Annotated in this window: 116 protein-coding genes, 2 tRNA genes and 2 pseudogenes (2 of these 120 cut by a window edge); 65 read left to right on the top strand and 55 right to left on the bottom strand. The window is 49.9% G+C overall.

All coding sequences use genetic code 11. The annotated features are described in order from the left end of the window. The 5 genes from uxaB to sad form a co-directional block, all read right to left on the bottom strand. Positions 1–1,445: the 5' portion of a tagaturonate reductase gene (gene uxaB, locus AACS80_RS11315; RefSeq protein ID WP_135410706.1), read on the bottom strand. Its footprint begins 7 nt before the window's first position; the window shows 1,445 of its 1,452 coding nt (coding positions 1–1,445); it begins with the start codon at positions 1,443–1,445; the stop codon falls past the left edge of the window. A 245-nt stretch (positions 1,446–1,690) separates the two neighbouring features. Continuing rightward, the gene (locus AACS80_RS11310; RefSeq protein ID WP_131161903.1) at positions 1,691–3,109 is read right to left on the bottom strand and encodes a sensor domain-containing diguanylate cyclase; all 1,419 of its coding nucleotides are present in this window, start codon (positions 3,107–3,109) and stop codon (positions 1,691–1,693) included. A 138-nt stretch (positions 3,110–3,247) separates the two neighbouring features. Next, the gene (locus tag AACS80_RS11305; protein ID WP_135410705.1) at positions 3,248–3,607 is read right to left on the bottom strand and encodes a DUF4186 domain-containing protein; all 360 of its coding nucleotides are present in this window, start codon (positions 3,605–3,607) and stop codon (positions 3,248–3,250) included. Further along, positions 3,607–4,533, bottom strand: a complete 927-nt coding sequence (glsB, locus tag AACS80_RS11300; protein WP_130260621.1) for a glutaminase B — start codon at positions 4,531–4,533, stop codon at positions 3,607–3,609. The genes AACS80_RS11305 and glsB overlap by 1 nt, the downstream gene beginning before the upstream one ends. A 63-nt stretch (positions 4,534–4,596) precedes the next feature. Beyond that, positions 4,597–5,985 carry a succinate-semialdehyde dehydrogenase gene (gene sad / locus AACS80_RS11295; protein WP_138183791.1) on the bottom strand — a complete coding sequence of 463 codons (1,389 nt, stop codon included), beginning with the start codon at positions 5,983–5,985 and terminating at the stop codon, positions 4,597–4,599. 100 nt (positions 5,986–6,085) lie between these two features. Here sad and ptrR point away from each other — a divergent pair, with 100 nt between their 5' ends. Together ptrR and ydeA are read left to right on the top strand one after the other, a co-directional pair. Continuing rightward, complete coding sequence (gene ptrR / locus AACS80_RS11290) at positions 6,086–6,967, top strand: putrescine utilization regulator PtrR (RefSeq protein WP_135410704.1); 882 nt, start codon at positions 6,086–6,088, stop codon at positions 6,965–6,967. Between the two features lie 88 nt (positions 6,968–7,055). Next, positions 7,056–8,246: an L-arabinose MFS transporter gene (gene ydeA / locus AACS80_RS11285; RefSeq protein WP_135410703.1), complete on the top strand. Its 1,191-nt coding sequence runs from the start codon at positions 7,056–7,058 to the stop codon at positions 8,244–8,246. Between the two features lie 24 nt (positions 8,247–8,270). Here the strand turns inward: ydeA and marC are convergent, their stop codons facing one another. Further along, on the bottom strand, positions 8,271–8,936 hold the full coding sequence (marC, locus tag AACS80_RS11280) for an NAAT family transporter MarC (protein ID WP_130209251.1): 666 nt from the start codon (positions 8,934–8,936) through the stop codon (positions 8,271–8,273). A gap of 210 nt (positions 8,937–9,146) precedes the next feature. Here marC and marR point away from each other — a divergent pair, with 210 nt between their 5' ends. The 3 genes from marR to marB are packed head-to-tail and all read left to right on the top strand — an operon-like array spanning position 9,147 to position 10,234. Continuing rightward, positions 9,147–9,581, top strand: a complete 435-nt coding sequence (marR, locus tag AACS80_RS11275; RefSeq protein WP_130209253.1) for a multiple antibiotic resistance transcriptional regulator MarR — start codon at positions 9,147–9,149, stop codon at positions 9,579–9,581. Between the two features lie 20 nt (positions 9,582–9,601). Beyond that, complete coding sequence (marA, locus tag AACS80_RS11270) at positions 9,602–9,985, top strand: MDR efflux pump AcrAB transcriptional activator MarA (protein ID WP_130209255.1); 384 nt, start codon at positions 9,602–9,604, stop codon at positions 9,983–9,985. Between the two features lie 30 nt (positions 9,986–10,015). After that, positions 10,016–10,234, top strand: coding sequence for a multiple antibiotic resistance protein MarB (gene marB / locus AACS80_RS11265; protein ID WP_130209257.1), 219 nt, complete (start codon positions 10,016–10,018; stop codon positions 10,232–10,234). A 30-nt stretch (positions 10,235–10,264) separates the two neighbouring features. Here the strand turns inward: marB and eamA are convergent, their stop codons facing one another. Then, entirely contained in the window at positions 10,265–11,164 is a 900-nt protein-coding gene (gene eamA, locus AACS80_RS11260) for an O-acetylserine/cysteine exporter (RefSeq protein WP_130260617.1), read from the bottom strand. A 194-nt stretch (positions 11,165–11,358) separates the two neighbouring features. Between eamA and ydeE the strand changes: the two genes are divergently transcribed. Next, on the top strand, positions 11,359–12,546 hold the full coding sequence (ydeE, locus tag AACS80_RS11255) for an efflux MFS transporter YdeE (RefSeq protein ID WP_138183790.1): 1,188 nt from the start codon (positions 11,359–11,361) through the stop codon (positions 12,544–12,546). Positions 12,547–12,586: 40 nt separating this feature from the next. On the opposite strand, the gene AACS80_RS11250 is transcribed toward ydeE, so the two are convergent. Next, on the bottom strand, positions 12,587–12,982 hold the full coding sequence (locus AACS80_RS11250) for a rhodanese-like domain-containing protein (protein ID WP_135410702.1): 396 nt from the start codon (positions 12,980–12,982) through the stop codon (positions 12,587–12,589). A 94-nt stretch (positions 12,983–13,076) separates the two neighbouring features. Here AACS80_RS11250 and ftrA point away from each other — a divergent pair, with 94 nt between their 5' ends. The 3 genes and pseudogenes from ftrA to AACS80_RS11235 all read left to right on the top strand — a co-directional run bounded on the left by ftrA (position 13,077) and on the right by AACS80_RS11235 (position 14,354). Beyond that, positions 13,077–14,048 (top strand): transcriptional regulator FtrA, encoded by a 972-nt coding sequence (gene ftrA, locus AACS80_RS11245; RefSeq protein ID WP_131161935.1) that lies wholly within the window; start codon positions 13,077–13,079, stop codon positions 14,046–14,048. A gap of 107 nt (positions 14,049–14,155) precedes the next feature. Further along, positions 14,156–14,251, top strand: coding sequence for a protein MgtS (gene mgtS, locus AACS80_RS11240; RefSeq protein WP_064529968.1), 96 nt, complete (start codon positions 14,156–14,158; stop codon positions 14,249–14,251). After that, positions 14,251–14,354 (top strand): annotated as a pseudogene (locus AACS80_RS11235) (hypothetical protein). The gene mgtS and the pseudogene AACS80_RS11235 overlap by 1 nt, the downstream one beginning before the upstream one ends. Before the next feature lie 114 nt (positions 14,355–14,468). Here the strand turns inward: AACS80_RS11235 and AACS80_RS11230 are convergent. Further along, positions 14,469–15,359, bottom strand: coding sequence for a diguanylate cyclase (locus AACS80_RS11230; protein WP_130260615.1), 891 nt, complete (start codon positions 15,357–15,359; stop codon positions 14,469–14,471). Between the two features lie 363 nt (positions 15,360–15,722). Further along, the gene (gene dcp, locus AACS80_RS11225) at positions 15,723–17,768 is read right to left on the bottom strand and encodes a peptidyl-dipeptidase Dcp (protein WP_135410701.1); all 2,046 of its coding nucleotides are present in this window, start codon (positions 17,766–17,768) and stop codon (positions 15,723–15,725) included. 136 nt (positions 17,769–17,904) lie between these two features. Here dcp and ydfG point away from each other — a divergent pair, with 136 nt between their 5' ends. From ydfG to ydfZ, 3 genes are all read left to right on the top strand, one after another. After that, complete coding sequence (gene ydfG / locus AACS80_RS11220) at positions 17,905–18,651, top strand: bifunctional NADP-dependent 3-hydroxy acid dehydrogenase/3-hydroxypropionate dehydrogenase YdfG (RefSeq protein ID WP_135410700.1); 747 nt, start codon at positions 17,905–17,907, stop codon at positions 18,649–18,651. An 88-nt stretch (positions 18,652–18,739) separates the two neighbouring features. Continuing rightward, positions 18,740–19,426 (top strand): DNA-binding transcriptional regulator rspR, encoded by a 687-nt coding sequence (rspR, locus tag AACS80_RS11215; protein WP_135410699.1) that lies wholly within the window; start codon positions 18,740–18,742, stop codon positions 19,424–19,426. 175 nt (positions 19,427–19,601) lie between these two features. Then, positions 19,602–19,805 (top strand): putative selenium delivery protein YdfZ, encoded by a 204-nt coding sequence (gene ydfZ, locus AACS80_RS11210; RefSeq protein WP_000214710.1) that lies wholly within the window; start codon positions 19,602–19,604, stop codon positions 19,803–19,805. A 39-nt stretch (positions 19,806–19,844) separates the two neighbouring features. Here ydfZ and AACS80_RS11205 read toward each other — a convergent pair whose 3' ends face one another. The 7 genes from AACS80_RS11205 to AACS80_RS11175 form a co-directional block, all read right to left on the bottom strand. Next, positions 19,845–21,305: a mannitol dehydrogenase family protein gene (locus tag AACS80_RS11205; protein ID WP_135410698.1), complete on the bottom strand. Its 1,461-nt coding sequence runs from the start codon at positions 21,303–21,305 to the stop codon at positions 19,845–19,847. Between the two features lie 135 nt (positions 21,306–21,440). Then, a complete protein-coding gene (locus AACS80_RS11200) occupies positions 21,441–22,724 on the bottom strand; it encodes a TRAP transporter large permease (RefSeq protein WP_130260610.1) in 1,284 nt (427 codons plus the stop codon). A gap of 24 nt (positions 22,725–22,748) precedes the next feature. Next, positions 22,749–23,225, bottom strand: a complete 477-nt coding sequence (locus AACS80_RS11195) for a TRAP transporter small permease (protein WP_135410697.1) — start codon at positions 23,223–23,225, stop codon at positions 22,749–22,751. 50 nt (positions 23,226–23,275) lie between these two features. After that, positions 23,276–24,250 carry a TRAP transporter substrate-binding protein gene (locus AACS80_RS11190; protein WP_130209277.1) on the bottom strand — a complete coding sequence of 325 codons (975 nt, stop codon included), beginning with the start codon at positions 24,248–24,250 and terminating at the stop codon, positions 23,276–23,278. 44 nt (positions 24,251–24,294) lie between these two features. Further along, a complete protein-coding gene (locus AACS80_RS11185; RefSeq protein ID WP_135410696.1) occupies positions 24,295–25,314 on the bottom strand; it encodes a Zn-dependent oxidoreductase in 1,020 nt (339 codons plus the stop codon). A gap of 11 nt (positions 25,315–25,325) precedes the next feature. After that, the gene (gene rspA, locus AACS80_RS11180; RefSeq protein WP_131161913.1) at positions 25,326–26,540 is read right to left on the bottom strand and encodes a starvation-sensing protein RspA; all 1,215 of its coding nucleotides are present in this window, start codon (positions 26,538–26,540) and stop codon (positions 25,326–25,328) included. Between the two features lie 219 nt (positions 26,541–26,759). Beyond that, positions 26,760–27,086, bottom strand: a complete 327-nt coding sequence (locus AACS80_RS11175; RefSeq protein ID WP_135410695.1) for a YnfA family protein — start codon at positions 27,084–27,086, stop codon at positions 26,760–26,762. 134 nt (positions 27,087–27,220) lie between these two features. Between AACS80_RS11175 and AACS80_RS11170 the strand changes: the two genes are divergently transcribed. Together AACS80_RS11170 and speG are read left to right on the top strand one after the other, a co-directional pair. Beyond that, complete coding sequence (locus AACS80_RS11170) at positions 27,221–27,562, top strand: DUF1283 family protein (protein WP_138183789.1); 342 nt, start codon at positions 27,221–27,223, stop codon at positions 27,560–27,562. Positions 27,563–27,596: 34 nt separating this feature from the next. Continuing rightward, positions 27,597–28,157: a spermidine N1-acetyltransferase gene (gene speG / locus AACS80_RS11165; RefSeq protein ID WP_064529978.1), complete on the top strand. Its 561-nt coding sequence runs from the start codon at positions 27,597–27,599 to the stop codon at positions 28,155–28,157. A gap of 2 nt (positions 28,158–28,159) precedes the next feature. Here the strand turns inward: speG and AACS80_RS11160 are convergent, their stop codons facing one another. Further along, complete coding sequence (locus tag AACS80_RS11160) at positions 28,160–28,870, bottom strand: YnfC family lipoprotein (protein ID WP_138183788.1); 711 nt, start codon at positions 28,868–28,870, stop codon at positions 28,160–28,162. A gap of 106 nt (positions 28,871–28,976) precedes the next feature. On the opposite strand from AACS80_RS11160, the gene AACS80_RS11155 reads away from it, so the two are divergent. The 4 genes and pseudogenes from AACS80_RS11155 to clcB all read left to right on the top strand — a co-directional run bounded on the left by AACS80_RS11155 (position 28,977) and on the right by clcB (position 31,530). Next, entirely contained in the window at positions 28,977–29,282 is a 306-nt protein-coding gene (locus AACS80_RS11155) for a DUF1161 domain-containing protein (protein ID WP_130219129.1), read from the top strand. 52 nt (positions 29,283–29,334) lie between these two features. Continuing rightward, positions 29,335–29,421, top strand: a pseudogene (locus AACS80_RS11150) (hypothetical protein); the annotation flags it as partial. 42 nt (positions 29,422–29,463) lie between these two features. Then, positions 29,464–30,078: a Tat proofreading chaperone DmsD gene (dmsD, locus tag AACS80_RS11145; protein ID WP_130260606.1), complete on the top strand. Its 615-nt coding sequence runs from the start codon at positions 29,464–29,466 to the stop codon at positions 30,076–30,078. 159 nt (positions 30,079–30,237) lie between these two features. Further along, the gene (clcB, locus tag AACS80_RS11140) at positions 30,238–31,530 is read left to right on the top strand and encodes a voltage-gated ClC-type chloride channel ClcB (RefSeq protein ID WP_135410694.1); all 1,293 of its coding nucleotides are present in this window, start codon (positions 30,238–30,240) and stop codon (positions 31,528–31,530) included. Here clcB and bioD read toward each other — a convergent pair. The 3 genes from bioD to AACS80_RS11125 all read right to left on the bottom strand — a co-directional run bounded on the left by bioD (position 31,483) and on the right by AACS80_RS11125 (position 34,552). Next, positions 31,483–32,178 (bottom strand): dethiobiotin synthase, encoded by a 696-nt coding sequence (gene bioD, locus AACS80_RS11135; protein ID WP_130209293.1) that lies wholly within the window; start codon positions 32,176–32,178, stop codon positions 31,483–31,485. The two genes, clcB and bioD, sit on opposite strands and share 48 nt — an antisense overlap. Positions 32,179–32,303: 125 nt before the next feature. Then, positions 32,304–33,524, bottom strand: a complete 1,221-nt coding sequence (gene mlc / locus AACS80_RS11130) for a sugar metabolism global transcriptional regulator Mlc (protein WP_130209295.1) — start codon at positions 33,522–33,524, stop codon at positions 32,304–32,306. 134 nt (positions 33,525–33,658) lie between these two features. Then, positions 33,659–34,552, bottom strand: a complete 894-nt coding sequence (locus AACS80_RS11125; RefSeq protein ID WP_130209297.1) for a LysR family transcriptional regulator — start codon at positions 34,550–34,552, stop codon at positions 33,659–33,661. Positions 34,553–34,658: 106 nt separating this feature from the next. Between AACS80_RS11125 and AACS80_RS11120 the strand changes: the two genes are divergently transcribed. After that, entirely contained in the window at positions 34,659–35,912 is a 1,254-nt protein-coding gene (locus tag AACS80_RS11120; protein ID WP_135410693.1) for an MFS transporter, read from the top strand. Between the two features lie 49 nt (positions 35,913–35,961). Here AACS80_RS11120 and AACS80_RS23965 read toward each other — a convergent pair whose 3' ends face one another. Next, positions 35,962–36,066 carry a KPN_01571 family protein gene (locus AACS80_RS23965; protein WP_214251103.1) on the bottom strand — a complete coding sequence of 35 codons (105 nt, stop codon included), beginning with the start codon at positions 36,064–36,066 and terminating at the stop codon, positions 35,962–35,964. A gap of 259 nt (positions 36,067–36,325) precedes the next feature. Between AACS80_RS23965 and asr the strand changes: the two genes are divergently transcribed. The 3 genes from asr to AACS80_RS11105 all read left to right on the top strand — a co-directional run bounded on the left by asr (position 36,326) and on the right by AACS80_RS11105 (position 37,731). Further along, the gene (gene asr, locus AACS80_RS11115) at positions 36,326–36,634 is read left to right on the top strand and encodes an acid resistance repetitive basic protein Asr (protein WP_214251102.1); all 309 of its coding nucleotides are present in this window, start codon (positions 36,326–36,328) and stop codon (positions 36,632–36,634) included. A 92-nt stretch (positions 36,635–36,726) separates the two neighbouring features. Then, the gene (locus tag AACS80_RS11110; RefSeq protein WP_000233091.1) at positions 36,727–36,810 is read left to right on the top strand and encodes a hypothetical protein; all 84 of its coding nucleotides are present in this window, start codon (positions 36,727–36,729) and stop codon (positions 36,808–36,810) included. A gap of 99 nt (positions 36,811–36,909) precedes the next feature. Continuing rightward, entirely contained in the window at positions 36,910–37,731 is an 822-nt protein-coding gene (locus tag AACS80_RS11105; protein ID WP_130209303.1) for a trypsin-like serine peptidase, read from the top strand. 38 nt (positions 37,732–37,769) lie between these two features. Here AACS80_RS11105 and mdtI read toward each other — a convergent pair whose 3' ends face one another. The 3 genes from mdtI to AACS80_RS23960 all read right to left on the bottom strand — a co-directional run bounded on the left by mdtI (position 37,770) and on the right by AACS80_RS23960 (position 38,723). Further along, positions 37,770–38,099, bottom strand: a complete 330-nt coding sequence (gene mdtI / locus AACS80_RS11100) for a multidrug/spermidine efflux SMR transporter subunit MdtI (RefSeq protein WP_130219061.1) — start codon at positions 38,097–38,099, stop codon at positions 37,770–37,772. Beyond that, positions 38,086–38,451: a multidrug/spermidine efflux SMR transporter subunit MdtJ gene (mdtJ, locus tag AACS80_RS11095; protein ID WP_130209307.1), complete on the bottom strand. Its 366-nt coding sequence runs from the start codon at positions 38,449–38,451 to the stop codon at positions 38,086–38,088. The genes mdtI and mdtJ overlap by 14 nt, the downstream gene beginning before the upstream one ends. A 101-nt stretch (positions 38,452–38,552) precedes the next feature. After that, positions 38,553–38,723: a protein YdgV gene (locus AACS80_RS23960; protein ID WP_130209309.1), complete on the bottom strand. Its 171-nt coding sequence runs from the start codon at positions 38,721–38,723 to the stop codon at positions 38,553–38,555. 134 nt (positions 38,724–38,857) lie between these two features. Here AACS80_RS23960 and tqsA point away from each other — a divergent pair, with 134 nt between their 5' ends. Continuing rightward, positions 38,858–39,892 (top strand): AI-2 transporter TqsA, encoded by a 1,035-nt coding sequence (tqsA, locus tag AACS80_RS11090; protein ID WP_135410692.1) that lies wholly within the window; start codon positions 38,858–38,860, stop codon positions 39,890–39,892. A 24-nt stretch (positions 39,893–39,916) separates the two neighbouring features. On the opposite strand, the gene pntB is transcribed toward tqsA, so the two are convergent. Together pntB and pntA are read right to left on the bottom strand one after the other, a co-directional pair. Then, on the bottom strand, positions 39,917–41,305 hold the full coding sequence (pntB, locus tag AACS80_RS11085) for a Re/Si-specific NAD(P)(+) transhydrogenase subunit beta (protein ID WP_130209313.1): 1,389 nt from the start codon (positions 41,303–41,305) through the stop codon (positions 39,917–39,919). Positions 41,306–41,315: 10 nt separating this feature from the next. Further along, on the bottom strand, positions 41,316–42,848 hold the full coding sequence (gene pntA, locus AACS80_RS11080; protein WP_130219055.1) for a Re/Si-specific NAD(P)(+) transhydrogenase subunit alpha: 1,533 nt from the start codon (positions 42,846–42,848) through the stop codon (positions 41,316–41,318). A 521-nt stretch (positions 42,849–43,369) separates the two neighbouring features. On the opposite strand from pntA, the gene ydgH reads away from it, so the two are divergent. The 3 genes from ydgH (at position 43,370) to folM (ending at position 46,645) form a co-directional block, all read left to right on the top strand. Then, on the top strand, positions 43,370–44,314 hold the full coding sequence (gene ydgH, locus AACS80_RS11075) for a DUF1471 family protein YdgH (RefSeq protein ID WP_130209317.1): 945 nt from the start codon (positions 43,370–43,372) through the stop codon (positions 44,312–44,314). Between the two features lie 188 nt (positions 44,315–44,502). After that, complete coding sequence (locus tag AACS80_RS11070; protein WP_130209319.1) at positions 44,503–45,885, top strand: amino acid permease; 1,383 nt, start codon at positions 44,503–44,505, stop codon at positions 45,883–45,885. Positions 45,886–45,922: 37 nt separating this feature from the next. Continuing rightward, positions 45,923–46,645, top strand: coding sequence for a dihydromonapterin reductase (folM, locus tag AACS80_RS11065; protein ID WP_130209321.1), 723 nt, complete (start codon positions 45,923–45,925; stop codon positions 46,643–46,645). Here the strand turns inward: folM and AACS80_RS11060 are convergent. Continuing rightward, positions 46,642–46,977, bottom strand: coding sequence for a GlpM family protein (locus AACS80_RS11060; protein ID WP_135410691.1), 336 nt, complete (start codon positions 46,975–46,977; stop codon positions 46,642–46,644). The two genes, folM and AACS80_RS11060, sit on opposite strands and share 4 nt — an antisense overlap. Before the next feature lie 128 nt (positions 46,978–47,105). Between AACS80_RS11060 and rstA the strand changes: the two genes are divergently transcribed. From rstA to tus, 3 genes are all read left to right on the top strand, one after another. Next, positions 47,106–47,825, top strand: a complete 720-nt coding sequence (rstA, locus tag AACS80_RS11055; RefSeq protein ID WP_130209325.1) for a two-component system response regulator RstA — start codon at positions 47,106–47,108, stop codon at positions 47,823–47,825. Between the two features lie 3 nt (positions 47,826–47,828). Beyond that, on the top strand, positions 47,829–49,130 hold the full coding sequence (gene rstB / locus AACS80_RS11050; protein WP_135410690.1) for a two-component system sensor histidine kinase RstB: 1,302 nt from the start codon (positions 47,829–47,831) through the stop codon (positions 49,128–49,130). Positions 49,131–49,204: 74 nt separating this feature from the next. After that, the gene (tus, locus tag AACS80_RS11045) at positions 49,205–50,134 is read left to right on the top strand and encodes a DNA replication terminus site-binding protein (protein WP_130219049.1); all 930 of its coding nucleotides are present in this window, start codon (positions 49,205–49,207) and stop codon (positions 50,132–50,134) included. Here tus and fumC read toward each other — a convergent pair. Both fumC and fumB read right to left on the bottom strand, forming a co-directional pair. Next, positions 50,131–51,534, bottom strand: coding sequence for a class II fumarate hydratase (gene fumC, locus AACS80_RS11040; protein WP_130258959.1), 1,404 nt, complete (start codon positions 51,532–51,534; stop codon positions 50,131–50,133). The two genes, tus and fumC, sit on opposite strands and share 4 nt — an antisense overlap. A 137-nt stretch (positions 51,535–51,671) precedes the next feature. Beyond that, complete coding sequence (gene fumB, locus AACS80_RS11035; RefSeq protein WP_130209333.1) at positions 51,672–53,318, bottom strand: class I fumarate hydratase; 1,647 nt, start codon at positions 53,316–53,318, stop codon at positions 51,672–51,674. 198 nt (positions 53,319–53,516) lie between these two features. Between fumB and manA the strand changes: the two genes are divergently transcribed. Next, a complete protein-coding gene (gene manA, locus AACS80_RS11030; protein ID WP_135410689.1) occupies positions 53,517–54,692 on the top strand; it encodes a mannose-6-phosphate isomerase in 1,176 nt (391 codons plus the stop codon). Positions 54,693–54,792: 100 nt separating this feature from the next. Continuing rightward, a complete protein-coding gene (locus AACS80_RS11025) occupies positions 54,793–56,301 on the top strand; it encodes a YdgA family protein (protein ID WP_135410688.1) in 1,509 nt (502 codons plus the stop codon). A 44-nt stretch (positions 56,302–56,345) separates the two neighbouring features. Here AACS80_RS11025 and uidC read toward each other — a convergent pair whose 3' ends face one another. The 6 genes from uidC to malI all read right to left on the bottom strand — a co-directional run bounded on the left by uidC (position 56,346) and on the right by malI (position 63,944). Then, a complete protein-coding gene (gene uidC / locus AACS80_RS11020; RefSeq protein WP_138183787.1) occupies positions 56,346–57,611 on the bottom strand; it encodes a glucuronide uptake porin UidC in 1,266 nt (421 codons plus the stop codon). A 38-nt stretch (positions 57,612–57,649) separates the two neighbouring features. Continuing rightward, a complete protein-coding gene (uidB, locus tag AACS80_RS11015; RefSeq protein WP_130209341.1) occupies positions 57,650–59,023 on the bottom strand; it encodes a glucuronide transporter in 1,374 nt (457 codons plus the stop codon). Continuing rightward, entirely contained in the window at positions 59,020–60,831 is a 1,812-nt protein-coding gene (gene uidA, locus AACS80_RS11010) for a beta-glucuronidase (RefSeq protein WP_130209343.1), read from the bottom strand. The genes uidB and uidA overlap by 4 nt, the downstream gene beginning before the upstream one ends. A gap of 384 nt (positions 60,832–61,215) precedes the next feature. Continuing rightward, the gene (gene uidR, locus AACS80_RS11005) at positions 61,216–61,803 is read right to left on the bottom strand and encodes a DNA-binding transcriptional regulator UidR (protein ID WP_130209345.1); all 588 of its coding nucleotides are present in this window, start codon (positions 61,801–61,803) and stop codon (positions 61,216–61,218) included. A 233-nt stretch (positions 61,804–62,036) separates the two neighbouring features. Then, positions 62,037–62,804, bottom strand: a complete 768-nt coding sequence (hdhA, locus tag AACS80_RS11000) for a 7-alpha-hydroxysteroid dehydrogenase (RefSeq protein ID WP_130209347.1) — start codon at positions 62,802–62,804, stop codon at positions 62,037–62,039. 111 nt (positions 62,805–62,915) lie between these two features. Beyond that, the gene (gene malI, locus AACS80_RS10995) at positions 62,916–63,944 is read right to left on the bottom strand and encodes a mal regulon transcriptional regulator MalI (protein ID WP_130219033.1); all 1,029 of its coding nucleotides are present in this window, start codon (positions 63,942–63,944) and stop codon (positions 62,916–62,918) included. A gap of 174 nt (positions 63,945–64,118) precedes the next feature. Here malI and malX point away from each other — a divergent pair, with 174 nt between their 5' ends. The 3 genes from malX (at position 64,119) to add (ending at position 67,998) form a co-directional block, all read left to right on the top strand. After that, a complete protein-coding gene (malX, locus tag AACS80_RS10990) occupies positions 64,119–65,711 on the top strand; it encodes a PTS maltose transporter subunit IICB (protein WP_130258952.1) in 1,593 nt (530 codons plus the stop codon). A gap of 9 nt (positions 65,712–65,720) precedes the next feature. Then, positions 65,721–66,893, top strand: coding sequence for a bifunctional maltose regulon transcriptional repressor/cystathionine beta-lyase MalY (malY, locus tag AACS80_RS10985; protein ID WP_135410687.1), 1,173 nt, complete (start codon positions 65,721–65,723; stop codon positions 66,891–66,893). Positions 66,894–66,996: 103 nt separating this feature from the next. Continuing rightward, positions 66,997–67,998, top strand: coding sequence for an adenosine deaminase (gene add / locus AACS80_RS10980; protein ID WP_135410686.1), 1,002 nt, complete (start codon positions 66,997–66,999; stop codon positions 67,996–67,998). 35 nt (positions 67,999–68,033) lie between these two features. Here add and AACS80_RS10975 read toward each other — a convergent pair whose 3' ends face one another. Further along, complete coding sequence (locus AACS80_RS10975; protein ID WP_064530016.1) at positions 68,034–69,074, bottom strand: oxidoreductase; 1,041 nt, start codon at positions 69,072–69,074, stop codon at positions 68,034–68,036. A gap of 242 nt (positions 69,075–69,316) precedes the next feature. On the opposite strand from AACS80_RS10975, the gene blr reads away from it, so the two are divergent. The 12 genes from blr to gstA all read left to right on the top strand — a co-directional run bounded on the left by blr (position 69,317) and on the right by gstA (position 79,851). Continuing rightward, positions 69,317–69,442, top strand: coding sequence for a division septum protein Blr (gene blr / locus AACS80_RS10970; RefSeq protein ID WP_032147885.1), 126 nt, complete (start codon positions 69,317–69,319; stop codon positions 69,440–69,442). A gap of 272 nt (positions 69,443–69,714) precedes the next feature. After that, positions 69,715–69,930 carry a transcription modulator YdgT gene (gene ydgT / locus AACS80_RS10965; RefSeq protein WP_064530017.1) on the top strand — a complete coding sequence of 72 codons (216 nt, stop codon included), beginning with the start codon at positions 69,715–69,717 and terminating at the stop codon, positions 69,928–69,930. A gap of 93 nt (positions 69,931–70,023) precedes the next feature. After that, positions 70,024–70,464 carry a DUF2569 domain-containing protein gene (locus AACS80_RS10960; RefSeq protein WP_130209359.1) on the top strand — a complete coding sequence of 147 codons (441 nt, stop codon included), beginning with the start codon at positions 70,024–70,026 and terminating at the stop codon, positions 70,462–70,464. A gap of 76 nt (positions 70,465–70,540) precedes the next feature. Continuing rightward, the gene (rsxA, locus tag AACS80_RS10955) at positions 70,541–71,122 is read left to right on the top strand and encodes an electron transport complex subunit RsxA (protein ID WP_000133193.1); all 582 of its coding nucleotides are present in this window, start codon (positions 70,541–70,543) and stop codon (positions 71,120–71,122) included. Continuing rightward, complete coding sequence (gene rsxB, locus AACS80_RS10950) at positions 71,122–71,700, top strand: electron transport complex subunit RsxB (protein WP_130209361.1); 579 nt, start codon at positions 71,122–71,124, stop codon at positions 71,698–71,700. The genes rsxA and rsxB overlap by 1 nt, the downstream gene beginning before the upstream one ends. Further along, positions 71,693–74,011: an electron transport complex subunit RsxC gene (rsxC, locus tag AACS80_RS10945; protein ID WP_138183786.1), complete on the top strand. Its 2,319-nt coding sequence runs from the start codon at positions 71,693–71,695 to the stop codon at positions 74,009–74,011. The genes rsxB and rsxC overlap by 8 nt, the downstream gene beginning before the upstream one ends. Further along, positions 74,012–75,070, top strand: coding sequence for an electron transport complex subunit RsxD (gene rsxD, locus AACS80_RS10940; RefSeq protein WP_135409976.1), 1,059 nt, complete (start codon positions 74,012–74,014; stop codon positions 75,068–75,070). A 3-nt stretch (positions 75,071–75,073) separates the two neighbouring features. Further along, complete coding sequence (gene rsxG / locus AACS80_RS10935) at positions 75,074–75,694, top strand: electron transport complex subunit RsxG (protein WP_131161930.1); 621 nt, start codon at positions 75,074–75,076, stop codon at positions 75,692–75,694. Positions 75,695–75,697: 3 nt separating this feature from the next. After that, entirely contained in the window at positions 75,698–76,393 is a 696-nt protein-coding gene (gene rsxE, locus AACS80_RS10930; protein ID WP_064530022.1) for an electron transport complex subunit RsxE, read from the top strand. Further along, positions 76,393–77,028, top strand: a complete 636-nt coding sequence (gene nth / locus AACS80_RS10925) for an endonuclease III (RefSeq protein WP_001030332.1) — start codon at positions 76,393–76,395, stop codon at positions 77,026–77,028. The genes rsxE and nth overlap by 1 nt, the downstream gene beginning before the upstream one ends. A 609-nt stretch (positions 77,029–77,637) precedes the next feature. Then, positions 77,638–79,140 (top strand): dipeptide/tripeptide permease DtpA, encoded by a 1,503-nt coding sequence (gene dtpA / locus AACS80_RS10920; RefSeq protein WP_064530078.1) that lies wholly within the window; start codon positions 77,638–77,640, stop codon positions 79,138–79,140. Between the two features lie 105 nt (positions 79,141–79,245). After that, positions 79,246–79,851, top strand: coding sequence for a glutathione transferase GstA (gene gstA / locus AACS80_RS10915; protein ID WP_130208170.1), 606 nt, complete (start codon positions 79,246–79,248; stop codon positions 79,849–79,851). A 44-nt stretch (positions 79,852–79,895) separates the two neighbouring features. Here the strand turns inward: gstA and pdxY are convergent, their stop codons facing one another. From pdxY to anmK, 5 genes are all read right to left on the bottom strand, one after another. Next, the gene (pdxY, locus tag AACS80_RS10910; protein ID WP_135409977.1) at positions 79,896–80,756 is read right to left on the bottom strand and encodes a pyridoxal kinase PdxY; all 861 of its coding nucleotides are present in this window, start codon (positions 80,754–80,756) and stop codon (positions 79,896–79,898) included. A gap of 61 nt (positions 80,757–80,817) precedes the next feature. Then, positions 80,818–82,092, bottom strand: coding sequence for a tyrosine--tRNA ligase (gene tyrS / locus AACS80_RS10905; RefSeq protein WP_053264059.1), 1,275 nt, complete (start codon positions 82,090–82,092; stop codon positions 80,818–80,820). 128 nt (positions 82,093–82,220) lie between these two features. Beyond that, positions 82,221–82,877, bottom strand: a complete 657-nt coding sequence (gene pdxH, locus AACS80_RS10900; protein ID WP_064530026.1) for a pyridoxamine 5'-phosphate oxidase — start codon at positions 82,875–82,877, stop codon at positions 82,221–82,223. Between the two features lie 58 nt (positions 82,878–82,935). Further along, a complete protein-coding gene (mliC, locus tag AACS80_RS10895) occupies positions 82,936–83,265 on the bottom strand; it encodes a C-type lysozyme inhibitor (RefSeq protein ID WP_135409978.1) in 330 nt (109 codons plus the stop codon). 85 nt (positions 83,266–83,350) lie between these two features. Next, positions 83,351–84,472 (bottom strand): anhydro-N-acetylmuramic acid kinase, encoded by a 1,122-nt coding sequence (anmK, locus tag AACS80_RS10890; RefSeq protein ID WP_135409979.1) that lies wholly within the window; start codon positions 84,470–84,472, stop codon positions 83,351–83,353. Between the two features lie 274 nt (positions 84,473–84,746). Between anmK and slyB the strand changes: the two genes are divergently transcribed. Continuing rightward, a complete protein-coding gene (gene slyB, locus AACS80_RS10885; protein WP_064530029.1) occupies positions 84,747–85,214 on the top strand; it encodes an outer membrane lipoprotein SlyB in 468 nt (155 codons plus the stop codon). Between the two features lie 46 nt (positions 85,215–85,260). On the opposite strand, the gene slyA is transcribed toward slyB, so the two are convergent. Beyond that, positions 85,261–85,695, bottom strand: coding sequence for a transcriptional regulator SlyA (gene slyA, locus AACS80_RS10880; RefSeq protein WP_064530079.1), 435 nt, complete (start codon positions 85,693–85,695; stop codon positions 85,261–85,263). Positions 85,696–85,895: 200 nt separating this feature from the next. On the opposite strand from slyA, the gene AACS80_RS10875 reads away from it, so the two are divergent. Genes AACS80_RS10875 through AACS80_RS10865 form a run of 3 tightly spaced genes read left to right on the top strand, consistent with a single transcriptional unit; the run spans position 85,896 to position 89,004 of the window. Beyond that, on the top strand, positions 85,896–86,132 hold the full coding sequence (locus AACS80_RS10875; RefSeq protein ID WP_130208178.1) for a DUF1656 domain-containing protein: 237 nt from the start codon (positions 85,896–85,898) through the stop codon (positions 86,130–86,132). A gap of 2 nt (positions 86,133–86,134) precedes the next feature. Continuing rightward, the gene (locus AACS80_RS10870) at positions 86,135–86,992 is read left to right on the top strand and encodes an efflux RND transporter periplasmic adaptor subunit (protein ID WP_135409980.1); all 858 of its coding nucleotides are present in this window, start codon (positions 86,135–86,137) and stop codon (positions 86,990–86,992) included. Next, positions 86,992–89,004, top strand: coding sequence for an FUSC family protein (locus tag AACS80_RS10865; RefSeq protein WP_135409981.1), 2,013 nt, complete (start codon positions 86,992–86,994; stop codon positions 89,002–89,004). The genes AACS80_RS10870 and AACS80_RS10865 overlap by 1 nt, the downstream gene beginning before the upstream one ends. On the opposite strand, the gene sodC is transcribed toward AACS80_RS10865, so the two are convergent. The 3 genes from sodC to AACS80_RS10850 all read right to left on the bottom strand — a co-directional run bounded on the left by sodC (position 89,005) and on the right by AACS80_RS10850 (position 90,790). Next, positions 89,005–89,526 (bottom strand): superoxide dismutase [Cu-Zn] SodC, encoded by a 522-nt coding sequence (gene sodC, locus AACS80_RS10860; protein ID WP_130260584.1) that lies wholly within the window; start codon positions 89,524–89,526, stop codon positions 89,005–89,007. It abuts the gene before it with no gap. 79 nt (positions 89,527–89,605) lie between these two features. Further along, on the bottom strand, positions 89,606–90,502 hold the full coding sequence (locus AACS80_RS10855) for an aldo/keto reductase (RefSeq protein ID WP_130208186.1): 897 nt from the start codon (positions 90,500–90,502) through the stop codon (positions 89,606–89,608). Between the two features lie 48 nt (positions 90,503–90,550). After that, a complete protein-coding gene (locus AACS80_RS10850) occupies positions 90,551–90,790 on the bottom strand; it encodes a DUF1289 domain-containing protein (protein WP_135409982.1) in 240 nt (79 codons plus the stop codon). Between the two features lie 102 nt (positions 90,791–90,892). Between AACS80_RS10850 and nemR the strand changes: the two genes are divergently transcribed. The 5 genes from nemR (at position 90,893) to AACS80_RS10825 (ending at position 98,560) form a co-directional block, all read left to right on the top strand. After that, entirely contained in the window at positions 90,893–91,492 is a 600-nt protein-coding gene (gene nemR / locus AACS80_RS10845; protein WP_135409983.1) for a DNA-binding transcriptional regulator NemR, read from the top strand. A gap of 35 nt (positions 91,493–91,527) precedes the next feature. Beyond that, positions 91,528–92,625 carry an N-ethylmaleimide reductase gene (gene nemA, locus AACS80_RS10840; protein WP_135409984.1) on the top strand — a complete coding sequence of 366 codons (1,098 nt, stop codon included), beginning with the start codon at positions 91,528–91,530 and terminating at the stop codon, positions 92,623–92,625. Between the two features lie 80 nt (positions 92,626–92,705). Further along, positions 92,706–93,113, top strand: coding sequence for a lactoylglutathione lyase (gloA, locus tag AACS80_RS10835; protein WP_001237796.1), 408 nt, complete (start codon positions 92,706–92,708; stop codon positions 93,111–93,113). 102 nt (positions 93,114–93,215) lie between these two features. Next, on the top strand, positions 93,216–93,863 hold the full coding sequence (rnt, locus tag AACS80_RS10830; RefSeq protein ID WP_001282275.1) for a ribonuclease T: 648 nt from the start codon (positions 93,216–93,218) through the stop codon (positions 93,861–93,863). Positions 93,864–93,955: 92 nt separating this feature from the next. Next, positions 93,956–98,560, top strand: coding sequence for an ATP-dependent helicase (locus AACS80_RS10825; RefSeq protein WP_135409985.1), 4,605 nt, complete (start codon positions 93,956–93,958; stop codon positions 98,558–98,560). Between the two features lie 48 nt (positions 98,561–98,608). On the opposite strand, the gene grxD is transcribed toward AACS80_RS10825, so the two are convergent. Further along, entirely contained in the window at positions 98,609–98,956 is a 348-nt protein-coding gene (grxD, locus tag AACS80_RS10820) for a monothiol glutaredoxin 4 (protein WP_000108172.1), read from the bottom strand. 334 nt (positions 98,957–99,290) lie between these two features. Between grxD and mepH the strand changes: the two genes are divergently transcribed. Together mepH and sodB are read left to right on the top strand one after the other, a co-directional pair. Further along, the gene (gene mepH / locus AACS80_RS10815) at positions 99,291–100,121 is read left to right on the top strand and encodes a peptidoglycan DD-endopeptidase MepH (protein ID WP_130208194.1); all 831 of its coding nucleotides are present in this window, start codon (positions 99,291–99,293) and stop codon (positions 100,119–100,121) included. Positions 100,122–100,248: 127 nt separating this feature from the next. Continuing rightward, positions 100,249–100,830 carry a superoxide dismutase [Fe] gene (gene sodB, locus AACS80_RS10810; RefSeq protein WP_130208196.1) on the top strand — a complete coding sequence of 194 codons (582 nt, stop codon included), beginning with the start codon at positions 100,249–100,251 and terminating at the stop codon, positions 100,828–100,830. A gap of 145 nt (positions 100,831–100,975) precedes the next feature. Here sodB and AACS80_RS10805 read toward each other — a convergent pair whose 3' ends face one another. Together AACS80_RS10805 and cydH are read right to left on the bottom strand one after the other, a co-directional pair. Further along, positions 100,976–102,145 (bottom strand): MFS transporter, encoded by a 1,170-nt coding sequence (locus tag AACS80_RS10805; RefSeq protein WP_135409986.1) that lies wholly within the window; start codon positions 102,143–102,145, stop codon positions 100,976–100,978. Between the two features lie 165 nt (positions 102,146–102,310). Beyond that, complete coding sequence (cydH, locus tag AACS80_RS10800; RefSeq protein WP_000102278.1) at positions 102,311–102,400, bottom strand: cytochrome bd-I accessory subunit CydH; 90 nt, start codon at positions 102,398–102,400, stop codon at positions 102,311–102,313. Between the two features lie 298 nt (positions 102,401–102,698). On the opposite strand from cydH, the gene purR reads away from it, so the two are divergent. After that, on the top strand, positions 102,699–103,724 hold the full coding sequence (purR, locus tag AACS80_RS10795) for an HTH-type transcriptional repressor PurR (protein WP_000190978.1): 1,026 nt from the start codon (positions 102,699–102,701) through the stop codon (positions 103,722–103,724). On the opposite strand, the gene punR is transcribed toward purR, so the two are convergent. Then, positions 103,721–104,653: a DNA-binding transcriptional activator PunR gene (gene punR, locus AACS80_RS10790; RefSeq protein WP_130208200.1), complete on the bottom strand. Its 933-nt coding sequence runs from the start codon at positions 104,651–104,653 to the stop codon at positions 103,721–103,723. The genes purR and punR overlap by 4 nt on opposite strands. 112 nt (positions 104,654–104,765) lie before the next feature. Between punR and punC the strand changes: the two genes are divergently transcribed. Next, complete coding sequence (punC, locus tag AACS80_RS10785; RefSeq protein WP_130208202.1) at positions 104,766–105,977, top strand: purine nucleoside transporter PunC; 1,212 nt, start codon at positions 104,766–104,768, stop codon at positions 105,975–105,977. 288 nt (positions 105,978–106,265) lie between these two features. Continuing rightward, complete coding sequence (gene cfa / locus AACS80_RS10780) at positions 106,266–107,414, top strand: cyclopropane fatty acyl phospholipid synthase (RefSeq protein ID WP_138183785.1); 1,149 nt, start codon at positions 106,266–106,268, stop codon at positions 107,412–107,414. 51 nt (positions 107,415–107,465) lie between these two features. On the opposite strand, the gene AACS80_RS10775 is transcribed toward cfa, so the two are convergent. Then, positions 107,466–108,083 (bottom strand): riboflavin synthase, encoded by a 618-nt coding sequence (locus tag AACS80_RS10775; RefSeq protein WP_064530047.1) that lies wholly within the window; start codon positions 108,081–108,083, stop codon positions 107,466–107,468. Positions 108,084–108,298: 215 nt separating this feature from the next. On the opposite strand from AACS80_RS10775, the gene mdtK reads away from it, so the two are divergent. Then, positions 108,299–109,672, top strand: a complete 1,374-nt coding sequence (mdtK, locus tag AACS80_RS10770; RefSeq protein ID WP_130208206.1) for a multidrug efflux MATE transporter MdtK — start codon at positions 108,299–108,301, stop codon at positions 109,670–109,672. 38 nt (positions 109,673–109,710) lie between these two features. On the opposite strand, the gene AACS80_RS10765 is transcribed toward mdtK, so the two are convergent. Further along, on the bottom strand, positions 109,711–110,967 hold the full coding sequence (locus AACS80_RS10765; RefSeq protein WP_138183784.1) for an AIDA repeat-containing protein: 1,257 nt from the start codon (positions 110,965–110,967) through the stop codon (positions 109,711–109,713). A 308-nt stretch (positions 110,968–111,275) separates the two neighbouring features. Here AACS80_RS10765 and AACS80_RS10760 point away from each other — a divergent pair. The 4 genes from AACS80_RS10760 (at position 111,276) to AACS80_RS10745 (ending at position 113,582) form a co-directional block, all read left to right on the top strand. Then, a tRNA-Val gene (locus AACS80_RS10760) sits at positions 111,276–111,352 on the top strand. A 4-nt stretch (positions 111,353–111,356) separates the two neighbouring features. Then, positions 111,357–111,433, top strand: a tRNA-Val gene (locus AACS80_RS10755). A 113-nt stretch (positions 111,434–111,546) separates the two neighbouring features. Then, a complete protein-coding gene (locus AACS80_RS10750; protein ID WP_130208210.1) occupies positions 111,547–111,852 on the top strand; it encodes a monooxygenase in 306 nt (101 codons plus the stop codon). Between the two features lie 125 nt (positions 111,853–111,977). Next, positions 111,978–113,582, top strand: coding sequence for an FAD-NAD(P)-binding protein (locus AACS80_RS10745; RefSeq protein WP_138183783.1), 1,605 nt, complete (start codon positions 111,978–111,980; stop codon positions 113,580–113,582). Between the two features lie 10 nt (positions 113,583–113,592). Here AACS80_RS10745 and ydhT read toward each other — a convergent pair whose 3' ends face one another. The 3 genes in view from ydhT to AACS80_RS10730 are tightly spaced (at most 3 nt apart) and all read right to left on the bottom strand, a layout consistent with a single transcriptional unit that may run on beyond the window. Continuing rightward, entirely contained in the window at positions 113,593–114,405 is an 813-nt protein-coding gene (gene ydhT / locus AACS80_RS10740) for a protein YdhT (protein WP_135409987.1), read from the bottom strand. A 3-nt stretch (positions 114,406–114,408) separates the two neighbouring features. Next, positions 114,409–115,194 (bottom strand): thiosulfate reductase cytochrome B subunit, encoded by a 786-nt coding sequence (gene phsC / locus AACS80_RS10735; protein WP_131161192.1) that lies wholly within the window; start codon positions 115,192–115,194, stop codon positions 114,409–114,411. After that, positions 115,191–115,343: the 3' end of a 4Fe-4S dicluster domain-containing protein gene (locus AACS80_RS10730; RefSeq protein ID WP_135409988.1), read on the bottom strand. 516 nt of this gene lie beyond the right edge of the window; only the last 153 of its 669 coding nucleotides appear in the window; the start codon falls outside the window, past its right edge; the stop codon is at positions 115,191–115,193. Before AACS80_RS10730 ends, phsC begins: the two co-directional genes overlap by 4 nt.

The following is a 115,343-nucleotide window of genomic DNA, read 5'->3' as shown; positions in this document are numbered from 1 at the left end:
AACGGACGTACAGCTTCGCGCATCCCTTTTTCCAGAATGGAATCCAGGTCATTAGCAACCAGTTCGACCAGGCCAGGCACTTGCGTCAGGTCCTGTTCCCAGTGGTCTTTTTCTGCCAGCACAGTAGCGACCAGCTCCTGGGTGTCGATGATACGGTCACGATGCTGGCTCCAGAGTTGCTGATAACGTTCCAGCCAGTGGGCATCATCCTGTACCGGATACGCTTCCCCGTTACGTTCTCCACGATAGAATGCAATCAATGCGGCTAACGCGAAGGTCAGTCGGGCCGGAAGTTTACCGTTCACCTTCTGCCCTGCCAGCAACTGAGGCAGAATTCGAGTACGGAACTTGGTCATACCGTTGAGCGCGATGGAAAGCAGCTGATGCTTAATATATGGGTTACGGAAACGCCCGGTTACCGCACTGGCGAAAGATTCCAGTTCATCACGAGGCAAATCCAGTACCGGAATAATTTCTTCGTAGATGGCTTTCTCAACGAATGCGCAAATTTCAGCATCGTTCATCGCTTCGCCTACAGTATCCAGCCCTGCCTGGAACGCAACTGGCACCAACGCCGTATGCGCACCGTTCAGGATTGCAACCTTACGCTCTTTGTATGGCTTAATATCATCTACAATCAATACGTTGAGCGGATATTTGTCCAGACGTAGTTCTGAAGCTAAAGATTTCGGCCCCTGAATTACAAACAGGTAAAAGTGTTCAGCGGTATCGAGGAAACCATCGTGATACCCCAGTTCTTCTTCCAGTTTCGCCACTTCATCACGCGGATAACCGGTAACGATACGGTCCACCAGCGTTGAACAGAAGCTATTAGCCTGATCCAGCCATTGAATAAATGCTTCTGGTAGCGCCCACTCCTGCGCGTAGCGCAGAACCAGTTCACGCAGCGCATCGCCGTTATAGTCGATCAGTTCACACGGGATGATAATCCAACCTTTATCCAGCGCACCGTTGAAATGGCTAAAACGTTCGAACAACAGGCGAGTCAGTTTTGCCGGATAGCTTACCGCTGGCGCGTCATCAAATTTGTCGCCTGCATGGTAGCTGATACCTGCTTCGGTGGTGTTAGAGAAAACAAAGCGCATTTCCGGGTTGTGCGCCAGTTTCAGGAATTCATTGTATTCACTGTAGACGCTGATTTCACGATTAACAGAACGAATCAGACGCGCATCGCTGACCGCCTCGCCCTTCTCATTCAAACCACGAATGATGGTGGTGTACAGACCATCCTGAGTGCTCAGTGACGGCGGGAATGAAGTTTCAATCGGACGAACTACGACCACACCAGACTTCAGATCGGTGTGCTCATTCAGGAGATCAATTTGCCAGTCGACAAAGGCACGCAGGAAGTTACCTTCACCAAACTGAATGATACGTTCTGGATACTGTGCACCGGGAAAATCGCGACGATTTAGTGTTTTCACAATGGGTTCCCTTTTGATTAGTCATACAACCTGTTTGAATTGGTACGACAGGTTAGCAAACTTTGATACGCTGAACCCCTGTTTTGATCAACTCGCGGCGAACAATTCACGTTTTTTGGCGAAAAATGTGCTGTTGGTCAAGGTTCCGGAAAGTGAAAGCTTGTAGTCATGATTCCCGGTAAAAATGGGAAATGACAAAATTGGTAGAACAAATTAGATGTTCACCACCAAAAAATCACAACCTGTCAGACAACTTCCTCGCCATAATGCATAGTGCTGGTACGATTTCGCCCGTCTTTTTTCGAGCGATAAAGGCAAGTATCAGCTTCTACCATCAGCTTATTGAAATCATCGATTAACGTACGAAATGTTGCACTCCCACTTCCGACACCAATGCTAACCGTCAAATAAAGCGTTTTTTGTTGCCAGATAAACGGTTGCATTTCTACGCCTTTACGGATTTTTTCCGCCATCAGCAGACCATCCACAGGATTCACCGAAGGCACTGCAACAGCAAATTCTTCGCCGCCCATCCGCGCCACCAGCCCTTTATCACCAACTATCTTCTGTATATGCCGGGCAAACACGCTTAAAACTTTATCGCCACATTCATGACCATAGTTGTCGTTTATGCTTTTGAAATAGTCGATATCAAGCAGCATCACCGTCAGATGTTGTGTCTGTTGTAGTGACGGATTTTTTAATGCCTCAAAAAGACCTGAGCGCGAGTAAACCTGGGTGAGAAAATCAAAATCGGCACGCAGAGAAACTTGCTTAACCAGCGAGTTAATTGCCGCCACGCTAAAGGAAACCATGATTGGGCAAATTGCCATGGTAGCAATCCCCAGACGAGCGGAGAACATTTGTGGGATAGAGAACGGCGAACCGACGGCGATATCTATCACCGAATTTGCCACCAGCACAATCTCCACCGCGCCCGTCAAAAAAGTCAGCAAACACGTTACCTGCGGGGTATAGCGTACCGCACACCAGATCAATGCAGGCAATGGGAACGCCAGACTCCCCGCACCGCCAATAACTACCGAGGCAATGACCGATACAATGAGCGCAATAAACGGCATCATCTGTTCTGCTTTAAAGCGTGGCAACGCCCTGGGGATCGCCAGCGTCAACATACACGGAACAATTAACACGCCCGTCGAAAACTGTTCGCTAAACCAGTCAGCAAGTAAGGGCCAGAAATCCAGACTATCAATACTTACTGAACCAACCGCCCCTACAATTGCGCATAATAATGCGGCTATAAGGCAATAATTAAACAAGCGTAAGGCACTTACTGGCTCATACTTATTTTTCCCCAGTCGCTTATCCCTCAGCACTAACCGAGCCACGGTCACAATAAACATCATATTGGACAAGTTGATGACCAGTGAAACTAAACCCCATTCGGTAGTCATCGCATCATAAGCCATCATCGCCACGTAACTGATTGCATAGTAATGCAGCCGATTGAGCCAGACATACCGGGCAAAAACCCCTGCCATCACACCATTCAGCGGCCAGAAGAGAGAGAGTTCATGAACCAGACGTAACTCTGCACCAACAAAATAGAACAGCGTGGTTAGCGCAAAAATCGCGATGCTATTACGTAGCAAATGGCCTTCCAGGAACAAATGGAAAGTTGAGATGGGGTGTACACGCATTAATTATCTGTCCATACAATTGCAGACTGCAATTATTTTAACGCAATAAGTAAATTCTCATAAAGGATAGCATGTTCACTGGCAGCGGTGACAAATAAAGATATTAATCCGATACGGCTTTGTCGAAATCTGACATTCTTATGGCTGATTCATCTGAATAACCAGCCAGTGGTAGATAACCGTCACAATATAACGTTGTTGTTCCTCACTTAACGAAACACCCTGCGGAATGTTGTGCCACTTAGCCAGACAGCCGCGACAACATGTTGCTGTAGCATGCTGGGCAATAAACACCGGATGCCCGCGCATCGGAGTTTGCTTGCCATCGTTCGCCGGTAAGGCCGGGGCAAGACGTTTAGCGACAAAATCCGCCGCATGTTGTTCGATAACCGGCGCGCCCTTCTCCAGACAATACTGACGCTCCTTCACGCCTAAACGAAAGCGGGAGCGAAATTTTGAACGGGATAAACGCGCGAAGAGTGGATCAAGAGACAGCATTAGTAAACCGAGCGTCCTAATTGTTTCGTCAATTGTTCAAGTACTGCAATACCGGCAAGAGAGTTACCTGCGTCATCCAGTTCCGGACTCCAGACCGCAATGGCCATTTCATGTGGGACGATCGCCACAATACCGCCACCAACGCCAGATTTCGCCGGAAGTCCCACCCGCCAGGCAAACTCGCCCGCGTTCTGGTACATACCACTGGTTGCCATCAGCGCGTTAATTTGTCGCGCCTGCATTGGCGTTACCACCGGCTCATCGATATGAATAGCCTTCCCCTGATTTGCCAGAAAGACAAACGTTCGGGCCAGCTCAACGCAGCTCATTTTTAGTGCACAGTAGTGAAAGTAGTTTTGCAGTACTGTTGTCACATCATGATGGAAATTGCCAAACGACTTCATCAGCCAGGCTATCGCCGCATTTCTCGCAGAATGCTCGAACTCTGAACGCGCTACCACCGTATCGTATGCAATATCAGACACGCCGCTTAGTCCACGCACCACTTCCAGCATACGTTGCCGTGGGGCGCTTAATCGCCCTTGCAACATGTCGCAGACCACCAACGCACCGGCATTAATAAAAGGATTTCGTGGAATACCCTGCTCCATTTCCAGTTGCACCAGAGAATTGAATGGCGATCCCGACGGATCCTTGCCTACACGTTGCCAAATCTCTTCTTCGGAGTAATGACGCATTGCAACAACGAGACTGAGCACTTTGGAAATAGACTGAATTGAAAAACGCTCTTGCGCGTCTCCGGCCTGAAAAAGCTGCCCGTCAACGGTACAGATAGCAATGCCCAGTCGGGAACCCTCTACCGTTGCCAGTGCCGGAATATAATCCGCGACTTTCCCCCGACCAATTAGCGGTCGTACTTGCCGCAAGATGTTTTCTAAAATTGCATTATCCATGGCGACTGCCACTCTCTGCTCCTTGCTCGCAGGTCTGAAAAGACCTGCGAGTATAACAGAGCTAAATATGTGACGTCAGATCCGGTCTTTCCATACCGTCTGGATATTACAGAACTCATGTAACCCAAAATGGGAAAGCTCACGACCAAAGCCGCTCTTCTTCACACCGCCAAACGCTACCCGTGCATCACTGGCGCTGAAACCATTGATAAACACCCCTCCACATTCCAGACGTGCTGCCATTTGTTTCGCCAGTGCTTCATCAGAGGTAATAATGGTTGCAGAAAGTCCAAACTCGCTGTCATTAGCCAGTTTAAGCGCATGTTCAGCATCTTTCGCAATGGTGATTGCCGCGACGGGTCCAAACAACTCTTCACGAAACGCGGTCATTTCTGGCGTGACGTCTGCGAGAACCGTTGCCGGATAGTAGTTTCCTGCGCCAGCTACCTTTTCCCCTCCGAGTAACAGACGGGCGCCCTGTGTCAGTGATTTTTCAACCTGATGATGTAGCTCATCACGCAAATCGAAACGCGCCATCGGCCCGAGGTCGTTATCCTCATGACTCGGATCGCCCATTTTCAACGCCGATACCGCCGCCACAAAACGTTCGGTAAATGCAGAGGCAATCCCCTCTTCGATGATAAAGCGTTTTGCTGCTGCACAAACCTGCCCGGTATTCTGATAACGTCCGGCAACCGCGGCTTTCACGGCCAGGTCCAGATCGGCATCGTTAAGCACAATAAATGGGTCGGAACCGCCCAATTCAAGCACACATTTTTTCAGCGCCGCCCCAGCCTGCGCGCCAATGGCTGCTCCCGCACGGACACTTCCGGTGACTGTAACCGCAGCAATGCGCGGGTCTTTAATCATCTGGCTTACACCGTCATTGTCGGCATTCAACCAGCCATATACGCCTTGTGGGATACCTGCATCGTTAAAGACCTGAGCAATTAACTGTGCACAGCCCATCACATTTGGCGCATGCTTAAGCAAATAACCGTTACCTGCCAGGATAATGGGAACAGCCCCTCGCATCACCTGCCATAACGGAAAGTTCCACGGCATAATCGCCAGGATCGTCCCCATAGGACGATATTCAATAACCGCTTGCTGATTTTCTACCTGCGTAGGTTCGCTCTTCAGCATTGCCGGACCATGCTCTGCATACCAGTCGCACAAGTTTGCTGATTTCGCCACTTCGGCACGCGCCTGTTTGATCGGTTTCCCCATTTCTCGAGTGATCATTTGCGCCATCTCTTCGCTACGGGCGCGCAAAGCCTTACCGAGATCACGCAGTTTTTCTGCGCGATAATCTACGTTTGTTACGCGCCAGTCGCGAAAGCCTGCCGCTGCAAGCCGAAGTGCGTGTTCAATATCGTCAGCGCCAGCCCACGGCAGTGCAGAAAGTTGTTCGCCATTGGCTGGATTTATTGAAATAGCATGGGTAAGCGGAGTAATGGTCATTCGGGTATCTCCTTCGTGAGTTATGGTGTGAAGATACGCAGATTTACTCTTTCGTTAAAATGAATAATATTAAGTCACTTGTTCACGAATCGAGAATGCTATGGATCTGACCCAGCTGGAGATGTTTAACGCCGTTGCCGAGGCTGGCAGCATTACCCAGGCGGCAGCAAAAGTGCATCGTGTGCCATCTAACCTGACTACCCGTATCCGCCAGCTGGAAACAGAACTCGGCGTGGAACTGTTTATTCGCGAGAATCAGCGTTTACGTCTTTCTCCTGCCGGGCATAATTTTTTGCGCTATAGCCAACAAATTCTCGCGTTGGTCGACGAAGCGCGAAATGTTGTTGCTGGCGATGAGCCACAAGGCTTGTTTTCTCTCGGTTCGCTGGAAAGCACCGCAGCGGTACGCATCCCAGCTACACTGGCAGAATTTAACCGTCGTTATCCTAAAATTAAGTTTTCCCTTTCCACTGGCCCTTCCGGAACTATGCTGGACGGTGTACTTGAGGGAAAACTGAATGCGGCATTTATTGATGGTCCGATTAACCATACAGCCATTGACGGGATGCCGGTGTACCGCGAGGAGTTGATGATCGTTACGCCGCAAGGACATACTCCCGTTACCCGCGCCAGTCAGGTTAATGGTTGTAATATCTATGCCTTCCGCGCTAACTGCTCGTATCGCCGCCACTTTGAGAGCTGGTTTCATGCCGACGGCGCAGCGCCGGGGACAATTCATGAGATGGAGTCATATCACGGTATGCTGGCCTGTGTAATCGCCGGAGCGGGAATTGCGCTTATTCCTCGTTCCATGCTGGAAAGTATGCCGGGGCATCATCAGGTTGAAGCCTGGCCATTAGGTGAGCAATGGCGTTGGTTAACGACATGGCTGGTCTGGCGTCGTGGCGCGAAGACTCGTCAGCTTGAGGCGTTTATTGAACTGCTTGACACATCGCTGGAACAGCATGAAGCGGCAAAATGAGATGTGGATCACAAAGTCATTGTATTCACATCATTAACCGTTTTAAGATCATTTCATCACCTTTTCGCAACTCACCCGATAATCTGTTATGACAACAAACACTGTTTCCCGCAAAGTGGCGTGGCTACGGGTAGTTACGCTGGCAGTAGCCGCCTTCATCTTCAATACTACCGAATTTGTCCCTGTTGGCCTGCTTTCTGACATTGCGCAAAGTTTTCACATGCAAACTGCTCAGGTCGGCATCATGTTGACCATTTATGCATGGGTAGTAGCGCTAATGTCATTGCCTTTTATGCTAATGACCAGTCAGGTTGAACGCCGCAAATTGCTGATCTGCCTGTTTGTGGTGTTTATTGCCAGCCATGTGCTGTCATTTTTATCGTGGAGCTTTACCGTTCTGGTGATCAGCCGAATCGGCGTTGCTTTCGCACATGCTATTTTCTGGTCGATAACGGCGTCTCTGGCGATTCGCATGGCGCCAGCAGGTAAACGAGCGCAGGCGTTGAGTTTAATCGCTACCGGTACAGCACTGGCAATGGTATTAGGTTTACCCATTGGTCGAATTGTGGGGCAATATTTCGGCTGGCGAACGACGTTTTTTGCCATTGGTATTGGAGCGCTTATCACCCTGCTATGCCTGATTAAGTTACTTCCATTACTCCCCAGCGAGCATTCCGGGTCGTTGAAAAGTCTTCCGCAGCTGTTCCGCCGCCCGGCATTGATGAGCATATATTTGTTGACGGTAGTGGTGGTTACCGCGCATTACACGGCATACAGCTATATTGAGCCTTTTGTGCAAAACGTAGCTGGGTTCAGTGCCAATTTTGCTACAGCATTGCTGTTAATGCTCGGAGGCGCAGGCATTATTGGTAGCGTGATTTTCGGCAAACTCGGCAATCAGTATGCGTCTACGCTGGTGAGTGCGGCAATTGCGTTATTGCTGGTGTGCCTGACGCTACTGTTACCTGCGGCGAACAGTGAGATGCACCTCGGCGTACTGAGCGTTTTCTGGGGGATTGCGATGATGATCATCGGCCTTGGGATGCAGGTAAAAGTGCTGGCGCTAGCACCGGATGCTACCGACGTTGCGATGGCGCTATTTTCGGGGATATTTAATATTGGTATCGGCGCCGGGGCGCTGGTGGGTAATCAGGTGAGTCTTCACTGGTCGATGTCGATGATTGGCTATGTTGGCGCGGTGCCTGCTCTCGCTGCGTTAATATGGTCAATCGTCATATTCCGCCGCTGGCCAGTGAAACTCGAAGAACAGACACAATAGTTGAAAGGCCCATTCGGGCCTTTTTTAATGGTACGTTTTAATGATTTCCAGGATGCCGTTAATAATAAACTGCACTCCCATACACACCAGTAAGAAGCCCATCAGGCGGGAGATCGCTTCAATTCCCCCCTTGCCAACCAGCCGCATAATTGCGCCAGAGCTACGTAGGCTTCCCCACAAAATGACCGCAACCAGAAAAAAGATCAGCGGCGGCGCAACCATCAGTACCCAGTCTGCGAAGGTTGAACTCTGACGTACTGTGGACGCCGAACTGATGATCATCGCAATGGTCCCCGGTCCAGCGGTACTTGGCATTGCCAGTGGAACAAAGGCGATGTTGGCACTGGGTTCATCTTCCAGCTCTTCGGATTTGCTTTTTGCCTCTGGTGAGTCAATCGCTTTTTGCTGGGGGAAGAGCATACGGAAACCAATAAAAGCGACAATTAAGCCGCCAGCAATACGCAGACCGGGAATCGAAATCCCGAATGTGTCCATCACCAGTTGTCCGGCATAGTACGCCACCATCAAGATGGCAAAAACATATACCGAGGCCATTAATGACTGACGATTACGTTCGGCGGTGTTCATGTTACCCGCAAGCCCGAGAAACAACGCTACGGTGGTTAACGGGTTAGCTAACGGCAATAACACCACCAGCCCCAGGCCTATCGCTTTAAACAAATCTAACATTGGTGGTTGCCATCCTGTGTCGCTAGTTATCTGCGAAAAGTATAAAGGGTAAACAAGGAGAAAGTTTCACTCTTTAACTAATCTTGCAGCACACTGCGCAATACTTGAACCGATTTAGCAAATCGTGGCATCGAGGGATTCATTCGTTTGACTTATACTTGCCTGGGCAATATTATCCCCTGCAACTAATTACTTGCCAGGGCAACCATTGTGAAAAGTACCAGCGACCTGTTCAATGAAATCATCCCATTAGGTCGCTTAATCCATATGGTTAATCAGAAGAAAGACCGTCTGCTTAACGATTATCTGTCACCGCTCGATATCACCGCGGCACAGTTTAAAGTGCTCTGCTCTATCCGCTGCGCAGCATGCATTACTCCCGTTGAGCTGAAAAAAGTCCTTTCGGTTGACCTTGGCGCGCTGACCCGCATGTTGGATCGCCTGGTTTGCAAAGGCTGGATTGAGCGGTTGCCGAACCCGAATGACAAGCGCGGCGTGTTGGTGAAACTCACCAGCAGTGGCGCGGCAATATGTGAACAATGCCATCAATTAGTTGGCCAGGACCTGCATCAAGAATTAACAAAAAACCTGACGGCGGACGAAGTGGCAACGCTTGAGCATTTGCTCAAGAAAGTCCTGCCGTAAACAAAAAAAGAGGTATGACGATGTCCAGACGCAATACTGACGCTATTACCATTCATAGCATTTTGGACTGGATCGAGGACAACCTGGAATCACCACTGTCACTGGAAAAAGTGTCAGAGCGTTCAGGTTATTCCAAATGGCACCTGCAACGGATGTTTAAAAAAGAAACCGGCCATTCATTAGGCCAATACATCCGCAGCCGTAAGATGACAGAAATCGCGCAAAAGCTGAAAGAAAGCAACGAGCCAATCCTCTATCTGGCAGAACGTTATGGTTTCGAGTCACAGCAAACGCTGACTCGCACCTTCAAAAATTACTTTGATGTTCCGCCACATAAATATCGGATGACCAATATGCAGTGCGAGTCGCGGTATTTGCATCCATTGAACCATTACAACAGTTAATAAAAATGTGACAACGTCACTGAGGCAATCATGAAACCACTTTTATCCGCAATGGTAACCGCGCTTATTCTGTTTTCCGCGCAGAGCTTTGCGGAGCAAACCTCGCAACCGGTCGTTACTTCCTGTGGCGATGTGGTGATTGTTCCCCCATCGCAGGAACAACCACCGTTCGATTTAAATCACATGGGTACAGGCAGTGACAAATCGGATGCGCTGGGCGTGCCCTATTACAACCAACACGCCATGTAGTTTATTCAGGCCCCGGCATATCGGGGCTTGTTAGCCTCTCACCTTCACCGCTTTACGCCACCGCAAACCAAACACATTGATATACAGTCCGGTCATAATGAGCACGGCCCCTAAGAATTGCAGGCCTGTTAGGCGTTCATCCAGCAGTAACGCTGCACTTGCCAGACCGACTACCGGCACCAGTAATGATAATGGTGCGACACGCCATGTCTCATAGCGTCCAAGCAGCGTACCCCAGATCCCGTAACCAACTATCGTCGCCACAAATGCCAGATACATCAACGCCAGAATGGTGGTCATGTCGATAGTGACCAGACTGTGAATCATTTTTTCGGCGCCATCGAGAATGAGCGAGGCGACAAAAAACGGGATTATCGGGATTAATGCGCTCCAGACGACCAGAGACATCACTGCCGGACGGGATGAATGAGACATGATCTTTTTATTGAAGATATTGCCACTCGCCCAACTAAATGCCGCCGCCAGGGTCAAAATAAAACCGAGCATCGCCACATGCTGACCGTTAAAGCTATCTTCGATTAACACCAGTACACCAAAAATCGCTAACGCAATCCCCGCCAGTTGCTTACCGTGCAGCCGTTCGCCAAAAGTAAAAGCACCGAGCACGATAGTAAAAAACGCCTGAGCCTGTAAGACCAGCGAGGCTAGCCCTGCCGGCATACCGAAGTTAATGGCGCAAAAGAGAAAGGCAAACTGCGCAAAACTGATGGTTAAACCATACCCCAGCAGTAAATTCAGCGGTACTTTTGGTCGCGCCACGAAAAAGATTGCCGGGAAGGCGACCAGCATAAAGCGTAAACCGGCCAGCATCAGCGGTGGCATGTTATGGAGCCCCACTTTGATGACCACAAAATTAAGCCCCCATACAACGACGACTAATAGCGCCAACAACCCATCTTTCCGCGACATTTTTCCGCCTCTGAATTTTCATTTTTTGTCAGCAATCAACTTAGCTGAATTTACTTTTCTTTAACAGTTCATTCGTTGATCACCGTTTACCACGGCATTAATGGCAAATAAGTCGCTATACTTCAGATTTTTGCCATGCTATTTCTTTACATCTCAAAAACAAAACATAACGAAATGCATTGTCGGACAGCCAAATGAACTTATCTCTGAGACGCTCTACTTGCGCCCTTCTCGCCTCGTCGTTGTTATTAACTATCGGACGCGGCGCCACGCTGCCATTTATGACTATTTACTTGAGTCGCCAGTACAGTCTGGGTGTCGATCTCATTGGTTATGCGATGACAATTGCGCTCACTATTGGTGTCGTTTTTAGCCTCGGTTTTGGTATCCTGGCGGATAAGTTCGACAAGAAACGCTATATGTTACTGGCAATTACGGCCTTCGCCAGCGGTTTTATTGCCATTCCCCTGGTGGACAGCGTCACGCTGGTGGTACTTTTTTTCGCACTCATCAACTGTGCCTATTCCGTTTTTGCCACTGTATTGAAAGCCTGGTTTGCCGACAATCTTTCATCCACCAGCAAAACGAAGATCTTCTCGATCAACTACACCATGCTCAATATTGGCTGGACCGTCGGCCCGCCACTCGGCACGCTGTTGGTCATGCAGAGCATCAATCTGCCCTTTTGGCTGGCAGCTATCTGCTCTGCGTTTCCCATGGTTTTCATTCAAATTTGGGTAAAGCGCAGCGAGAAAATCATCGCTACAGAAACAGGCAGCGTCTGGTCGCCAAAGGTTTTGTTACGGGATAAAGCGCTGCTGTGGTTCACCTGCTCTGCCTTTCTGGCTTCTTTCGTGAGCGGTGCCTTTGCCTCTTGTATCTCGCAATATGTGATGGTCATAGCGGATAGTGGTTTTGCTGAAAAAGTAGTCGCAGTGGTTCTGCCTGTTAATGCCGCGATGGTGGTTACGTTGCAGTATTCCGTTGGGCGGCGTATTAACCCGACCAACATACGCGCGCTGATGACGGTAGGCACACTCTGTTTTGTCGTCGGTCTGGTCGGTTTTATTTTTTCCGGAAACAGCCTGCTATTGTGGGGAATTTCAGCCGCGGTATTTACTGTTGGTGAAATTATTTATGCTCCCGGCGAGTATATGTTGATTGACCATATTGCGCCGCCAGGAATGAAAGCCAGCTATTTTTCCGCCCAGTCATTAGGCTGGTTGGGGGCAGCGGTAAATCCATTAGTGAGTGGTGTTGTGCTGACCACTCTCCCGTCTTCCTCGCTGTTTATCATCCTGGCGGTAGTCATCATTGCCGCGTGGGCGCTGATGTTAAAAGGTATTAACGCCAGATCCCAGGGGCAGCCAGCACTCTGTTGACATTCGTGCCGTGCCACTACTGGCACGGCTTTGCTAATCATTATTCTGAGGCAAAGGCATAGCCTTCATCTTCCCAACCGGTTATCCCGCCGAGCATGATTTTAACCGGCTTTCCGAGTCGAGCCAGTTTGAGTGCCGCACGGTCTGCACCATTACAATGTGGCCCCGCGCAATACACCACAAATAGCGTATCGTCCGGCCATTCGGCCATTCTCTCTGCGGTCATTTGCTTATAGGGTAGATGGAGAGCGCCTGGGATATGCCGACGCGCGAAGTCCTCTTCACGACCAACCACATGAAGTAAAACGAAATCATCGCCAATATAAGCCAGAGAGTCATGAACATCGGCACAATCTGTTTCGACACTCAAGCGCGCGAGAAAATGCGCCTCAGCAACTTCCGGCTTCGCTGTGGTAAATTCAGTGACATAACGCATAGTGCTTTTTCCTTTTGGTTTGTTGTGTTAACAATAATGTAACCAATCTACTTTTCACTGACCGCCTCCCGATATGCCAGAAAAGAGCAAAATGATGACAACGTTACAACGCCCGCTGGTCGTTGCACTGGCTTATGACGGGCTATGTACTTTCGAATTTGGCGTAGCCGTTGAAATATTCGGCCTGCCACGACCGGAACTGGGCGATAACTGGTATCGTTTTGCCGTTGCTGCGGTAGAGCCTGGTGCGCTGCAAGCCACCGGGGGGATCCACGTGGTGGCAGATGGAGGGCTGGAATTATTACCCAACGCCGATATGGTTATTATTCCTGGCTGGCGTGGAATAGATGCAAAAGTGCCAGAGATGCTATGTCAGTCATTGCGCGAAGCACACCAGCGCGGTACCCGCCTGGTATCGATATGCTCTGGCGTGTTTGTCCTTGCCGCTGCGGGCCTTCTTCACCAGCGAAAAGCGACCACCCACTGGCGCTACACTGAACAACTCCAGCACCGTTACCCTTCAATCAGCGTAAGTGACAATGTGTTATATCAGGATGAAGGACAAGTGATGACCTCCGCCGGAAGCGCCGCGGGGATCGATCTGTGTTTACATATCGTGCGCAAAGATTTTGGCCATGAGATTGCTAATAATGTCGCCCGACGGCTGGTCATACAGCCACATCGCCAGGGGGATCAACCACAAAATCTGACGCGCCCAATGGCCTCACCGCGTGAAAGTCAGACGTTAGGTGCATTATTCGACTTTTTGCAGCAGAATCTGGCACAAACACATACTGTGTCTTCCCTCGCCGAGCGGGTAAATATGAGTCCGCGCACTTTTTTGAGACGTTTTGAGGCCTTAACCGGCATGACGCCCGCCCGCTGGCTGCTCAATGAGCGCTTAATACGAGTTCAGGATTATCTGCAAAATTCGGCTTTTAACATCGATAAAATTGCCGAGCTGACGGGTTTTGGCAATTCAGCGTTATTGCGTCATCACTTTCACCAACGTTTTTTATTATCCCCTTCGCAATATCGTAAAAACATCCATTCCCCATCACAATAACCGCCTGATTCAGCCTTTGTTTAGGTAATCTCTGCTAATATCTTTCTCATTGAGATGAAAATTAAGGTAAGCGAGGAAACACACCACACAATAAACGGAGGAAAATAATGTTGGGTAATATGAATGTTTTTATAGCTGTTCTGGGAATAATTTTATTTTCTGGCTTTCTGGCCGCATATTTCAGCTACAAATGGGATGACTAATGAACGGAGATAATCCCTCACCTAACCGGCCCCTTGTTACAGTTGTGTGCAAGGGGCCTGATTTTCTGACGGCAAAAAAAAACCGCCAGTAAACCGGCGGTGAATGCTTGCATGGATCGATTTGTGTTTTGCTTTTACGCTATCAGGCATTTCTCTGCGCTGGTAACGGTTCTTTGACACAGTAGCATTATTTTTCTCAATGAATGTTAAACAGAGCTTAAACTCGGGCTATCACACTCTGCTCGTCAATAAACATGCAGCGATTTCTTCCGGTCTGCTTGCCTTCGTACATTGCTCTGTCAGCCCTTCCAATAACCACATCCAACGGTTCTTCAGGAAACGCGCGGCTCACGCCAGCGGTCACTGTTATTGGGATATGTCCGCCAGGATGCGCTATGGCATGGTTATCGACTAACTGACAAATACGTACCCCAGCACGACACGCCTCAGCATCATTTTGCGCTTTGATGATAATAATAAACTCTTCACCACCATAGCGATAAACCGTATCGTAGTCACGCGTCCAACCGGCTAAGTAAGTCGCCAGGGTTCGTAATACCACATCACCGATTAAATGTCCGTAGGTATCATTAACCAGTTTAAATCGGTCTATATCCAGCAGCATTAAATAAAGATTTAATGGTTCAGCATTACGTAATTGATGCTCAAAGGATTCATCAAGTACCCGACGGCCAGGTAATCCCGTCAATACATCCATATTGCTACGAATAGTCAGCAAATAAATTTTGTAATCTGTTAATGCTGCGGTAAAAGAAAGCAACCCTTCCTGAAATTCGTCAAAATGAACTTCCTGCCAGCGATTTTCGACAATAGCCAGCATTAATTCCCGGCCACAGTTATGCATATGCTGATGGGTAGAATCTATTATCCGAACGTAGGGTAATTCATCACTATCGAGTGGTCCATGATGATCAAGCCACCGACCAAACTGGCACAGTTCATAAGAATGGTTATCCGTAATTTCTGGCTGACTGGTATCCCTCGCTACCACGCTATGAAACATACTCACCAGCCACTGGTAATGGGCATCGATAGCCTTATTGAGATCTAACAAGATAGCATCGATTTCCGTTGTCTTCTTGATCATTGCCACTCCTTTTTCACAATTCCTTGTGCGCTCTATTATAACGAGAGAAAAGAAAATTTATGTCAACAATTCCATAGAAAAAACATTAATTAATGGATAAAAATATAACGGCGTGATTTAAAACAAAATAAACAGAAAAAAGTGATTAAATCTGTCAGAACACGTTAAATTCAAGCCAGAAGATATAATACCGATTATGCCAAAGAGAAGAAGGTAATGGCCTGAAAGATTAGGGCTTTTGGCAGTATTATAAATCCAATTATTTCTGCAAATGTACGCAGATCCCGGATAACTAAAAAAGAAATGAACAGCATATTATAATATAGCACCGGACTGGATGTAGCCCGGTGCTATATGGGGGAATTATACGTTCAAGCCGCGATGTTGCAGCATCGGTGTAATCTGTGGTGCCTTACCTCGCCACTGGCGATACAAACGTTCTAAATCTTCGCTATTACCTTTGGAAAGGATAGCGTCGCGAAAACGTTGCCCATTTTCACGCGTTAAACCACCCTCCTCGACAAACCATTGATAACCATCGTCTGCCAGCATTTGCGTCCACAGATACGCGTAGTAACCCGCCGCATATCCGCCACCAAAAATGTGAGCGAAATAACTGCTGCGATAACGCGGCGGTACAGCGGGAAGATCCATGTTTTCCGCCGCCAGCGCCCGAAGTTCGAAATCGTCCACGTCGTGGCGTGCTTCATTCTCCTCCAGACAATGCCAGCGCATATCAAGAAGTGCTGCGCTAAGTAACTCGCTCATCTCGTAGCCCTTATTAAACAGGCTGGCATTGCGCATTTTCTGTTGTAACTCTTCCGGCATGGTTTCTCCGGTTTGGTAATGCCTCGCATAGCGAGAGAATACCTGCGGATTTGTCGCCCAGTGTTCGTTTATTTGTGAAGGGAACTCGACGAAATCACGCGGCGTGTTGGTGCCAGAAAGCGTCGCATAACGTTGGCTGGCAAACAGGCCGTGCAGCGTATGACCAAATTCATGGAATAAGGTTATAACATCGTCCCACAATAACAATGCAGGTTCGCCTGTCGCTGGTTTCTGATAATTGCAAACATTGTAAATAACGGGACGTGTTTCATTGAGCGTGGATTGCTCAACAAAATTCCCCATCCACGCGCCGCCACTTTTGGAATCACGGGCAAAGAAATCACCGTAAAATAGCGCAAGCCCGACTCCATTATGGTCAAATATTTCCCATACGCGCACATCCGGGTGATAGACAGGTATATCAAAGCGCTCGACAAATTTAATGCCGAAAAGCTGGTTAGCAGTCCAGAATACTCCCTCATTCAACACCGTGTTCAATTCGAAATAAGGTTTGAGCTGCGCTTCATCGAGACAGAATTTCTCGCGTCTTACCTGCTCGGCATAAAATGCCCAGTCCCACGGCTGGACGCTAAATCCGCCTTGCTGCTTTTCGATAACCGCCTGAATAGACGACAGTTCATCGTCTGCTCGCTTACGCGCGGCCGGGACAATTTCACGCATGAAGTTAAGTGCTGCTTCGGGGGTTTTTGCCATCTGGTCGGCGATTTTCCACGCAGCATAATGAGGGAAACCAAGCAGTTTCGCCTGCTGCGCGCGGATCTCCACCAGCCGTTGAATAATGGCACGGGTATCGTTAGCGTCATTTTTTTCTGCCCGCGTCCAGCCCGCAGTAAACAGTTTTTCACGCGTAGCGCGATCGCGCAGTTCGGCTAGCGCCGGTTGCTGGGTGGTATTCAGCAGTGGGATAAGCCACTTGTTATCCAGACCTTTCTCGCGCGCTGCATCCGCCGCCAGGGCAATATCTTGCTCACTCATCCCGGCCAGTTGCCCAATATCGTCAACCACCAGCCCACCGGATTTGTTCGCCGCTAATAACCGCTGGTTAAACTGACTGATAAGGGTCGCCGCCTCTGTATTCAGCACTTTTAATTTTGCCTTATCGGCCTCTGCAAGTTTGGCCCCGGCAAGAACAAAACGTTGATGAATCACCTCGACCAGTCGAATAGATTCGCTATCAAGACGCAGAGATTCACGGCGCTGCCATATGGCATCGACCCGAGCGAACAATTCGCCGTTCAGGTAAATGTCATTAGCCAGTTCTGCAAGTTCTGCCGAGAACTGTTCATCAAGACGCTGTAATTCATCGTTGGTATGCGCCGAGGTCATAGCGAAGAAGACGCTGGTCACACGTGTGAGTAATTCCCCGCTCTTTTCAAGAGCCAGAATAGTGTTAGTAAAATCGGGCGTCTGTGGGTTTAACGCTATCGCTTCTATCTCAACCCGCTTTTGCCGCATCCCCTCGTCGAATGCCGGGCGATAGTGATGATTTGCAATCTGATCAAAATGGGGCGCCATATAAGGCAGCGTGCTCTGCGTAAGAAAAGGATTCGTCGTTGACATTTTCTACTCCTGAAAACGAGGTGTTCCATAGCGTAGGCTTACTGATAACGGAGTGCAATGTTGCAAACCAGTATTACCCGCTCTTAAGCATCACGTGCTATGTTAGTGACACACAAAAGCGTTGAGGAACAGTGAGATGATCGTATTAGTAACTGGAGCAACGGCAGGTTTTGGTGAATGCATTACTCGTCGTTTTATTCAACAAGGGCATAAAGTTATCGCTACTGGTCGCCGTCAGGAGCGGTTGCAGGAGTTAAAAGACGAGCTGGGAGATAATCTGTATATCGCCCAACTGGACGTCCGTAACCGCGCCGCCATTGAAGAAATGCTGGCATTGCTTCCTGCCGAGTGGAGTGAGATTGATATTCTGGTGAACAATGCTGGACTGGCGCTGGGTATGGAACCTGCACATAAAGCGAGCGTTGAAGACTGGGAAACCATGATTGATACCAACAATAAGGGCCTCGTGTATATGACGCGGGCAGTCCTGCCGGGCATGGTTGAGCGCAATCGTGGTCACATTATTAACATTGGTTCAACGGCGGGTAGCTGGCCATATGCAGGTGGCAACGTCTACGGTGCGACAAAAGCCTTTGTTCGTCAGTTCAGCCTGAATCTACGCACAGATCTGCACGGTACGGCAGTACGTGTCACAGACATCGAACCGGGACTGGTAGGCGGCACCGAATTTTCCAATGTCCGTTTTAAAGGCGATGACGGCAAAGCAGAAAAAACCTATCAAAATACCGTTGCGCTGACGCCAGAAGATGTCAGCGAAGCCGTCTGGTGGGTAGCCACTCTCCCCGCTCACGTTAACATCAACACCCTGGAAATGATGCCGGTTACCCAAAGCTATGCCGGGTTGAATGTCCATCGGCATTAATTTTTATACCCGGCCTCACCGCCGGGTTATTGCTTGTCACAAAAAAGTGGTAGACTCTTGCGGTTAACCCACTCAAAAGCAATAACGAATGACCGTCGAAACACAACTTAATCCCACACAGCCTGTCAATCAGCAAATTTATCGTATTCTTCGTCGCGACATTGTGCATTGCCTGATTGCACCAGGTACGCCGTTGTCGGAAAAAGAAGTTTCTGTTCGTTTCAATGTGTCACGCCAGCCGGTTCGCGAAGCCTTCATTAAACTGGCTGAAAACGGCCTGATTCAAATTCGCCCGCAGCGTGGCAGCTACGTCAATAAAATCTCCATGACCCAGGTTCGCAATGGCAGTTTTATTCGACAGGCCATTGAGTGCGCGGTGGCACGGCGGGCAGCGAGCATGATCACTGAAAGCCAGTGCTACCAACTTGAGCAAAACCTTCATCAGCAACGCATTGCCATTGAGCGCAAGCAACTGGATGATTTTTTTGAACTTGATGACAACTTCCATCAGCTCCTGACTCAGATTGCCGACTGTCAACTCGCCTGGGACACCATTGAAAACCTGAAAGCGACCGTTGACCGGGTGCGCTACATGAGTTTTGACCACGTTTCACCGCCGGAAATGCTGCTTCGCCAGCACATGGATATTTTCTCTGCTCTGCAAACACATGATGGTGATGCCGTTGAAAAGGCAATGGCATTGCATTTGCAGGAGATTAGCGAGTCCGTACAGCTAATACGCCAGGAAAATAGCGACTGGTTCAGCGAAGAGTAATTCTTTACCTCTCATCCCATTCGGGGTGAGAGTTCATCCCCCTTCTTCTGGTTTATGCAAGCATCAAAAAAGATGTGAACTTGATCATAAACAAAAAAAAATTCACTCGACAGGAGTATTTATATTGCGCCCGTTACGTGGGCTTCGACTGTAAATCAGAAAGGAGAAAACACCTATGACGACCTACGATCGTAACCGTAACGCAATCACTACTGGCAGCCGTGTTATGGTTAGCGGCACCGGTCACACTGGCAAGATCCTGTCGATTGATACTGAAGGTCTGACCGCAGAGCAAATCCGCCGCGGTAAAACCGTAGTAGTTGAAGGTTGTGATGAAAAACTCGCGCCTCTGGACCTGATTCGTCTCGGCATGAACTAAGCGTGTGAATGCCGCCGATGGCGGCATTGCTGTCACTTATCACTTCACCGCATATTTCGCCACGGTCGCTTTCGCGCCATGCGCTAATAAAGACAAATACGCTTCCGTCACCTTTGCTGTGAACAACGCATTGTTCGGCAAATCATCACCAAATATCGCATTAATCGCCATCAAGGACTGCACGCGCACTTGCCCTTCTGCACTACTTTGCACGGCCTCCTGAATGACCGTTAATAACGGGTCACTAATTTCGATAGGATTACCCTGCTCATCAACACCGCCGACATATCGCATCCAACCGGCGACACCAAGCGCCAACAGATCGAACGCGCTGCCCTGTTTCAGATGCCAGCGAATGGAATCCAGCATACGCTGTGGGAGTTTCTGACTACCATCCATCGCAATCTGCCAGGTTCGATGGCGTAATGCTGGATTACTGTAGCGTTCAATCAGTCGATCCGCATAATTTTGCAGATCCACGCCCTGCACTTTCAGCGTCGGCGCCTGTTCCTGCAACATCAAGGCATGTGCCGCACGGCGATAATTTTCATCTTCCATGCAGTCGTTAATATGCTGATATCCGGCCAGATAGCCCAGATACGCCAGGAAAGAGTGGCTGCCATTGAGCATACGCAGTTTCATCTCTTCATAAGGCAGCACATCGCTGACCAGTTCAGCACCTGCTTTTTGCCATTCTGGGCGTCCGGCAACAAAGTTATCTTCAATAACCCACTGACGGAACGGTTCACAGGCAACACCTGCTGGATCGCGCACGCCGGTAAGGTGCTCAATTTTATTCAGCGTTTCAGCCGTCACCGCCGGGACAATGCGATCGACCATTGTCGAAGGAAAAGTCACGTTTTCGACAATCCATTGCGCCAGTTCCGCATCAACAGCATGCGCATAAGACGTGACAACGTCACGCATTACATGACCATTTTCCGGCATATTGTCGCACGACATTACCGTAAATGCCGGTAAGCCTGCGGCCTTGCGCCGGGCCAGCGCCTCCACAATAACCCCTGGTGCCGTTTTCGGCTGGTGGGGATTGTTTAGATCGTCAACGATCATTGGGTGATCCAGCATTAACTGCCCGGTCGCCGGAGAGTGAAAATAGCCTTTCTCTGTAATAGTCAGAGAAACAATTGCAATTTGCGGTTCGCACATGGCAGCAAGCACAGCGTCTAAACCGTCTATTTGCACGTGCAACGCTTTTTTCACTACCCCCACTACACGAGCGGTCCAGGCATCGGCCGACATTTCCGCAACGGTATAGAGATTATCTTGCTGTTTTAGATCAGCTATTTGCTGTTCACCGCCGATCAGGTTCACTTCATAGTAACCCCAATCGCTGTGATGCTCGGCAGCCAGGATGTCGGCATACACACCCTGATGCGCGCGATGAAATGCGCCAAAACCTAAATGAACAATTTTGGGTGCCAGGTTATTACGATCATAACCAGGGAGTGTCGCTCTGGCGTTAAAAAGTCTGTTTTCCATAAGAAGACCTGTTTCTGTCAATTAAACTACGATGTATCTGTTGCAAATATCGCAGTGGTATATTTTTTCTCTTATCATTAGCGAAAGCCCGGCCACACTATCGGAAAATATAACCGGGTAACGAATAAAAATGGATTATTTCATACCTAGCAATGCCGGTAGCCACAGCGAAAGTCCCGGAATATAAGAAACCATAAATAGCAAAATGATATTTCCTGTAATAAACGGAATTACCGCTTTACTGATCTCTCCTAAAGAAACACGGGCAATTCCCTGCGAAACGAAGAGGCACACGCCAACAGGTGGTGTCGTCAGGCCGATTACAAGGTTCATTACCATCATTACTGCAAAATGGATTGGATCCATACCGATAGCTGTCGCAACTGATAGTAATGGGGTAAAGAGAATCAATAGTGCTGCGATGGTTTCCATAAACATGCCGACCAACAACAGCAGCAGGTTAATCATTAGAATTAACAAATATTTGTTGCTTGTAATAGATAACATGCCATCAGCAATTTGCTGCGGGATCCCTTCAGATGTCAGGATCCAGGCAAAAACATTGGCGAAACCAACCAGCATCAAAATGCCAGCCGTACCGCTGATGCTTTCCATCATACATCCCATGAATTTGCTCACAGTCAAGTCACCATAGACAAAAAAGCCCACGATCAACGAAAACACAACAGCAAATACAGATGCTTCAGTCGGAGTAAACAGACCAGTAACCAAACCGCCGATAATCATGACCGGCATTAGAATTGCCCAGATCGCCCCACGCGTAGCATGTAACCGTTGACGAAATGTAGCCCGCTCACCTTTTGGATAACCCCGTTTATGCGCCAGGTACCATGCGATACTGGCCATGGTTAAGCCCATCATTAAACCAGGAACTGCCCCAGCGATAAAAAGTTTACCTACTGACAAACCGGTTAACGTACCAACAATGATCATTGGTACACTGGGCGGAATAATTGGACCGACTGTCGATGCCACTGCAGTTATTGCCCCAGAAAATGGTGCATCGTAACCACTGCGTTTCATTGCGGGGATCATTACTGATCCAATGCTGGCGGCTTCGGAAACTGCCGTGCCGGAAATACCTGCAAAGATCATTGAGCCGCTAACGTTGGCCATTGCTAAACCGCCACGAATGTGACCCAGCCATGCGTTACTGAAAGATACAATTCGGTCAGTAATGCCGCCGCCGTTCATTAATCCTCCCGCCAGCAAAAAACCGGGGATACAAAGCAGTACAAAAGAGTCCATACCACTAAAGAACTGATTCGCCATAATGGCGAGTCCCATATCAGTAACCAGTAGATAGAAGATTGACGATAACGCAAGGGAGAAAATAACCGGAACTCCCAGCATAAGTGAAACAAAGAATATCACAAACAGACCAATAGTCGGATTCATGCGCTGTTCTCACATTAGATAATTCTATTTCCGCCCTTGCGGCGTAAAATCCCGAATCAAATTAAACAAAGTAAAAAGCGATATGTTTCCGGTAATGATAATCACCGAGGATGTCACCCATGCCTGTGAAATAGGCAGTGTAGTAGCCATACGCCACATTGTGCTTTCTACATATTCTACGGAATTGATCATTAGAGTAATTGAGCAGGTAAGAATAACCAAATCAATAAGTAGCACCAGATATTTCTTCAAACCAGATGGCAGCAGACTTACTACCAAATCAACGTTCACCAATTCACGTTTACCCGTTGCCAGTGCACAACCAAATGCGACAACGTAAACCAGTAGAAAGCGAGCGACCTCCTCTGTCCATGCTGGCGAACTTATTGGTAATGGCCGAGATATAACTTGGAGCAATACTACACCAATGAGCGCAATTAATAAAACCGTACCAATAGTTAAATAAATTTTTTCTATATATCCATATAACTTATTAAACATATTTTCCCCTCAGTAGCTCAAAAAGGGGGAATATCTCCCCCCGTTTAATATTATTTTGTTGCTCGAGCTTTTTCGTAAAGAGGTTTGATTTGTGGATTAATTGATTTTTCAACTGATTCATTTGCTATCCGAGCAAACTCGTTCTGATGTACATCAACCAGCGTCATCCCTTTCGCTTGCAGAGCTTCAACTAATTTAGCTTCATCCTGTAAATATAGTTCGTGTTCATAGGCCTGTGCCTCTTTGCCTGCATCAATAATAGCCTGCTGGTATTCTGGCTTCAGCTTATTAAACTTCTTCGTCCCCATAACCAGATAGATCCAGCTACGAACATGTTCTGTCCGGTTAAGATACTTCTGCACTTCAAAGAAACTACCACTCATAATCATAGAAAGTGGATTTTCCTGCCCTTCAATCACTCCCTGCTGCAAGCCAGTAAAGACTTCAGAAAATGCCATTGGTGTCGGTTGCGCGCCCAAATCTTTCCAAACGTTGATGAACATTGGTACGTTCGGTAAACGTAGAGTCAGCCCTTTAAGTTCTTCCGGATTGGTAATCGGACGGTTAGACGTCAGGTTACGGGGGCCGCGTTCAAACCAGGCGATGGTTTTCAGTTTCACACGCTCTTCAATATCTTTGGATATTTGTGCGCCAACTTCACCATTAACAATTTTTGCCATTTGTTCTGAAGAAGTAATCATATAAGGCACTGCCAGCAATGCCGCAGAAGGTGCCCAGTTTTGTAATGACTCACCTGTAATGGTCATATCAACGCTTCCTAGCTGAATTGCGTTAATAATATCCATTTCTTTACCTAATGATTCATTAGGATAGATTTTAACTTCTACCGCATTATTTGTTTTTTGCTTTACCAACTCAGCAAACTTCAGTGAGGCTTTATGCCAACTATGTTCTTCATTTACAGGATGCCCTAATTTTAGGGTAACATCTGCGGCGATAGCTGAAAAACTTAATAATCCACCAAACAGAGTACAAAGTGCCAGAGATAGCTTTTTCTTTTCCATGATTAATGTTCCTTTGTAGGTACAGTTACTTTTATATAAGACATTCAGGACTCGGGGAATTTCAATAATACTTTGCACAGCCCTTCTTGTTGAGACTCGATGAGTTTAAATGCTTCATGTACATGTTGAATATCAAAAACATGACTTATAATATTCTCCGGATGAATTAATCCCATCACCATCCACTCAATAACTGTAGGGAACATACGACAATTTAAACGCGATGAATAGAGGGTTAACTCACGACGAGTTAATTCTTGTTGCGCTATTGCGGACGGTGTCGCAGAAAAACCTAAAAGTCCAATTCGCCCGGCAGGAGAGATTAACGTCACGGCTTCTTCCAGGATAGATGGATGGCAAACCGCATCATAAATTAACGTAGGTGTTAGTTTGTTATTGTGCAGAAATTCCCGTAATGAACCATTCCGGTTATTAAAAGTATGAGTCGCACCACAACGTCCTGCCATAAGCAGGCGATCTTCGCGTTGATCCACCACAATTACTGGAATCTGCCAGACGTTACACAAAACATCAATAATTGTTAAACCTGCCGGACCTGCTCCATATACCAGTGCAACATCCGTTGGGAAAACCCCCGTACGATTGGTTACATTGGCGGCTACCGCATACGGTTCAATTGCCGCTGCAAGGTTTGCTGGTATAGATTCCGGCACTCGCCAGATGTTAGTTGCTGGAACACTGGTATAATCGGTAAAGCCACCATCGCGATGAACGCCTAATACGTTTAAGCTTTCGCACACATTCGGGCGCCCAATTGAACATGGATAACAATGACCGCAGCTAATGACAGGATCAACCACGACGCGTTCACCAATGCGTTGCGGAGAGATATTGTCCCCTACGCTGGTTATCGTTCCGACAAATTCATGTCCTACGATACGAGGGTAAACAGCAAAAGGATTTGCGCCATGATAAATATGCAGGTCTGAACCACATATCCCTGCATACTCAACTTTGATACAAACTTCATCAGCTTTTGGCGCAGAAGAAACGCTATCAATCAGATGCATTTGTCCAGGTTTTTCAACCACAACACTAACCATATATTCCGTCCTTACCAGTTCCAGAGTGTGCCATCTTCCAGGCGTGCGACTGGCAGATATGCAGGTTCATAGGGATATTTCGCTGCCAGCTTTTCATCAAACTCGATGCCAAGACCCGGTTTATCGCCCGGATGCATATAGCCGTTATCAAATGTCCAGTTATGCGGGAAGACTTCGAGCATTTGTTCGGAATAGCCCATATATTCCTGAACGCCGAAATTTGGTACCCACAGATCAAAGTGCAGCGCCGCTGCCATGCAGACAGGTGACAAATCAGAAGGACCGTGTGAGCCAGTTCGTACCTGATACAGGGATGCGAAATCAGCGATCCGACGCATACCGGTGATGCCGCCCGCATGAGTCAGCGTGGCGCGGATATAGTCGATGAGTTGTTCTTCTATCAGTTGTTTGCAGTCCCAAATGCTATTGAAGACTTCACCCACCGCAATTGGCGTGACGGTGTGTTGGCGAATGAGGCGGAAACACTCCTGGTTTTCCGCAGGCGTCGGGTCTTCCATCCAGAACATGCGATAATCTTCAATGCTTTTACCAAAGCGTGCCGCTTCAATAGGCGTTAAGCGATGGTGCATGTCATGCAGCAGATGTTCATCAAAACCAAACTTGTTACGTACCGCGTCGAACAGTTTTGGCATGAAATCGAGATATTTTTCCGTCGACCACAACTGCTCCTCCGGCCACTGCCCTTTTGTCGCAGGTTCATAAGCCAGCCCTTTGCCTTTGGACATGCCATAGGTGGTCTTCATGCCTGGAATGCCGCACTGTACGCGGATGGCTTTGAATCCCAGTTCCTGATGACGAGCATAATCATCCAGTGCCTCATCAATGGAGTGACCGGTCGTGTGACAATAAACCATAACCCCTTCGCGAGACGCGCCACCCAGTAGCTGATAAAGCGGCATGTTGGCGGCTTTGGCTTTAATGTCCCACAGCGCCATATCAACAGCTGAAATGGCCGACATGGTGACTGGACCGCGACGCCAGTACGCCCCTTTATAGAAAAACTGCCAGATATCTTCGATACGGTGTGCATCGCGACCAATGAGTTGTGGGCAAAGATGATCTTGTAGATAAGATGCTACCGAAAGCTCGCGTCCGTTAAGTGTGGCATCGCCAAGACCGGTAATACCATTCTCGGTGGTGATTTTTAAGGTGACAAAATTACGTCCTGGACAGGTGACAAAAACTTCAGCCCCTACGATCTTCATGTTTTATTCCTTGCATCGATCTTCGTGATGCATGAAATCTACGCAGTTGAACCACTGCCATACAAGTATGAAGACACAAAAAAGCCAGAATGATCACAAAAAAAGGCGCGTATTTGCGCCGTGAATAGATCTAAAGACAGCCAGATTTTGCTGTTATTTTGGACGCCATGTATGGCATATCTTATTAATAATAAAAAAGATTTATCATTCCAGGCAAAATCAAACTCGTCCCCAGCCAGCAACAATAATCAACATCCCGCATAGCGCGACCAATGCTCCAGTCCAGTCGTAGAGACTGAGTTTTACGCCATCCACAACCCGCAGCCACAGCAGCGCCGTGCAAACATAAACGCCACCATAAGCTGCATACACTCGCCCACTGGCCGCCGGATGCAATGTTAACAGCCAGACGAAAAGCGCCAGAGAAATCCCCGCCGGAACCAGCAGCCATACGCTGACGTTCCGTTTAAGCCATAGCCAGGGCAGGAAGCATCCGACAATTTCACACAAGGCGGTAGCAAAAAACAGTAACGTTGTTTTAATCATTTTTGTCACTCATTGACATCATGTATATTTATGGCTCGACATAATATCATCACCCTCTACATCCTTCTGGTACGTTTTGCGTTCGCAGTGGATCGTGTAAAATCCCCTTTAAACATTCATGTAAGGAATGAATCATGAATATTACTTCCAGCAAACGGCTCGGACTGCTCGCTTTTCTGCTACCTTGCGCACTGGCATTTAGCGCAACTACTCATGCAGAAACCAATAAACTGGTGATTGAGTCTGGCGACAGCGCACAGAGTCGCCAACAGGCGACAATGCAAAAAGAGCAATGGAATGAAACTCGCAATCTGCGTCAAAAAGTCAATAAACGCACCGAGAAAGAATGGGATAAGGTTGACGCCGCATTCGATAGCCGCGATAAATGCGAACAAAGTGCCAACATTAATGCCTACTGGGAACCGAATACTTTACGTTGCCTGGACCGTCGTACTGGCCGCGTAATTACCCCCTAACCTGTTATTGATATAAGGAATGTAAGGACACGTTATGACAAGCGCCCACAGTGTTAAGCTACGTCCGCTGGAGCGTGAAGATTTACGCTATGTGCATCAACTCGACAATAACGCCAGCGTGATGCGTTACTGGTTTGAGGAACCCTACGAAGCCTTTGTTGAACTCTCTGATCTGTACGATAAACATATTCACGATCAGAGTGAGCGCCGTTTCGTGGTGGAGTGCGATGGTGAAAAAGCGGGTCTGGTGGAACTGGTTGAAATTAACCATGTCCACCGCCGCGCAGAATTTCAGATAATCATCTCCCCGGAATACCAGGGCAAAGGTCTGGCAACACGCGCAGCAAAATTAGCAATGGATTATGGCTTCACTGTTCTTAATCTCTATAAACTGTATCTGATTGTCGATAAAGAGAATGAAAAAGCGATTCACATTTACCGTAAGCTCGGTTTTACGGTCGAAGGTGAACTGATGCATGAATTCTTTATTAATGGTCAATATCGCAATGCCATTCGCATGTGTATATTCCAGCATCAGTATCTGGCGGAACATAAAACGCCGGGTCAGGCGATGCTGAAGCCGACCGCGCAATAGCGTTAATAATAATCAATGGTATTTTTGATAGTGTAAACCCGTTCGACGACGGGTTTTTCCGCTTCATCAACAATGATCAATTGGCAGTCCACCGGATTGGCGTGACTGTCATATTCACAGCTTTGCTTCACATTACCAACTTGTTGATTATTCAGTAAAGTAACCGCCGTGTAATCGAGTTTTTTGATCGGATCAGTTGATGGTGTTGCAGTGACTGATAACGTTTTATCGTTGCTTACCGTGGTTTTACCCAACGGATAGCCCTGTTCATCATACCTATAATCCACTTTCATCTGTTTACTGCTGGCTTTAACTACAAAGCCATTATCATCGGTTTCCCAACTCACTCCGGCGGAAGGTAATTCTGCTAACTGGCATTTACCCTGTAAACGTACTTTTTTCTCCAGTGTCTGCGCATCACGGTAATAATTCGCATCCAGCACTAAGGCAACCACGGTATTATTTTCCAGATCCAATAATTCAAGCGAATCGAAGCAACCTTCTTCCGATAAGCTGCCTGAAACACGTTTCGTCACTTCCCCTTGTTCATTCATCAATGTCTGGGTGAAATCTTTAACCGGACCACGCAGCGGATCGAAATCAAATTCATTAGAGAAGCTGGCCATCTCTGGCGTAAAAGAAAACGTCACTTCTGCGCGATCGCATCCTGTAAGCATTATCGCGAGCAAACATGGCAGTAATTTGAAATTCACTTTAGTCACCAGACAGTAGAGATTATTATCAATCATAGTAGTAAATACAGTGCTTTACACGTGAAATGCTATGCTTAGTGAGTAATATTCATTTAAGGAGCCAATGATGAAAATCTCAACTTATTGCGCCGCGCTACTGCTCACAATTGCCTCACCCGCCGTGCTGGCCGCGCCAGATTCTTGTGAACGGATAAAGAGCGATATTTCACAGCGTATTATCAATAACGGTGTGCCAGAAAGTAGCTTTACTTTAAGTATTGTGCCAAATGATCAGATCGATCAACCTGACACCAGGGTGGTTGGCCATTGTGCCAATGATACGCATAAAATTCTCTATGACCGCACCACCAGCGGTAACAATTCTGCCCCTGCACAACCGACTCAGGATGGCGCGCCTGCCGAACCGCAGTAAAAAGTATGATGGACGCTGGCGCGTCTTATCAGGTCTACATACTGCAACGTGCTTGTGTCTCATACCGGGCGGTGAGATGATCGGGCGAGCGCTATTTTATGGCCTGCATATGACGGTCGGAATGGCCGTCGCAGGTTAACAACTTGGTGCGGGGCAAGCCGCACGTTTCAGGATGATAAGAATGACGCATTTTTCACAACAAGATAATTTTTCTGTCGCGGCGCGCGTGCTGGGAGCACTGTTTTATTACGCTCCAGAAAGCGAGGAAGCAGCGCCTCTGGTTTCTGCAATGACCAGCGATGGCTGGGAAACTCAGTGGCCTCTGCCGCAAACTTCTTTAGTGCCGCTGGTAACGGCTTTTCAGCAACAGAGTGAAGAGTCGCGTACACAGGCCTGGCAGCGTTTATTCGTTGGCCCGTGGGCGTTGCCGTCCCCGCCGTGGGGATCGGTCTGGTTGGATCGTGAATCGGTACTGTTTGGCGATTCAACGTTGGCACTTCGTCAATGGATGCGCGAAAAAGGCATTCAGTTTGAGATGAAGCAAAACGAACCTGAAGATCATTTTGGCTCCTTGCTACTGATGGCGGCCTGGCTGGCGGAGAGCGGTCGTCAGACTGAGTGCGAAGAGTTGCTGGCGTGGCATCTTTTACCGTGGTCGACGCGCTTTCTCGAGGTGTTTATCGAAAAAGCAGAACACCCTTTTTACCGCTCGCTTGGTGAACTGGCTCGCTTAACGCTGGCTGAGTGGCAGTCACAATTGCTGATTCCCGTCGCAGTTAAGCCACTTTTTCGTTAAGGTTCCCGTAGCATTACCGGATGGCGGCAATATCGCGCCATCCCATATTAAATAAGTTACAGTGTCACACCATTTCCCCACTTAAAGCACGTACAGCTTTTGCGCCTGACGTCTTTTCCCGCAAAATAGATGCCCGTGTTTAACTTGCCATTTCTACTCATGCATCATCTACACCTTTACCCGGATCTGCGCACCCTGTTTCGTCGTCTGCTTATCGCAACGATAATCGGTATTCTCGCGGCGTTTGCCGTTGCCGGATTCCGTCATGCCATGCTGTTGCTGGAGTGGTTGTTCCTGAGCAATGATTCCGGGAGTCTGGTCAATGCTGCAACAAACCTTTCTCCGTGGCGACGCTTGTTAACTCCTGCGCTCGGCGGTCTGGTGGCAGGTTTATTGCTCATGGGTTGGCAGAGAGTTACGCAGCAACGACCCCATGCGCCGACCGATTATATGGAAGCGTTGCAGAGCGAGGGGCAGTTCGATTACGCAGCAAGCCTGGTAAAATCACTTGCCTCTCTGCTGGTGGTGACAAGCGGTAGCGCAATTGGCCGTGAAGGGGCGATGATTCTGCTGGCGGCTCTTGCTGCATGCTGGTTTGCCCAACGTTTTACGCCGCGTGAAGAGTGGAAATTATGGATTGCCTGCGGTGCTGCGGCAGGCATGGCTGCAGCCTATCGCGCACCGCTTGCCGGGAGTTTATTTATTGCCGAAGTGCTGTTTGGCACCATGATGCTTGCCTCTCTTGGCCCAGTGGTGATTTCAGCCGTGGTGGCATTGCTTGTCAGCAATCTTATTAATCACAGCGATGCATTGCTCTACAGCGTTCAACTCGAGGTGACGCTGCATGTGCGGGACTATGCGCTAATTATCAGTACCGGCGTACTGGCTGGTCTTTGCGGACCATTACTGTTGAAAATGATGAGCGCCAGTCATCAAGGTTTTGTTCACCTAAAACTGACGCCGCCCTGGCAGTTGGCGTTAGGGGGGTTGATCGTCGGCCTGCTTTCCCTGCTCACACCTGCCGTATGGGGCAATGGTTATAGTACGGTGCAATCCTTTTTAACCACCCCACCACTGTTTACGGTCATTGCTGCGATCTTCATCTGCAAACTTTTTGCCGTGCTGGCCAGTAGCGGTTCCGGCGCGCCTGGCGGCGTGTTTACGCCAACGCTATTTATCGGGCTTGCAATTGGCATGCTATATGGACATAGCCTGGGGTTATGGCTTCCAGGCGGCGAAGAAATGACGCTTTTACTCGGACTAACAGGGATGGCAACTCTGCTGGCTGCGACCACGCATGCGCCAATTATGTCGACATTGATGATATGTGAAATGACCGGGGAGTATCAGCTACTCCCCGGTTTATTGATTGCCTGCGTGATCGCGTCGGTAATGTCGCGGACCTTACACCCTGACTCTATCTACCGACAGCACACTACGCAGCATGGCTAAGCGGATGTATTGACCCAGTTCTCGCTGTTCAGCTCGGGGCAGATAAGGCAGTTCACCAATGAGCGGTGCCGGGAGTTTTTTACCCAGCACATCAATGATTTCAGCATAATGCGCTAACCCAGGGTTAATACGATTAGCCACCCAGCCAATGAGAGGCAGACCGTCGTTCGCAATCGCTTGTGCGGTCAGAAGCGCATGGTTAATACAGCCTTCCTGAATACCCACCACCATCAACACTGGTAGCTGCTCCTGGACCACCCATTCAGAGAGCGGACGCAGATCATTCATCAGGCTACGCCATCCGCCAGTCCCCTCAACGACAACATGATCAACTTTGTCAGTCAGGTTAGCCAGACCATTTGAAATGAGCGTGTAATTGATTGGACAACTGTGCGCCACGCTACTTTCTTCTTCGCTTAACGCAATGGGATTGACTGCTTCATAAGGCAGTTCAATTGATGAAACACTCTGCAACACCAGGGCATCTTTGTTACGCAGCCCCTCAGGTGTCTCTTTGCTCCCCTTCGCTACGGGTTTGTATCCCGCAACTGTTTTTCCCTGGGAGGCTAACGCTTGTAGCAATGCGCGGGAAACCACCGTTTTCCCTACAGAAGTGTCTGTACCTGTTATAAAGAAACGCTTCAGCATCACTAACTCCACCGTTATGCTTCACTAATATAAGCCAGGAAAATAATTCAACGTGGAAAGTCTAAGTTATGCTTTCTGCACTCAATTTGAGATAGCGCAAATTTTGGTAGAACAGTTAAAAAATGTTAACCCTGCAACAGACGAATCAGCAAAGATCCATTATATAGCGCATCTTTTACCAGCGCGGCCCCTGCCATTGTCCCCTGATTGGTGAACTGAGTGCTCTCAACGCTAATATGCTGGCTGTATGCAGGAAGCGCCTGCTGACGGATGCTGTCAGAAATCACAGGGAACAGAATATTTGCCGCTTTGCTTAACGGCGAGCCAATCAGTATTTTTTGTGGGTTAAATAAATTCACCATGATGGCCAGAATACGCCCAACATGCGCGCCTACGCCAGTGATAATATCCTTTGCCAGCAAGTCACCCTGCAACGCCGCATGGCATAATGAATCTACGCTCAAAGGCTGCCCGTGCAACATCGAACTCATTGACTGATTAAGGCGTAATTGCGCCAGTTCGAGGATGCTGTCCACACTGGCGATGGTTTCCAGACAACCGTGGTTACCGCAATAACAGCGTTTACCATACGGATCCACTTGGGTATGACCAATTTCTACCAGGCTACTGCTTCCAGCATGTAACAAGTGACCGTCGGTAATCACGCCCGCGCCAACATTGTGATCAATTACCACCTGAATCACATCGCGCGCCCCGCGAGAGGCTCCAAATAATGCCTCGGCCATCGTCCATGCACTAATATCATGCTGAATGTAAACCGGTACACCTGTGTGCTGCTCCAGCGCTTCGCCGAGCGGCATCTCTTTCACATCCTCGTAAAACGGCATCCGGTGCACAATACCATTTTCCGTATCAATAATTCCCGGCAAAGTAATGGCGATGGATGTCAGGCGCTCGAGTTTTTTCTGATGACGGATAAAAAACTGATCAATATGCGCAATGATACGTTCCAGCAAAGGCAATTCATCCTGAAGCGCCAGCTCCTGTGTCTCTTCCACCACCAGCTTGCTGCTTAAATCACGCAGGGCAAGAAAAATTAAACCACGACTGATGCGCAGAGAAAGATAATGCCAGGCTTCTGTTTCCACCACCAACCCCACCGCAGGGCGGCCACGGTTTCCCCCTTCTTTAATTTCTAACTCTTGCACCAGATGCGCTTCTAGCATTTCGCGGACAATTTTGGTGATACTGGCGGGAGCCAGTTGCGCCATGCGGGAAAGGTCGATACGCGAAATGGGACCAAGCTGATCAATCAGGCGATAAACAGCACCCGCGTTGGTCTGCTTTATTTGATCAATATGTCCAGGCTGGTTTTCTGCAACCACCTTATACTCCCTATATTTTCGCGCTCCGAAATAATCTGTAGGCTATGGTGAAACACTTCAATGCGTGCCGTCAAATTTTTACTTAGCCATGTGATTAACAGCACACTTTTCGGGTTTTTTAGCTGAATTTTACCTCACCTGAGAGCATTCAGCAGCTGAATACGAAAGTTTCGCGCTGCCGGACTTTGTTCATGATGCGTCGGCCAGACCAACCACATTTCAGAAACCGCATCTTCTTCAGCAATAGGTATCCAACGCATTTCATTAAGCTGAACACGCTTAAATGAGGCAGGCAAAATCGAAACACCCAAACCGGCAGACACAAGGCCAATGATGGTCATCGCCTCGCCCACTTCCTGGGTAATAACCGGTGTAAGATTGTAGCGTCGCATCAGGCCCAGAATGTCATCATAAAGCCCTGTCCCAACGTGAGGATCAAAGAAAACAAACGGCTCTTTTGCCAGTTCCGCCAACGTAACTACAGATTTACCGGCTAACGGATGATCGTGCGGAATCATCGCCATAAGCGGTTCATGCACAATTACCGCATGGTTCAACGTCTCCGGCAGCAAAGTATTGCGTAACAGTCCCATATCGAGCGTCCCTTCGATAAGGGGTGCAATTTGCTCGCGGGTATTCATCTCGCGCGTCTGCAAATGGACATCAGGAAATTCGCGGCGAAATAACGATAAGGTATCTGACACTGCGCGAATGAATGGCGCCGATGAGGTAAAACCAATGCGTAACTCTCCCGCCTCCCCCTGATGCAGTCGTTCTGCTCGCGCGGCGGCATCGTCTACCAGAGAAAGAATTTGACGACTATCGGCAAGAAATTGTTTGCCTGCAGCGGTGAGCGCGACGCTTCGATTGGTCCTGGCCAGCAGGCGCGCGCCAATTTGTTGCTCCAACGCCTGAATCTGTTGGCTTAGTGGCGGTTGAGAAATATTCAGGCGCGCAGCAGCTCGACCAAAATGCAGTTCTTCTGCAACAGCGATGAAGTAACGTAGGTGACGCAATTCGATATTCATATTTCATACATATTATTTGAGACTATTAATATATTAGACATAACAATTCGATTTTCCTACTCTATTCCTGAGCTAACACAACGCGCATATTTAGTAAGGATTTCAAGTGAGTCGTTCCACAACTGTTGATGGCGCTCCGGCAAGCGCCACTGACAAGCAAAACGTTTCCCAGCCAAACCTGTTCATCAAACGCGGTACGCCGCAATTTATGCGCGTGACCCTGGCGCTTTTTTCTGCCGGACTGGCAACCTTCGCACTTCTCTATTGTGTGCAACCTATCCTTCCGGTTCTTTCACAGGAGTTTGGCTTAACACCCGCAAACAGTAGTATTTCACTGTCAATTTCAACGGCAATGTTGGCTATCGGATTGCTGTTTACTGGCCCGCTTTCCGATGCCATTGGTCGCAAACCAGTGATGGTTACGGCGCTGTTATTGGCCTCCATCTGCACGTTACTTTCGACGATGATGACCAGCTGGCACGGCATTTTGGTGATGCGCGCCTTGATTGGCCTTTCATTAAGCGGCGTGGCTGCGGTGGGCATGACCTACCTTAGCGAAGAGATCCACCCGAGTTTTGTCGCCTTTTCGATGGGGTTGTACATCAGCGGTAACTCGATTGGCGGCATGAGCGGACGCTTAATTAGCGGTGTCTTCACCGATTTCTTCAACTGGCGAATTGCACTGGCAGCGATTGGCTGTTTCGCACTGGCCTCGGCGTTAATGTTCTGGAAAATTCTTCCAGAATCTCGCCATTTCCGCCCTTCCTCACTGCGCCCTAAAACATTGTTTATCAACTTCCGTCTGCACTGGCGCGACCAGGGATTGCCTTTATTATTCGCAGAAGGTTTTTTGCTGATGGGCTCATTCGTCACCCTGTTTAATTATATTGGCTATCGCTTGATGCTTTCCCCGTGGCATGTCAGCCAGGCGGTGGTGGGTTTATTATCGCTGGCCTATTTGACCGGTACCTGGAGTTCACCAAAAGCTGGAACCATGACCACCCGCTTCGGACGCGGTCCGGTGATGCTATCTTCGACAGGTGTCATGCTTGTTGGCCTGTTAATGACATTGTTCAGTTCGATATGGCTGATTTTTGCCGGGATGTTGCTCTTCTCCGCCGGATTCTTTGCTGCTCACTCGGTCGCCAGCAGCTGGATTGGCCCCCGTGCTAAACGCGCCAAAGGCCAGGCTTCCTCGCTGTATCTGTTCAGTTACTACCTGGGGTCAAGCATTGCTGGAACATTAGGTGGGGTCTTCTGGCATAACTACGGCTGGAACGGCGTTGGCGCCTTTATTGCGTCGATGCTGGTGGTCGCGATTATAGTGGGTACACGTTTGCACCATCGATTGCAGGCCTGAAAAAATAAGCCCGGGCTGAGTAAAATACCCACCCGGGCTTATTGTCTGCTCAACTCAACGTTAATAACCATCCTAAAATAGACGAAGCGCCAGCCAATTCCCGCAGCGCATCTAATGTCATCAGGATAATAAATACCCAAATTAGCGGATTCATTTACTGTGTGTCATTTATTGATGATGCAAAGTAATTCTACCGTTTTGGGAACAGAGAAATAGTAAACTCGATCAAGACTACTGATATTAGTAGGGAATTTACCTTAAGTCACATCGCGTTATTATTTACCAATTTACTTTGTACATATCGTTACATGCCGAAACCAACCACTCACGGAAGCCTCTCATTACCCGAGATATAGTCATTACATCGGCCCCGTAGTGGGGTTGCATAAAAAAACCAAATTGAGGGTATGACAATGAAAAAAGTATTAGCTCTGGTTGTTGCCGCTGCGATGAGTCTCTCTTCTGCCGCTTTTGCCGCAGAGACTGCGACCACACCTGCCCCTGCAACTACTGTCACCAAAGCTGCACCTGCAAAAACCATGCATCATAAAAAACAGCATAAAGCAGCACCTGCCCAAAAAGCGCAGGCGGCTAAAAAGCATCATAAAAAAGCGAAAACCGAACAGAAAGCTCCGGAACAAAAAGCACAAGCCGCGAAAAAGCACACCAAGAAACACAGTCATCAGCAACCTGCAAAACCAGCTGCCCAACCAGCAGCTTAAGTTTTCAGCAGCAATAATGGCGCGCCCCCTCGCGCCTGAAAATTACGGCGCTAGACGGATAACGTTTAGCGCCGCCTTAAGCGGAGGGTACTATGGTGGGCCGTTATCGCTTTGAGTTCATTCTTATCATCCTTATTTTATGTGCATTGATTGCCACTCGCTTTTATCTTTTCTGATCGTAGTTATCTGATTTCACTCCCACTTTAATCCCGTCCCGGCTATAGTATTTATGAGGGTTTGCTTTTAATAATCATAATTACCCACCAGAGTGTGATATGCGTACAACCATTGCTGTAGTACTGGGTGCAATTAGTTTGACATCTGCATTGGTATTTGCAGATAAACCTGACAGTCCTGAATCGGCTAATGATGAAGTCAGCACCCTTTTTTTTGGTCATGATGATCGAGTGCCAGTAATTAACACGACCCAATCTCCGTGGGATGCGGTTGGGCAACTGGAGACTGCCAGTGGAAATCTCTGCACGGCCACCCTGATTGCGCCCAATCTCGCATTAACGGCGGGGCACTGTTTATTAACGCCGCCAAAAGGCAAACCAGACAAAGCAATTGCGCTGCGTTTTGTGTCGAATAAGGGGCTATGGCGCTATGAGATCCACAACATTGAAGGCCGCGTTGACCCGACATTAGGTAAACGGTTAAAGGCAAATGGAGATGGCTGGATTGTCCCGCCTGCTGCCGCGCCGTGGGATTTTGGTTTGATTGTGCTGCGCAATCCGCCTTCTGGCATTACACCCTTACCACTTTTCGAGGGAGACAAAGCAGCACTCACCGCCGCATTAAAAACGGCAGGTCGCAAAGTGACCCAGGCAGGCTATCCCGAGGATCACCTGGATACGTTGTACAGTCATAAAAATTGCGAAGTGACTGGCTGGGCGCAAACGTCGGTGATGTCGCATCAGTGCGATACCCTACCGGGTGACAGCGGTTCGCCGCTAATGCTGCATACTGATGACGGCTGGCAGTTGATTGGCGTGCAAAGTTCGGCGCCTGCGGCTAAGGATCGCTGGCGGGCTGATAACCGGGCTATCTCTGTTACCGGCTTTCGCGACAAACTGGAAGAGTTATCCCGGCAATAGCGTTTAAATGCTGCCCGAAAATACGGGCAGCATAAACATCAGGCGAGTTTCACCATGATCATTCCGGCTAACAACAGGACCAGACCAACCCAGCCTTTGCGGTTTAACCGCTGACCAAACAGGACCCAACCGGCTGCTAATGTGGCGACAATACCAAACCCACCCCACAGCGCATACGCCACTGACAAGTCGATCCCTTTCACTGCCTGGGATAGTGCACTAAAAGCAGCAAGTACCGCCGCCAGCGACAGCAAGCCATAGACTTTACGGCGAAAGCCATCAGAAAATTTCAAAAAGACGTTAGCAATAATTTCCAGCACTATCGCCAGTGCCAACCAGGCGGCGTGAATCCATTCAAACTGAGCCATGATTCTGCTCCAGCGTAGATTTACGCACTTTACGTGTACCCGATTTGATCAAGACAATCCCGGCAACCAGAGTTGTTAACCCGACAATTTTCATCAGCGATAAACTTTCATCAAATAACAGAACGCTAAACAGCGTAATAAATAAAATACCGATACCTTCCCACAGCGCATAGGCTACGCCTAACGCAATTTTTTTAACGGCGAAAGAGAGAAGTATATATGACAGAGAAATCATCACCAGCATTAAAATAAACCCGCTGTTTCCATCACTGACGCTAGCCCATTTCATAGATAACGTGCCGGTAATTTCTGTGGCAATAGCCAGACCTAATAAAATCCAATAAAAATACATCGTCCTTCTCCTGCAAGAGAATTATTTTAATATTCGCTTAATTCAGCGAAAGTAAAGAGGTCAAGCCCAGCGCATAGCGCAAGCTTCGGCAGAAGAAAAGACTAAAGCGCGTTGCGCCAGTGCTGCTCACCTGCGAGCAAGATAGTGGATGAGGTACGAAGATGGGTAAATGTAGAAAATAACGTCCTGAACAAATTGTCCATAAAATTACAATTATCCGCAGTGTTGCTTCTCGTCATCGCGGATGATAATTGTCCTCGGTAGTTGAACACGTCTGATTTGTATCATAGCTTAAGAATTAACTCAAAACATTTTCATTTCTTTACCTGAGTGGTTTGATTTTCGTTATAATGCCGCCGCTAAAAATAAAATATTATTAGCGAAGGAAGAATATACGGGGATAAGCATGGCAAAGCCGATCATCACGCTCAATGGTCTAAAAATCGTCATAATGCTGGGAATGCTGGTCATTATTCTGTGCGGTATCCGGTTTGCCGCCGATATCATCGTCCCCTTTATCCTCTCGCTATTTATCGCGGTAATACTTAATTCTCTGGTACAACGCATGGTTCGCTGGCGAGTGCCGCGCGTACTGGCGGTGTCAATTTTGATGACCATTATCGTGATGGCGATGGTGTTAATGCTGGCCTATCTCGGTTCAACACTCAATGAACTGACCCGCACTTTGCCACAGTATCGCAGCTCAATCATAAAACCGCTGCAGGCTCTGGAACCTTTATTACAGCGCGTGGGTATTGATGTCTCAGTTGACCAACTGGCTCATTACATTGATCCGAACTCGGCAATGACGTTGCTCACCAACTTACTGACTCAGTTATCTAATGCCATGTCGTCAATATTTTTATTGTTGCTGACGGTGTTGTTTATGCTGCTCGAAGTTCCACAACTACCCGGTAAACTCCAGCAAATGATGGCGCGTCCGGTTGACGGGATGGCGGCAATACAGCGCGCGATTGACAGTGTGTCGCATTACCTGGTACTAAAAACGGCTATCAGCATCGTCACCGGACTGGTCGCCTGGGCGATGCTCGCTGCACTGGATGTTCGCTTTGCTTTTGTCTGGGGATTGCTGGCCTTTGCGCTTAATTACATACCCAATATTGGTTCAGTTCTGGCAGCAATTCCCCCTATCGCTCAGGTACTGGTGTTTAATGGTTTCTACGAGGCGTTACTTGTACTGGCGGGATATCTGCTGATTAATTTGGTCTTCGGCAATATTCTGGAACCACGCATTATGGGGCGCGGGTTAGGACTTTCCACACTGGTGGTTTTTTTGTCATTAATTTTTTGGGGATGGTTGTTAGGACCGGTAGGTATGCTGCTTTCTGTGCCGTTGACGATTATTGTCAAAATTGCACTTGAGCAAACGGCGGGAGGCCAAAGCATCGCCGTTCTGTTAAGCGATCTCAATAAAGAGTGACGGCCTCCGTAGAGGCCGTTGAGGTTACAGAGCTTTGAGGATTGCATCCACGCTGGCTTTGGCGTCACCAAACAGCATGTGGGTGTTCTCCTTGAAGAACAGCGGGTTTTGCACGCCAGCATAGCCGGTGTTCATCGAGCGTTTAAAGACAATCACGTTCTGCGCTTTCCACACTTCCAGAACAGGCATGCCAGCAATCGGGCTCTTCGGATCGTCCTGTGCCGCCGGGTTAACCGTATCGTTGGCACCAATCACCAGTACGGTATCGGTATCAGCGAAGTCATCGTTGATTTCGTCCATTTCCAGCACGATGTCATACGGTACTTTCGCTTCCGCCAGCAACACGTTCATATGCCCTGGCAAACGCCCCGCAACCGGGTGAATCCCGAAGCGCACATTGATACCGCGCGCACGCAGTTTCTCGGTGATTTCTGCGACCGGATACTGTGCCTGCGCTACCGCCATGCCATACCCTGGAGTAATGATTACTGAATGCGAGTTTTTCAGCAGCTCCGCCGTCTCTTCTGCGGTGATTTCGCGGTGTTCGCCCACTTCCTGATCATCGCCGGTAGAGGAACCATCAGTGCCGAAACCGCCCGCAATGACGCTGATAAAGGAACGGTTCATCGCCTTACACATAATGTAAGAAAGAATCGCGCCCGACGAACCGACCAGCGCACCGGTCACAATCAGCAGGTCGTTACTGAGCATAAAGCCCGCCGCTGCCGCCGCCCAACCGGAGTAGGAGTTCAGCATCGACACCACCACTGGCATATCAGCGCCACCGATGGAAGCCACCAAATGCCAACCGAAGACCAGCGCTATAGCGGTCATTATCAGCAATGCCAGCACCTGCAAGCCAACACTATCGGTACGAACAAACACCATCAACAGCAGGAAGGAAACGACCAATGCAGCCAGGTTCATTTTATGGCGGTTTGGCAGCATCAACGGTTTAGACGAAATCTTTCCGCACAGCTTACCGAACGCCACAACCGAACCGGTAAAGGTTACCGCACCAATAAAGATGCCAAGGAACACTTCCGTCAGGTGAATGTTGGCCAGAATCGGTGCCATTCCCGCGTCATGATGCAGATAGCTGTTAAAGCCAACCAGCACCGCCGCCAGCCCCACGAAGCTATGCAGGATCGCCACCAGTTCCGGCATTTCAGTCATTTCGACTTTCTTCGCCAGACGGATACCAATCGCGCCACCAATGACCATCGCAACCAGGATCCAGCCAACATTGCCAGTATCCGGCCCGAAGATGGTTGCAATTAACGCAATCGCCATCCCGGCGATACCGAAGTTGTTGCCACGGCGAGACGTTTCATGTTTAGAAAGCCCGGCCAGACTGAAGATAAACAGGATCGCGGCAACAATGTATGCAGCTGTAACTAATCCTCCAGACATATGTTACCCCTTAGTTTTTGCGAAACATTTTCAGCATGCGCTGAGTCACGGTAAAGCCACCGAAAATATTAATGCTGGCGATAAGCACCGCGATAAAACTAAGGAAGCTAACCCAGCCGCCCTGGCCAATCTGCAATAGAGCTCCGACAACAATAATCCCTGAAATCGCGTTAGTAACCGACATCAGCGGCGTATGCAACGCGTGGGAGACATTCCACACCACGTAATAACCTACGACGCAGGCCAGCGCGAAAACGGTAAAGTGCCCGAGGAATTCTTTCGGTGCTACGCTTGCCAACCAGCCGAAAAGGATGATTGCCAGCGCCATCAGCGCATATTTACGCCACGGTGAGCAGGCACATTTTTCTTCGGTTTTAACATCAGGTGCCGCTTTCTGTGCTGCCTGCGGTTGGACTGAAACCTGAATCGGCGGCGCCGGCCAGGTAATTTCGCCAGAGCGGATCACGGTCACGCCGCGAATCACCACATCATCAAAATCAACCGTGATATTGCCGTCTTTCTCTTTGCACAACAGTTTCAGCAGATTGACAAGGTTGGTGCCGTAAAGCTGTGAGGATTGCGTCGGCAGGCGACCAGGAAGATCGGTGTAGCCAATCACTTTGACACCATTCTCCGTGGTGAAGATTTCACCCGGCACGGTGTATTCACAGTTACCACCGTTTTGGGCTGCAAGGTCGACAATCACACTACCCGATTTCATAGAATCAACCATTTCACGGGTAATCAGTTTCGGTGCTGGTTTGCCTGGAATAAGCGCGGTGGTCACAATGATATCGACCTCTTTTGCCTGGGCGGCAAAGAGTTCCATTTCTGCTTTGATGAACGCTTCCGACATCACTTTGGCGTAACCATCGCCGCTACCGGCTTCCTCTTTAAAATCCAGCTCGAGGAATTCCGCGCCCATACTTTGAACTTGTTCTTTCACTTCCGGGCGGGTATCGAATGCACGCACAATTGCGCCGAGGCTGTTTGCTGCGCCAATGGCGGCCAGACCTGCAACCCCCGCACCAATCACCATCACTTTTGCTGGCGGCACTTTACCTGCTGCTGTGATTTGCCCGGTAAAGAAACGCCCAAACTCATGAGCCGCTTCAACAATGGCGCGATAACCAGCGATGTTCGCCATCGAACTTAACGCATCAAGCGATTGAGCACGTGAGATACGTGGTACAGAGTCCATCGCCATCACGGTTACGTTACGCTCCGCGAGTTTTTGCATTAACTCCGGATTCTGCGCGGGCCAGATGAAGCTTACCAGCGTGGTTCCCGGATTTAGTAACGCAATTTCATCATCTAACGGCGCATTGACCTTCAGAATGATCTCTGACTGCCAGACGTTATTCCCTTCTACAATTTCGGCGCCCGCTTGCACAAACGCTTTATCGTCAAAACTAGCCAGTTGACCTGCGCCGCTCTCTACCGCGACGGTAAAACCTAGTTTCAGCAACTGCTCCACTGTTTTCGGCGTTGCTGCAACACGGGTTTCATTGGTTAACCGTTCTCTTGGTATGCCAATTCGCATGATATTCCCTTCCATCGGTTTTATTGATGATGGTTTGCCTGTGTTTTTGATACACAAGCCGCTCATGTACGAGCTAAATGTTACTCCGTTAAAATAAATTAGTAACAAACGCCTATAACGTACTGAAAATAATGCCTGTGATCTAGCGTCAAAAATCAGTATTTCGGCGTGAACTCGCAAAATATTAACGATTCAGCCTTGATAGCGGGATAAACACCATAGAACACAGGATAATGGGCGATAATTGTCTTTGATAATCAGGTAAAACATGAGATTTCACCGACGCCAGCCACCAGTTAACATTAAATTAACTTATACAATTCAGCCAGTTCAGTCATTCTTCTGTTGTTGTGGCTATTTTTTAAGCGCGATGCTCATTCGATCAGATTTAAAATCAAATCAAGAAGTCTGATATGAAAAAATCACGCAGACAGTTACACACTTTAAATGCAATAATCAGCCACGTTTCTCGTTAATAACAATACCAGTACCTGGTTTGCGCAAGGCGAAGGATTATTTTTATGAAGCTTAAGAACACCCTCCTGGCGTCGGCACTGCTTTCTGCTACGGCATTTTCCGTTAACGCAGCAACAGAACTGACACCGGAGCAAGCGGCAGCGGTTAAACCTTTTGACCGTGTAGTGGTTACCGGTCGTTTTAATGCCATTGGTGAAGCGGTTAAAGCCGTTTCCCGTCGCGCTGATAAAGAAGGCGCCGCCTCTTTTTATGTTGTCGACACTTCAGATTTCGGTAACAGCGGTAACTGGCGTGTAGTTGCCGATCTTTATAAAGCCGATGCTGAAAAAGCAGAAGCTGATAAGAATCGCGTTTTTAATGGCGTTATTGAACTGCCTAAAGACCAGGCTGTTTTGATCGAACCGTATGACACCGTTACCGTCCAGGGCTTCTTCCGCAGCCAACCGGAAGTGAACGATGCCATCACCAAAGCAGCAAAAGCGAAAGGTGCCTACTCTTACTACATCGTTCGCCAGATAGATGCCAACCAGGGCGGCAACCAGCGTATTACTGCGTTCATTTACAAACAAGATGCTAAAAAACGCATCGTCCAGAGCCCGGATGTGATCCCTGCGGATTCTGATGCTGGTCGCGCGGCACTGGCCGCAGGTGGCGAAGCCGCGAAGAAAGTTGAAATCCCGGGCGTTGCCACCACTGCATCACCAAGTGCTGAAGTTGGTCGTTTCTTTGAAACTCAGTCCTCAAAAGGTGGACGTTACACTGTCACGCTTCCTGACGGCACCAAAGTAGAAGAACTGAACAAAGCGACCGCTGCAATGATGGTTCCGTTCGATAGCATTAAGTTCTCGGGTAACTACGGCAACATGACCGAAGTCTCCTACCAGGTTGCTAAACGTGCCGCGAAGAAAGGTGCTAAGTATTACCACATCACCCGCCAGTGGCAGGAACGTGGTAACAACCTGACCATCAGTGCAGACCTGTATAAATAAATAACTATTCAGTATCACATTAAGGCGGCTTTATGCCGCCTTTCAGATTTTTAGCTACAAATTTTCCCGCAACCATTGCATGCCGCCACTTCTCTTCGTAAAATCCCGCGCTTTAGTGGCATTCACCATTTTTATGCGTTTTGCCCTAATATTTATTCTTCTGAACACGTTTTAAACACTGGATATCGATGGAAAAGAAACTGGGACTGAGCGCACTCACCGCGCTGGTATTAAGCTCAATGCTGGGCGCGGGTGTTTTCAGTCTGCCGCAAAATATGGCGGCGGTTGCCAGCCCGGCAGCATTGCTCATCGGCTGGGGTATTACTGGCGCTGGCATCTTATTGCTGGCCTTTGCCATGCTGATCCTGACACGCATTCGTCCCGACCTTGACGGCGGTATTTTTACCTATGCACGGGAAGGGTTTGGCGAGTTAATCGGCTTCTGCTCCGCGTGGGGATACTGGCTATGTGCGGTTATCGCCAACGTCTCTTATCTGGTTATCGTCTTTTCCGCATTAAGTTTCTTCACCGATACGCCGGAACTACGCCTGTTTGGCGATGGTAACACCTGGCAATCGATCGTCGGTGCATCGGCATTATTGTGGATTGTTCACTTTTTGATCCTGCGCGGCGTACAAACCGCCGCCAGCATTAACCTGGTGGCGACATTGGCAAAATTATTGCCGCTTGGTTTGTTTATTGTGCTGGCGATGATGATGTTCAAACTGGACACCTTCAAGCTCGACTTTACAGGCCTTGCGCTTGGCGTGCCGGTATGGGAACAGGTGAAAAACACCATGCTGATCACACTGTGGGTATTCATTGGTGTGGAAGGTGCGGTGGTTGTTTCTTCACGGGCGCGGAATAAACATGATGTTGGCAAAGCAACGCTTCTGGCAGTGCTTTCTGCACTGGGCGTTTATTTATTGGTCACCCTGCTTTCGCTGGGGGTGGTTGCTCGTCCTGAACTGGCTGAGATTCGTAACCCGTCTATGGCCGGTCTGATGGTGAAAATGATGGGGCCGTGGGGCGAGATTATCATCGCTGCCGGATTGATCGTTTCTGTTTGTGGCGCGTATCTAAGCTGGACCATTATGGCGGCAGAAGTCCCCTTCCTGGCAGCGACGCATAAGGCATTCCCGCGTATTTTTGCTCGCCAGAATGCACAAGCAGCGCCGTCTGCCTCGCTGTGGCTGACCAACATCTGCGTGCAAATTTGTCTGGTGCTGATCTGGCTGACCGGCTCTGATTACAACACGTTGCTGACCATCGCCTCAGAGATGATTCTGGTGCCCTATTTCCTGGTTGGCGCATTCTTGTTGAAAATCGCTACTCGTCCACTGCATAAAGCGGTAGGTGTCGGCGCCTGCATTTATGGCTTATGGTTATTATACGCTTCAGGCCCAATGCACCTGTTGTTGTCCGTCGTTTTGTATGCGCCAGGGCTACTGGTCTTCCTGTACGCGCGTAAAACGCATACACATGATAATGTATTGAATCGTCAGGAAATGGTGCTGATTGGCATGCTGTTAATTGCCGCAGTTCCGGCCACCTGGATGCTGGTGGGATAACTTTCGTCCCATCGTTTGCTTGCAAAGGAGATTAACGATGGGGAAAACCCAGCCCTTGCCAATATTAATCACTGGCGGAGGCCGTCGTATCGGCCTCGCTCTCGCCTGGCATTTCATTAATCAAAAGCAACCGGTGATTGTCAGCTATCGGACGCACTATCCTGCCATTGATGGACTGGTTAATGCAGGTGCGCAGTGTATTCAGGCTGATTTTTCAACGAACGACGGCGTGATGGCGTTTGCCGATGAAGTGTTAAAAACCACCCACGGCCTGCGTGCCATTTTGCATAACGCCAGTGCGTGGATGGCAGAAAAACCAGGTATGCCACTGACTGATGTTCTGGCCTGCATGATGCAGATCCATGTTAATACCCCTTACCTGCTCAACCATGCGCTGGAAAGATTACTACGCGGTCACGGACACGCCGCCAGCGATATCATTCACTTCACCGATTATGTGGTGGAGCGCGGAAGCGACAAACATATTGCCTATGCTGCAAGTAAAGCGGCACTGGATAATATGACCCGTTCGTTTGCCCGCAAACTGGCACCGGAAGTGAAAGTGAATTCTATTGCACCATCGCTGATCCTGTTTAACGAGCATGATGATGCCGAATATCGCCAACAGGCGCTGAATAAATCACTGATGAAAACCGCGCCTGGTGAGAAAGAAGTTATCGACCTTGTCGATTACTTACTCACCAGTTGCTTTGTAACCGGACGCAGTTTCCCGCTTGATGGCGGCCGTCATTTGCGTTAATGCAGCTTCATCCAGCAAATAATTAGCACCCATGCGCTTAACCCCCAGCACACAACAGAACCCACAAAAGCAGCGGGCAAGCGCATGATTCCGGTGAAATACCACAACGACGCCAGATAAACAAAATAGGGAATAATCGACCACATACTGAAAACGATTGTGGCGCGTAAAGCTTCAATGCCGCGTTCACTGACAACAATATAATGCGCGATGAGCGCAAAGGTCGGAAAAAGCGGGATCAGCCCGGCGATATAGTAATTTTTCGTTCTTGCTAATACACCAATCAACACCACCACCAGCGCACCAAGCGCGGCTTTGATTACCAGCCCCATTGTTTTACCTTAACACTTCCATAACAAGTCATCTGTAGAATACCCGATGCAACCTTGTTTAGAAACGATTGATAGTAAGTAAAATCAGCGCGGTGTATTGTGACGTTTTTATATCTGCCGTGAATAATATGAACACTATCGTATTTGTGGAAGATGACACTGAAGTTGGTTCACTGATTGCCGCGTACCTGGCAAAGCATGATATGCAGGTTACCGTGGAACCGCGCGGCGACCATGCCGAAGAGACAATTCTGCGGGAAAATCCGGATCTGGTGCTGCTCGATATCATGCTGCCTGGCAAAGACGGAATGTCCATCTGCCGCGATTTACGCGCAAAGTGGTCCGGACCGATTGTTCTGCTGACCTCTCTCGATAGCGATATGAACCACATTCTGGCGCTGGAAATGGGCGCCTGCGACTATATTCTCAAAACAACGCCCCCCGCTGTTCTGTTGGCGCGTTTACGTTTACATTTGCGTCAGAACGAACAAGCGACGCTGACCAAAGGTATTCAGGAAACGTCTCTGACACCTTACAAACCATTGCATTTCGGTACGTTAACTATCGACCCCATCAACCGCGTAGTGACACTTGCTAACCATGAGATTTCACTCTCGACGGCTGATTTTGAATTGTTATGGGAACTAGCCACCCATGCCGGACAAATTATGGACCGCGATGCGCTGCTGAAGAATTTACGCGGCGTCAGTTATGACGGGCTGGATCGTAGCGTGGATGTAGCTATTTCGCGGTTACGAAAAAAACTGCTCGATAACGCTGCCGAACCCTACCGCATTAAAACCGTGCGTAACAAAGGCTATCTTTTTGCGCCTCATGCGTGGGAATAAACGATGAAAAAACTGTTTATCCAGTTTTATCTTTTGCTGTTTGTCTGCTTTCTGGTGATGTCTCTACTGGTTGGCCTGGTGTACAAATTTACCGCCGAACGTGCAGGCAAACAGTCGCTGGATGATTTGATGAACAGCTCGCTGTATCTGATGCGTAGCGAATTACGCGAGATCCCTCCACACGACTGGGGAAAAACGTTGAAGGAGATGGATTTAAATCTCTCTTTCGATCTGCGCGTCGAGCCGCTGAGTAAATATCATCTCGATAATAACGCCATGCACCGATTGCGTGGCGGAGAGATTGTTGCTCTGGATGATCAGTACACCTTTTTACAGCGTATCCCGCGCAGCCACTACGTTCTCGCCGTGGGTCCCGTTCCTTATCTTTATTTCCTCCATCAAATGCGTTTGCTGGATATCGTGCTGATCGCCTTTATTGCCATCTCCCTCGCCTTTCCGGTGTTTATCTGGATGCGTCCGCACTGGAAAGACATGTTAAAACTGGAAGCGGCGGCGCAACGATTCGGCGATGGGCATCTCAATGAGCGTATTCACTTTGATGATGGTTCAAGCTTTGAACGACTTGGCGTGGCGTTTAACCAGATGGCGGACAATATCAACGCGTTGATTGCCAGTAAAAAGCAGCTTATTGATGGCATTGCCCATGAACTGCGAACACCATTAGTGCGCCTGCGTTATCGGCTGGAGATGAGCGACAACCTGAACGCCACCGAGTCCCAGGCCTTAAATCGCGATATCAGTCAACTGGAAGCCTTAATTGAAGAACTGCTGACTTATGCCCGGCTCGATCGCCCGCAAAATGAACTGCATCTTAGCGAACCAGACCTGCCGTTGTGGCTGTCAACACATCTGCAAGATATTCAGGTCGTGACCCCCGACAAAACGGTACGGATAAAAACGATCACGCCAGGTAATTACGCGGCACTGGATATGCGCTTAATGGAGCGCGTGTTGGATAACTTGCTCAACAACGCCCTGCGCTACTGTCATTCAACCGTTGAAACCAGCCTGCTACTGGCAGGAAACAGAGCAACATTGATTGTTGAAGATGATGGTCCGGGAATTGCGGCAGAAAATCGCGAGCATATCTTTGAACCCTTTGTTCGCCTCGATCCCAGTCGGGACCGTGCAACTGGTGGCTGTGGGCTGGGGCTGGCGATTGTCCACTCCATCGCTCTGGCAATGGGCGGCACGGTCAATTGTGACACCAGCGAACTGGGGGGCGCCCGCTTCTCGTTCAGCTGGCCACTGTGGCACAACATCCCGCAATTTACTTCTGCCTGACACCAAACGCACGGTGGTTAAGTTGTCGTCAATGTGCTATAAATAAAGTATGTTGTAACTAAAGTGGTAATTTTATGGCCCGTTACGATCTTGTTGACCGACTCAATACGACTTTTCGCCAGATGGAACAAGAACTGGCAGCGTTTGCCGCTGAGCTTGAACAACACAAGTTGCTGGTTGCCCGAGTGTTCTCGTTACCGGAGGTCAAAAAGGAGGATGAGCATAATCCGCTTAATCGCATTGAGGTTAAGCAACATCTCGGGAAAGAAGCGCAGGCGCTGGCACTGCGTCATTTCCGCCATTTGTTTATTCAACAACAGTCCGAAAATCGCAGCAGCAAGGCGGCTGTTCGTCTGCCTGGCGTGTTGTGCTATCAGGTCGATAACCTTTCACAAACGGCGCTGGCAAGTCATATACAGCGCATCAATCAACTTAAAACCACTTTCGAGCATATCGTCACGGTTGAGTCAGAACTGCCTACGGCAGCGCGTTTTGAATGGGTACATCGTCATTTGCCGGGGCTGATTACCCTTAACGCTTATCGCACGCTCACCGTTCTGCACGACCCCGCCACTTTACGTTTTGGCTGGGCGAATAAACATATCATTAAAAATTTGCATCGTGATGAGGTGCTGGCGCAGTTGGAAAAGAGCCTGAAATCGCCACGTAGCGTTGCACCGTGGACGCGCGAGGAGTGGCAGGGAAAACTGGAACGCGAGTATCAGGATATTGCCGCCCTGCCACAGGATGCGAAGTTAAAAATCAAACGTCCGGTGAAAGTTCAGCCAATTGCCCGTGTCTGGTACAAGGGGGATCAAAAACAAGTTCAGCACGCCTGCCCGACACCGCTTATCGCGCTGATTAATAGGGATAATGGCGCTGGCATGCCAGACGTTGGTGAGCTGTTAAATTACGATGCCGACAATGTTCAGCATCGTTTTAAACCGCAGGCACAGCCGCTTCGTTTGATCATTCCCCGGCTGCACCTGTATGTTGCAGATTAACGCCCTGCTTTCATACTGCCGACCATCTGTTCTGGTCGTACCCAGCTATCAAACTCGGCTTCGCTAAGATAGCCCAGCGCAAGGGCGGCAGCTTTTAAGGTCAGCCCTTCTTTGTGCGCTTTTTTGGCGATCTCCGCAGCTTTGTCATAGCCAATATGGGTGTTTAGCGCGGTCACCAGCATCAGCGATTCATTGAGTAATTGGTTGATACGCTCACGATTCGGCTCTATTCCCACCGCGCAGTGTTTGTTAAAACTTTCCATGCCATCTGCCAGCAAGCGTACCGATTGCAGGAAATTGTGGATCACCATCGGACGGAAGACGTTCAATTCGAAGTTACCAGAAGCGCCGCCGATGTTGATTGCCACGTCATTCCCCATCACCTGGCAGCAAAGCATGGTTAACGCTTCACACTGCGTTGGGTTCACTTTTCCCGGCATGATTGAACTGCCCGGCTCGTTTTCCGGGATTGAGATTTCGCCAATGCCGCAACGTGGACCAGAAGCCAGCCAGCGGACGTCATTGGCAATTTTCATCAGTGACGCCGCCAATCCTTTTAACGCACCGTGCGCCTGAACCAGCGCATCACAGGTCGCCAGTGCTTCAAATTTGTTCGGTGCAGTAACAAACGGCGCACAGGTAATGACCGAAAGCTCGTCCGCCACGCGACGGGCATATTCCGGATGGGTGTTTAGTCCAGTACCCACAGCTGTACCGCCCAGAGCCAGTTCCGCCACGTGAGGCAGGCTGTATTCGATATGTTTGAGATTATGCTCAAGCATTGCTACCCAGCCGGAAATCTCCTGCCCCAAGGTCAGCGGCGTAGCGTCCTGCAAGTGGGTACGACCAATTTTGACGATATCAGCATACGCGCGGGATTTCTCATTCAGAGTTTGTGTCAGGGTTTTAAGTTGTGGAATGAGTTGCTTACGCAGCGCCAGCAGCGCCGCAACGTGCATTGCTGTTGGAAAGACATCATTGGAACTCTGGCTTTTGTTCACATCGTCGTTAGGGTGAACTTTACGTTCCATCCCGCGCACACCGCCGAGCAGTTCGCTCGCCCGATTGGCCAGTACTTCGTTCATGTTCATATTGCTTTGCGTGCCGGAACCGGTCTGCCAGATAGCCAGCGGAAACTCATCGTCATGCTGTCCCGCCAGCACTTCATCCGCCGCCTGCCGAATGGCACTCGCTTTCTCTTCAGACAGCAAGCCTAAATCTTCATTAACTTTTGCCGCTGCGCGCTTGGTTAGCGCCAGCGCATGAATCAGTGAGGTTGGCATTTTCTCCGTCGAAATGCGGAAATGCTCCAGCGAGCGTTGAGTTTGTGCGCCCCACAGCTTATCTGCCGGGACATCGATCGCACCCATCGAATCTTTTTCGCTGCGTACTGTTTTCATGGCCTGCTCCTCACCTGATTAATTTTTTTCTTCTTTGCTTACGCTAAGCAACTTTTAGCTCACTCATTATTTACTATTTGATAACAAATGTTTGGTATTTCGTGCCATGTAAAAAAGCCGCCCCGAAGGGCGGCTGCTTATTTCACGCAGCGGCTACACTGCGTGAGTTGTATCTGCTGGAAGAAGTCATTTCCTTTATCATCCACCAGGATAAACGCTGGGAAATCTTCCACTTCGATTTTCCAGATGGCTTCCATTCCCAGTTCCGGATATTCAACACATTCCAGACTTTTAATACTCCCCTGCGCCAGCACTGCCGCAGGACCGCCGATACTGCCGAGATAGAAACCGCCATGTTTTTTACAGGCATCCGTCACCTGCTGGCTGCGATTACCTTTCGCCAGCATGATCATACTGCCGCCCTGCGCTTGCAGTTGATCGACGTAAGAATCCATACGTCCGGCAGTCGTTGGGCCAAGAGAACCGGAGGCATAACCTTCCGGCGTTTTGGCCGGACCCGCGTAGTAAATTGGATGATCTTTAATATACTGCGGCAGCCCTTCGCCGTTATCCATCCGCTCTTTCAGTTTGGCATGAGCGATATCACGACCGACGATAATCGTGCCGTTAAGCGATAAGCGTGTAGAAACGGGATACTGCGACAACTGTGCGAGGATCTCTTTCATTGGGCGGTTAAGGTCAACGCGTACCGCTTCGCCTTCTCCCGCTTTACGCAGTTCTTCAGGGATGTATTTGCCAGGATTATGTTCCAGTTTTTCGATCCAGATCCCCTGACGGTTAATCTTCGCTTTGATATTACGGTCAGCAGAACAGGAGACGCCCATACCAATCGGGCAGGATGCGCCGTGGCGTGGCAGGCGAATAACGCGAATGTCATGGGCGAAATATTTCCCGCCAAACTGCGCGCCCAGACCGAGATTTTGCGCTTCAATCAGCAATTCGTTTTCCAGTTCCACATCGCGGAACGCCTGACCGTGCTCGTTCCCTTCCGTTGGCAGTTCGTCATAGTATTTAGCGGAAGCCAGTTTCACCGTTTTAAGGTTAGTTTCCGCAGAAGTTCCGCCAATAACGAACGCAATATGATACGGAGGACACGCCGCCGTACCCAGTGTGCGCATTTTCTCAACCAGATAATTTTTCAGTTTTCCCGGCGTCAGTAACGCTTTGGTTTCCTGATAGAGATACGTCTTGTTTGCCGAACCGCCACCTTTGGCGATACAGAGGAATTTGTACTCGTCGCCATCAACGGCATAAAGATCGATCTGCGCTGGCAAGTTAGTGCCGGTATTCACCTCTTTATACATATCCAGCGGCGCGTTTTGCGAGTAGCGCAGGTTATCTTCGATGTAAGTGTTATAGACACCGCGCGCCAGCGCCGCTTCGTCGCCACCACCGGTCCATACACGCTGCCCTTTTTTACCAACGATAATCGCGGTGCCGGTGTCCTGGCAGGTTGGCAGAACACCTTTTGCGGCGATATCGGAGTTTCGCAGGAATTGCAGTGCCACATACTTGTCGTTTTCGCTGGCTTCCGGGTCACGCAAAATATCGGCTACCTGCTGTTGATGGGCCGGACGCAGCATGAATGACGCATCATGAAACGCCTGACGCGCCAGAAGAGTTAACGCTTCTGGTGCAACTTTCAAAATCTCCTGCCCTTCAAATTCAGATACGCTGACATGTTCGCTGGTCAGCAGGTAGTACTCGGTATCATCTTTTTTGAGTGGGAAAGGAGCCTGATAATGAAAGGGTTTGTTTGACATTGTTCTCTCACTTACTGCCTGGTTTGGTTATGCTCTGGGCGGGTGTTCCGTTGCCCTGTTAAAAGCGAGTAACAATATCCTACACACTTTTTTAACAAAAACTGAGACTAGTACGACTTTTTGCGGCTCCAGGTTACTTCCCGTAGGATTCTTGCTTTAATAGCGGGATTAATTTCCACATCTAAACAGGGATTGATCATGCAAAAACTCATTAACTCAGTGCAAAACTATGCCTGGGGCAGCAAAACGGCGTTGACTGAACTTTATGGCATGGAAAATCCGTCCGGCCAGCCGATGGCCGAGTTGTGGATGGGCGCGCATCCAAAGAGCAGTTCACGTGTGTACGATGCCGCAGGAGATATCGTTTCACTGCGTGATGTGATTGAGAGTGATAAAGCGACTCTTTTGGGAGATGCCGTTGCCAAACGCTTTGGCGAGTTGCCTTTCCTGTTCAAAGTATTATGCGCAGCCCAGCCGCTCTCCATTCAGGTGCATCCAAACAAACGCAATTCTGAAATCGGTTTTGCCAAAGAAAATGCCGCCGGTATTCCGATGGATGCCGCCGAGCGTAACTATAAAGATCCTAACCATAAGCCGGAGCTGGTTTTTGCGCTGACGCCTTTCCTCGCGATGAACGCGTTTCGTGAGTTTTCCGAGATTGTCTCCCTGCTCCAGCCGGTCGCGGGCGCGCATCCGGCGATTGCTCACTTTTTGCAGCAGCCCAATGCCGAACGTTTAAGCGAACTGTTTGCCAGCCTGTTAAATATGCAGGGTGAAGAAAAATCCCGCGCGCTGGCGATTTTAAAATCGGCGCTCGACAGTCAGCAGGGTGAACCGTGGCAAACGATCCGTTTAATTTCTGAATTTTACCCGGATGACAGCGGTCTGTTCTCCCCGCTGTTGCTGAATGTGGTCAAATTGAATCCTGGCGAAGCGATGTTCCTGTTCGCTGAAACACCGCACGCTTACCTGCAAGGCGTGGCGCTAGAAGTGATGGCGAACTCCGATAACGTGCTGCGTGCGGGTCTGACGCCTAAATACATTGATATTCCAGAGCTGGTTGCCAACGTGAAGTTCGAAGCCAAACCGGCTAACCAATTGTTGACCCAGCCGGTGAAACAAGGTGCAGAGCTGGACTTCCCGATTCCGGTTGATGATTTTGCCTTCTCGCTGCATGACCTTAGCGATGAAGAAACCACCATCAGCCAGCAAAGTGCCGCCATTTTGTTCTGCGTCGAGGGCGATGCAACGCTGTGTAAAGGTTCTCAGCAGTTACAGCTTAAACCGGGTGAATCAGCGTTTATTGCCGCCAACGAGTCACCGGTGACTGTCAAAGGCCACGGCCGTTTAGCGCGGGTTTACAACAAGCTGTAAGAGCTTACTGAAAAAATTAACATCTCTTGCTAAGCTTATTAAAGGCTTATAACACCTTCAGGCGGCCAGTCCGCCTGATTTTATTTTATGGATAATCATTATGAATAAATCGCTGGTAGCGGTAGGCGTCATTGTTGCGCTCGGCGTAGTCTGGACAGGCGGCGCATGGTACACAGGCAAGAAGATTGAAACCCATCTCGAAGACATGGTCGCGCAGGCGAACGCGCAACTCAAACTAACAGCTCCTGAATCCAACCTGGAAGTGAGTTATCAAAACTATCATCGCGGCGTATTCAGCAGCCAGTTGCAACTGGTGGTGAAACCCATTGCCGGGAAAGAAAATCCGTGGATTAAAAGCGGTCAGAGCGTCATCTTCAACGAATCGGTTGATCATGGTCCCTTCCCCCTTGCCCAGCTTAAAAAACTGAACCTGATTCCGTCGATGGCATCAATTCAAACCACGCTGGTCAATAATGAAGTAAGCAAACCACTGTTTGATATGGCAAAAGGTGAAACGCCTTTTGAGATTAACTCCCGCATTGGTTACAGCGGTGATTCCAGTTCCGATATTTCGCTCAAGCCCCTGAATTACGAGCAAAAGGATGAAAAAGTCGCCTTTAGCGGCGGCGAGTTCCAGTTAAATGCTGACAGAGACGGCAAAGCCATCTCCCTGTCAGGGGAAGCACAAAGCGGTCGGGTGGATGCGGTTAACGAATACAACCAGAAAGTGCAGTTGACCTTTAATAATCTGAAAACTGACGGTTCCAGCTCGCTGGCAAGTTTTGGTGAACGCGTGGGCAATCAAAAAGTCTCGCTGGAAAAAATGACCATTTCAGTGGAAGGCAAAGAGCTGGCATTGCTGGAAGGCATGGAGATCAGCGGTAAATCGGATCTGGTCAATGACGGGAAAACGATCAATAGCCAACTGGATTACTCGCTAAATAGCCTGAAGGTTCAGAATGAGGATCTGGGCAGTGGCAAGCTGACCTTAAAAGTCGGCCAGATCGACGGTGAAGCCTGGCATCAGTTTAGCCAGCAGTATAACGCGCAAACTCAGGCGCTGCTGGCACAGCCAGAAATTGCCGACAATCCCGAACTTTATCAGGAGAAAGTGACGGAAGTCTTCTTTAGCGCCCTGCCGCTGATGTTGAAAGGCGATCCGGTGATTACTATCGCACCATTGAGCTGGAAAAACAGTCAGGGTGAAAGTGCGCTGAATCTGTCGCTGTTCCTGAAAGATCCGGCAACGACTAAAGAAGCGCCGCAAACGCTGGCGCAGGAAGTAGACCGCTCGGTTAAATCTCTGGATGCGAAACTGACCATTCCGGTGGATATGGCAACTGAGCTGATGACTCAGGTAGCGAAGCTGGAAGGATATCAGGAAGATCAAGCGAAAAAACTGGCGAAACAGCAAGTTGAAGGTGCATCAGCAATGGGGCAGATGTTCCGTCTGACCACCTTGCAGGACGATACCATCACCACCAGCCTGCAGTATGCTAACGGTCAGATCACGTTAAACGGACAGAAAATGTCGTTAGAAGATTTTGTTGGCATGTTTGCGATGCCAGCTCTTAACGTTCCGGCTGTACCGGCAATTCCGCAGCAGTAATTCACGGCCAAAACGCCGGAGAATTTTCACTCCGGCGTTTTTTCTCACTTCAGCATAAAGTCATACTGAATGCTCATTTTCACATCCCAGTAATTCAGGCGATCGCCAAACGCGCTGCCGTTGCGCTTTTCCCGTCCTTTATCGGCTGCAAGAAAGAAATTCATCCCTTGTAGCGGCCCTTCGCTAACCCGATAGTTCACGCCACCTAAGAGGCCCGCGCCTTCAATCCGCACGTCTCGTTTACTGGATTCATAGCCGCGGGTCACAATCGGTGCAAATGTCAGCGTAAATTGCGGGGTTAAACGATAATTGACGCCCAATTGCCAGGACTGCATTCCTTCGCGGTTACGATCAAGACTTAATGAAAAGGGATAGCCAATGTCGGTGTCCACTACGGCTCCATTCATCGCATGACGCAGATAACCGCCACTGCCAAATACGCTTCCCCACGGCGCGCTCCAGGTCAATTGTCCACTAACCAACGCCGTTTCATTGGGCTGGCTGGTATTACGACTTAAACCTTCGAGTTGCGCATAAAAGCCGAGCAACTCCCCTTTCAACGTATAATTCGGGTCGAGCGGTATGCTTTTCTCGAGAATACTTTGTATCTGATTGGAAACATCTTTCTGTACCGATGCCCCCAGAGAATAGCGACTGGTATCATCATGCCAACTGGCGGCTAAAAAAGAACGTGCGCGATGTTTATCGTATTTTCCCGTCTGGCTGTTATAAACCCCTTCATCACGAATACCGGTTGTTGAATCGGTCCATAAAAATACTCGTGAACGCCACATTCCCCACAATTCAATATTTGGCGTTAAAGCCCAGTAACCTAACGCCCCTTCGGAAACAGTCGGCAATGTCCGTTGCGAACTACCAGCAATTAACGGAATACGATAAGGTAAGCTGCCATAACTATAATCTGTTCCGAAGCGACCTAATTTAAGCAGGCTATTTTCACTGGGTTTTATTTTTACTGCCCCCAGGGCAAAGCCAAAACTTTTATCACCATCAAGATACCACCGGGTACTCATATCAGCACGAGCACCTAATTTATAAACATAATACGCCCCACCTTCGACACCAATAATATTAGAATAATAGCCACTATTAAAATCGAGTAATCCTCCCTGTACCCATGCGTAAATGTCTCTTCCCGCGCCAGCACTGGGCTTGTCGGCCCTGCGCAATTCATTTTTCAGTCTGATGCGTAGTCCCGCTTCATCGTCAGCCAGTTGTGCCGCGTTAGCGGTGGTAAGGCCAGAGGCAGCCGTCAGGGAAATAACGGCCATGGCCACTATTTTTCTCATAGTTGCACCTTTGATGTTCTGATTATTTTTATGGAATATTAATTAGTGATATCGCTGATTAATTGCTGCTGCATTTGTTTGCGATTATCAATTTCAACTACGATTTCTTTGAATTTTTTATCCGTGAGCGGATAAAACCAGATTATTATAAATGCCAGTAGCATAAACCCGCAGGGTACTAAGGCAATTGATGTGCGGATCCCCATAATAACTTCCGGTGTTTGCACCTGATTGGCAATATATCCGCTTAATCCCAAAATAAAGGCGGGAATTGATCCTCCTATTGCCTGGCCGCATTTGCGCGTAAATGAGAATAGCGAATAGGTAAGTCCTTCAATCCGCACACCGGTCAGGTATTCACCATATTCTACGGTGTCGGCCTCCAGCGCCCACATCACGGTCATGGTAATGCCCTGACCAATTGAAGCGATGGCTAATGCGACCAGTGCCACCGGCAGCGACCAGACGGAAACCCAGAAGAACAGCAGATAACCACAGGTTCCCAGCAGAGCACCAATCAGGAAGGTGTTCTTTTTACCGATTCTGGCGACCATCCCCGGCACCAGCGGTGCCGATGCCACGGTACCGACCAGGTTTTGCACCAGCACCAGCACGGTGAACAAGCCGGTATCATTCAACACATAGCGCACATAGAACAACAACGAGGCGCTAACAGCGAAGGTCGAAATCAGCACACACAGCGCTCCGATGCACAACATAAACAGCGGACGATTCCGTTTCAGCGTTTGCAGACTGATCTTCAATGACGGCTGTGCCACGATGCGTACCACATTCTCGCGCGTCGATTTAAAGCAGATGAAGTAAAGCACCATTCCGGCCATCGCCAGCACAATCGTCCAGAAATGGTATACCGACACCATCTCCTCCGGGCTGGAGTTCTTAATGCTCGGTCCTATCAGAAATGCCAGGCAGACAAAGGTCAATGAAGCGGCAATCCCGCGAGCCGCGCCCAGACGGGCGCGGGATTGTGGTTGTTGGGTCATCGCGGTAGCAAGTGAACCATAAGGAATATTCACCAGGCTGTAGCAAAGCCCGAGGCCCATGTAGGTCAAATATGCATACACCACTTTGCTGCTATGGCTCCAGTCGGTCGGCACCCAGAATACCAGCACGCTGAAGATCATTAACGGCGCTGTGCCGAAGAGTAAAAATGGGCGGAATTTTCCCCAGCGGGTATTCACACTGTCCACTACTCGCCCGGCCAGGACGTCGGCAAAGGCATCGAATACCCGCACCAGTAACAGCATGGTGCCCGCCGCAGCGGCACCGACGCCTGCGACGTCGGTGTAGTAACTCAACAGGAAGAGCGCCCCCATTGCGAAGGCGAAGTTATTGGCGACGTCACCGAGGCTGTAGCCGACGATGGTGCGCCAGGAGAGTTGTTGATTCATTGTTTGCCTCCCTGCTGCGGTTTTTCACCGAAATTCATGCCAGTCCAGCGTTTTTGCAGCAGGAAAGCCGCCGATTTCGGTTTGCGGTCGCGGGTGAAGATCCCTTTCTTGTTGCCGCCAACGCGCATAATGCCCTGCGAGGTCGCAAAATCAGCGAAGTTCCATACCTGTTCACCGACGACGGCGCTGACGCGATCAAAGACGCGGTGATACATATCCAGCCATGCACACTGATACTCTTCACTCCACATGTCGGTGTACATCGAGTGCAGTCCCGCTAACGTATCCACGCCGTATTCGGTGATGATAATCGGCTGATGCAGTTTCTCTTGCCAGGCAAGCAGTTCTTTTTCCAGTACCTTCTCTGCCGTTTCCAAATCGCCGCTTTGGACATACCAACCGTAATAACGATTCAGGCACAGCACATCAAAGAGATCGCTGATGGTATCGGTGTGAGCGTCGCAGAACATTACATTGACGCAGGTGATCGGTCGCGTCGGGTCGAGTTTACGCGTTGCTTCCGCCAGTGGTGCGAAATATTCTCGTGCACCTTGCGGACGGGTATCCGGTTCGTTGGCAATACTCCACATCACCACGCTGGGGTGGTTTTTGTCACGCGCAATCAGCTCTTTAATCGCCTGTAAGTGCGCCTGCTGAGTTTCCCCGTTGACGGCCTCTTCGCTGTAGAGTTCTTTTGGCTTGTTACCCGCTTCAAATCCAATGCCTAAAGAGAGGTTAAAGCCGACGGCAGCAGTTTCATCAATCACCACAATGCCATTTTCATCAGCCCAGTCGAGCATCTCTTCAGCGTAAGGGTAATGCGAGGTACGGTAAGAGTTGGCACCAATCCAGTCCATCAATGCGTGATCGTGCACCATCAGCACGTTATCGAATCCTTTACCGCGTAAATCCGCATCTTCATGGCGACCAAAACCAGTGAAGTAGAACGGTTTGTGGTTGATCAGGAACTGTTCGCCCTTCACTGCCACTGACCGGATGCCGACGCGCAGCGGGTAGATATCACACTCTGTCTGGCTTTTGGCTGTGACGCACAGTTCATAGAGATAACCTTCACCCGGTTGCCAGAGGTGCGGATTCACCACTTGCAAAGTCCCGCTGGTGCCTTGTCCAGTTGCAACAACCTGTTGATCTGCATCACGCAGTTCAACGCTGACATCACCATTTGCCATCACCTGCCAGTCAATAGACGCGTGGTTACAGTCTTGCGCGACATGCGTCACCACGGTGATATCGCCCACCCAGGTGTTCGGTGTGGTGTAGAGCATTACGCTGCGATGGATCCCGGCGTAGTTAAAGAAATCATGGAAGTAAGACTGCTTTTTCTTGCCGTTTTCGTCGGTAATCACCATTCCCGGCGGGATAGTCTGCCAGTTCAGTTCGTTGTTCACACAAACGGTAATACGTACACTTTTCCCGGCAATAACATACGGCGTGACATCGGCTTCAAACGGCGTATAGCCGCCCTGATGCTCCATCACTTCCTGATTATTTACCCACACTTTGCCGTAATGAGTGACCGCATCGAAACGCAGGACGATACGCTGCCCCGTCCAGCCTTTCGGTATAAAGACTTCGCGCTGATACCAGACGTTGCCCACATAATTACGAATATCTGCATCGGCGAACTGATCGTTAAAACTGCCAGGTACAGCAATTGCCCGGCTTTCTTGTAACGCGCTTTCCCACCAACGCTGAGAGATTCCACAGTTTTCCCGATCCAGGCTGAATGCCCACAGGCCGTCGAGTTTTTTGATTTCACGAGTTGGGGTTTCTACAGGACGTAACATAAGGGACTCCTCATTAAGATAAAAATACTGGTCAACCTTTAATCTGATTAGTTAACCAATTCTGTGTTGAACACAGTTATCTGTGAGAAACCCATGGAAGAGAAATGGAAATAAAAAGAACTGACACCGCGATCAAAAAACCAAAAACTGCAATACCCACAGCGTGATATGGATCGCATTAATCTTTAAAACAGCGTTGACAGAAGACACAAAATAAGCAATCGAACGCTCGTTCGATTGCTTATAAAACGATAAATTCCCATGACATATGGTTTCGACGAATGTTTTAGTAGGATTTTTCGACCAGGGGAGAACGCTTTTTGTTCAGCAGTGTTGAGGCATTGAACGCGGGCACTCTCTTCACCGGCCCGCGGAAAGTGAGGATCAGGATGCGGTCAAGATACCGCCAATCATCGCACGTAGCCCCTGGGCAAATAACGCTTCTCGCGCCAGGTCTTCCGCTTCGATATCGGCCAGCACGCCATAGGTCAGATCCAGCAGTAAACGAGAGGTCATTGCCGTGTTAATGTCAGGGCTTATCTCGCCTTTTTGCTGGGCATCCCTCATGCGCTGGGCAATACATTCCGTGATGGTCAGATGTTTATTCTTAAGCATGGTGGCAACCTGTGGATTGCGCATCCCTTCTGCCATAATTTCGACCACCAGCGCTCGTTGTCCAAAGGCTTCATGGGTGAGAGAGACTATCGACTCGACCATATAGTCAACGAAATGGATCCCTTCAATCGGTTCCCGGAAGCGGGCCAACGCCCTCTCCTGGTCCTGGAGAATAATCGCCTGAATCAAGGCTTCTTTCGAAATGAAGTGGTGATAAAGCGTCCCGGGACTGATAGCGCAGGATTTACAGATGGCTTTCATTGAGGCACTGTGAAATCCATTTTCTGAAAAAATCTCTCTGGCAGCATTGAGGATCCGGGTCCGTGTCGGTTGTGCTTCAGTTTGCATGTTATCCATCGTTAAACCAATATAGTTAGCATGAATAACTAGTTTACCGCGTTGTCCGGTGAGCGCCTATCATTGCAGTTGAATTGTGCGAAGGTACACCCGTTTCGTTTACTATTTGCACGATAATTGGTCAACCAACAGACGGAATTTGGCTACCAGTTGTCTGGTGGAGGCTTTTCCCTACTCGACAAGCGGTGTCGGTAAACAACACTCACTCGGTTGTTTACCGACCTGTTAGCGTATTAATTAAGTTCCTGTACCCCACCGCCGGAGACGGTGAGTATTTGCCCGCTTATCCAGCTGGCAGCTGGGGAACAGAGGAATAGCGCCGCGTTGGCAATATCTTGCGGTTGGCCCAGACGCCTGATTGGCGTGTGCTGCAACATTTTCTGTTCAATTTCTGGTGTAATAACGGATTTCAGGGCATCAGTTAATATTGCCCCAGGCGCTATGCCATTTACCCGAATATTTTTTTCACCCAGGTCAAACGCCATATTCCTGACCAGATGGCTGGCCGCCGCTTTAGATGACGCATAGGAGGTCATGTTTTTATTTTTATTTTCTGCCGCCATAGATGTGATGGTCAAAATAACGCCTCCGCCATTTTTTTCCATTTCAGGCGCAATGAGTTGTGACAGACGGAAAAAAGAAAACACATTCAGTTCATAAGCGCGGCGGAAATCCGCCATTGGCATATCAAACGGTTTAGGACCACCACCACCAGCATTGTTAACCAGAATATCAACTTTGCCCAGCTTACTGATGGCAAAGCCTGCCAGAGCAGATAACTCCTGTTCGGAAGTAATATCACAGCGCCAGGCAAATGCCTGCCCACCCAACTGTTGAATTTCATCTACAACATGATTAGCTGCATCGGCGTTAATATCACTGACCACCACAGATGCGCCAGCTGTCGCGAATGTAATGGCGATTTCTTTACCAATACCTGCACCCGCACCTGTGATGATGGCGCATTTTCCGTCGAGTCTCAGGTTGTCAGAATTAAACACATAAACCTCCTGTGAACTTCAGTAAAAATAAAAGGCACCGCCTGTATGCCACATTTTTTATCATTAACTTTGAGGAAAGGACACTACCAGGTATAGCAGATAAAGAGAGGATTATTTCGCCGCAATGAGCCGGGCAGGAATAATAAGATTACGTGAATGCGTCTCTTCATGAGTGATTTTTTGCATCATGCGATCCGCAAGTGTCGTACCAAGTTCCCGCGCAGGCGTGCTGGCCCAGGTAACGGGTATATCATCAAGCGCAGTTGGCGTCGCATCGGTAAATGCCGCCAGTGAAACCTGTTGTTCAAAGTAACGATCGACGCCACTTTCGCCGCTTTGCCGCCCTGCTTTCAGCAAGCCAAACCATGCACCCATTGCTATGGTTTCGTTATAACAAACCACGGCGCTGATGGTCGGGTTATGGCGCAAAAGCGCCGTAATGGCTTCCGCAGCTTGCTTCTGACTCGAGGCACACTCCAGTACCCAATCACTGTGAAACGGCAGGCTGAATTTTAATAGTGTCGCGCAATAGCCACCCACTCGTTCCGCACGGGTTAAAGAGGAACTTTGCCCTCCCAGCCAGGCAATACGCTGGTGTCCATTGCGAATGAGATGCTCCGTCAATAACTGCGCTGCCTGCATGTTATCCGGGCGAACAGTATCAACATCATCAAGATAGCTGGCGCGGGAAGCGAAAATCACCGGAATACCTTTTTCTTCTGCCATGCGCCGCAGGTCATCACTGCTCCCTGCCGCACCGGCAATGACGACACCATCGACGCCCTGGTTCAGTAGCAGTGAAAAGCGCTGGGTCAGTTGCTCGCCGTCTTTACCGCCGTGGAGCAAAAAAACCATTCGCCCCTGCGCTTCCAGTGCCTCCGTCAGCCCGGCTGTCAATTCAGCGTAAAACGGCGCAGACAAGTCACGCACAATTAAGCCAACCACACCACTCTGCCCGCCGCGTAGTGCCGACGCCTGGCGATTGCGCACAAACCCCAGTTCTTCAATGGCGGCGTTAACACGTTCTCCTGTGGCGGTAGAGATTCGCCCTTTGCCACTAAGCACCAGCGAAACGGTACTAACCGATACGCCCGCAGCGAGCGCAACATCATGAATGGTGATTTTTTTGGCGGTAGCCATGCAGATGACCTACTCCCTGATTATGTGACAGATAAAACGTTTTACCTTTTATTTATCTTATACCCGCTATTATCGTTGCGTAATGTGATTTATGCCTCACTAAAATTTGATAAAACGTTTTATCTTCTCGCGCAATTTATTGAATCCAGATTGTTCTCTACGAGGAGTCGTTTTATGACGGCGAAAGCAGCACCGAAAGTTACGCTGTGGGAATTCTTCCAGCAGCTAGGCAAAACCTTTATGTTGCCTGTCGCATTACTGTCGTTCTGCGGCATTATGTTGGGGATTGGCAGTTCCCTTAGTAGCCACGATGTCATCACACTGATCCCGGCATTGGGTAATCCTGTGTTGCAGGCCATCTTTACCTGGATGAGTAAGGTTGGTTCGTTCGCGTTTAGTTTCCTGCCAGTGATGTTCTGTATCGCCATCCCGCTGGGTCTGGCACGCGAAAACAAAGGCGTCGCGGCGTTCGCTGGTTTTGTTGGTTACGCGGTAATGAACCTGGCGGTGAACTTCTGGTTGACCAATAAAGGCATTCTGCCGACCACCGATGCTGCCGTGCTGAAAGCCAATAACATTCAAAGCATTCTTGGGATCCAGTCGATCGACACCGGGATCCTCGGTGCAGTTATCGCCGGTATTATCGTCTGGATGCTGCATGAGCGTTTCCATAATATCCGCCTCCCGGATGCGTTGGCGTTTTTCGGCGGTACGCGCTTCGTGCCAATCATCTCCTCGCTGGTGATGGGCCTTGTCGGTCTGGTGATTCCATTGGTCTGGCCGATCTTCGCCATGGGCATTAGTGGATTAGGTCATATGATTAACAGCGCGGGTGATTTCGGACCTATGCTGTTTGGTACGGGTGAGCGTCTGCTGTTACCATTTGGTCTGCATCACATTCTGGTGGCATTAATTCGCTTTACCGACGCAGGCGGCACGCAGGAAGTCTGCGGTCAAACCGTCAGCGGCGCACTAACCATCTTCCAGGCGCAATTGAGTTGCCCGACCACTCACGGTTTTTCTGAAAGCGCCACGCGTTTCCTCTCGCAGGGCAAAATGCCTGCATTCCTCGGCGGTCTGCCAGGTGCAGCGTTAGCTATGTATCACTGTGCGCGCCCGGAAAATCGCCATAAAATTAAAGGTCTGCTGATTTCTGGCCTGATCGCCTGTGTCGTTGGCGGCACTACCGAACCGCTGGAATTCCTGTTCCTGTTCGTAGCGCCAGTTCTGTATGTCATCCACGCGCTGTTAACCGGCCTCGGCTTCACCGTCATGTCCGTGCTCGGTGTCACCATCGGTAATACCGACGGCAATATCATCGACTTTGTGGTGTTCGGTATTCTGCATGGCCTGTCAACCAAGTGGTACATGGTGCCAGTGGTGGCGGCGATCTGGTTTGTTGTTTACTACGTCATCTTCCGTTTCGCTATCACCCGCTTCAATTTGAAAACCCCTGGCCGCGATAGCGAAATTGCCAGCTCAATCGAAAAAGCCGTTGCCGGTACGCCGGGTAAATCAGGTTACAACGTTCCGGCAATCCTCGAAGCCTTAGGCGGTGCCGACAATATTGTCAGCCTCGATAACTGCATTACTCGTCTGCGTTTGTCAGTGAAAGATATGTCCCTTGTTAATGTGCAGGCACTGAAGGACAATCGGGCAATTGGCGTAGTACAACTTAATCAACATAACCTGCAGGTTGTTATCGGGCCGCAAGTTCAGTCAGTCAAAGATGAAATGGCCGGTCTGATGCGTACTGTTCAGGCATAAGGATAAGATATGTTCGATTTTTCGAAGATCGTGGATCGTCATGGCACATGGTGCACACAGTGGGATTATGTCGCTGACCGTTTCGGCACTGCTGACCTGTTACCGTTCACGATTTCAGACATGGATTTTGCCACCGCTCCCTGCATTATCGAGGCGCTGAACCAGCGCCTGATGCACGGCGTGTTTGGCTACAGTCGCTGGAAAAACGATGAATTTCTCGCGGCTATCGCCCACTGGTTTTCCACACAGCATTACACCGCCATTGATACGCAGTCGGTGGTATATGGCCCTTCCGTTATCTATATGGTGTCGGAGCTGATTCGTCAGTGGTCCGCTGTCGGTGAAGGTGTGGTGATCCATACCCCGGCCTACGACGCATTTTACAAAGCCATTGAAGGTAATCAGCGCACCGTGATGCCCGTTGCTTTAGAGAAGCGGGTTGATGGTTGGTTTTGCGATATGGGTAAACTGGAAGCCGTGTTGGCGAAACCGGAGTGTAAAATTATGCTCCTGTGTAGCCCTCAGAATCCTACCGGTAAAGTCTGGACTTGCGATGAACTGGAAACAATGGCAGACCTGTGCGAACGCTATGGTGTGCGCGTTATCTCCGATGAAATTCATATGGATATGGTATGGGGCGAGCAACCGCATATTCCCTGGAGCAATGTAGCTCGCGGCGACTGGGCGCTACTGACTTCTGGTTCGAAAAGTTTCAATATTCCGGCTCTGACCGGGGCTTACGGGATTATTGAAAATAACGACAGCCGTGAAGCGTATTTATCGGCCCTGAAAAGCCGTGATGGGCTTTCTTCCCCTGCGGTACTGGCGTTAACCGCCCATATCGCCGCCTATCAGCAAGGCGCGCCATGGCTTGATGCCTTACGCGTCTATCTGAAAGATAACCTGACGTATATCGCAGAGACGATGAACGCCGCGTTCCCTGAACTCAACTGGCAGATTCCCCAATCCACTTATCTCGCATGGCTTGATTTACGTCCGTTGAACATTGATGACAACGCGTTGCAAAAAGCCCTGATTGAACAAGAAAAAGTGGCAATCATGCCAGGATATACCTACGGTGAAGAAGGCCGTGGCTTTGTTCGGCTCAATGCCGGATGCCCACGTTCTAAACTGGAAAAAGGTGTCGCTGGATTAATTAACGCCATCCGAGCTGTACGCTAATTGCGATTGCGCAACGCAAATAATCGTTGCGCAATCGTAGATTTTTACCCTGCTTTGTTTTTATAATGGTGCGCACTTTTATATCCAGAAAAAGAGTGCGACCATGATTGATACCACCCTGCCATTAACTGATATCCATCGCCACCTTGATGGCAACATTCGTCCCCAGACCATCCTTGAACTTGGCCGCCAGTATAATATCTCGCTACCTGCACAATCCCTGGAAACGCTAATTCCACACGTTCAGGTCATTGCCAACGAACCCGATCTGGTGAGTTTTCTGACTAAGCTTGACTGGGGCGTTAAAGTTCTCGCCTCGCTCGACGCATGCCGTCGCGTGGCGTTTGAAAATATTGAAGATGCTGCCCGAAACGGCCTGCACTATGTCGAACTGCGTTTTTCGCCAGGTTATATGGCAATGACGCATCAGTTGCCTGTTGCGGGCGTTGTCGAAGCCGTTATTGACGGCGTATGTGACGGTTGCCGCACCTTTGGTGTGCAGGCGAAACTTATCGGCATTATGAGCCGGACCTTTGGCGAAGCTGCCTGCCAGCAAGAGCTGGAGGCATTTTTAGCCCACCGTGATCAGATTACCGCACTGGATTTAGCCGGTGATGAACTTGGTTTTCCGGGGAGTTTGTTCCTCTCTCACTTCAACCACGCGCGTGATGCAGGCTGGCATATTACCGTCCATGCAGGCGAAGCTGCCGGGGCAGAAAGTATCTGGCAAGCCATTCGTGAGCTGGGAGCTGAACGCATTGGGCATGGCGTAAAAGCCATTGAAGATCGTGCGCTGATGGATTTCCTCGCCGAGCAACAAATTGGCATAGAATCCTGCCTGACCTCCAATATTCAGACCAGTACCGTGGCATCTCTGGCGGCACATCCGCTGAAAACGTTCCTTGAGCATGGTATCTGCGCCAGTATTAACACCGACGACCCGGGTGTTCAGGGCGTCGATATCATTCACGAATATACCGTTGCCGCGCCCGCTGCAGGTTTATCTCGCGAGCAAATCCGCCAGGCGCAGATTAATGGTCTGGAAATGGCTTTCCTCAGCGCAGAGGAAAAACGCGCACTGCGAGAAACAGTCGCAGCGAAGTAACAAAAATGGATGGTGCTAATTGCACCATCCCCTTTTCAAGCAAGGCACAAAGTCGAGCGATGTTTGGCGGACTCGATGCCCAGCTCAATCAACTCCATTACCTGAATGGCCTGACTTGCTGGCACCGGGTTTTCACCGTCGCCATTCAACGCATCACGAATGGCAGCATAGTAAGCCGGATAATTCCCCGGCACGGTCAACAGCGTTTCTTCAACACGTTCCTCGCCTTCAACACGGGTTAGTACACCGTCACGCATATCGTAGCCCCAGTCTTCCTGCGGCAGACGCTCACCATTTTTCAACCGCTCTTCCTGCGGATCGAGGCCGTATTTAACATAGCTGCCACGGGAGCCATGCACGATATAACGTGCTGACTCAGCTGCCGCCAACATGGTGCCGTGTAAAATGACCCGCCGCTGTGGGTAGGACAAAATGGCGTGGAAATAATCAGTCGACTGCGCCCCTGGGCGCAACTGTGCTAAATCCACCGTCATACTGACGGGTAAGCCAAAAAGCGTAATAGCTTGATCGAGCAAATGCGGTGCCAAATCGTACCAGATACCGCTGCCAGGGCCGCCCTGTTCACGCCAGCGATCGCGCACCTGCGGCCGAAAGCGGTCAAAATGAGACTCAAAGTACGCAACTTCACCCAGCGAGCCTTCCGCGAGCAAACCTTTTAGTGTCAAAAAATCGCTATCCCAGCGACGATTATGAAACACCGACAATACGCGACCCAGACTTTTTGCCAACGCATCCAGTTCTCGAGCTTGTGACAGTGTCACGGTAAAAGGCTTGTCGACGACCACATGTTTACCCGCTTCAAGCGCCGCTTTGGCTAACGGGAAATGGGTATCATTTGGTGTGGGAATGACAATCAAGTCTATGTTGGGATCATTAAAAAGATGCTTTGGTTCAGAGACAACCGTCACTGTTGGCCAGTCGGCTTTTACTTTTGTTTCGTCACTGCTGGAAATTACTGCCAGTTCTAGTCCGGGCGTGCCCGCAATCAGGGGCGCATGGAAGGTTTTGCTCGCATAACCATACCCAATCAACCCAACACGGATGTTGTCGCTCATTTCATTGCCTCTCAGAGAAGTACGATCGCTATTTGACACTATCCTTTACCCTCTCTCAACAGTTTAATAACCAGCCCGCAATAAGGGATGTTATTTAACTTAAGTCAAAGAAATGGCGAATTTTCTAATGATAAAAGCTAAATATCGCAAAAACCTCAGCAAAAATCTTGCTGGGGCAATTATTGCTAAGTAACATTTACCCCCTGAAGTTAATGGATCACTCAACATAGATGTGGGCAGTAATGAATCGTCTTATTGAATTAACAGGTTGGATCGTTCTTGTCGTTTCTGTCATTCTCCTTGGCGTGGCGAGTCACATTGACAACTACCAGCCGCCAGAACAGAGTACACCAGTACAACATAAGTAATACCTGCACTTGCAGAACAGCATGCAGCCCGTCCGGATGCATGTTTTAACTTGTCGGGTATTAAACCAGGAATTTATTATCTTGTGGTGTGTTGTCGGCGATTGGCAGGGATAGTAAAGCGCGTTACTCTTTTCATGACAGTATTTCATCCCTGAATATTTACCATCAGCACATTCTTATTATTGTTATTAAATAAGCGTTCACTTTTGGTGAAGTTTTATCATTACATATAATACCTACCACTTTGGTATTAATTATTTTATAGGCCTTTTATGACTGTTCAGGACTACTTATTAAAATTTCGCAAAATCAGTTCACTCGAAAGCCTGGAAAAACTCTACGATCATCTTAATTACACACTGACGGACGATCAGGACCTTATCAACATGTATCGCGCCGCCGATCACCGCCGCGCAGAGCTGGTGTCTGGCGGGCGTTTGTTTGACCTGGGCCAGGTGCCGAAGTCCGTCTGGCATTATGTCCAATAAAGAAAGAAGAAAGTAGCGATTGATAATAAAAACCTTATAATAACGCCCCTAAAATTAGATTTGCCTGTTTGCTGTCGCTATTCTGGAGAACCTATGACCACCACAACGCCACAACGTATTGGAGGCTGGTTGCTTGGCCCTTTGGCCTGGCTGTTAGTCGCTCTATTGAGTACGACGCTGACGCTGTTACTGTATACCGCAGCGTTATCTTCTCCTCAAACATATAAAACGATCGGCGAACAAGCACTGACAACGCAAATCTTATGGGGCGTTTCTTTTATTACCGCCATCGCCATGTGGTATTACACTTTGTGGTTGACCATCGCTTTCTTTAAACGTCGGCGTTGTGTTCCTAAACACTATATTATCTGGCTACTGATCTCCGTATTACTGGCTGTTAAAACCTTCGCTTTTTCGCCAGTTGCAGATGGCGTAGCCGTGCGCCAGTTGTTGTTCACTTTGCTGGCAACCGCATTGATAGTCCCCTATTTCAAACGCTCGTTGCGGGTCAAAGCGACGTTTGTGAATCCGTAATAACCTTACAGTTAACCTGTTGTCGCCTGCTCTGGATTAACGGATAATAGGCGGCTTTTTTATTTCAGGCCGAAAAATGACTGACTACCTGTTACTGTTTGTCGGAACTGTACTGGTCAATAACTTTGTACTGGTTAAGTTTCTGGGCCTCTGTCCGTTTATGGGCGTTTCCAAAAAGCTGGAAACTGCAATGGGGATGGGGCTGGCAACAACATTTGTGATGACGCTGGCGTCAATCTGCGCCTGGCTTATCGACACGTGGATCTTGATTCCACTCAACCTGATTTACCTGCGCACGTTAGCGTTTATTTTAGTGATCGCTGTAGTGGTGCAGTTCACCGAGATGGTGGTGCGTAAAACCAGCCCGGTGCTCTATCGTCTGCTGGGGATTTTTCTGCCGCTTATTACCACCAACTGTGCGGTGCTTGGCGTCGCGTTGCTGAATATTAATCTCGGGCATAATTTCTTGCAGTCGGCGCTGTACGGTTTTTCAGCAGCTGTCGGCTTCTCGTTGGTGATGGTGCTTTTCGCAGCCATCCGCGAGCGCCTGGCTGTGGCTGATGTCCCGGCACCTTTTCGTGGTAATGCCATTGCGCTGATTACCGCAGGTCTTATGTCTCTGGCCTTTATGGGCTTTAGTGGTTTGGTGAAGTTGTAATGAATGCTATCTGGATTGCCGTTGCCGCCATCAGCCTGCTGGGCCTGGCGTTTGGCGCCATTCTGGGTTATGCCTCCCGCCGTTTTGCGGTGGAAGACGATCCGGTCGTTGAGAAAATTGACGAAATTTTACCGCAGAGCCAGTGTGGTCAATGCGGTTATCCTGGCTGTCGCCCGTATGCGGAGGCTATCAGTTGCAACGGTGAAAAAATCAACCGCTGCGCCCCTGGTGGCGAAGCTGTAATGCTGAAAATTGCCGAGTTGCTCAACGTCGAACCACAGCCGCTGGATGGCGAAGCGCAAGAGTTGACGCCTGCGCGTATGGTAGCGGTTATCGATGAAAATAACTGTATTGGCTGCACTAAGTGTATTCAGGCGTGTCCGGTGGACGCCATTGTCGGCGCTACCCGAGCAATGCATACCGTCATGAGCGATCTGTGCACAGGTTGTAATCTGTGTGTAGACCCATGCCCAACGCATTGCATCTCCTTACAACCGGTTGCAGAAACGCCAGACAGCTGGAAATGGGATCTGAACACCATTCCCGTGCGCATCATTCCCGTGGAACACCATGCTTAAGTTATTCTCTGCTTTCAAAAAAAATAAAATCTGGGACTTCGATGGCGGCATTCATCCACCGGAGATGAAAACTCAGTCCAACGGTACTCCCCTGCGCCAGGTTCCGCTGGCGCAGCGATTTGTTATTCCACTGAAACAGCATATTGGTGCTGAAGGCGAGCTGTGCGTTAACGTTGGTGATAAGGTACTGCGCGGACAGCCACTCACCCGTGGACGCGGCAAAATGCTACCGGTTCACGCACCAACGTCTGGCACCGTTACGGCTATTGCGCCCCACTCTACGGCTCATCCTTCAGCGTTAGCTGAATTAAGCGTGATTATTGATGCCGATGGGGAAGATTGCTGGATCCCACGTGACGGTTGGACCGATTATCGCTCACGCACTAGGGAAGAATTAATCGAACGCATTCATCAATTTGGCGTCGCCGGACTGGGTGGTGCTGGCTTCCCTACTGGCGTTAAATTGCAGGGCGGCGGCGATAAAATCGAAACGTTGATCATTAATGCCGCAGAATGCGAGCCGTATATTACCGCCGATGACCGCTTGATGCAGGATTGCGCCGCCCAGGTCGTAGAAGGTATTCGCATTCTTGGGCATATTCTACAGCCACGCGAAATTCTGATCGGAATTGAAGATAACAAACCGCAGGCAATTTCCATGCTGCGTGCAGTGTTGGCGGATTCTCACGATATTTCTCTGCGAGTTATTCCGACCAAATATCCCTCTGGCGGCGCCAAACAGTTAACCTACATCCTGACCGGAAAGCAGGTTCCACACGGCGGTCGTTCATCAGATATCGGCGTGTTAATGCAAAACGTCGGCACGGCTTACGCAGTAAAACGAGCCGTTATTGATGGCGAGCCGATTACCGAGCGTGTCGTGACGCTGACTGGCGAAGCAATTGCACGCCCCGGCAACGTCTGGGCACGACTGGGTACGCCGGTCCGTCATTTATTGAACGATGCAGGATTCTGCCCTTCTGCCGATCAAATGGTGATTATGGGCGGCCCGCTAATGGGCTTTACCTTGCCGTGGCTGGATGTTCCGGTCGTAAAAATCACCAACTGTTTACTGGCACCGTCTGCCAATGAACTTGGCGAACCACAGGAAGAACAAAGCTGCATCCGTTGTAGCGCCTGTGCTGATGCCTGCCCTGCAGATCTCCTGCCGCAACAGTTGTACTGGTTCAGCAAAGGCCAGCAACACGATAAAGCCACCACACATAACATTGCCGATTGTATTGAATGCGGGGCCTGTGCGTGGGTTTGCCCAAGCAATATCCCTCTTGTGCAATATTTCCGTCAGGAAAAAGCCGAGATTGCCGCCATTCGTCAGGAAGAAAAACGCGCAGCCGAAGCAAAAGCGCGCTTTGAAGCTCGTCAGGCACGTCTGGAACGTGAAAAAGCCGCACGTCTTGAACGCCACAAGAACGCGGCGGTTCAACCTGCGGCCAAAGACAAAGATGCGATTGCTGCCGCACTGGCACGCGTAAAAGAAAAACAGGCCCAGGCCACACAGCCTATTGTGATAAAAGCTGGCGAACGCCCGGATAACAGCGCGATTATTGCGGCACGGGAAGCGCGTAAAGCGCAAGCCAGAGCGAAACAGGCTGAATTGCAACAGACTAACGAAGCCGCAACCGTTGCCGATCCGCGGAAAGCGGCAGTGGAAGCCGCAATTGCTCGCGCCAAAGCACGCAAGCAGGAGCAACAGCCTGCTAACGAAGAGCCGCAGGAACAGGTTGACCCGCGTAAAGCTGCCGTCGAAGCGGCTATCGCCCGTGCTAAAGCTCGCAAGCAGGAGCAACAGCCTGCTAACGAAGAACCGCAGGAACAGGTTGATCCGCGTAAAGCTGCCGTTGAAGCCGCTATCGCCCGTGCTAAAGCTCGCAAGCAGGAGCAACAGCCTGCTAACGAAGAACCGCAGGAACAGGTTGATCCGCGTAAAGCTGCCGTTGAAGCCGCTATTGCCCGTGCCAAAGCGCGCAAGCTGGAACAGCAGCCTGCTAACGAAGAACCGCAGGAACAGGTTGATCCGCGTAAAGCTGCCGTTGAAGCCGCTATCGCCCGCGCCAAAGCGCGCAAGCTGGAACAGCAGCCTGCTAACGAAGAACCGCAGGAACAGGTTGATCCGCGTAAAGCTGCCGTTGAAGCTGCTATCGCCCGCGCTAAAGCGCGCAAGCTGGAACAGCAGCAGGCCAACGGAGAGCAGGAAGAACAGGTTGATCCCCGCAAAGCTGCAGTTGCCGCCGCTATCGCCCGGGTTCAGGCAAAAAAAGCCGCTCAGCAAAAGGTTGTAAACGAGGACTAAATGGTATTCAGAATAGCTAGCTCCCCTTATACCCATAACCAGCGCCAGACATCGCGCATAATGCTGCTGGTACTGGTCGCAACCGTCCCTGGTATCGCTGCGCAACTGTGGTTTTTTGGCTGGGGTACTCTCGTTCAACTCCTGTTGGCCTCGGTCAGTGCACTCTTAGCCGAAGCCCTCGTACTCAAACTGCGCAAGCAATCTGTAACGGCAACCTTAAAAGATAACTCAGCATTGCTAACGGGCTTATTACTGGCGGTAAGTATTCCGCCTCTTGCGCCGTGGTGGATGGTGGTACTCGGCACTGTGTTTGCCGTAATCATCGCTAAACAGCTGTATGGCGGTCTGGGGCAAAATCCGTTTAACCCGGCAATGATTGGTTATGTGGTATTACTGATCTCCTTCCCGGTACAGATGACCAGCTGGTTGCCGCCGCATGAGATTGCGGTCAATATCCCTGGATTCATTGACGCTGTACAGATTATCTTCAGCGGTCATACCGCCAGTGGTGGTGATATGAACACACTTCGCTTAGGTATCGATGGCATTAGCCAGGCGACACCGCTGGATACGTTCAAAACATCTGTACGCGCCGGTCATTCTGTTGAACAGATTATGCAGTATCCAATTTACAGCGGTGTTCTCGCGGGCGCTGGCTGGCAATGGGTAAACCTCGCATGGCTGGTTGGTGGCGTGTGGCTGCTATGGCAGAAAGCGATTCGTTGGCATATTCCCGTCAGTTTCTTAGTGACACTGGCCCTGTGCGCAACGCTGGGTTGGTTGTTCTCTCCGGAAACACTATCTTCACCGCAGATTCATCTGCTGTCTGGCGCGACCATGCTCGGTGCATTCTTTATTCTGACCGATCCAGTCACCGCGTCTACCACCAATCGTGGTCGTCTGATTTTCGGTGCGCTGGCGGGATTATTAGTCTGGCTGATCCGCAGTTTCGGCGGCTATCCTGACGGCGTTGCCTTTGCTGTCCTGCTGGCGAACATCACGGTTCCTCTGATCGATTACTACACGCGTCCACGCGTATACGGCCATCGCAAAGGATAAACCATGCTGAAGACTATCCGAAAACACGGTATTACGCTGGCGCTGTTCGCCGCTGGTTCAACAGGTTTAACGGCTGCCATCAACCAGATGACCAAAGCCACGATTGCTGAACAGGCTAGCCTGCAACAAAAAGCGTTATTTGATCAGGTGTTACCAGCCGATCGCTATAACAACGAGCTGGCCCAAAGTTGCTATATAGTGACTGCGTCTGAGTTAGGAAAAGGCGAGCATCGGATTTACATCGCGAAAAAGGATGATAAACCAGTAGCTGCCGTTCTGGAGGCAACCGCACCAGATGGTTATTCCGGTGCGATTCAGTTGTTGGTTGGGGCCGATTTTAACGGCACGGTACTTGGCACCCGCGTGACAGAACATCACGAAACGCCGGGACTTGGCGACAAAATCGAACTGCGCCTTTCTGACTGGATCACCCATTTCGCGGGTAAAAATATCAGCGGCGCGGATGACGCTCACTGGGCAGTGAAGAAAGATGGTGGTGATTTCGACCAGTTCACCGGAGCGACCATTACGCCTCGCGCGGTGGTGAATGCGGTAAAACGCGCCGGATTGTTTGCCCAAACGTTGCCAGCACAACTTTCTCAACTTCCTGCCTGTGGAGAATAAACCGTGAGCGAAATTAAAGACGTTATTGTTCAGGGGTTATGGAAGAACAACTCCGCACTGGTCCAGTTACTTGGCCTCTGTCCGCTGCTGGCGGTCACTTCCACTGCCACCAACGCACTGGGTTTAGGGCTTGCGACAACGCTGGTGTTGACTCTCACCAACCTGACCATCTCGACGCTGCGTCACTGGACGCCAGCCGAAATCCGAATCCCGATTTACGTGATGATCATCGCCTCGGTGGTCAGCGCCGTACAAATGCTGATTAACGCATACGCCTTTGGCCTGTATCAATCGTTAGGGATTTTTATTCCTCTGATTGTCACTAACTGTATCGTTGTTGGCCGTGCGGAAGCTTTCGCCGCAAAAAAAGGTCCGGCGCTCTCCGCACTTGATGGTTTTTCGATAGGCATGGGCGCAACCTGCGCCATGTTCGTACTGGGTTCACTACGCGAAATCATCGGCAACGGAACATTGTTTGACGGTGCCGATGCGCTGTTAGGTAGCTGGGCCAAAGTACTGCGGGTAGAGATCTTCCATACCGATTCTCCCTTCCTGTTAGCAATGTTACCGCCAGGCGCATTCATTGGTCTGGGGCTGATGCTGGCGGGAAAATATCTGATTGATGAAAGAATGAAAAAGCGCCGTGCTGAAGCAGCTGCTACACGCGAGTTGCCAAACGGTGAAACAGGGAATGTCTGATGAACAAAGCAAAACGACTGGAGATCCTCACTCGCCTGCGTGAGAACAACCCTCATCCTACAACCGAACTTAATTTCAGTTCGCCTTTTGAATTGCTGATTGCTGTACTGCTTTCCGCTCAGGCGACCGATGTCAGCGTCAATAAGGCGACGGCAAAGCTTTACCCGGTGGCCAATACACCTGCCGCAATGCTCGAACTGGGCGTTGATGGGGTTAAAACGTATATCAAAACCATTGGGCTATATAACAGCAAAGCAGAAAATATCATCAAAACCTGCCGTATTTTGCTCGAACAGCATAATGGCGAAGTTCCGGAAGATCGCGCTGCGCTGGAAGCCCTGCCCGGTGTAGGGCGTAAAACAGCAAACGTGGTATTGAATACTGCTTTCGGTTGGCCGACCATTGCTGTAGATACGCACATTTTCCGCGTCTGTAATCGCACCCAATTTGCACCGGGGAAAAATGTCGAACAGGTTGAAGAAAAACTACTCAAAGTGGTTCCGGCAGAATTCAAAGTCGATTGCCACCACTGGTTAATCCTCCACGGGCGTTACACCTGTATTGCCCGCAAGCCTCGCTGTGGCTCCTGCATTATTGAAGATCTTTGTGAATACAAAGAGAAAGTTGACATCTGACGAAAAAGGGTAACATCGTTATCCCATTGATAACTATTTCTCATCCTCTTATAAAACATCTTGTTAACGTCAATGATGCCGCCTCGCGGCATCATTGTCAGGCAATCCGTTTGTGAATAACCAAAAATGCAGGTTAATTGTTTTTTTAATAGCGAAATTTTCTATCTATTCGTGATCAAGATCACATTGATGTCATGATGTAAAAATTTTGCTCTATTTAAGTTAAATTTGACAAGGCATTGATTCAACCAGGGCATAAACCTACAAAACATTACACTGTCTATTTTTCAGATAATGGACTATCTCACTACATAAAACACCTTACAGTAGAACATATCGCCAAATATCAGTATTCCCCCTCTTCTGGTAGTGAAAAAATCTGCCGTTGCGTTTTTTGAAAAATTTAACGCTGGATAACATTTCAATGGGCCGATGATTTCTCCATGCCAGTTATATGTAACAGATTATTACAAAGGACTTGTCTGAAAGTGCAAGATAGTGAACATTACCTGCCGTTTCCCCTCCCACTATAACAATTGCGCGTATGTTTATTAGACATCACGCGAGAAAACACCCCCGTTAATATGGGATGTAAAAAAAGAGGTAAAAGTGTCCACTGCAAACCAAAAACCAACAGAAAGCGTTAGTTTGAACGCTTTCAAACAACCGAAGGCGTTCTATCTCATCTTCTCGATCGAGTTATGGGAACGCTTTGGTTATTACGGCCTACAAGGAATTATGGCTGTTTACCTGGTTAAACAACTGGGTATGTCCGAAGCGGATTCAATCACACTTTTCTCTTCCTTTAGCGCCCTGGTTTATGGTCTTGTCGCTATTGGTGGTTGGTTAGGCGATAAAGTACTGGGTACAAAACGCGTCATTATGCTTGGTGCTATTGTGCTGGCGATTGGCTATGCGCTGGTTGCCTGGTCTGGTCACGATGCCGGTATCGTCTATATGGGTATGGCGGCAATTGCGGTCGGTAACGGCCTGTTTAAAGCCAACCCGTCTTCACTGCTGTCAACTTGCTACGAGAAAAACGATCCACGTCTGGACGGTGCATTCACCATGTACTACATGTCCGTCAACATCGGTTCATTCTTCTCTATGATTGCAACGCCGTGGTTAGCAGCCAAGTATGGCTGGAGCGTCGCATTCGCCCTTAGCGTAGTTGGTCTGTTGATCACCATCGTTAACTTCGCCTTTTGCCAACGCTGGGTTAAGCAGTACGGTTCAAAACCTGACTTCGAGCCGATCAACTACCGCAATCTGCTGTTAACCATTATTGGTGTTGTCGCGCTGATTGCTATTGCCACCTGGCTGCTGCACAACCAGGACGTTGCGCGTATGGCGCTGGGCGTTGTTGCCTTCGGTATCGTGGTTATCTTCGGTAAAGAAGCCTTTGCAATGAAAGGTGCTGCACGTCGTAAAATGATCGTTGCTTTCATCCTGATGCTTGAAGCAATCATCTTCTTCGTGCTGTACAGCCAGATGCCGACGTCTCTGAACTTCTTTGCAATCCGTAACGTTGAGCACACCATTCTGGGCCTGGCAGTAGAACCTGAACAGTATCAGGCACTGAACCCGTTCTGGATCATCATTGGTAGCCCGATTCTCGCCGCTATCTATAACAAGATGGGCGATACTCTGCCGATGCCGACTAAGTTTGCTATCGGTATGGTGATGTGTTCTGGCGCGTTCCTGATCCTGCCACTGGGCGCGAAATTCGCCTCTGACGCCGGTATCGTGTCTGTAAGCTGGCTGGTCGCAAGCTATGGCCTGCAGAGTATCGGTGAACTGATGATCTCCGGTCTGGGTCTGGCAATGGTTGCGCAGCTCGTTCCACAGCGTCTGATGGGCTTTATTATGGGTAGCTGGTTCCTGACCACTGCCGGTGCAAACCTGATTGGTGGTTATGTTGCGGGTATGATGGCTGTACCGGATAACGTAACCGATCCGCTGATGTCGCTGGAAGTATATGGCCGCGTATTCTTACAGATTGGTGTTGCTACTGCTGTTATTGCAGTGCTGATGCTGCTGACCGCGCCGAAACTGCATCGTATGACTCAGGACGATGCTGCTGATAAAGCGGCGAAAGCTGCCGTAGCGTAAATTTCAGGGAAACTCTTTTACAAGCCGCTAACTTTTCGTTAGCGGCTTTTTTTTTGTTCAGCAACGCACTACCATACTTTAAACCACAGCCAAAAGGAGTTACCGATGAAACTGTTCTACAAACCGGGCGCCTGCTCTCTTGCTTCCCATATCATCCTGCGTGAGAGCGGAAAGGACTTTACGCTCACCAGTGTGGATTTAATGAAAAAACGTCTGGAAAACGGCGATGATTACTTTGCGATTAATCCTAAAGGGCAGGTTCCTGCTCTGCTGCTGGACGATGGCACTCTGCTCACGGAAGGCGTGGCCATTATGCAGTATCTTGCCGACAGCGTCCCCGACCGCCAGTTACTGGCTCCGGTAAACAGTATTTCTCGCTATAAAACCATCGAATGGCTGAACTATATCGCCACTGAGTTGCATAAAGGCTTTACTCCGCTGTTTCACCCGGCTACACCGGAAGAGTTCAAACCGACTGCACGCGCACAGCTGGAGAAAAAACTGCAGTACGTTAACGATGCGCTGAAAGAGGATCACTGGATTTGCGGGCAACGTTTTACTATTGCTGACGCCTATCTGTTTACTGTACTGCGCTGGGCATATGGTGTGAAATTGAATCTGGAAGGTTTAGAGCATATTGCCGCCTATATGCAGCGTATGGCTGAACGTCCGACGGTAAAAGCCGCGCTAACAGCAGAAGGCTTGCAGTAATGGTTTATCGGCCCGCAGGATACTGTGGGCCGACAAGACACTTTTCAGAGCTTCGTCGCACTGAAGTAGTGTTCTGGTTTAGCAATACGATCCTGGGCTGCTACAACTTGCAGCTCATATTCCTGCATTGCTTTGGTGGTTACCATAATTTCGTATACCGCCGCGGTCACATGCTCCAGCGCCTGCTGCAACGTTGCGCCCTGTACTAGTTTCACCAGCAGTAACCCGCTCGTCACATCACCGACGCCTACTGGCTGACGCATGCCGAAATCTACCAGAGGCCGGTCGATATGCCATGCTTCATCGGCAGTAACCAGCAGCATTTCAAAACGTTCTGTGCTGTAACCGGCACGCGCCAGATGTTTCACCAGTACGATTTCAGGCCCCTGAGCAATAAGTTCGCGCGCAGCTTTAACCGCATCTTCGACGTTATGTACCGGATGCTCGCAGAGGATTTCCAGCTCAACCAGATTTGGCGCGATGATATCGCTGGCAGGAAGACCGTGACGCACGTGGAACTCCGCCACACCTGGCGCAACGATACAGCCTTTTTCGGGGTGTCCCATTACCGGATCGCAAAAATATTTCGCCTGCGGGTTCGCCGCTTTCACCTGACGGACAATACCGAGGATATGCTCGCCCTGCTCCGCCGACCCCAGATAGCCGCTTAATACGGCATCACAAGTGTGCAACTTATCGATGGCAGCAATGCCTTGCACAATTTCGGTTAAATGGCTGGGCGGCATAACACAGCCGGTCCATTTGCCGTATTGGGTGTGATTAGAAAATTGAACGGTGTTGAGTGGCCAGACATTCGCGCCCAGGCGGCGCATTGGAAACTCTGCCGCGCTGTTACCCGCATGACCATAGACAACGTGAGACTGGATAGCGAGAATATTTTTCATCGTGTTCCCTGTATAAAAATCAGGGGGAGTGATTTCTCACCCCCCCTTTCCACTTAATGCATTATTTCCAGCAAATCAGACAGTAATTCTTTTTGCCGCGACGAAGTAAGGTATAACGACCAAACAGACGATCTTCTTCTTTAAAGAAGTATTCTGGATCGGACTGTTTTTCACCATTAATGGTGATGGCATTAGAGGCGATAGTTTTACGCGCCTGACCACGGGAAGGTTGCAGTTCAGAATCAACCAACGCCTGCATCAGATCAGCGCCTTTTTCCATCTCTACCATCGGTACGCCGTCCTGCGCCAGTTGTTCGAAGTCCGCTTCACTCAGCGCACTCAGAGAACCGCTGAACAGGCACTCGGTAATACGTTTCGCAGCTTGCAAACCTTCTTCACCGTGAACCAGACGCGTCACCTGCTCCGCAAGCACATACTGAGCGCGTGGCGCTTTACCGCTGTTTTTGTCTTCTTCTTCGAGGGCATTGATCTCTTCAATGCTCATAAAGGTAAAGAACTTCAGGAAGCGGTAAACGTCAGCATCAGCAGTATTGATCCAGAACTGGTAGAACTTGTACGGACTGGTTTTCTTCGGATCCAGCCATACTGCACCACCTTCAGTTTTACCGAACTTAGTGCCGTCTGCTTTGGTGATAAGAGGAACGGTCAGGCCAAACACCTGGTTCTGATGCAGACGACGGGTCAGATCGATACCAGAGGTGATGTTACCCCACTGGTCAGAACCGCCGATTTGCAGCACCACACCGTACTGTTTGTTCAGGCAGGCAAAGTCATAGCCCTGCAACAGGTTGTAGGAAAACTCGGTAAACGAAATCCCCTGATCTTCACGGTTGAGACGCTGTTTAACCGCTTCTTTGTTGATCATCTGGTTAACGGAGAAGTGTTTGCCGATATCGCGCAGGAAGGTCAGCACATTCATATTGCCGAACCAGTCATAGTTGTTCGCTGCGATAGCAGAGTTTTCTCCGCAGTCGAAATCGAGGAACGGGGCAACCTGCTTGCGGATTTTGTCCACCCACTCCTGAACAGTTTCTTCAGTGTTCAGCTTACGCTCGGCAGCTTTGAAGCTCGGGTCGCCAATCAGACCCGTGGCGCCGCCTACCAGCGCAACCGGCTTGTGGCCCGCCTGCTGGAAGCGTTTCAGGCATAACAATGGAACAAGATGCCCCAAATGCAAGCTGTCAGCGGTAGGATCGAAGCCGCAATAGAGCGCGATCGGGCCTTGCGCCAGTCGCTCTGCTAACGCTTCTTCGTCCGTCACCTGGGCCACTAGCCCCCGCTCTTGCAATTGTTTAATCAAGTTACTGCTTGCCATCAAAATCTCCATGTATATAACGACTGCACCTTTGCCGGTACACGACTTTTCGCCAGATGCGAAAGAGACATAGAATAAAGTGCCGGAATCAGGAGTACCAGCGATTAAAGCAAGATTTTTGCATCTTTTCAGGGTGCGAGGCGATCGATTTTCCACGCCTCGTTTTCACGCTGGTACAAAAAGCGGTCATGCAGCCGATGCTCACCGCCCTGCCAGAACTCAATCTGTTCAAGGCTGACGCGAAAACCGCCCCAAAAACTCGGCAACGGCACTTCGCCCTGCTGAAACTTCTGCTTCAATTCCAGAAACTTGCTTTCAAGGATCCCACGCGCAGAAATACGGCTGGACTGCTTCGATACCCACGCGCCAATCTGGCTATCACGCGGGCGGCTATGAAAATATTTCATCACTTCGAGAGTCGAAAGACGTTCCGCTTTACCGATAACCATCACCTGACGTTCCAGGGTATGCCATGGGAAAAGCAGGCTAACGCGCGGATTATTTTCGATTTGGTGTGCTTTACGGCTGCCGAGGTTGGTGTAAAACACCATCCCTTTTTCATCGTAATGTTTTAGTAAAACAATGCGCTGATAGGGTTGACCATGTTCATCAACGGTGGCGACGACCATCGCAGTAGGATCGGCCAGTTTGGCTTCACAGGCCTGAGAAAGCCAGCGTTCAAAAAGGGTTAAAGGATCGGCGGGAAGATCGCGGCGGCGTAAACCGCCTTTTGTGTATTCGCGGCGCAGATGCGCGATTTGCTGCAATTCGTCGTTATCAGCCATGGTTTTCTTTACAAATTGTCAGTGGGTGACGCTATTGTGCGCCGCCCCTGGAAAAATCTCAACGCTGCGGATTTTGTAACTGACAGTTATTCAAGACGATGCGGTCACGTTTATAGACCGTCGCCTCATCACCTTTTGACCAGAAAACGTAGATACCGTCGGTATAACGTGCGCCAGACGCTGAAATCCCCTGTTTAAGGTGCAGCAGTTGATTATCATAAACAAAACTAACTTCCTGACGCGGATTATTCAGTTTGACCGTCAACGGTTTTTCATCACACTGGTATTCCAGCGTATCAGTTTGCATGCGCTCAACCAGTTGATTAAACGCGCTACAGCCGGTAAGAAATAGCGGCAGACAAAGTAGTAACAGTTTTTTCATAAACATATCCCGAAGACTTTCCTGGTCCGGAGGGCAAAAACGCCCTCCTCAACTTCCAAGTGTAACGGCAGACGCAGTAAGAAAAATTCAGTTAACTCTGATATCGCGTGTTTGCAGGGAAAATAGCGCCCAATACCGTTTCCTCGCTTGCGCCGGTAACGGAAGGTAGATTGCCGGGCAGCCCAGCCAGCGTTCGCCAGGCAAGCCATGCGAAGGCTAACGCTTCCATGTCATCGCCACTAATGCCAACGGCATCGGTGGAGGTCACTTCAGTACCGGGCAGTAATGCAGCCAGCCTCGCCATGAGCAGCGGATTGCGACTTCCGCCACCACATACCATCAATCGATCGCAGCCACCGCTCAACAAGACTTGTTCAGAAATGGTCACGGCGGTAAGTTCCGCCAGTGTTGCCTGGACATCTCGCGCATCCAGGCCAGGGAAATCGCGTAGATGGCGCTCCAGCCAGGCATAGTTAAAGTATTCGCGCCCGGTGCTTTTGGGTGCTGGCTGGGAAAAATAGGGATCGCTAAGCATTTTTTGCAGCAGCGGCAGAATAACCTTACCCGCCCGCGCCCACTCAGCGTCTTTATCGTAAGGTTTACCGACCTGACGCCAGATCCATGCGTCCATTAGCATGTTGCCCGGTCCGGTATCGTAGCCACCTACCGGCATCCCTGGTATGAGTAGTGACAGATTGGCAATACCACCAATATTAAGCACCATTCGCCGCTCAGTTGGATGGGCCAGCAATGCCTGATGAAACGCAGGAACCAGCGGTGCGCCCTGGCCACCTAAGGCGATATCGCGACGGCGAAAATCCCCGACGACGGTAATTCCAGTCCGCGCAACAATTTGATTGTTATCACCAATCTGTAGCGTATGTGGCGCAACGCCCGTGGGTTCGTGCCAGACGGTCTGGCCATGACAACCGATAGCTACGATATCTTTCGGCTGTAAATTTTCTGCTTTTAATAGTGCATTAACGGCATCCGCAAACAAGCAGCCAAGTCGGGTATCCAGTTGACCAAACTGGGAGAGCGTAAGCTGTTGCCCCTGGCAAATATCCAGCACCGCCTGTTTGAGTGATGGGGGAATCGGCCAGCTCAAACTCGCCAGCTGCGCCACCCGGTGTTCATCGATCGTCGCTAACACAACATCGACACCATCCAGGCTAGTACCTGACATAACACCAATAAAGCGGCCTGATTTCATAGTTCATCCTTTTTCAACCTGATGTTTGCGTTCCACTCAAACACAAACCTTTCGCGAATTCCATGCATAAGAGCCGATTTTTATCGTTGGTAGTAAAAGATTATATTCACATCAATAACTAATATGAATGTTTTGTTTATACTTGGTTAACCCTACTCTAATTATGATTTAATCATGTTTTAGTGGAACATGTAATCATGGTTATACTAATGCGGTTTACTTTGACCATTAGGGATGCTTGTGAGGCGTTTCATGGTAATCAGGAGATTTTTCAATGATTAAACGCGTACTGGTTGTATCAATGGTAGGTCTTTCTCTTGTTGGTTGTGTTAACAACGATACCCTATCTGGCGATGTGTATACTGCCTCTGAAGCGAAGCAAGTGCAGAATGTCAGCTACGGCACAATCGTGAACGTACGGCAGGTACAGATTCAGGGCGGTGATGATTCCAACGTCATCGGCGCAATTGGCGGTGCGGTTCTCGGTGGTTTTCTTGGTAATACCGTTGGTGGTGGTACGGGACGCTCTTTGGCTACCGCAGCAGGTGCCGTCGCGGGTGGTGTAGCCGGTCAGGGCGTACAGAGCGCAATGAACAAAACACAGGGTGTGGAGCTGGAAATTCGTAAAGATGATGGCAACACCATCATGGTGGTACAGAAACAGGGCAATACCCATTTCTCTCCGGGACAACGTGTCGTTCTGGCTAGCAACGGCAGCCAGGTGACGGTTTCCCCGCGCTAAACAAGTTGACGTGTGGTCAGCTACCTGGCCACACGCCCCCTTTATTTCACCCTTTGGCCTGTAACTCAGTAATATTATGCTCAAGTTTTGCAATGAGCCTAATCAGTTGTTCCAGTTCCTCTGCTGAAATCCCATCCAAAATTTCCGCCCGGGTCTTGTTAATAACAGCTTCCATTTCGCTAATCAGCGGCTCCGCCTTTTCCGTCAGTTTAATACGTTTGGCCCGCCGATCGCTGGGACAAGTTTGACGCGAAATTAACCCTTTTTCTTCCAGTTGGTCCAACGTACGAACCAGTGATGGCTGCTCAATGCCGATCGCTTTTGCCAGTTGAATTTGCGACTGGTCTGGAGGTAACTGATGTATATTATGCAACGTCACCCAATGGGTTTGCGTTAACTCCAGGGGTTTCAGGCGATGGTCTATCAGAGCACGCCATATGCGCACCAACCGTGCCAGATCAGAACCTAGTGGCGATTCCAATTTCATCTCCTTATAATTAGCTTGCTAAGATATTATACGGCTTTTAGAATAGTGTGCAGCAATTGTATTGCTAAAACAAATGGATTGCTGCATTTGCTTACCGTCAGACATGCTTTTCAGAAATAGCGAGTAATTTTCTCTCACATAAACAATATTTATTAATCTAAAGCAATAAACTCAGCCTCAAAGGAATCTATTTTGTGAAGTTTATGCATAGTGCAACAGGATTGCCCCTACAAGATCTGGTGTTCGGTGCATCCGTCTACTTTCCTCCGTTTTTCAAAGCCTTCGCGCTTGGATTCGTCGTCTGGCTTGTCCTGCACCGCCTGCTTCGCGACTGGATCTACGCGGGCGACATCTGGCATCCCTTGTTAATGGATTTGTCGCTGTTTGCGATCTGCGTATGCTCCGCCCTGGCAATATTGATTGCGTGGTAACTATGTCAATTAAAACCATTAAGTATTTCTCAACAATAATTGTAGCAGTAGTTGCCGTTCTCGCCGGATGGTGGCTCTGGAACTATTACATGCAATCACCATGGACGCGGGATGGCAAAATACGCGCGGAACAGGTCGCTATCACCCCACAAGTGTCCGGACGTATTGTTGAGATGAATATAAAAGACAACCAGTTGGTTAACGCTGGCGATATTCTGTTCACTATCGATAAAACACCCTTCCAGATTGCCGAACTGAATGCCCAGGCCCAACTGGCGAAAGCGCAATCTGATCTTGCCAGAGCCAATAATGAGGCCAACCGCCGCCGTCATCTCTCGCAAAATTTTATCTCTGCCGAAGAACTGGATACGGCAAACCTCAATGTTAAAGCGATGCAGGCCAGTGTCGATGCCGCACAAGCAACGCTGAAACAAGCACAATGGCAATTGGCACAAACGGAAATTCGCGCCCCGGTCAGCGGATGGGTCACCAACCTCACTACCCGCATCGGCGACTACGCTGACACAGGAAAACCGCTGTTTGCCCTCGTGGACAGTCACTCGTTTTACGTCATTGGTTATTTTGAAGAAACCAAATTGCGGCATATCCGCGACGGTGCGCCAGCACACATTACGCTCTATAGCGACAACAAAACGTTACAGGGTCACGTCTCCAGTATCGGTCGGGCAATTTATGATCAGAGTGTGGAAAACGATTCCAGCCTGATTCCAGACGTTAAACCTAACGTTCCCTGGGTTCGCCTCGCCCAGCGCGTCCCGGTTCGCTTTGCCCTTGATAATGTTCCCAGCGATGTCACGCTGGTATCCGGCACAACCTGTAGTATCGCAGTAGGTCAGTAATGAACGCCTGGTCATGGTCTCTGCGCAATCTGCCCTGGTTTAAGGCCACGCTGGCACAATGGCGCTATGCGTTGCGCAATACCCTTGCCATGTGTCTGGCGCTGACTGTTGCTTATTATTTAAATCTGGACGAACCCTATTGGGCGATGACGTCAGCTGCGGTAGTGAGCTTTCCGACAGTTGGCGGTGTCATCAGCAAAAGCCTGGGGCGCATCGCTGGCAGTTTGCTGGGGGCTATCGCGGCGCTAATCCTTGCCGGGCATACTCTTAACGAACCGTGGTTCTTCCTGTTGAGCATGTCGGCATGGCTTGGTTTTTGTACCTGGGCCTGCGCGCATTTCACGAATAACGTGGCCTATGCGTTTCAACTGGCGGGTTACACAGCTGCGATTATCGCCTTCCCGATGGTCAATATCACTGAAGCAAGCCAGTTGTGGGACATCGCCCAGGCGCGCGTTTGCGAAGTGATCGTCGGTATTCTCTGCGGTGGGATGATGATGATGATTCTGCCGAGCACTTCCGATGCCACTGCCCTTTTAACCGCATTGAAAAACATGCACGCCCGTTTACTGGAACATGCCAGTTTACTCTGGCAGCCTGAAACAACCGATGCCATTCGTACCGCACATGAAGGGGTGATTGGGCAAATACTGACCATGAATTTGCTGCGTATCCAGGCTTTCTGGAGCCACTATCGCTTCCGCCAGCAAAACGCGCGCCTCAATGCGTTACTCCACCAGCAGTTACGCATGACCAGCGTCATTTCGAGCTTGCGGCGTATGTTGCTCAACTGGCCATCACCCCCTGGTGCTATACGGGAAATTCTTGAACAGTTGCTAACGGCCATCGCCAGCGGGCAAACGGATTTTTACACCGTCGCACGCATTATTGCCCCGTTACGCCCGACGAACTCAGCTGACTACCGGCACGTCGCCTTCTGGCATCGACTACGTTATTTTTGCCGCCTTTATCTGCAAAGTAGTCAGGAATTACATCGTCTGCAAAGCGGCGTAGATGATCAAACCAGACTCCCTCGCGCGTCCGGGCTGGCACGTCATACCGATAATGCAGAAGCCATGTGGAGCGGGCTGCGGACATTTTGTACGTTGATGTTGATTGGTGCGTGGAGTATTGCCTCGCAATGGGATGCCGGAGCCAATGCCTTAACCCTGGCTGCAATTAGCTGCGTCCTTTACTCCGCCGTCGCAGCACCGTTTAAGTCGTTGTCACTGCTGATGCGCACGCTGGTGTTACTTTCGTTCTTTAGCTTTGTGGTTAAATTTGGCCTGATGGTCCAAATTAGCGAGCTGTGGCAATTTTTGCTGTTTCTTTTCCCCCTGCTGGCAACGATGCAGCTACTCAAAATACAATTGCCAAAACAAGCTGCATTATGGGGGCAACTGATTGTTTTTATGGGCTCGTTTATCGCCGTCACCAACCCGCCGGTGTATGATTTTGCCGATTTTCTCAATGATAATCTGGCGAAAATCGTTGGCGTGGCGTTGGCGTGGTTAGCGTTTGCCATTCTGCGACCTGGGTCGGATGCCCGCAAAAGCCGTCGCCATATTCGCGCCCTGCGCCGGGATTTTGTCGATCAACTCAGCCGTCGTCCGATACACAGCGAGAACGAATTTGAATCTCTCACTTATCATCACGTCAGTCAGTTGAGCAACAGCCAGGATGCGCTGGCGCGCCGCTGGTTATTACGTTGGGGGGTGGTGCTACTGAACTGTTCGCATGTTGTCTGGCAATTACGCGAGTGGGAGTCACGTTCTGATCCGTTATCACAAGTGCGGGATAACTGTATTTTGCTGTTGCGGGGAGTGATGAGTGAGCGTGGCGTTCAGCAAAAATCGCTGGCAGCCACACTTGAAGAATTACAGCGGATTTGTGACAGCCTTGCCCGGCATCATCAGCCTGCCGCCCGTGAGCTGGCAGCGATTATCTGGCGGCTATACTGCTCGCTTTCGCAACTTGAGCAAGCACCGCCGCAAGGTACGCTGGCCTCTTAACTACTTAATAACACCACAGGCATAGCGTTCACCGCCACCGCCCAGCGGTTTAGGTTGATCGGACATATTATCGCCGCCAACGTGGATCATCAGCGCCTTGTCTTTGATTTCATCGAGTGATTTCAGACGAGGCGCAATAACGGCATCGGTCGCCTTGCCGTCATTATTGACCACCAGCGCAGGCAGATCGCCTAAATGCCCCGCACCTTCCGGCCCTTCATGCTTGTTGGTTTTTTGTGGATCAAGATGCCCGCCTGCGGATTCTGCCGCAGCGGCTTTGCCATCTTTCGTTGCTGGTTGACAGCTTCCGTTGGCATGAATATGGAAGCCATGTTCACCGGGGGGTAATGCTTTCAGATCGGGTGAAAACTCCAGACCTTTATCGGTTTCAGTAATAGTTACGCTACCTATTGACTGCCCAACCCCTTGCGACGTAACGAGGTTCATCTCGACTTTTTCACTGGCGGCTTGTGCGCCGGTCGCAACAACCAGCGCCAGGATAGCCAGACTAAAACGCTTCATAGGACCTCCGTTCATTGTGCATACCCGTTAAGTGTAAACCAGTGACACATATTTGAACGGCGGCTAATCCTAAAAGTGCTTACGGTACGTCGTAACCTAATGCAGCTTTACGGATACGGAACCACTGCTGACGCGTCATTTTCAGGGCTTCTGCCTCTACAGCAGCCCGTACGCGCTCAATTTTACCAGAGCCAATGATCGGCAACGGTTGCGACGGCAGACGTAATATCCAGGCATAAACAACCTGCTCAATCGTGGCGGCGTTTAATTCCTGGGCTATCACAGCAAGTTCATCCCGCAGCGGCTGGAAATAATCATCATTGAACAGACGTCCACCACCAAGGCACGACCACGCCATTGGACGAATACGCAGTTGTTGTAGCTGATCGAGCGTACCATCCAGCAGCAACGGCTGATGCACCGGGGATATTTCCACCTGATTGGTCGCAAGAGTAAACGGCAGGCGTGATTGCAACAGGGCAAATTGCGCAGGCGTGAAGTTGGATACGCCAAAATGGCGCACTTTGCCGCTCTGATGCAGATGTTTAAACGCATCCGCCACTTCATCGGCATCCATCAACGGGTCGGGACGGTGGATTAACAGCAAATCCAGATGATCGGTCGCGAGATTAATCAGCGACTGTTCGGCGCTTTTAATAATATGGTCGCGGTCAGTGATGTAATGACCAATGACATTTTCTTCACGAGCAGTCGTCGCGATGCCACATTTACTGACGATTTCCATCCGTTCACGCAGATGCGGCGCCAGCTTCAGCGCCTCGCCAAACGCCGCTTCGCACTGATAGCCGCCATATATATCAGCATGGTCCACGGTGGTAATGCCGAGATCCAGATGCTCCTCAATAAAGCTAACCAACTGACGGGCAGACATATTCCAGTCCATCAGTCGCCAGTAGCCCATCACAAAACGGGAAAACTCCGGGCCTTGCGGCGCAATAGTAATACGCTGAACCATAATCGCTTCCTCTTATCAGATATGAGAGGAGTATACGCAAGATTATGCTCAAAAGAGTGATGGTTGCTCCGGTTCGTCTGATGGCGCTGGCTTATTTGCACGTAATTTGCGCATTAATCGTTGCCGACAAAGGCGCAGCACCTCTTGTTTTTCGCCATCGCTCATATTATTCCAGTTAAAACGCTCGTCCCGGCTTCGAAAACAGCCGCGACAAAACCCGCGTTCGTCAGACTGGCAAATTCCCCGGCACGGGCTCTGGACGGGAAAGAACTCTAATTGCTCCGCCACCTCGCCCTCCTCAGATAAGATTATTACCACTATTGAAGCTGTTAATGCCCAAAGTAGCAACTTTGCTTGCACTAGACCGACTGGTCTACTACACTCGAGCGCATGAACAAACACACCGAACATGATACTCGCGAACATCTCCTGGCGACGGGTGAGCAACTTTGCCTGCAACGTGGATTCACCGGGATGGGATTAAGCGAATTACTGAAGACCGCTGAAGTGCCGAAAGGATCCTTCTATCACTACTTTCGCTCTAAAGAAGCGTTTGGCGTTGCCATGCTTGAGCGTCATTACGCAGCATATCACCAGCGACTAACGGAGTTGCTGCAATCCGGCGAAGGTAATTACCGCGACCGCATTCTGGCTTATTACCAGCAGACGCTGAACCAGTTTTGCCAACACGGAACCATCAGTGGTTGCCTGACAGTAAAACTCTCTGCCGAAGTGTGCGATCTGTCAGAGGATATGCGCTGCGCGATGGATAAAGGCGCTAGCGGCGTGATCGCCCTGCTCTCGCAGGCGCTGGAAAATGGCCGTGATAGCCATTGTTTAACCTTTTTTGGCGAACCGCTGCAACAGGCGCAAGTGCTTTACGCACTATGGCTGGGTGCGAATCTGCAGGCCAAAATTTCGCGCAATTCCGCGCCACTGGAAAACGCGCTAGCACATGTAAAAACCATTATTGCGACGCCTGCCGTTTAGTAGGCTTTTTTATCACCAGACGACCAGGAGCCTTTATGTCATCTGAAAAACTGTATTCCCCACTGAAAGTGGGCGCGATCACGGCGGCAAACCGTATTTTTATGGCGCCACTAACGCGTCTGCGCAGTATTGAACCGGGTGACATCCCTACTCCGTTGATGGCGGAATACTATCGCCAACGTGCCAGTGCTGGTTTGATTATTAGCGAAGCCACGCAAATTTCTGCTCAGGCAAAAGGATATGCAGGCGCGCCTGGCATCCATAGCCCGGAGCAAATTGCCGCATGGAAAAAAATTACCGCTGGCGTTCATGCTGAAAATGGTCATATGGCCGTACAGCTGTGGCACACCGGACGCATTTCTCACGCTAGCCTGCAACCTGGCGGTCAGGCACCGGTAGCGCCTTCAGCACTTAGCGCGGGAACACGTACTTCTCTGCGCGATGAAAATGGTCAGGCGATCCGTGTTGAAACATCCATGCCGCGTGCGCTTGAACTGGAAGAGATTCCGGGTATCGTCAACGATTTCCGTCAGGCCATTGCTAACGCGCGTGAAGCCGGGTTTGATCTGGTGGAGCTCCACTCTGCTCACGGTTATTTGCTGCATCAGTTCCTTTCCCCTTCTTCAAACCATCGTACCGATCAGTACGGCGGCAGCGTGGAAAATCGCGCACGTCTGGTGCTGGAAGTGGTCGATGCCGGGATTAAAGAATGGGGAGCCGATCGCATTGGCATTCGCGTTTCGCCAATCGGTACGTTCCAGAATACGGATAACGGCCCGAATGAAGAAGCCGATGCGCTGTATCTGATTGAACAACTGGGTAAACGCGGCATTGCTTATCTGCATATGTCAGAACCAGACTGGGCAGGCGGCAAACCGTATACCGAGGCGTTTCGCGAAAAAGTACGCGCCAGTTTCCACGGTCCGATTATCGGCGCAGGTGCATACACGGTAGAAAAAGCAGAAATGCTGATCGGTAAAGGGTTAATTGATGCGGTGGCATTTGGGCGTGACTGGATTGCGAACCCGGATCTGGTCGCCCGCTTGCAGCGCAAAGCCGAGCTTAACCCACAACGTGCTGAAAGTTTCTATGGTGGCGGTGCGGAAGGCTATACCGATTACCCGACGCTGTAATCCAACATTGCGAGCGGCGTAAAGCCGCCGCTATACTAAAACAACATTTTGAATCTGTTAGCCATTTTGAGGATATAAAGATGCGTCTTCTTCATACCATGCTGCGCGTTGGCGATCTGCAACGCTCCATCGATTTTTATACCAAAGTGCTGGGCATGAAACTGCTGCGCACCAGCGAAAACCCGGAATACAAATACTCACTGGCGTTTGTTGGCTACGGCCCGGAAACCGAAGAAGCGGTAATTGAACTGACCTACAACTGGGGCGTGGATAAATACGAACTCGGCACTGCTTATGGTCACATCGCGCTTAGCGTTGATAACGCCGCTGAAGCGTGCGAAAAAATCCGTCAAAACGGGGGTAACGTGACCCGTGAAGCGGGTCCGGTAAAAGGCGGTACTACGGTTATCGCGTTTGTGGAAGATCCGGATGGTTACAAAATTGAATTAATCGAAGAGAAAGACGCCGGTCGCGGTCTGGGCAACTAATCTCCTGCCGGGCGCGAACTCATCGCGCCCGCATCTTTACTGCATCGACAAGTAATATTTGTCATAATGCGCGCTGCAATTTATCCGTATTAAGAGAATCAGATGTCCGATAACGCTCAACTTACCGGTCTGTGCGACCGTTTTCGTGGTTTTTATCCTGTTGTGATCGATGTTGAAACAGCCGGATTTAACGCCAAAACCGATGCGCTGCTTGAGATTGCCGCCATCACCCTGAAAATGGATGAACAAGGCTGGCTGATGCCGGACACCACATTACATTTCCACGTCGAACCATTTGTCGGCGCAAATTTGCAGCCAGAGGCCCTCGCCTTCAACGGCATTGACCCGAACGCTCCCGATCGCGGCGCGGTCAGCGAATACGAGGCGCTGCACGAAATTTTTAAAGTTGTACGTAAAGGCATTAAAGCGAGCGGCTGTAACCGGGCCATTATGGTGGCGCACAACGCCAATTTTGATCACAGCTTTATGATGGCCGCCGCAGAACGCGCCTCACTGAAACGTAACCCATTCCACCCTTTCGCCACTTTTGACACCGCGGCACTGGCCGGGCTTGCACTCGGACAAACCGTATTATCAAAAGCCTGCCAGACCGCGGGTATGGACTTCGACAGCACCCAGGCGCACTCCGCGCTGTACGACACCGAACGCACTGCTGTGCTGTTTTGTGAAATCGTCAATCGCTGGAAACGTCTGGGAGGCTGGCCGCTGCCTGCCGCCGAAGAGGTGTAATCGAGTCGATGCCTGATGACATGCAATGATTCAGGCATCTATAGTGAGGCTATTCCACGCATCATGCATGATATTCACGGGGAATAGCGTTAATGGCAGATAACCTAAACTCTTCATCGCCCCTGCCGGACGTGTTTTCACCGGCGACCCGCGACTGGTTTCTTCGCGCCTTTAAACAGCCGACCGCTGTCCAGTCGCAAACCTGGCATGTGGCGGCACGAGGTGAACATGCGCTGGTGATTGCACCGACTGGCTCAGGGAAAACGCTGGCAGCATTTCTCTACGCACTGGATCAGCTCATCCGCGAAGGTGGCGAGCATGCCAGCGAGGCGCATAAACGCAAAACCTCACGCATCCTCTACATTTCACCAATTAAAGCCTTAGGCACCGACGTTCAGCACAATTTGCAGATCCCGTTACAAGGCATTGCAGAGGAACGGCGGCGGCGCGGCGAAACGGAAGTCAATCTTCGCGTGGGCATCCGTACTGGCGATACGCCCGCGCAGGAACGCAGCAAACTGACCCGCAATCCGCCGGATATTCTGATAACCACGCCCGAATCACTCTATCTGATGCTGACCTCCCGCGCACGCGAGACGCTGCGCGGCGTCGAGACGGTAATTATTGATGAAGTCCACGCGGTAGCGGGCAGTAAACGCGGTGCGCATCTGGCTTTAAGCCTGGAACGGCTAGATGCGCTGCTACACACCTCAGCACAGAGAATTGGACTTTCCGCGACTGTACGCTCAGCCAGTGATGTGGCCGCATTTCTTGGTGGCGATCGTCCGGTTACTGTAGTCAACCCGCCCGCAATGCGCCATCCGCAGATACGGATTGTCGTACCGGTCGCCAATATGGATGATATCTCGTCGGTCGCCAGCAGCACCGGGGAAGACAGCCATGCGGGCAGAGAAGGCTCAATCTGGCCGTATATTGAAAGCGGCATTCTTGATGAAGTGTTGCGCCATCGCTCAACCATCGTCTTCACCAATTCTCGCGGCCTGGCGGAAAAACTGACGGCACGGCTGAATGAGCTTTACGCCGCACGATTACAGCGCTCCCCGGCCATCGCCATAGACGCCGCTCATTTCGAGTCTACCTCCGGCGCAACCTCTAACCGCGTACAAAGTAGCGACGTTTTCATTGCCCGCTCGCACCACGGTTCCGTCTCTAAAGAACAACGGGCGATAACCGAACAAGCACTGAAATCAGGCGAATTGCGCTGTGTGGTCGCGACTTCCAGTCTCGAACTGGGGATTGATATGGGCGCGGTGGATCTGGTGATTCAGGTGGCGACGCCGCTTTCTGTCGCCAGCGGGCTACAGCGCATTGGTCGCGCCGGACATCAGGTTGGCGGTGTATCTAAAGGGCTGTTTTTCCCCCGTACCCGGCGTGATTTAGTCGATTCCGCCGTCATTGTCGAGTGTATGTTTGCAGGCAGGTTGGAAAACCTGACGCCACCACATAATCCACTCGACGTCCTTGCGCAGCAAACCGTTGCCGCCGCGGCGATGGATGCATTACAGGTCGACGAATGGTACTCCCGCGTACGCCGTGCCGCACCGTGGAAAGATCTGCCAAGACGAGTTTTTGACGCCACGCTGGATATGCTTTCCGGGCGCTATCCCTCAGGCGATTTTTCTGCTTTTCGACCAAAACTGGTCTGGAACAGGGAGACGGGGATATTGACCGCCCGACCCGGCGCTCAGCTGTTGGCTGTTACCAGCGGTGGCACCATTCCGGATCGTGGCATGTACAGTGTGTTATTACCCGAAGGTGAAGAACAGACAGGCTCGCGGCGGGTGGGCGAACTGGATGAAGAGATGGTGTATGAATCGCGAGTGAATGACATCATCACTCTCGGCGCTACCTCATGGCGGATCCAACAAATCACCCGCGATCAGGTCATTGTGACACCTGCACCAGGTCGCTCTGCCCGACTTCCCTTCTGGCGTGGTGAAGGTAATGGACGCCCCGCTGAATTGGGGGAAATGATCGGCGATTTTCTCCATTTGCTGGCGGATGGCGCGTTCTTTTCCGGAAATATCCCGCCGTGGCTGGCAGAAGAAAATACACTCGCCAATATTCAGGGGCTGATTGACGAACAGCGTAACGCTACGGGCGTTGTCCCTGGAAGCCGCCACCTGGTTCTCGAACGCTGCCGTGATGAAATTGGCGACTGGCGCATTATTTTACACTCTCCCTATGGAAGACGAGTGCATGAACCGTGGGCGCTGGCGATTGCCGGACGACTGCATGCGCTATGGGGCGCTGATGCCTCGGTAGTCGCCAGCGATGACGGTATTGTCGCCCGCATTCCAGATACCGACGGCAAATTGCCTGACGCCGCGATATTTTTGTTTGAACCGGAAAAGTTGCTGCAAATTGTCCGCGAGGCGGTGGGCAGCTCAGCGCTTTTCGCAGCCCGTTTTCGCGAATGCGCCGCGCGGGCATTATTAATGCCTGGCCGAACACCGGGCCATCGCACCCCGCTCTGGCAACAACGGCTGCGTGCCAGCCAGTTACTGGAAATCGCCCAGGGATATCCGGATTTTCCTGTCATTCTCGAAACTCTGCGTGAATGCCTGCAGGATGTGTATGACCTTCCCGCGCTGGAACGTTTGATGCGTCGCCTGAACGGTGGCGAAATTCAAATATCCGATGTAACGACCGCTACGCCCTCGCCTTTCGCCGCCAGTTTATTGTTCGGTTATGTGGCGGAATTTATGTATCAGAGCGACGCCCCGCTGGCAGAACGGCGAGCTTCAGTGCTGTCTCTGGACAGCGAATTGTTGCGCAATCTACTCGGTCAGGTTGATCCTGGTGAGTTACTCGACCCGCAGGTCATTCGTCAGGTGGAAGAAGAGTTACAGCGACTGGCCCCTGGCAGAAAAGCGAAAGGTGAAGAAGGTCTTTTCGACCTGTTGCGCGAACTGGGGCCAATGACCGTTGAGGATCTGGCGCAACGGCATACAGGCCGCCGTGAAGAGATTGAGACATATGTAGAAAATCTTCTGGCGGAAAAAAGAATCTTCCCGGTGATCATCGCAGCTCAGGAGCATCTGGCCTGTATGGACGATGCGGCCAAATTACGCGATGCTCTCGGAGTGCAACTGCCGGACTCGCTGCCTGATATTTACTTGCACCGTGTCAATTACCCGCTTCGCGATCTCTTTCTGCGCTATCTCCGGGCTCATGCTCTGGTCACGGCTGAACAACTGGCTCATGAGTTTAGCCTCGGTATTGCCATTGTCGAAGAGCAACTTCATCAATTGCGCGAACAGGGGCTGGTGATGAATTTGCAACAAGACATCTGGGTGAGCGATGAAGTTTTTCGTCGTTTGCGTTTACGTTCCCTGCAGGCTGCCAGAGAAGCTACGCGTCCGGTACCCGCCATTGCCTATGCACGATTGCTGCTGGAACATCAGGGCGTGCTCCCCGCCACCGATGGTAGCCCGGCGCTCTTTGCCTCAACATCGCCAGGCGTTTATGAAGGCGTGGATGGCGTCATGCGAGTTATCGAACAGCTTGCTGGTGTCGGTTTACCCGCCTCACTGTGGGAAAGCCAGATCCTGCCCGCCCGCGTACGCGATTACTCGCCAGAAATGCTCGATGAACTGCTGGCAACCGGTACGGTTATCTGGTCGGGGCAAAAAAAGCTCGGTGAGGATGACGGTCTGGTGGCACTGCATTTACGGGAATTTGCCGCCGAATCGTTCATTCCCGCAGAACAGGATCAGGCGAAACGTTCAGCGCTTCAGCTGGCAATTATCGCGGTTCTGACTGACGGGGGCGCCTGGTTTGCGCAACAAATCAGCCAACGAACAGGCGAGATAATCGGCGAGCCCGTAGAGCCTTCAGCCCTGCAAGAGGCGCTTTGGGAACTGGCCTGGCAAGGCGTCATCACCTGTGATATTTGGGCACCGTTGCGCGCCCTCACCCGAAGCAGTCCGACCACTCGCCGCAGTAGCCGGGCTCGTCGTGGACGTCCGGTTTATGCACCGTCAGCTATGCCGTCGGTATCTTACAACACACCAAAGCTGGCTGGACGCTGGTCGTTATTGCAGGTGGAGCCACTAAACGATACCGAAAGGATGCTGGCGCTGGCGGAAAATATGCTCGACCGCTACGGAATCATCAGCCGTCAGGCGGTGATTGCTGAAAATATTCCTGGCGGATTTCCGTCGATGCAAACGCTTTGCCGCAGTATGGAAGATTCCGGGCGAATTATGCGGGGTCGATTTGTTGAAGGTTTGGGTGGTGCACAATTTGCTGATCGCCAGACCATTGACCGTCTGCGCGACCTGGCGCCCCATGCCACGCAGACGCGACAATATATGCCCGTGGCCCTTAGTGCCAACGATCCGGCCAATTTGTGGGGGAATCTACTATCCTGGCCTGCACATCCGGCGACGCTGGTTCCGACTCGTCGGGCAGGCGCGCTGGTGGTCATTTCTGGCGGCAAATTATTGATTTATCTGGTGCAAGGTGGCAAAAAAATGCTGGTCTGGCAGGAAAAAGATGAATTATTACCACCAGAGGTTTTCCTGGCGCTAACCACCGCGTTGCGGCGAGAACCACGGCTACGCTTTACGTTGACAGAAGTGAATGACCAACCGGTCCGGCAAACGCCGATGTTTACGCTGCTGCGTGAGGCGGGATTTTCAAGTTCGCCACAAGGGCTGGATTGGGGATAAAAAGCACTGACGGATGCCTGTTAGCATCCGTCAGTATTGCGAAACGGATTATTCAGCATCCGGCTCTTCAGACTTGTATTTAGCAGCAGTTTCTTTGATCAGCTGCTGCAGTTCGCCACGCTGATACATTTCAATCACGATATCACAACCGCCTACCAGCTCGCCGTCAACCCACAGTTGCGGGAAAGTCGGCCAGTTCGCATATTTCGGCAGTTCCGCACGAATGTCCGGGTTCTGCAGGATATCAACGTAGGCAAAACGTTCGCCACAAGCGGCAAGCGCCTGGACTGCCTGGGCAGAGAAACCGCAGCTCGGCAGTTTCGGTGAACCTTTCATGTACAGCAGGATCGGGTTTTCAGCAATCTGGCGTTGGATTTTTTCGATAGTGGTGCTCATTGTCTTGCTTCCTCAAACTTCTTTACGGCAGTAATCTGACATTGTAGCGGGTCAGTGCGGCATCGGAAAATAACATTTTCATCATGCTTTTGCTATTTTATCCCTTTGCTCTATTTGTTGCATTTCAAATATTCGTTTCTACTCTGCCACGCTGCAAGCTGGCGTATTTGTGACCATTTTTAGCTTTCACTGCTGCTTTTTTTTGCGCTCGCCGACGAAACGTATTTTTTAACAATAAAAGCTATTAACTTTCCCTTCTTCTATGCATTAGAATCATCAAGTTTTGTAAATCAGACGCAGGCATGATAGACCTGCCTTAACAGAGGGACGCTCAGTGGCGCGGATAAACCGTATTTCGATCACGCTCTGTGCTTTACTTTTTACCACCCTGCCTTTAATGCCTATGGCCTATGCTTCCAAGCAAGCCAGGGAGAGTTCTGCTACCACTCATATCACCAAAAAAGCAGATAAAAAGAAAAGCACGGCAACCACCAAAAAGACCAATAATAAAGCCAGTCAGAAAACCGCCAAAAAAGTCGCCAGTAAAAGTACGACCAAAAGCAAAACCGCTTCTTCCGTTAAAAAATCCTCCATTACCGCTTCTAAAAACGCTAAAACTCGCAGCAAAAATGTTGTCACTAAAACGGCGTCTGCCAGCTTTACGGAAAAGTGCACCAAACGTAAGGGCAATAAGTCACATTGCGTGAAAGTCAAAAATGCCGCCCCTGGCACTATTGCCGATGCGCACAAAGCCAAAGTTCAGAAAGCCACTAAAGTGGCGATGAATAAACTGATGCAGCAAATTGGCAAGCCATATCGTTGGGGCGGGAGTTCACCGCGTACCGGTTTTGATTGCAGTGGACTGGTTTATTACGCTTATAAAGACCTGGTTAAGATCCGTATTCCGCGCACGGCCAACGAAATGTATCACCTGCGCGATGCGGCACCTATCGATCGCAGTGAACTGAAAAACGGCGACCTGGTCTTCTTCCGCACGCAAGGGCGTGGGACTGCCGATCACGTAGGCGTGTACGTTGGCAATGGTAAATTTATTCAGTCACCGCGCAGTGGTCAGGAAATTCAAATCACGTCGTTAAGTGAAGATTACTGGCAACGTCACTATGTTGGCGCTCGTCGGGTAATGACCCCAAAAACACTTCGCTAAAACTTTACCCTGTTGTTACGACAACAGGGTAAGTTCATCTTTTGTATCACCTTTTAATTTGCTACCCTATCCGTACTCACAATAAGGCTATTGTGCGTATACCAATGAATAATAAAGGAGAGTAGCAATGTCATTCGAATTACCTGCACTACCATATGCTAAAGACGCTCTGGTTCCGCACATTTCTGCGGAAACCATTGAGTATCACTACGGCAAACATCATCAGACTTATGTCACTAACCTGAACAACCTGATTAAAGGCACCGAGTTTGAAGGTAAATCACTGGAAGAGATTATTCGCAGCTCTGAAGGTGGCGTATTCAACAACGCAGCTCAGGTCTGGAACCACACTTTCTACTGGAACTGCCTGGCACCGAACGCCGGTGGCGAACCGACTGGCAAAGTCGCTGAAGCTATCGCCGCATCTTTCGGTAGCTTTGCCGATTTCAAAGCACAGTTTACTGACGCTGCGATCAAAAACTTTGGTTCTGGCTGGACCTGGCTGGTGAAAAACAGCGATGGCAAACTGGCTATCGTTTCTACCTCTAATGCTGGTACTCCGCTGACCACCGATGCGACCCCGCTGCTGACCGTTGATGTCTGGGAACACGCTTATTACATCGACTATCGCAATGCGCGTCCTGGCTATCTGGAGCACTTCTGGGCGTTGGTGAACTGGGAATTCGTAGCGAAAAATCTCGCTGCATAATAACTGATGGCAAATGCAACATTGCCTGATGCGCTACGCTTATCGGGTCTATCCGGATGAGGCGTTAACACCGCATCCGGCAAGATAAATCGCACTTTGCCTGCAAACTGTAACGCAGAAGGTATCCCCTTCTGCGTTTCGTTTATTAACTGTTGGCAACGCAAACTGCTTCAGGTTGTTTTCTGGCTGACATAAACACCAGCAACAATGCCAGTCCTGCGACAATTGCCCCCATCACCGGCACAAAACTGTACCCCAGACCACCCGAAATCACTGCGCCACCTGCCGCGGCACCCAGAGCATTGCCCAGGTTAAAGGCACCGATATTCACTGAGGAAGACAGCCCTGGCGCTTCGCTGGCAACTCGCATCACACGCATCTGTAACGGCGGTACCACCGCAAAGGTTGCTGCGCCCCACACCACCATGCTGATAGCCGCACCAAACTCATTACGCGCCAGGAACGGGATCGCCAGCATAATCACCATCAGCAGCAACAAAAAGCCTTTCAGCGTGCCGTTGACCGAACGATCTGCTAGTTTACCGCCTAAATAGTTACCGATAGAAAACCCAACGCCAATCAGCACCAGCATGGCTGTTACGAACACCGGCGTTGCGTGGGTGATACTTTGCAGTACTGGTGAAATATAGGTGTAGAGGGTAAACATTGCGCCAGCCCCTAGTACCGTCGTCAGCAAGGCTGATAACACCTGCGGACGCATCAATACCGCCAGCTCTTTTTTCACTTCCGGTCGCGCACCTGCGCCGCCTTTCGGTAACGAGAAGAACAGGCTAACCATTGAAATCACGCCCAGCCCCGCCGTTGCCAGAAACGACATCCGCCAGCCAATAGTTTCGCCAAGCCAGGTCGCCGCAGGAACACCGCCAATATTTGCCAGAGTTAAGCCCATAAACATAGTGGCGACGGCGCTGGCCTGTTTGTGTTTAGGCACAACGCTTGCGGCCACGACTGAACCCAAACCAAAGAATGCCCCGTGATTCAGACTGGTCAAAATGCGTGAAAGCATCAGCGTCATATAATCCGGCGCGATGGCGGAAAGCACGTTGCCAAGAGTGAAAATGGCCATCAGGAAAATAAGCGCACTGCGCCTGGCGCGATGAGACAGCAGTAATGTCATCAGCGGCGCGCCAACCATCACGCCAACCGCATAGGCGCTGATTAACATGCCCGCAGCAGGAATCGTGACATCCACACCGCGCGCAATGACGGGTAACAGGCCCATTGGCGAGAACTCCGTTGTCCCGATACCAAACGCGCCAACTGCCAGCGCCAACAACGGATAGTTAATTTTCATGCCTAATCTCCACCTCTTCGCGTCATTACACGATATTCATCAAAGTGGCGAAAGCATGACAGCAATCACAAAAAATTGAAAATAACAAAAAGAGAAAACACTTTTGCCATTTTGCTAACAAAAGGGAAGAGAGTGCGAGGGAGGATGCGCTCCCTCGAAGGGAAATCAGTGCAGCGCGGCAGTCAAACCTACGGCCACGATCAAACCGAGGACAATAATGGTTGTTACCAGTGAAAATTTAAGATCGGTACTCATCAAGTTTTCTCCTTTTTTATTACCCTACAAAAAGTGATATTACGCATTTTTACACACTGTGAAGAAAAAATCTCCCGCCATTTATAATGATAAGTGTTTTTACCACTTCCCCTTTTCATCAAGATCGGCCAAAATTCCACGCTTACACTATTTGCGTACTGGCCATTGACCCCTTCCTGACGCTCTGTGTCGTTTTTCCGGCGTACCGCAACACTTTTGTTGCGCGTAAGGTGTGTAAAGGCAAACGTTTACCTTGCGATTTTGCAGGAGCTGAAGTTAGGGTCTGGAGTGAAATGGAATGGCAACAATAAAAGATGTAGCGAAGCGAGCAAACGTTTCCACTACAACTGTGTCACACGTTATAAACAAAACTCGTTTCGTCGCTGAAGAAACGCGCAACGCCGTGTGGGCAGCGATTAAAGAATTACACTACTCCCCTAGCGCGGTAGCGCGTAGCCTGAAGGTTAACCATACCAAGTCTATCGGCTTGCTGGCGACCAGCAGCGAAGCAGCCTATTTCGCGGAGATCATCGAAGCGGTTGAAAAAAATTGCTTCCAGAAAGGTTACACGCTGATCCTCGGCAACGCGTGGAACAATCTGGAGAAACAGAGAGCCTATCTGTCGATGATGGCGCAAAAACGCGTCGATGGCCTGTTGGTCATGTGTTCTGAGTATCCGGAACCGTTGCTGGCGATGCTGGAAGAGTATCGCCATATCCCGATGGTGGTAATGGACTGGGGCGAAGCAAAAGCCGACTTTACCGATGCGGTCATCGATAACGCGTTTGAAGGCGGCTACATGGCCGGACGCTATCTGATTGAACGCGGTCACCGCGAAATTGGCGTTATCCCTGGTCCTCTGGAACGTAATACCGGCGCGGGTCGTCTGGCAGGGTTTATGAAGGCGATGGAAGAAGCGATGATCAAGGTGCCGGAAAACTGGATTGTGCAGGGTGACTTTGAACCTGAATCGGGTTATCGCGCCATGCAACAAATCCTGTCGCAGCCACACCGCCCTACTGCGGTCTTCTGTGGCGGCGATATCATGGCAATGGGTGCACTTTGCGCTGCTGATGAAATGGGTCTGCGCGTACCGCAGGATGTTTCGCTGATCGGTTATGATAATGTGCGCAACGCCCGCTACTTTACCCCGGCGCTGACCACTATCCATCAGCCAAAAGATTCGCTGGGCGAAACGGCGTTCAACATGCTGTTGGACCGTATCGTCAACAAACGCGAAGAACCGCAGTCTATCGAAGTTCATCCGCGGCTTATTGAACGCCGCTCCGTAGCTGACGGTCCGTTCCGCGACTATCGTCGTTAATTATCCGTTGCGGGAGTCTCTTCCGGCTCCCGCAGCCACTCCTTATTCAGCGTCTCACTATCACCGAGATACTCCAGCAACCAGGTTAACGCTGGCGACATATCATTCTGCTGCCAGGTCAGACAACATGCCGAATCAGGGAATGGATTTTCCAGTTCTAACGCCACCCATTTTCCCTCATTAAGCCATGGTTTGGCGAAATGCGTCGGCACCATGCCTATGCATAAACCGGCCGAGATACAGGTTGCCGATGATTCCCAGTCAGGTACGACAAGCCTTTTTTGGTTATCCAGCAGCCAGGTAATTCGTTTGGGTAACGTCCGCGACGTGTCTTCGCGCACCAGCGACGGCCAGTTGCGCAACGTGTCATCGCTGAGCGGCCCATTCATCGACGCAAGCGGATGGTGGCGGGCAACAACACAACTCCAGCTCAACATCCCCATATCACGGAAGGCGTAACGGCCCCCAACCGGAATCGCTCGTGTCGCGCCAATCGCCAGTTCCACGCGCCCATCGGAAAGCGCATCCCAGACGCCGTTGAACACTTCCTGAAAAACCAGAAGTTCGACGTCATCAAAATGGCGATAGAAATCAACAATCATCTGCCGCGTGCGTTCTGGCCTGACAATATTATCTACCGCGATAGCTAATTGACCGCGCCAGCCGTTCGCTATCTGCTGACATTGTTGGCGAGTGATCTGCATTTTTTTGACAACAGAGCGCCCTTCTTTGAGAAACCACGCCCCGGCAGCAGTCAGTTCCACGTCACGATGACGCCGTTCAAAAAGCGGCACCGCCAGCCACTCTTCCAGCTGACGCACGGTATAGCTGACCGCAGAAGGAACGCGATGCAACTCCTGGGCTGCAGCGCTGAAGCTGCCATTTCGCGCCACTGCATCAACCACTTCGAGAGAATACTCAGACCACATAGTTTGCCTGCAAAATTTTTGAAACCAGTCATCAAATATTACCGTTTCACAACAGGAATTTCACTCCCTACACTTTGCGACGGTGTTTAATTGAGGAATTTAGAGAATATACATGCAACCTGGGAAAAGATTTTTAGTCTGGCTGGCGGGTTTGAGCGTACTCGGTTTTCTGGCAACCGATATGTATCTGCCCGCTTTCGCCGCCATTCAGGCCGACCTGCAAACGCCTGCGTCTGCTGTCAGTGCCAGCCTTAGTCTGTTCCTTGCCGGTTTTGCCGCTGCCCAGCTCCTGTGGGGGCCGCTCTCCGATCGTTATGGTCGTAAACCTGTGTTATTGATCGGCCTGACAATTTTTGCGCTGGGTAGTCTGGGAATGTTATGGGTGGAAAACGCTGCCACGCTGCTGGTATTGCGTTTTGTGCAAGCTGTTGGTGTCTGTGCCGCGGCCGTTATCTGGCAGGCATTGGTGACGGATTACTATCCTTCACAAAAAGTTAACCGTATTTTTGCGACCATTATGCCTTTAGTGGGGCTTTCTCCGGCGCTTGCTCCGCTGTTAGGTAGCTGGCTGCTGGTCCATTTTTCCTGGCAGGCGATTTTCGCCACTCTGTTTGCCATTGCCGTAGTGCTGATTCTGCCCATTTTCTGGCTTAAACCCACCACGAAAGCACGCAATGATAGTCAGGATGGACTGACCTTTACCGATCTGCTGCGTTCAAAAACCTATCGCGGGAATGTGCTGATTTATGCGGCCTGTTCAGCCAGTTTCTTTGCCTGGCTAACCGGTTCACCGTTTATCCTCAGCGAAATGGGCTACAGTCCGGCAGTAATCGGATTAAGTTATGTTCCGCAAACCATCGCATTTCTTATTGGTGGTTACGGCTGTCGCGCTGCATTGCAGAAATGGCAGGGTAAGCAGTTGTTACCGTGGCTGCTGGCGCTGTTTGCCGTCAGCGTGGTAGCAACCTGGGCTGCGGGCTTCATTAGCCATGTGTCGCTGGCCGAAATTCTGATCCCATTCTGTGTGATGGCCATTGCCAACGGGGCAATCTACCCGATTGTGGTCGCCCAGGCGCTACGCCCCTTCCCGCATGCGACTGGCCGCGCTGCTGCATTGCAGAATACCCTGCAATTGGGTCTGTGCTTCCTCGCAAGCCTGGGGGTTTCCTGGCTCATCAGCGTCAGCACGCCACTGTTCACCACCACCAGCGTGATGTTATCAACCGTGGTGCTGGTTGCTATCGGCTATAAGATGCAACATCAACCTGAATCCCACTGCCAGAATCATGGCGAGACGGAAGTCGCACATAGTGAATCACATTGATCTATAGCGATATCGTTATACTTAGGCTGCTAACAAAATTTTGTTGTATGATTGAGATTAGCAGCCTATACTGAGTTCCAGTTGTTAATATTACGATAAATATTATGTTTTTACGGGGACAGGAGCGTTCCCGGGTCACTATGGATGGTCATTTCGGCAAGGGTTCCTCCTTTCCTCTGTTCTACGTCGGATTATAGACTCGCGGTTTTCCTGCGAGATTTCTCACAAAGCCCAAAAAGCGTCTACGCTGTTTTAAGGTTCTGATCACCGACCAGTGATGGAGAAACTATGAGTTCATCGTGTATAGAAGAAGTCAGCGTACCGGATGACAACTGGTACCGTATCGCCAACGAATTACTTAGCCGTGCAGGCATCGCCATTAATGGCTCTGCCCCGGCAGATATTCGAGTTAAAAACCCCGATTTTTTTAAACGCGTTCTACAGGAAGGATCGTTGGGGTTAGGCGAAAGTTATATGGATGGCTGGTGGGAATGTGACCGACTGGATATGTTTTTTAGCAAAGTCTTACGCGCTGGGCTTGAAAACCAACTCCCCCATCATTTCAAAGACACACTGCGCATTGCTGGCGCACGGCTCTTCAATCTGCAAAGTAAAAAGCGTGCCTGGATAGTAGGTAAAGAGCATTACGACCTTGGTAATGACCTGTTCAGCCGTATGCTGGATCCCTTCATGCAGTATTCCTGCGCTTACTGGAAAGAAGCCTATAATCTGGAATCTGCCCAACAAGCGAAGCTCAAAATGATTTGTGAAAAATTGCAGTTAAAACCGGGCATGCGGGTTCTGGATATCGGCTGCGGTTGGGGCGGGCTGGCGCATTACATGGCGTCTAATTATGACGTAAGTGTGGTTGGTATCACGATTTCTGCCGAACAACAGAAAATGGCCCAGGAACGCTGCGCAGGTCTGGATGTCACCATTTTGCTACAGGATTACCGTGACCTGAACGACCAGTTTGACCGTATTGTTTCGGTTGGTATGTTCGAGCACGTCGGACCGAAAAATTACGATACCTATTTTGAGGTGGTGGATCGTAATCTGAAGCCAGAAGGGATTTTCCTGCTACATACTATCGGCTCGAAAAAAACCGATCTGAATGTTGACCCGTGGATTAACAAATATATTTTCCCGAATGGTTGCCTGCCTTCTGTACGCCAGATTGCGCAATCCAGTGAACCACACTTTGTGATGGAAGACTGGCATAACTTTGGCGCTGACTATGACACTACGTTGATGGCCTGGTATGAACGATTCCTCGCCGCCTGGCCGGAAATTGCCGATAACTACAGTGAACGCTTTAAACGGATGTTTACGTATTATCTGAATGCTTGCGCTGGTGCCTTCCGCGCCCGTGATATCCAGCTCTGGCAAGTGGTGTTCTCACGTGGGGTCGAAAGCGGCCTTCGCGTGGCGCGTTAAGTATTATTTCATCGCCCCCATTTTGGGGGCGATGTCATTTCAAACGCAGCTTTATTTCTTTTCCCGTGCCGCCAACACACGTTCAACAGTATCTACCACGGCCTGAGTTTGAGGATCGATTTCGATATTGACGCGTGCACCGAGTTTTTTCTTACCGAGAGTGGTACGTTCCAGCGTTTCCGGAATTAAATGCACACAAAAGCGGGTCGCTGTCACTTCACCAACCGTCAGACTGATGCCATCAATACCAATAAACCCTTTATACAGGATATATTTCATTAACTGCTCATCCTGTACTTTGAACCAGATCTGGTGGTTATTTTCTGATGTTATTATTTTCGATACTTCTGCGGTGGTCATAATATGACCTGACATTAAATGTCCGCCGATTTCATCGCTGAATTTAGCAGCTCGTTCTACGTTTACCCAATCCCCAACGTTTAAATCGCCAAGGTTTGTTATTCGTAACGTTTCTTTCATCAGATCAAAACTGATACGGTTGCCGTTAATTTCCGTTACAGTCAGGCAGCAACCGTTATGCGCGACAGAAGCGCCTGTCTCCAGACCATCCAACATGTAATCAGGTAATTCCACTACATGGGTTCGAAAATTTGCTTTCTCGTCAATCGACACCAACTTCGCGGTGCCCTGCACTATCCCCGTAAACATACTTACAACTCCTGAAATCAGTTAGGACATTCTGTTCAGCACAATAGCAGGTGGGAAACGTCCTTACCAGTAAAGGGGGTTGAGTGGTTATTTTTTCACTGGAGAATTAATAAATCCTCGCTACAATAGACTGAATTTCCCCTGTTTCTTCTTTTTGCTGCCCATTCAGGCGGTTTTTTAGTCTCTCATATAACAACAATATAAAAGGTGTTCACGTGCAGAAATACATTAGTGAAGCGCGTCTGTTATTAGCATTAGCAATCCCGGTGATTCTCGCGCAAATCGCCCAAACAGCGATGGGTTTTGTCGATACCGTCATGGCGGGCGGCTATAGCGCCACCGACATGGCGGCAGTCGCCATTGGTACTTCTATCTGGCTCCCGGCGATTCTTTTCGGTCACGGGCTGCTGCTGGCAATGACGCCAGTCATCGCGCAATTGAATGGTTCCGGTCGCCGTGAACGTATTGCGCATCAGGTGCGACAAGGTTTCTGGCTGGCCGGTTTCGTCTCCGTGCTTATTATGCTGGTGCTGTGGAATGCGGGTTATATCATCCGCTCCATGCAAAATATCGATCCGGCCCTCGCCGATAAAGCAGTGGGTTATCTGCGTGCACTATTGTGGGGGGCTCCGGGCTATCTGTTCTTCCAGGTCGCTCGTAACCAGTGTGAAGGTTTGGCAAAAACCAAGCCGGGCATGGTAATGGGCTTTATTGGCCTGCTGGTGAACATTCCTGTTAACTATATCTTCATTTACGGTCACTTCGGTATGCCTGAACTCGGTGGCGTCGGCTGTGGTGTGGCGACTGCGGCGGTGTACTGGGTAATGTTCCTTGCTATGGTTTCCTATATTAAGCATGCCCGTTCTATGCGCGATATCCGCAACGAAAAAGGCACCGCTAAACCAGATCCGGCGGTAATGAAAAGACTTGTGCAACTGGGTTTACCTATCGCGCTGGCCCTGTTCTTTGAAGTAACACTGTTTGCGGTGGTTGCGCTGTTGGTATCTCCGCTCGGTATTGTCGATGTGGCAGGCCACCAGATTGCCCTGAACTTTAGTTCGCTGATGTTCGTTCTTCCGATGTCGCTGGCAGCGGCTGTGACTATCCGTGTGGGTTATCGTCTGGGTCAGGGTTCCACGCTGGATGCGCAAACTGCTGCACGAACCGGGCTTATGGTTGGCGTCTGTATGGCAACGATGACGGCAATTTTTACAATCTCGCTGCGGGAGCAGATCGCTCTTCTGTATAACGATAATCCAGAAGTTGTGACACTGGCTGCCCACCTGATGTTGCTGGCGGCGGTGTATCAGATTTCTGACTCGATACAGGTAATCGGTAGCGGGATTTTGCGTGGTTATAAAGATACGCGATCTATTTTTTACATTACCTTTATCGCGTATTGGGTGTTGGGTTTACCAAGTGGTTATATCCTGGCATTAACCAATCTGGTAGTTGAGCCGATGGGGCCGGCAGGTTTCTGGATAGGCTTTATTATCGGTCTGACTTCTGCTGCCATTATGATGATGCTACGTATGCGTTTCTTGCAACGTTTACCATCGGCTATCATTTTGCAACGTGCATCTCGATAAAAAAATGAGGCGCAATCCGCAAAGATTGCGCCTTAATTTTAGGCTGGCTGGAGCGTTGCGCCAATGCCATCTTCGTCCGGCTGCAATTTAAGTGCGCTGCAAATAGGCTGCCGACTGGCATCCGTTATCTCAACGTGAATATCACCGCTGACTTCCCCTTTCACACTGATGAATTCTGGAGAAATTTCTTTTGCACTGGTTTGCAGGCAAATCGTTCCTTCTCCTCGCAGACGTTTCACCTTCAACTGCACAGACGTTGCTGTTGACGTTATCAGCCACACTTTTCCGCCATCGAGATTCAGGTTGCCAACATAGAAAGTGACGTTGTCACCTTTAACCGTACTGCCATCGAGGATCAACACGCCTTCCTGCTGGACCGTAATCGTTGATTGTTTCAGATCAGCGCCATAGCCAACAATCATAGAAGCGCCGTCCTGTAATGCAACGCTCCCCGTAAGTTCAACCGGAGCACAGTCTTCTTCTACGACGAATTTTTCATCCGCACTGGTGGGAGACATCACAATCACTGTCCCACTTTGTACCACTGCGTTTTCCAGCGTACCGGCATGCACTTCAGCCCGACCTCCGGTTTTAACTGTCAGGTTTTTAGTCTTACCAGAACTGTAGAGTTGCAGACCGTCTGTCCCCAGGCGATAAACGGCGCCATTCTCAACGATAGTATGAATGTCTTCGCCACCGAGATTATTCATGGTGCCACCCGCAATCAGCGTATCACTGGCTTTACCTGCCAGCATAAAAACGCCGCCGTGGCTTATCTCACCATTGATGGCTTCTCCGCCAGGGTAAACCAACAGTTCACCACCTTCATCGACAACAACTGCTGATGCTGTTCCGTTGACCAACAAACCACCATCCTGATCCAGAATGATTTTTTCCGCGCGATGGCCCTCCAGTACCCGCAGATTACCGCCATTCTCCAGCAATAAACCGCAGGCATAGCCCTGATCAACGCTAAATTCACCTTCGGGATGGCGGCCATTAACAGTCGCGAGCGTTGAGAGGCTAATCGCTCCACCGTCTGACTGAACAATGTCAGTGGCTATTGCGCCGTCACCGACTGATAACGTGCCATTGTTGCTGTACTGTGTACATTTGGCGATTCCACCAGTTTCAACTTTCAGCCAGCCAGCGTCTGTGACCACGGTATTTTCTGCTCTTCCGCCTGCCTCAACAATCAACTCGCCATCAGTAAGTTGAGTCGCGCCGATAACGTCTCCAGCATGAACAATTTGCACTTTCCCGTCGCTAATCAAGTTTTTTGCATCAGATCCCATGACTTATTCCTATGCTGCATCTGTGTGCCTTTATCGCTACCTAAGTGTAAAGGCTACGAAGGATTTATCCACGATAGAATTGATATGGTGGCAAAGTCTCTGTTTTACATTGTGAGTCGAGGGATAATCGGCTGTATCAAATCTAAATATGATCTCTGGCCAAAAATCGCCCTTGCAAATCAACAAAATATCGCCAATTTGCTTAAAAGCTCTGCAAACGATAGAAATAGCGCAGAAAATTACGATTTGCCTCTTGCCACCTTCACGCTCTGCCGCTAATATTCGTCCCCGTTGTCACCTACAACGTTGCGTTCATAGCTCAGTTGGTTAGAGCACCACCTTGACATGGTGGGGGTCGTTGGTTCGAGTCCAATTGAACGCACCATCCTGCGTCCGTAGCTCAGTTGGTTAGAGCACCACCTTGACATGGTGGGGGTCGGTGGTTCGAGTCCACTCGGACGCACCAGATTTTCTTAATCTGGTCTTCTCTTCCCTTTTGTTTCTCCTGCTTCTTCTCTGTATCCAATACGTTAAAAGATTTACACTATCCTCGTATGCGTTATCAGAAGGAGAATAGCTATGGCAACTTTATTACAACTTCATTTTGCTTTTAATGGCCCCTTTGGCGACGAAATGGCTGAGCAACTTAAACCGCTTGCCGAGTCGATTAACCAGGAACCCGGTTTTCTGTGGAAGGTGTGGACAGAAAGTGAAAAGAACCATGAAGCCGGTGGGATCTACCTTTTTACCGATGAAAAAAGCGCCCTGGCTTATCTGGACAAACATACTGCCCGCCTGAAAAATCTTGGTGTCGCAGAAGTTATTGCCAAAGTTTTCGATGTCAATGAGTCACTGAGTCAAATCAATCAGGCAAAACTGGCCTGACAGAAATTAATGAAGGGCGATACGCGCCCTTTTCGTCCCCGTCTGAAATTTCTCCTTTTCTAAATATTTCCACCACACTTATCTGGTAACACCAAATTCAAAAAAATGCATACAGGTAAGTAACAATGAAAAAAATTGCCATTGTGGGTGCCGGACCAACAGGGATCTACACTTTCCTCTCGCTTTTGCAGCAACAAACGCCACTCTCCATTTCTCTCTTCGAGCAAGCCGACGAGGCTGGTGTCGGTATGCCGTACAATGATGAAGAAAACTCTAAAATGATGCTGGCAAATATTGCCAGCATTGAAATACCGCCGATTTATTGTACTTATCTGGAATGGTTGCAAGAGCAAGAGGCCAGCCATCTGCAACGTTATGGCGTTAAAAAGGAAAGCTTGCACGATCGCCAGTTTTTGCCGAGGATTTTGTTAGGAGAATATTTCCGTGATCGCTTTTTACGGTTGGTAGAACAAGCTCGGCAGCAGCAATTTGAAATCAACGTTTATGAATCTTGCCAAGTGACTGATCTGCAAGTCACAGACTCTGGCGTGCTTATCTTCACAGATCGGGATTTGCCAGTTGAGACGTTTGATTTAACCGTAATAGCCACCGGTCACGTCTGGCCTGACGAAGAACAGGCAAGCCGAACATATTTCCCCAGCCCGTGGTCAGGGTTAATGGAAGCGAAAATTGAAGCCTGTCGCGTGGGCATTATGGGAACATCCTTGAGCGGACTGGATGCCGCAATGGCGGTTGCTATCCAGCATGGTTCCTTTATCGAAAAGGATAATCAACGCATTCTGTTTCAGCGCGATAGCGACAGTGAAAAACTCAGTATTACATTGATGTCACGCACAGGCATTTTGCCAGAAGCCGATTTCTATTGCCCTATTCCCTACGAACCTCTACGCATTGTCACTGAACATTCCCTGAACGCGGAAATTGAAAAAGGTACACAGGGTCTTCTGGACCGGGTATTTAAACTTATAGTGAAAGAGATTACTGCGGCTGATCCTGACTGGAGCCAACATATTGCGATAGAGGACCTGAATGTCGATACCTTCGCGCTGGCCTGGTTTGCTGACCGTAAACAGCATGACCCATTTGCCTGGGCAGAAAAAAACTTAGCAGAAGTCGAGCGAAATAAACGTGAAAAACATACCGTTCCCTGGCGTTATGTCATTCTTCGCCTGCATGAAGCCGTACAGGAAATTGTTCCGCATCTGAATGAGCACGACCATAAACGGTTCAGTAAAGGCCTTGCCAGAGTATTTATCGACAATTATGCAGCTATTCCTTCTGAATCTATAAAGCGCTTACTGGCTTTGCGCGAGGCGGGAATTATCCATATTCTCGCTCTCGGTGAGGAATACGATATGGAAATCGACAAAACGTACACAATGCTGAAAACAGCGGACAACAGCTACTCGTTTGACGTTTTTATTGATGCTCGTGGGCAGCGCCCGCTCAAAGTGAAAGACATTCCTTTCCCTGGACTACGTGCACAGCTACAGAAAACAGGCGATGAAATCCCTGATGTCGGTGAAGATTATACGCTACAGCAACCGGAAGAAGTTCGTGGTCGCGTGGCGTTCGGCGCGTTGCCCTGGTTAATGCACGATCGGCCTTTCGTTCAGGGGCTTACGGCTTGTGCTGAAATTGGTGAGGCTATGGCGCAGGCCGTCGTTAAGCCAGCATCCCGCGCACGCCGACGTCTGTCGTTTGATTAAGGTAAAAGAGTCAGCATTCCACAAATTGATGCTGCTCATTCAGACGATAGCGAACTCCAGCGCGAATATTATTTTCACCTTCAACGGCTACGGCAAAGCGCACTCTTTCGCCGTCATGATAAGCCAGCGCGGCGCTGCCTCCTGGCCCGAGAATAATTGAATCCACCACGCCCGTACTCACTACCGTTGAATTTTCACCGCTGGCGATGATATGAACGTTATCGCCGCTGTTGGCAATCCTGGCGTTTGCGCCAAAGCTGGCGATTTGCACCAGATCGCCATTACTGGCGACATGACACCGTTCACCCAATGTACAAACGCGTACTCGCATTCCGGTATTCGCAATACGACTGCTGTCTCCGGCGCTGCTTATCCGCGAGGAATTACCGGTTACAGCAACACGAGCACGTTCACCTGAGCTACCGATATGGCTGTTAAATCCGACACTGCCAATCCGCACGTTATAACCCATGCTGGCAATTTGCGCAGCATACCCCACGGTAGCGATTCTGGCGTTATCCTCACAACAGCCGACGCGTGCGTGATCGTCGGCCCGGGCGAACTGACTGCAAAAGGGTATCTCTACGGGACCTTTGGCCAGTTTTTGCATTGAGGAAACTTCCTGACGGGCGAAATTTTCGTCTGCCAGCCATTTTTTCCAGGCGTACTCAACCAGACTTTCCGCCCAGTCGGTAAACCCTTCGCCAATCAGGGCGTGGTGTATATCGGCATAAATTCCACCTTGCGGAAAACGGCGCAGAAACCAGCGGTACATAACCGCGCCTACACGCCACTCTCGCAGATCAGCTCGTGTAATGATCATTCGTTAATGCCGGTGATAGCCATCGACCATACATTTAAAAGTTTCGTGCGGAGTACGCCCCGTGGTGCAAAGATAGAGATGGCCGAAGATAAAAAAGAGGCTTATAACTGCCAGAGCAAAATGCGCCTGCAATAACCAGTATCTTACGCCAGGGAACACGTCCCCCACGGTTTGCGGGTAAAGGCATAGCAGCCCCGTCAACAATAACAGCGGCAGCAATCCATACATCACACCAACATAAGCTGCCTGCTGCAATGGATTGAATTTAGACTGTGTTGTTGCAGGAAATGGATGATCTTCCCCTTGCATAATTCCAAGCAGATAAAACCGCGTTTGTTTAGCCGCTCGCCCCAGCCAGCCCTGACGACGGATAATGTAGTGATGACCATTACCCCCAACGGCATTAATGAGAACAAAGCCAAGCCAGCATGCCAGTAGCAGGAATCCACAAACCTCATGTACGGCAACCAGACTTTTGACTGCAGCAACGCCCACCAGCGCAAAGTGATTGATTAGCCCACTAGCCAGCAACAAAACAAAGAGTAACGCATTCGACCAGTGCCATAATCTCACCGCCTTGCTGTAGAGATAAACCTTCTCGCCATGACCAGTGGTGGATTTCTTTATACCACGAGCGCGAAGCAAGGCGTGAAGCCCCAACACTAACCACATCCCGACCAGCAACAGCCCGGCAATGACCAACCACACAGGCCAAAATTCGGGAGAAAACTGCGGTACATAGTTCGCCAACTGGTTATGAAATTGTTCAGCATTTTGCGACGGGTTCATACATTTTCCTTTTTAATCAAATGTTGACCGAACCGGCGATACATATGCGGTTTCCCGGCACCAGGCAGCTGATATTGATAGTATTTATTTTCCTGTAACCATGCCTGAATTTCTGGGCTATCTTCGCGACCAAAGATCAACGCATGTTC

The sequence above is a fragment of the Escherichia sp. E4385 genome, assembly GCF_963883145.1.
GTDB lineage: Bacteria > Pseudomonadota > Gammaproteobacteria > Enterobacterales > Enterobacteriaceae > Escherichia.
Note: the sequence above shows the minus strand (reverse complement) of the source record. Positions and strands in the feature narration are given on the sequence as shown.

Bases quoted from the DNA above. Each gene is read 5' to 3' on its own strand.
- tyrS (WP_053264059.1), bottom strand. From the start codon at position 82,092: ATGGCAAGCAGTAACTTGATTAAACAATTGCAAGAGCGGGGGCTAGTG.
- nemR (WP_135409983.1), top strand. From the start codon at position 90,893: ATGAACAAACACACCGAACATGATACTCGCGAACATCTCCTGGCGACG.
- AACS80_RS11195 (WP_135410697.1), bottom strand. From the start codon at position 23,225: ATGTTTAATAAGTTATATGGATATATAGAAAAAATTTATTTAACTATT.
- ydgT (WP_064530017.1), top strand. From the start codon at position 69,715: ATGACTGTTCAGGACTACTTATTAAAATTTCGCAAAATCAGTTCACTC.
- punC (WP_130208202.1), top strand. From the start codon at position 104,766: ATGCAACCTGGGAAAAGATTTTTAGTCTGGCTGGCGGGTTTGAGCGTA.
- AACS80_RS11185 (WP_135410696.1), bottom strand. From the start codon at position 25,314: ATGGTTAGTGTTGTGGTTGAAAAACCTGGACAAATGCATCTGATTGAT.
- speG (WP_064529978.1), top strand. From the start codon at position 27,597: ATGACAAGCGCCCACAGTGTTAAGCTACGTCCGCTGGAGCGTGAAGAT.
- uidR (WP_130209345.1), bottom strand. From the start codon at position 61,803: ATGGATAACATGCAAACTGAAGCACAACCGACACGGACCCGGATCCTC.
- pdxY (WP_135409977.1), bottom strand. From the start codon at position 80,756: ATGAAAAATATTCTCGCTATCCAGTCTCACGTTGTCTATGGTCATGCG.
- tqsA (WP_135410692.1), top strand. From the start codon at position 38,858: ATGGCAAAGCCGATCATCACGCTCAATGGTCTAAAAATCGTCATAATG.
- pntA (WP_130219055.1), bottom strand. From the start codon at position 42,848: ATGCGAATTGGCATACCAAGAGAACGGTTAACCAATGAAACCCGTGTT.
- fumB (WP_130209333.1), bottom strand. From the start codon at position 53,318: ATGTCAAACAAACCCTTTCATTATCAGGCTCCTTTCCCACTCAAAAAA.
- phsC (WP_131161192.1), bottom strand. From the start codon at position 115,194: ATGAACCCGTCGCAAAATGCTGAACAATTTCATAACCAGTTGGCGAAC.
- AACS80_RS11310 (WP_131161903.1), bottom strand. From the start codon at position 3,109: ATGCGTGTACACCCCATCTCAACTTTCCATTTGTTCCTGGAAGGCCAT.
- ydeA (WP_135410703.1), top strand. From the start codon at position 7,056: ATGACAACAAACACTGTTTCCCGCAAAGTGGCGTGGCTACGGGTAGTT.
- AACS80_RS10805 (WP_135409986.1), bottom strand. From the start codon at position 102,145: ATGAAAATTAACTATCCGTTGTTGGCGCTGGCAGTTGGCGCGTTTGGT.
- dcp (WP_135410701.1), bottom strand. From the start codon at position 17,768: ATGTCAACGACGAATCCTTTTCTTACGCAGAGCACGCTGCCTTATATG.
- AACS80_RS11155 (WP_130219129.1), top strand. From the start codon at position 28,977: ATGAAAATCTCAACTTATTGCGCCGCGCTACTGCTCACAATTGCCTCA.
- AACS80_RS23965 (WP_214251103.1), bottom strand. From the start codon at position 36,066: ATGAATCCGCTAATTTGGGTATTTATTATCCTGATGACATTAGATGCG.
- AACS80_RS10865 (WP_135409981.1), top strand. From the start codon at position 86,992: ATGAACGCCTGGTCATGGTCTCTGCGCAATCTGCCCTGGTTTAAGGCC.
- fumC (WP_130258959.1), bottom strand. From the start codon at position 51,534: ATGAAAACAGTACGCAGCGAAAAAGATTCGATGGGTGCGATCGATGTC.
- mliC (WP_135409978.1), bottom strand. From the start codon at position 83,265: ATGTTTATGAAAAAACTGTTACTACTTTGTCTGCCGCTATTTCTTACC.
- cydH (WP_000102278.1), bottom strand. From the start codon at position 102,400: ATGAGTACCGATCTTAAATTTTCACTGGTAACAACCATTATTGTCCTC.
- asr (WP_214251102.1), top strand. From the start codon at position 36,326: ATGAAAAAAGTATTAGCTCTGGTTGTTGCCGCTGCGATGAGTCTCTCT.
- AACS80_RS11110 (WP_000233091.1), top strand. From the start codon at position 36,727: ATGGTGGGCCGTTATCGCTTTGAGTTCATTCTTATCATCCTTATTTTA.
- gstA (WP_130208170.1), top strand. From the start codon at position 79,246: ATGAAACTGTTCTACAAACCGGGCGCCTGCTCTCTTGCTTCCCATATC.
- mdtJ (WP_130209307.1), bottom strand. From the start codon at position 38,451: ATGTATTTTTATTGGATTTTATTAGGTCTGGCTATTGCCACAGAAATT.
- nemA (WP_135409984.1), top strand. From the start codon at position 91,528: ATGTCATCTGAAAAACTGTATTCCCCACTGAAAGTGGGCGCGATCACG.
- mdtI (WP_130219061.1), bottom strand. From the start codon at position 38,099: ATGGCTCAGTTTGAATGGATTCACGCCGCCTGGTTGGCACTGGCGATA.
- pdxH (WP_064530026.1), bottom strand. From the start codon at position 82,877: ATGGCTGATAACGACGAATTGCAGCAAATCGCGCATCTGCGCCGCGAA.
- ydgH (WP_130209317.1), top strand. From the start codon at position 43,370: ATGAAGCTTAAGAACACCCTCCTGGCGTCGGCACTGCTTTCTGCTACG.
- dmsD (WP_130260606.1), top strand. From the start codon at position 29,464: ATGACGCATTTTTCACAACAAGATAATTTTTCTGTCGCGGCGCGCGTG.
- sodB (WP_130208196.1), top strand. From the start codon at position 100,249: ATGTCATTCGAATTACCTGCACTACCATATGCTAAAGACGCTCTGGTT.
- marC (WP_130209251.1), bottom strand. From the start codon at position 8,936: ATGTTAGATTTGTTTAAAGCGATAGGCCTGGGGCTGGTGGTGTTATTG.
- AACS80_RS10975 (WP_064530016.1), bottom strand. From the start codon at position 69,074: ATGAGCGACAACATCCGTGTTGGGTTGATTGGGTATGGTTATGCGAGC.
- sodC (WP_130260584.1), bottom strand. From the start codon at position 89,526: ATGAAGCGTTTTAGTCTGGCTATCCTGGCGCTGGTTGTTGCGACCGGC.
- rsxG (WP_131161930.1), top strand. From the start codon at position 75,074: ATGCTGAAGACTATCCGAAAACACGGTATTACGCTGGCGCTGTTCGCC.
- malY (WP_135410687.1), top strand. From the start codon at position 65,721: ATGTTCGATTTTTCGAAGATCGTGGATCGTCATGGCACATGGTGCACA.
- AACS80_RS10855 (WP_130208186.1), bottom strand. From the start codon at position 90,502: ATGGTTCAGCGTATTACTATTGCGCCGCAAGGCCCGGAGTTTTCCCGT.
- gloA (WP_001237796.1), top strand. From the start codon at position 92,706: ATGCGTCTTCTTCATACCATGCTGCGCGTTGGCGATCTGCAACGCTCC.
- AACS80_RS11250 (WP_135410702.1), bottom strand. From the start codon at position 12,982: ATGCGTTATGTCACTGAATTTACCACAGCGAAGCCGGAAGTTGCTGAG.
- AACS80_RS11205 (WP_135410698.1), bottom strand. From the start codon at position 21,305: ATGGAAAACAGACTTTTTAACGCCAGAGCGACACTCCCTGGTTATGAT.
- uidC (WP_138183787.1), bottom strand. From the start codon at position 57,611: ATGAGAAAAATAGTGGCCATGGCCGTTATTTCCCTGACGGCTGCCTCT.
- ydeE (WP_138183790.1), top strand. From the start codon at position 11,359: ATGAACTTATCTCTGAGACGCTCTACTTGCGCCCTTCTCGCCTCGTCG.
- grxD (WP_000108172.1), bottom strand. From the start codon at position 98,956: ATGAGCACCACTATCGAAAAAATCCAACGCCAGATTGCTGAAAACCCG.
- bioD (WP_130209293.1), bottom strand. From the start codon at position 32,178: ATGCTGAAGCGTTTCTTTATAACAGGTACAGACACTTCTGTAGGGAAA.
- ftrA (WP_131161935.1), top strand. From the start codon at position 13,077: ATGACAACGTTACAACGCCCGCTGGTCGTTGCACTGGCTTATGACGGG.
- tus (WP_130219049.1), top strand. From the start codon at position 49,205: ATGGCCCGTTACGATCTTGTTGACCGACTCAATACGACTTTTCGCCAG.
- AACS80_RS10870 (WP_135409980.1), top strand. From the start codon at position 86,135: ATGTCAATTAAAACCATTAAGTATTTCTCAACAATAATTGTAGCAGTA.
- rnt (WP_001282275.1), top strand. From the start codon at position 93,216: ATGTCCGATAACGCTCAACTTACCGGTCTGTGCGACCGTTTTCGTGGT.
- nth (WP_001030332.1), top strand. From the start codon at position 76,393: ATGAACAAAGCAAAACGACTGGAGATCCTCACTCGCCTGCGTGAGAAC.
- anmK (WP_135409979.1), bottom strand. From the start codon at position 84,472: ATGAAATCAGGCCGCTTTATTGGTGTTATGTCAGGTACTAGCCTGGAT.
- eamA (WP_130260617.1), bottom strand. From the start codon at position 11,164: ATGTCGCGGAAAGATGGGTTGTTGGCGCTATTAGTCGTCGTTGTATGG.
- manA (WP_135410689.1), top strand. From the start codon at position 53,517: ATGCAAAAACTCATTAACTCAGTGCAAAACTATGCCTGGGGCAGCAAA.
- AACS80_RS10960 (WP_130209359.1), top strand. From the start codon at position 70,024: ATGACCACCACAACGCCACAACGTATTGGAGGCTGGTTGCTTGGCCCT.
- mgtS (WP_064529968.1), top strand. From the start codon at position 14,156: ATGTTGGGTAATATGAATGTTTTTATAGCTGTTCTGGGAATAATTTTA.
- AACS80_RS10765 (WP_138183784.1), bottom strand. From the start codon at position 110,967: ATGGGATCTGATGCAAAAAACTTGATTAGCGACGGGAAAGTGCAAATT.
- punR (WP_130208200.1), bottom strand. From the start codon at position 104,653: ATGTGGTCTGAGTATTCTCTCGAAGTGGTTGATGCAGTGGCGCGAAAT.
- rspR (WP_135410699.1), top strand. From the start codon at position 18,740: ATGACCGTCGAAACACAACTTAATCCCACACAGCCTGTCAATCAGCAA.
- AACS80_RS11190 (WP_130209277.1), bottom strand. From the start codon at position 24,250: ATGGAAAAGAAAAAGCTATCTCTGGCACTTTGTACTCTGTTTGGTGGA.
- AACS80_RS10745 (WP_138183783.1), top strand. From the start codon at position 111,978: ATGAAAAAAATTGCCATTGTGGGTGCCGGACCAACAGGGATCTACACT.
- rsxC (WP_138183786.1), top strand. From the start codon at position 71,693: ATGCTTAAGTTATTCTCTGCTTTCAAAAAAAATAAAATCTGGGACTTC.
- AACS80_RS11170 (WP_138183789.1), top strand. From the start codon at position 27,221: ATGAATATTACTTCCAGCAAACGGCTCGGACTGCTCGCTTTTCTGCTA.
- marA (WP_130209255.1), top strand. From the start codon at position 9,602: ATGTCCAGACGCAATACTGACGCTATTACCATTCATAGCATTTTGGAC.
- AACS80_RS10750 (WP_130208210.1), top strand. From the start codon at position 111,547: ATGGCAACTTTATTACAACTTCATTTTGCTTTTAATGGCCCCTTTGGC.
- ydfZ (WP_000214710.1), top strand. From the start codon at position 19,602: ATGACGACCTACGATCGTAACCGTAACGCAATCACTACTGGCAGCCGT.
- ptrR (WP_135410704.1), top strand. From the start codon at position 6,086: ATGGATCTGACCCAGCTGGAGATGTTTAACGCCGTTGCCGAGGCTGGC.
- rsxA (WP_000133193.1), top strand. From the start codon at position 70,541: ATGACTGACTACCTGTTACTGTTTGTCGGAACTGTACTGGTCAATAAC.
- pntB (WP_130209313.1), bottom strand. From the start codon at position 41,305: ATGTCTGGAGGATTAGTTACAGCTGCATACATTGTTGCCGCGATCCTG.
- ydhT (WP_135409987.1), bottom strand. From the start codon at position 114,405: ATGATCATTACACGAGCTGATCTGCGAGAGTGGCGTGTAGGCGCGGTT.
- uidA (WP_130209343.1), bottom strand. From the start codon at position 60,831: ATGTTACGTCCTGTAGAAACCCCAACTCGTGAAATCAAAAAACTCGAC.
- rstA (WP_130209325.1), top strand. From the start codon at position 47,106: ATGAACACTATCGTATTTGTGGAAGATGACACTGAAGTTGGTTCACTG.
- blr (WP_032147885.1), top strand. From the start codon at position 69,317: ATGAATCGTCTTATTGAATTAACAGGTTGGATCGTTCTTGTCGTTTCT.
- cfa (WP_138183785.1), top strand. From the start codon at position 106,266: ATGAGTTCATCGTGTATAGAAGAAGTCAGCGTACCGGATGACAACTGG.
- malI (WP_130219033.1), bottom strand. From the start codon at position 63,944: ATGGCTACCGCCAAAAAAATCACCATTCATGATGTTGCGCTCGCTGCG.
- AACS80_RS11105 (WP_130209303.1), top strand. From the start codon at position 36,910: ATGCGTACAACCATTGCTGTAGTACTGGGTGCAATTAGTTTGACATCT.
- AACS80_RS10825 (WP_135409985.1), top strand. From the start codon at position 93,956: ATGGCAGATAACCTAAACTCTTCATCGCCCCTGCCGGACGTGTTTTCA.
- AACS80_RS11305 (WP_135410705.1), bottom strand. From the start codon at position 3,607: ATGCTGTCTCTTGATCCACTCTTCGCGCGTTTATCCCGTTCAAAATTT.
- AACS80_RS11070 (WP_130209319.1), top strand. From the start codon at position 44,503: ATGGAAAAGAAACTGGGACTGAGCGCACTCACCGCGCTGGTATTAAGC.
- AACS80_RS11175 (WP_135410695.1), bottom strand. From the start codon at position 27,086: ATGATTAAAACAACGTTACTGTTTTTTGCTACCGCCTTGTGTGAAATT.
- ydfG (WP_135410700.1), top strand. From the start codon at position 17,905: ATGATCGTATTAGTAACTGGAGCAACGGCAGGTTTTGGTGAATGCATT.
- marB (WP_130209257.1), top strand. From the start codon at position 10,016: ATGAAACCACTTTTATCCGCAATGGTAACCGCGCTTATTCTGTTTTCC.
- rsxB (WP_130209361.1), top strand. From the start codon at position 71,122: ATGAATGCTATCTGGATTGCCGTTGCCGCCATCAGCCTGCTGGGCCTG.
- AACS80_RS11230 (WP_130260615.1), bottom strand. From the start codon at position 15,359: ATGATCAAGAAGACAACGGAAATCGATGCTATCTTGTTAGATCTCAAT.
- rsxD (WP_135409976.1), top strand. From the start codon at position 74,012: ATGGTATTCAGAATAGCTAGCTCCCCTTATACCCATAACCAGCGCCAG.
- slyB (WP_064530029.1), top strand. From the start codon at position 84,747: ATGATTAAACGCGTACTGGTTGTATCAATGGTAGGTCTTTCTCTTGTT.
- add (WP_135410686.1), top strand. From the start codon at position 66,997: ATGATTGATACCACCCTGCCATTAACTGATATCCATCGCCACCTTGAT.
- uidB (WP_130209341.1), bottom strand. From the start codon at position 59,023: ATGAATCAACAACTCTCCTGGCGCACCATCGTCGGCTACAGCCTCGGT.
- purR (WP_000190978.1), top strand. From the start codon at position 102,699: ATGGCAACAATAAAAGATGTAGCGAAGCGAGCAAACGTTTCCACTACA.
- sad (WP_138183791.1), bottom strand. From the start codon at position 5,985: ATGACCATTACTCCGCTTACCCATGCTATTTCAATAAATCCAGCCAAT.
- AACS80_RS11200 (WP_130260610.1), bottom strand. From the start codon at position 22,724: ATGAATCCGACTATTGGTCTGTTTGTGATATTCTTTGTTTCACTTATG.
- rstB (WP_135410690.1), top strand. From the start codon at position 47,829: ATGAAAAAACTGTTTATCCAGTTTTATCTTTTGCTGTTTGTCTGCTTT.
- malX (WP_130258952.1), top strand. From the start codon at position 64,119: ATGACGGCGAAAGCAGCACCGAAAGTTACGCTGTGGGAATTCTTCCAG.
- rspA (WP_131161913.1), bottom strand. From the start codon at position 26,540: ATGAAGATCGTAGGGGCTGAAGTTTTTGTCACCTGTCCAGGACGTAAT.
- AACS80_RS11060 (WP_135410691.1), bottom strand. From the start codon at position 46,977: ATGGGGCTGGTAATCAAAGCCGCGCTTGGTGCGCTGGTGGTGGTGTTG.
- AACS80_RS10775 (WP_064530047.1), bottom strand. From the start codon at position 108,083: ATGTTTACGGGGATAGTGCAGGGCACCGCGAAGTTGGTGTCGATTGAC.
- folM (WP_130209321.1), top strand. From the start codon at position 45,923: ATGGGGAAAACCCAGCCCTTGCCAATATTAATCACTGGCGGAGGCCGT.
- AACS80_RS11125 (WP_130209297.1), bottom strand. From the start codon at position 34,552: ATGAATATCGAATTGCGTCACCTACGTTACTTCATCGCTGTTGCAGAA.
- AACS80_RS11025 (WP_135410688.1), top strand. From the start codon at position 54,793: ATGAATAAATCGCTGGTAGCGGTAGGCGTCATTGTTGCGCTCGGCGTA.
- clcB (WP_135410694.1), top strand. From the start codon at position 30,238: ATGCATCATCTACACCTTTACCCGGATCTGCGCACCCTGTTTCGTCGT.